Here is a 115,343-nt window from a genome sequence, read left to right as displayed (position 1 = left end):
GTCCGCATTTTTTCGTTTGGCGACACCAGGTCCGGTCGAAGACTCGCGAAGTCGGCATTGGCCGTCAACGATGGCGCCGCGCCACTCGTCTAGAGAGTGCGAGGGCGAATCGCGGACCGGCAAGGCGCTGCCGCTCGGCCTGTGGTTCGCCCACGCCCCTGCCTTGTCCTTCTGAGCCTGCCCGCATCATGACGCTGTCCGCCCGTCCCATCCCATCGTTCCTTCCCCCGACGTCACGTATCGGAGACCCGCGATCCCGCGCATGGCAGGCGCCGCTGCGGCCGCGCGATGCCGCGCAGGTGGCGCGCACCGCGGCCACGCTGTTTCTCGGCGAAGGCAGCATCGACGTCACGCTGGCCGCGGATCGAGGCGGACGCTTGCGTTCGGTCTTCGCCGACATCGAGCGGGAATACCGCATCGGCGGACGCAGCTGCGACCGCGCACCCGATCCCGAGGCAGCCCATGCCGCGCTGGAGCTCGAAATGGGCATCAAGGTGCTGATGCGGCTGAGCGATTGCCTCGGCGCCCTGTTCGGGGCGCAGGACGGCGTGCGGAACGGCGTACGGAGCGACGTACGGGACGACGCAGGGGGCGCCGCACAGCGCGACGTTCAGCGCGACGCGCATGGCGACCATATCGCCCGCCGCGCCGCGCTGCTCGAATGCGCGGCGGCGATTGCCGACGAGGCGCTGATCTGCCGCGACGAGCGTGCCGTAAAGGCCGACGCTGCACCGGTGCAGCGCTGCCTGTCGATTTGCGCGGGCGCAGGCGGCGAGATTCGCCTGCACAAGTTCACACGCTGGCAGCGGCAGCCGGAGAGAGGGACCGATCGCACGGGTGGCACCGGCAGGCCGGATAGCGCCGACGGTGCCCTTGGTGCGGGTGCAGACGGAGCGGATGGTCCGGTGACACAGGCTACCGAGATGGACGCGTGCCTGGCCTTCCGGATCGAGCCGTGGCGCCGGACGGTGCGCCCGCGCCGCGGCGATCCACGGCGTGTGCTGCTCCGTTGCCGCATCCGGCCGGTGCGCGTCGGGGATGCGCGGCGCATGCACGAGGCCGTGCCGATACCAGGCCCCGGTGTACGCGATCGGCTCGCCGCCGGCGACTGGCGCGGCGCGTTGCTGATGCTGCTGATCCGGCTGTTTCGCCTGCCGATGCCTCGCCGCGGCGAGATCGCCGGCAGGGCGCAGCTGAAGGTCTATCCGATGCCGCGCGACGGGCGCGCGGCGGTGGTCGTGCGGATGAGCGGCGAGGGGAAGCGCCGGGAAGGATACCGGGCGGCCATTCACGGCGTCGAAGCGGTCAGGCGGGAACTGGAAGGTCCGCGGTGCCTCCTCTGGGCACTCCCGCCGGAGCCGGAGCCGGCAGTGCGCGACGACGAGGTGCGCTGCTATTGAGCCGCGGAGGCATGGTGTAGCGCGCTACCGTGCTCTCCTTTCGTGCCCCCCGTCCGTGTGCCCCATCCCTTCGCGAGGTCCCTGCGCGCCATCGGGGCGCCCCGTCTGCGCTGCTGATCAGCGCTCCGGATCCGTACTCGCGATCCGTGCTCGCGATCCATGATTGCCGCACCGCACCCACGGCCGTGCAAAAGGCCGCCTTAGCCAAATGCAAATGGCGAGCGCCCCGGCGCGCCCACACACTGCGGTGATGGCATCGGCGGGAGCGCCCGGGCTTCCCTCTATATGTATACGGACGTATGCGGAAAAGACCTGCGCAAACCAAGAAAGTGCGCCGGCCGAGCCAGACCGTTCACCACAGGAGGAGACGCATGGCAACGAAGCAAACACGATGGCGGCCCGCCGGCATGCTGGCGACCGTGCTGGGCGCGCTGGTTCCACTGGCCGGCGTGGCTCGCTGGCGCTGAGCGATGGCGCCGCGGCGGCCGACGCCTATCCGTCGCGGCCGATCAAGCTGATCGTCGGCTATACGCCGGGCGGTCCCGTCGATACCGCGGCGCGCGTCTATGCCGATCACCTGGGACGAGTGCTGAAGCAGCCGGTGGTGGTCGACAACCGTGCCGGCGCCAGCGGCGCGATCGCCGCCGAGATCACGGCCAAGGCGCCGCCCGACGGCTATACGCTGTACTTCGTCGCCAGCCCGACCATGACGATGACGCCGCTGATCCAGAAGGCGGTCAACTTCAATCCGAGCCGGGATTTCAGCCACATCGGGCTGATCACCGACTACACCAACGTGCTGCTGATCAACAAGGACTTCCCGGCCCGCAATGTCGGCGAGCTGGTGGAGTACGCCCGCAAGCACCCACAGGGCGTGGCGTTCGGCTCGGCCGGCGTCGGTGCGTCCAACCATCTGTCGGCCGAACTGCTGGCGCAGATGAGCGGCGTCAAGATGCTGCACGTGCCGTACAAGGGCAATTCGCCGGCGATGACCGACGTGATCAGCGGCAAGATCGCCTTCATGTTCGATATCACCGGCACCGCGATCGGCCATATCCAGGGCGGCAAGGTGCGGCCGCTGGCGGTGACGTCGAAGGAGCGCAACGCGGCGCTGCCGAACGTGCCGACCATGGTCGAGTCCGGGCTGAAGGACTATGCGGTGACCGGCTGGTACGCGCTGATCGGACCGCCGAAGCTGCCGGCCGAGGTGGTCGACACGCTGGTCAAGGCGCAGCAGACCGTCGGCGACGATCCGGCCTTTCGCCAGCGGATGACGCAGGGCGGCTACGACCTGAACATCACCGGTCCGAAGCCGCTGGCGGAGCGGATCGAACGAGAGCTGCGCCTGTGGGGCGGCGTGGTCAAGACGGCGAAGATCGAGGTGGAGTGATGCAGTACCGTCGTTCCCGCGGATGCGGGAACGACGGAGGCAGGTGTGGCGGTGGAGAGCGGAGGCGGCGGTGCAGGGGGGCGGATTACTCCTCGACCACCGCCCATCCCTCCATCGCCTGGCCGCCGGCATCGTCGCCAGTCCACAGCAACACGCGCCCGGGCTGCTGGTCATCGCGGCGGCCGCCGACCGTGACGAGGTCGTGGTCGAACAGCGGCGCCATGCCGCGGAAGCCGAAGCGTTTGACGTTCGCCTGCGGCAGTTCGCGCCGCAGCAGGTCCACCATCAGCACCGCCTGCAGCGGACCGTGGACGACCAGGCCGGGATAGCCCTCGACGTCGCGCACGTAGTCATGGTCGTAATGGATGCGGTGGCCGTTGAAGGTCAGCGCGGAGAAACGGAACAGCAGCACCGGATCGGCATGCAGCTGGCGCTGCCATTGCGGCTGGTGCGGCAGCCGCGGGCGCGCCGGCTGGGCCTGGCCGGGCTCCGGCATCGCGCGATAGACGATGTCGTGGCGCTCGCTCAGTGCCGTCTCGCCGTCGACGGTCAGCACGTGGCGGACCGAGACGAACCACAGCTCGCCGCTGCGGCCGGTTTTCTGCTGCACCTCCTCGATGGTCGAGGTACGCGTCACGGTGTCGCCGACGCGCAGCGGACGCTGGAAGTCGAGCTCGCTGCCGGCCCACATCCGGCGCGGCAGCGGCACCGGCGGCAGGAAGCCGCCGAGCACCGCGTGGCCGTCGCGGCCCAGCCTGTGCTGGGGCGCACGCGGCAGGAAATACAGCCAGTGCCACAGCGGCGGCAGCGGTCCGCGCGCGATCGCCTCGCCGTCCAGATCCAGCGTGGCGGCGAGGCCGAGCACCGGTTGCAGCGCCAGCGTTTCGGTACGGCTTTCGCTGCGGCCGATCCACCGGCGCAGCGCTTCGAGGCTGGTATCGGTATCGAGATGGGTTTCAGAGGCGGCCGGATCGGCCGTGAGTTGTTGGGCCACGGTTGGGAATCCTCTTATGGTTTGGGGAACGGCAGGGACGGCAGTCTTCGCGCCGTCTCTGCGAGCGTAGGAGTTCAGGCTGCGGCCGGCAACCAGTCCGCCATGCTGTCCGTGTGTTCGAGCGCCCAGACGCGCGCGATGATGGTGCGCATCTCGGCCTCGCTTGCGCCCTGGCGGAAGGCCGCCAGTTGCAGCGCCTTCGCTTCCAGTTCGGGCCGGCTCAGCGTGTTGTCCGGATCGCCCTTGGGCACGTCGACGCGGGCCTCCAGCGTGCGGCCGTCGGTGGTCGCCACCGTCACGCGGCCGATCCACTGGCGCGGATAGGCGGCGTTGATCTCCGCGTCGAGCGCCATCGTCACCTTGTCGCGGAAGGCCGCCACGCGCGCATCGCGCAGCCCATGCTGCTCGAACTCGCCCAGGCCGGCGTGGCCGTGCCAGGCGACCAGCCCGAGCACCGTGCCCATCGAGAACTTGGCCTGATGGATCGTGACCGGATCGACCACGGGGCCGAGCACGTCGATCGCGCCCTGGTGCACGTGCGCGGTCACGCTGGCGATCTGCTCGGGGTCGAGGCGCTCGCGCTGCATCAGCGCCTTCAGCGCATCGGCCGCCGGATGGGTGTGGCGGCACGAGGCGAAGAACTTGAACGAGGTCTCGGCGGTAGCCCAGCGCGTGCCCAGGCCGTCGGTCAACCGCGCCGGATCGGCGTCGCTCGACATGCCGGCCGCCATGCCCTGCGCGCCCTCCAGGATGCGGCGCGCGCCGGTGAAGCCCGCCCGCGCCAGATGGGCCGACATCAGCCCGTCCGCCGCCGCCTTGGCGGTATGCAGCTGCTTCGAATCGGCGGCGTCGCGCAGGAATTCCCACAGGCCCGCGGCCTGGGTGCCGGCCGACCCCAGCGCCTGGTTGATGCCCTCGGCATCGAGCCCGTACAGCTTGGCCACCGCCGCCGCGGCCGCCAGTGTGCCGACCGTGCCGGTGGTATGGAATACGCGATAGTGGGAGCGGCCCATGAATTCGCCGATGCGGATGCCGGCCTCGTAGCCGGCGATCGCCGCGGTCAGCAGCTGCGCGCCGCTCTTGCCCTCGGCCTGGGCCGCGGCCAGCACGGCGGGAAACACCACCGCGGCCGGATGCAGCACCGAGCCGTTGTGCACGTCGTCCTGTTCGACCACATGCGAGGCCGCGGCATTGACCAGCGCGGCGAACCACGGCGAGGTGCGGCGGCGGTCGACCAGCACCTCGGACGGGCCCTGCTGCGGGCCCATCGCCACGGCGAACTCCTGCAGCCGGCGGATCGCCGGAGCGTCCTTGCCGGCGAGGGCCGAGGCGATCCAGTCGAGGAACAGGTCCTTGGTGCGCTCGACCACGTGCGGCGGCACGTCGGACAGCGTGAAGCGGGCAAGGAACTCGCAGAGTTCGCGCGTGGGATAGGAGCTTGGCATCGGTTTGGCGGGGATCGGCTTGGCGTGGATCGGTTTGGTGCGTATCGGCTTGGTGCGTATCGGTCTGGCGCGGAAGGCCTGGCGCAAGGCGGTGGCAACGGCGCTGAGGAAGACGCCGGCCTAGAAGGACCGCGGCAGTCCCAGCACGTGCTCGGCCACATAGGACAGGATCAAATTGGTCGAGATGGGTGCGACCTGGTACAGACGCGTCTCGCGGAACTTGCGCTCGATGTCGTATTCGGCGGCGAAGCCGAAGCCGCCGTGGGTCTGCAGGCAGACGTTGGCCGCTTCCCACGAAGCATCGGCGGCCAGCAGCTTCGCCATGTTGGCCTCCTTGCCGCAGGGCTGGCCGGCGTCGAACAGCTCGGCGGCCTTGTAGCGCATCAGGCTGGCGGCCTCGACGTTGACGTAGGAGCGGGCGATCGGAAACTGGATGCCCTGGTTCTGGCCGATCGGCCGGTCGAACACCACGCGCTCGCGCGCATAGTGGCTGGCCCGCTCTACGAACCAGTAGCCGTCGCCGATACATTCGGCGGCGATCAGGATCCGCTCGGCGTTCAGCCCGTCGATGATGTACTTCAGGCCCTTGCCTTCCTCGCCGATCAGGTTCTCGGCCGGGATCTCCAGGTTGTCGAAGAACAGCTCGTTGGTCTCGTGATTGACCATGTTGCGGATCGGCTGGACCGTCAGGCCGTTGCCGATCGCCTCGCGCAGGTCGACCACGAACACCGACAGGCCCTCGGACTTGCGCTTGACCTGGTCCAGCGGCGTGGTGCGCGCCAGCAGCAGCATCAGGTCCGAATGCTGCACGCGCGAGATCCAGACCTTCTGGCCGTTGACGACATAGCGGTCGCCCTGGCGCACCGCGGTGGTCTTGAGCTTGGTGGTGTCGGTGCCGGTGGTGGGCTCGGTCACCGCCATCGACTGCATGCGCAGCTCGCCCGCGGCGATGCCCGGCAGCCAGCGCTGCTTCTGCGCCTCGGAGCCGTGCCGCAGCAGGCAGCCCATCACGTACATCTGGCCGTGGCAGGCGCCGGAATTGCCGCCGCTGCGATTGATTTCTTCCATGATCACCGAGGCGGCCGTCAGCGGCAGGCCGGAGCCGCCGTAGTTCTCGGGAATCAGCGCCGACAGCCAGCCGGCCTGCGTCAGCGCCTGGACGAACTGCTCGGGGAAGGCGTCCTGCTCCTCGACGCGCTGCCAGTAGGCGGAATCGAAGCCGGCGCACAGATCGCGCACGGCCTCGCGGATTTCGGGGTAATGCGCATCGTGCGCCTGGTCGATCGTCATCAAGGGGCCTTTGCGGGAAATCACGGGAATGCGGCCATTATTCCCGAGCCCGCCACGGACCGACATTCGCATTTGCCAAAGAGCGGCTTAGGGCGGGCCTTACCTTGCCGGTGCCCTGGCCGCCGTGGGCCGATGTGGCGCGCTGGGACCCGCCGGGGCCTCGGTGGCCGGCGATGGCGGGTGGTGGCATGCGGGTGGCACGTCGTGGCCCCCGGCGGTCCGCGATGCCGGACGCGCCCGCTCAGACCGGCTCGCGCGCCGCGTCGATCAGGTAGTGCACCAGGGTCTCGGCGAACTGCGGCAGCTCGCGGCCGGGCCGGCGCACCAGGCGCAGCTCGCGCTTGGCCCAGTCGTCCTCCAGCGTGATGAAGCGCAGCACCTTGCGGCTGGCGTAGCGGCGCGCGCAGCTGTTGGGCACGATCGCGATGCCGGCGCCGGCCTCGACCATGCGGCAGACCGCGTCGAAGCTGCCGACCTGGATGCGCAGGCTGATGCGCTTGCCCATGCCGCTGGCGATGCGGTCCAGGAAGGACTGGATCGCGCTGAACTGGTTCAGGCCGACGAAGCGGCAGGTATCGAGCAGATCGGCGAAATGCAGCCGCTTGAACTGCGGCAGCGGGTGGTTGACCGGCGCGATCACGATCAGCTCGTCGCTGCACAGCTGCATCACGTCCAGGTCCTCGGTGGCGACCTCGCCGGCGACGATGCCAAGGTCCGCCGCACCGGCGCCGATGGCCGAGACGATCTCCTGCGACAGGTGTTCCTCCAGCTCGATGTCGACGTCCGGGTTCTCCGACAGGAAGCGTGACAGCGCGTTGGCCAGAAACGAGTTGGTCGCGGTGGTGTTGGCCAGCAGCCGGACCTTGCCCTTGACGCCCTTGGCGTAGGGGCGCAGATCGGCATGCAGGCATTCGAGCTCGCGAAAGACCTCGCGCGCGTGCCGCAGCAGCGCGTCGCCGGCCGGCGTCAGGCGCACCCCCTTGACCTGGCGGATCAGCAGCTGGGTCTGGAACGCTTCCTCCAGCTGCTTGATGCGGGTGCTTGCCGCCGGCAGCGACAGGAAGCTGCGTTCGGCCGCCCGCGTCAGGTTATGGGTTTCCCCTACGTTCAGGAACAGGCGCAGGTCGGTCAGGTCGTAATGCATCGTGTCGTGATGGGTTTGGCGGGATCGAACGGAGGGTTTCGGCAGGCGGAAGGCGTCTTTTGGGATTGGCGAATTCCCCTTTCGCTGCCGGCAATTTATCTTATATGCCGCTTCAATAGAACCTCGTAGGTGGGACAGGAGACCGATGATGACGGCGAAGGTGGAAGGATCGGCGGCAGGCGCGATGGCAGACTCGACGGCTGGCACGATGGCGGGCAAGGTCGCGGTGGTGACCGGCGCGGGAGGCGGCATCGGCCGCGGCATCGCGCTGGCGCTGGGCGCCGCGGGCGCGCGCGTGGTGGTCAACGATATCGGCGTGTCGCTGAGCGGCGAGGGCGGCGATGCGGGACCGGCGCAGCGCGTGGTCGAGGAAATCCAGGCCGCCGGCGGCGAGGCGGTCGCCAACACCGACAGCGTGTCGAGCTGGCAGGGCGCCAACGCGATCGTCCAGTGCGCGCTCGACCGGTTCGGCCGCATCGACGCCGTGATCAACAACGCCGGCAATCTTCGCGACCGCATGTTCTTCAAGATGAACGAGGAGGAATGGCGCGCGGTGATCGACGTGCATCTGCACGGCACCTTCTTCGTCAGCCGCGCCGCCGCGCCCTACTTCAAGGACCAGCAGAGCGGCGCCTATGTCCATATGACCTCGACCTCCGGCCTGATCGGCAATTTCGGCCAGGCCAACTACGCCGCCGCCAAGCTGGGCATCGCGGCGCTGTCCAAATCGATCGCGCTGGACATGGCCCGCTTCAACGTCCGCTCGAACTGCATCGCGCCATTCGCCTGGAGCCGGATGACCAGCTCGATCCCGTCGGAGACGCCGGAGGAGCAGGCGCGCGTGGCCAAGCTGCAGAAGATGGAGGCCGGCAAGGTCGCGCCGATGGCGGTGTTCCTCGCCAGCGAGGCGGCGCGCGAGGTCAATGCGCAGATCTTCGCGGTGCGCGCCAACGAGATCATGCTGATGAGCCAGCCGCGGCCGGTGCGCTCGGTGCATGCCAGCGAGGGGTGGACGCCGGAGACGATCGCGGAGATCGCGATCCCGGCGATGCGCAACAGCTTCTATCCGCTGGAGCGCTCGCCCGACGTCATCAACTGGGATCCGATCTGAGGATTCGCTTCCGACGATCTGATCCGAGATATGCCGCTGCCGGCAATGCGCTGGCAGCACGACGCGCCGGGTGCTGACGCCCGGCGTTTTCATTGTCTCGCTCTTCTCCGCTCTCTCCTCTCCTCTCCTCTCCTCTCCTTCGCCGTTTCGCCTCTCCTCCTTCGATCGATTGTCGCTCGCGCGCACGTCGTCGCGCATTGCGGTTTCCCCGCATCGCCGCCGGCTGTCGTCGGTGAACGCCGTTCGTCCACCGCCTTCTTCGTCGACCGTCCGACGATCGTTCCGCTCGCCCGTCGCATGTGGCCCGCAATTTGCTGGTGTACCGACAACGGTGGCCGACGGATGCCGCCGCGCGGGCAACCGCGACGGGGAGACAGCGATGCGATCGACGCGGTCGAATGCGAACTGGAACCTGTAGCGGTTTCGGCATTCCAATGGGCACGCACCCGCACGGTGCGCGCCACGATTCCAAAGGGGAGACGCGATTGCCTCGACGGTGCATGGAGACAACCGGCGAACGATGCTTCGCCACACCCGGGCCGACAGCGGGCCAGCGCCCGGGCCGATGGGTTAACCCTGCTTTTTGGCAGCGCGATGCGCGATGTCGCGGCGCTCCGTTTTCATCCCGCTTCGATCCCCGTTTCTGTCCCTGCGTGCGTCGCTGCTTCGATCGCCTTCCCGCGCATCGAGAACACGACAGCAGCGTGTCGCGCGACGTTGCGCGCGAGGCCTTGGCCGCAGCAACGATGCAGGATGTGCCAACGTACGACCCCACCCGTTCCAAGGTTTTGCAGTCCCGGTATGTCGTCGATGCTCGCCGGAAGCAATCGTTACAAACAGGGCAGTGCAGCACCAAAGGGAAAGGTGTAAGGTGTGTCCCAGAACATGGTCGCGCCGCCCAGTGCGAACCGGTCAGCGTGCCGCTCAGTCGCACGCAGCCAGAACGCAGTTTTCACGAGCAGGACCGCGCCGTTGCCAGTGCGCAATGCGCGTCAACAAGCTCTTCCCCCTGGGCGTTATTTGACTATGATGAAGTAAAGACTTCGCAACATGGTCAGTCTTCCGCCAAGCCGGGGTGGCGGTATTCAAAGGCTGATACGTGGAATGAGGCAGGGTACCTACCTGCAGACGGACTGCGTTCGCCTCGGACGAGACTCTGACGGGAGTGAGGTATGGACATTTTCGGCCACTACGCCACGCGCTTCGAAGCTCGCAAGGAAGAGGAATACAGCATCCAGGAGTATCTGGAGATCTGTAAGAAAGACCCTACTGCCTATGCGACCGCGGCCGAGCGCATGCTCGCCGCGATCGGGCAGCCAGAGCTGGTAGACACGCACCACGACCCGCGCCTGTCGCGCCTGTTCTTCAACAAGGTCATCAAGATCTATCCGGCCTTCCGCGAGTTCTACGGCATGGAGGACACGATCGAGCAGATCGTCTCGTTCTTCAAGCATGCCGCGCAGGGTCTCGAGGAACGCAAGCAGATCCTCTACCTGCTCGGGCCTCCCGGCGGCGGCAAGTCTTCGCTCGCCGAGAAGCTCAAGTCGCTGATGGAGCAGATCCCCATCTACGCGCTGAAGGGCTCGCCCATCCATGAATCGCCGCTCGGACTGTTCTCGCCCGAGGAAGACGGCAAGATTCTGGAGGAGGACTACGGCATCCCGGTCCGCTATCTGAACACGATCGCCTCGCCATGGGCGGTCAAGCGCCTGCACGAGTTCAACGGCGACATCACGCGCTTCCGCGTGGTCAAGCTGCGGCCCTCGGTGCTGTCGCAGATCGCGATCGCGAAGACCGAGCCGGGCGACGAGAACAACCAGGACATCTCCTCGCTGGTCGGCAAGGTCGATATCCGCAAGCTCGAGGACTATCCGCAGGACGACCCGGACGCGTACTCGTACTCCGGCGGCCTGTGCCTGGCCAACCGCGGCCTGCTCGAGTTCGTCGAGATGTTCAAGGCCCCGATCAAGGTCCTGCACCCGCTGCTGACGGCGACGCAGGAGGGCAACTACAAGGGCACCGAGGGCTTCGGCGCGATTCCGTTCGACGGCGTGATCCTGGCCCACTCGAACGAGGCCGAATGGCAATCGTTCAAGGCGGACAAGAACAACGAGGCCTTCCTCGACCGGATCTACATCGTCAAGGTGCCGTACTGCCTGCGCGTGTCGGACGAGGTCAAGATCTACGACAAGCTGTTGCGCAGCAGCTCGCTGTCGGCCGCGCCATGCGCGCCGAACACGCTGAAGATGATGGCGCAGTTCGCGGTGCTGACGCGGATCAAGGAACCGGAGAACTCGAACATCTTCTCGAAGATGCGGGTCTACGACGGCGAAAGCCTGAAGGACGTCGACCCGAAGGCGAAGTCGTACCAGGAGTATCGCGACTACGCCGGCATCGACGAGGGCATGAGCGGGCTGTCGACGCGCTTCGCGTTCAAGGTGCTGTCCAAGGTCTTCAACTTCGACAACACCGAGGTCGCGGCCAATCCGGTGCACCTGCTGTACGTGCTCGAGCAGCAGATCGAGCGCGAACAGTTCCCGCCGGAGCAGGAAGCGAAGCTGCTCTCGTACATCAAGGAATACCTGACGACGCCCTTCGTCGAGTTCATCGGCAAGGAGATCCAGACCGCGTATCTGGAGTCGTATTCCGAATATGGCCAGAACATCTTCGACCGCTACGTGGTGTTCGCCGACCTGTGGATCCAGGACCAGGAGTACCGGGATCCCAATACCGGCGAGATCCTCGACCGCAACGCGCTGAACGACGAGCTGGAGAAGGTGGAAAAGCCGGCGGGTATCTCGAACCCGAAGGACTTCCGCAACGAGATCGTCAACTTCGTGCTGCGGGCGCGGGCCAACAACGGCGGCAAGAACCCGAACTGGACCAGCTACGAGAAGTTGCGCATGGTGATCGAGAAGCGGATGTTCTCCACCACGGAGGACCTGCTGCCGGTCATTTCCTTCAACGCCAAGTCCTCGCGCGAGGACCAGGAGAAACACGAGAACTTCGTCAACCGCATGGTCGAGAAGGGCTATACGCCCAAGCAGGTCCGGCTGCTGGTGGAGTGGTACTTGCGCGTTCGAAAATCATCGTAACGGCGCCTGCACGGGGCCTCTGAACGAGGGCAACCAATATGGCCACGGTCATCGATCGGCGGGAGAATGGCGGCAACAAGAGTGCGGTCAACAAGCAGCGTTTCATCAAGCGTTACCGCGAGCAGATTCGGCAAGCCGTAGCGAAGGCGGTGTCCGGCCGGAAGATCATGGACATCGAACAGAGCGGGCAGGTGTCCATTCCGGTCAAGGACATCTCCGAGCCGATTTTCCACCATGGCCAGGGTGGCAAGCGCGAGTGGATCCACCCCGGCAACAAGAAGTTCGTCCGCGGAGACAGTTTCGACCGCCAGCAGCAAGGGGCGGGCGGAACCGGCTCGCGGGCGAGCGACTCGGGCGAGGGCGAGGACGATTTCGTCTTCACGCTCTCGCGCGAGGACTTCCTGAATTTCTTCTTCGAGGACATGGCGCTGCCCGACATGGCCAAGCGCCATCTGGCCAAGATCGCCGAGGTGCGCAAGGTGCGCGCCGGCTTTTCGATCGACGGCACGCCCTCGAACCTGTCGGTGCTGCGCACGATGCGCAGTTCGCTCGGCCGCCGCATCGCGCTGTCCGGGCCCTACCAGCGGCGCCTGCAGGCGCTCGAGCAGCAGTACAGCGAGGTGCTCGAGGAAGAGGGTCCCTACACGGCCCGCGCGCAGGAGATGATGAAGGAGATGCGCCATCTGCGCGCCTGCATCGATCGCGTGCCCTTCATCGAGAAGCTGGACCTGCGCTACAACAACCGAGTGCTGAAGAAGCGTCCGCAGGCGCAGGCGGTAATGTTCTGCCTGATGGACGTGTCGGGTTCGATGGACGAGAGCCGCAAGGACCTGGCCAAGCGTTTCTTCATGCTGCTGTACCTGTTCCTGAAGCGGAACTACGAACGCATCGACGTCGTCTTCATCCGCCACCATACGGTCGCCAAGGAAGTCGACGAGGAAGATTTCTTCCACTCGCGCGAATCGGGCGGCACGGTGGTGTCCAGCGCGCTGAAGCTGATGGTCGACGTGATCCACAACCGCTACCCGGCCAGCCAGTGGAACATCTACTGCGCGCAGGCGTCGGACGGCGACAACTGGGCCGGCGACTCGGAGCTGTGCGGGCGGCTGCTGCGCGAATCGATCCTGCCGCTGGTGCAGTACTACGCCTATGTGGAAGTCGCGTCGGAGGAGCCGCAGAACCTGTGGGAAGAGTACATGACGGTCAAGGGCGCGCACGAGAACTTCGCGATGCAGCGGATCATCGGCGCGGACGAGATCTATCCGGTCTTGCACGACCTGTTTCAGAAGAAGGCGGCCTGGCCGAACACCGGGCGTTGATGCGCTGACGCCTTGATGCGTCGATGCACCGGCGCAGCGGCGCCCGGGCATGGTGTCCATGCAGGAGTGCCGCGCCGGACAGGCCTTGGCTAACCGGCGGAGCCGCGATCGCGGGCCGCCGACATGGGGGTGGGAAATGGCATACCTCTCTACCGGTTCGGAGTGGACCTTCGAACTGATCCAGCGGTACGACCGGGAGATCGCGCGCATCGCGGCCGATTTCGGCCTCGATACCTATCCCAACCAGATCGAGATCATCACCGCCGAGCAGATGCTGGACGCCTACGCGTCCGCGGGGCTGCCGGTCGGCTACAGCCACTGGTCCTACGGCAAGCACTTCCTCGCTTCCGAGCGCAGCTACCAGCGCGGCCACATGGGCCTGGCCTACGAGATCGTGATCAACTCCAACCCCTGCATCGCCTACCTGATGGAGGAGAACACGATGCCGATGCAGGCGCTGACGATCGCGCACGCCTGCTACGGCCACAACTCCTTCTTCAAGGGCAATTACCTGTTCCGCACCTGGACCAACGCGGACGCCATCGTCGACTACCTGCTGTTCGCCAAGAACTACGTGGCCGAATGCGAGCAGCGCTACGGCGAGCAGGAGGTCGAACTGCTGCTCGACTCCTGCCACGCGCTGCAGAACTACGGCGTGGACCGCTACAAGCGCCCGAAGAAGCTGTCGATCACCGAGGAGCAGGCGCGCCAGGCCGAGCGCGAGAACTATCTGCAGATGCAGGTCAACGATCTGTGGCGCACGCTGCCGAAGCACCGCTCGCACGCGCTGGTGACCGAGGACGAGACGCCGGAGGCCGAGGCCACCTTCCCGCCGGAGCCGCAGGAAAACCTGCTGTACTTCATCGAGAAGAACGCACCCAAGCTGCAGCCCTGGCAGCGCGAGATCGTCCGCATCGTGCGCAAGATCGCGCAGTACTTCTACCCGCAGCGGCAGACCAAGGTGATGAACGAGGGCTGGGCCACGTTCTGGCACTACACGATCCTGCACGAGCTGTACGAGCAGGGGCTGGTCAACGACGCCTTCATGATGGAGCTGCTGCAGGCGCATACCAACGTCATCTACCAGCCGCCGTACCACAGCCCTTATTACAGCGGACTCAATCCTTACACGCTCGGCTTCCTGATGTTCCAGGACCTGCGCCGCATGTGCGAGCGCCCCGAGGAGGAGGATTATCGCTGGGCGCCGGAGATTGCCGGCAGCGACTGGCGCAAGACGCTGGACTTCGCCATGCGCAACTTCAAGGACGAAAGCTTCCTGCTGCAGTTCCTGTCGCCGCGCGTGATCCGCGAACTGAAGCTGTTCTCGGTGCTGGACGACGACCGCGAAAGCAAGCTGCGCGTGACCGCGATCCACGACGACGAGGGCTATCGCCGCATCCGTCAGCTGCTGGCCAGCCAGTACGACCTGTCCAATATCGAGCCGAACATCCAGGTCACCAACGTCGACGTCGGCGGCGACCGCTCGCTGACGCTGCGCCATCTGCAGAACGACCGCCGGCCGCTCGCGCAGAACTTCGAGGAGGTGATCCGCCATGTCACCCGGCTATGGGGCTTCACCGTGCGGCTCGAGGTTGTCTACGAGGACGGCCGGCACGAGATCAAGTACGAATGCCGGCCCGAACGCAAGCATCATCGCAAGGCGGCATAGGGCGGCATAGGGCGGCAAATAGGGCGACATGAGGCGGCATAAGGCCGCGTGAGGCGGCGTAAGCCGGCGGAAACGATCCGATAGCGGTCCGCGCGGCGAGCCGGGTGCGGCAAGCGAGCAAGGCAAGAGCGGGGATTTCAGCGCTGAAATCCCCGCTCGTTTTATTTGGAAGCGATTGGGCGGGTGGGAAGCGGTTCGAAGCGTTCTTCCTGTGCCAGGCATCCCTACGCCGCCCCCGCACTCCCCTCGCTTCCCGCAATCAGCGGCTTGACGTCCGCCGCGCCGCCGCCGTCCAGCTGCAGCGTCATGTAGGGCGAGGCCATGCGGATCCCCGCCGCGTCGAACTTCTGCTTCAGCGTCGCGTTGAACGCCCGCGTGATCTCGAACTGCGCCAGCGGCAACGTCTTGAACTGGGCCAGCACCACCGGGCCGGACGGATCGAAGCGGTCGAGCCCCAGGATGTCCAACCCCGACAGCAGCCGGTGCGTGAAACGGATGTCCTGCGCGATCTCGTCCCCCGCCTCGCGGATCAGCGCCATCGCGCGGTCCAGGTCGCTGTCGTAGCGCAGGCCGATATTGAAGACCGCGAAGGCATGGCCGCGCGACAGGTTCTTGATCGCCTTGATCTGGCTGTACGGCAGCACGTGCAGCGCGCCCTTGCCGTCGCGCAGCTTGATGGTCCGGATGGTCATGCCTTCGACCGTGCCGCTGTGGTCGGGCAGCTCGACCACATCGCCGATGGCAATCGAGTCCTCGATCACGATGAAGAGCCCCGTGATCAGATCCTGCACCAGCGTCTGCGCGCCGAAGCCGATCGCCAGGCCCACCACGCCGGCGCCGGCGATCAGCGGCGTCACGTTGACGCCGAGGTTGGCGAGCACCGCGATCAGCGCCATCACCAGCAGCGCGACGAACACCGCGTTGCGCAGCAGCGGCAGGATGGTGCGGGCGCGCATGCTGGGCGGCTGCCCGCGCCCGTGTCCCGGCGACAGCGCTTGCGTGATCGCGGTGTCGATCACCAGCCAGAACAGCCACGACAGCAGCACCGCGGCCAGCGCGCCGAATACCGCGTCGGCGAAGCGGCGGCCCAGCGCGGTCGAATGCATCAGATGCAGCAGCGAATTGCCCCAGACGCGGCTGGCGAGCTCCAGGAAACCCAGCCAGATCGCCAGGCGCACCAGCGCGACCCCAAAGCGGCCGAAGCGCGCCAGATAGGCCGAGCGCCGCTGCCAGCGTTGCCGCGGCCCGCGCTGGGTCGCCTGGGGCGAGCGTCCGGTCACCACCGTCAGCGCCAGCGCGGCGACCAGCAGCGCCACCGTCAGGATGGTCCGGCCCAGATAGTCGTCGGCATGGCCGGCGGCGAGCAGGGTGCCGACCACCGAGGCGCACACCACCGCCAGCACCGGCAGATGCCAGGTACCGCCGGCCAGCCGCAGCACATCGGTGATGGCGGGATGGGCCTGGCGGAAGGCCAACGGCCGGTTGGCGATCAGATGGCCGATCTGCCGCCGAAAACGCAGGCAGAACCAGGCCATCAGCAGCGCCGCGGCGATATTGGACAGATTGGCGGTCACGGCGGACAGGTTGACGCCGAGCGCGGCAATCACGCGCGCGTTGGTCGCGGCATCACCTAGCGCCGCCAGCGAGCCGATCGCGAACAGCACCGGGCGCGAGTGCTGGTGCAGGTCATGGACCGCGCGCCGCCGGTGCGCGGTGTTGAAGACGGCGAACAGCGTCTGCGATACCGCCGACAGCACCGCGCCGGCGACCAGCGCGTAGGCCACCGTCAGCGCCGCCACGCCGGCCGGCACCAGATGCAGCGCCAGCGCGCGCACGATCCAGATCGCCACGCCGAAGGCGATCGCCCACGGGCCGACCCGGCGCAGCATGAAGATGCCGACGTCGGTCCACGACGGCACGGTGGGCAGCTGGACCCGATCGACCGGCCGCATCAGCCGGCCCCGCACGCGCCGCGCCAGTTCGTGCAGCAGCCAGCCACCGACGGCCCAGCCCGCCAGCACCGCGGCGAACAGCTGCGCCGAACGCGGTGCGCTGCCCCGCCCGCGATCGGTCAGCGCCTGCTGCCATTCCTCGCCGGCAAAACGCAGGCGCCAGCTCCAGTAGCGCCACGGCCCCTGATCCTTGCCGAGCCGGTCGTCCACCTGCTCGACCGCTTCGGCCAGCGCGCCGACCAGTCCGCCGGCCTCGGCGTCCGAGGCCGCCGTCGCCGTGGAAGCCGCCGGGGCTGACGCGCCGAGGCCGTCGCGCACCGCCCGCAGCTGGCCGACCAGCGCCGCGCGCTGCTGGTCGTTCTGCAGCGTCTCGATGACCTGGTCCAGCGATTGCGCCAGCGGCACGCTGGCGGCGGCCTCGGAGGCGGGTGCCGACGTAGCGGACGGGGGATGGGCCGCGGGCTTGCCCAAGGGCGTGGCCGCACCGGCGTGGGGCACGGTACCGATCGCGCAGAGCCAGATCAGCGCCAGCCATGGCAGATGACATCGCAGGTTCATCGTCGCGGGAGCCTCGTCGAAACCGGTCCTCGGCCCGGTGGGCGGGCCGCCATGGGCGCACTGTAACCGATGCCCAAGGGCCGGACGACCGGTGTCCGTCCGACGCCGCGGAGCCGCCAATCCCGCGCCGCACGCAACTTCGCCGATAGTGCTACTCTAACTCCCCTCTTTTCTCCGACCCCTTTATTCAGGTTCTACTCAGGTTCTACTCAGGCCCCTAACTCAGGAGATTGTCGTGGCCCGCAAAACTCCCATCGAGCGCTATCGCAACATCGGCATCAGTGCGCATATCGACGCCGGCAAGACGACCACGACCGAACGCATCCTGTTCTACACGGGCGTCAGCCACAAGCTGGGCGAGGTGCACGAAGGCGCCGCCACCATGGACTGGATGGAGCAGGAGCAGGAGCGCGGCATCACCATCACGTCGGCCGCCACCACCGTGTTCTGGAAGGGCATGGCCGGCAAGTATCCCGAGCACCGGATCAACATCATCGACACCCCCGGGCACGTCGACTTCACCATCGAGGTCGAGCGCTCGATGCGCGTGCTCGACGGCGCGGTGATGGTCTACGACGCGGTAGGCGGCGTGCAGCCGCAATCGGAGACGGTCTGGCGCCAGGCCAACAAGTACGGCGTGCCGCGGCTGGCCTTCGTCAACAAGATGGACCGCGTCGGCGCGGACTTCTTCCGCGTGCGCGAGCAGATCGCCGAGCGCCTGAAGGGCGTGGCCGTGCCGGTGCAGATTCCGATCGGCGCCGAGGACCACTTCCAGGGCGTGGTCGACCTGGTGCGCATGCAGGCCATCGTCTGGGACGAGGCCAGCCAGGGCGTGCGCTTCGAATACCGGGAGATCCCGGCCGAGCTGGTCGACACCGCGCAGCTGTGGCGCGAGCGGATGGTCGAGGCCGCGGCCGAGGCCAACGAGTCGCTGCTGGAGAAATACCTCGGCGGCGAGGCGCTGAGCGAGGACGAGATCAAGGCCGGCCTGCGCCAGCGCACGATCGCCAACGAGATCGTGCCGATGCTGTGCGGCAGCGCGTTCAAGAACAAGGGCGTGCAGGCGATGCTCGACGCGGTGGTCGACTATCTGCCGTCGCCCGCCGACGTGCCGGCGATCCGCGGCCATACCGAGGACGATCGCGACGCCGAGCGCCATCCGAGCGACGACGAGCCGTTCTCCGCGCTGGCCTTCAAGATCATGACGGACCCGTTCGTCGGCCAGCTGATCTTCTTCCGCGTGTATTCCGGCGTGGTGAACTCGGGCGACACCGTCTACAACCCCGTCAAGGGCAAGCGCGAACGCCTGGGCCGCATCCTGCAGATGCATGCCAACACGCGCAACGAGATCAAGGAGGTGCGCGCCGGCGATATCGCCGCGGCGGTGGGCCTGAAGGAGGCAACCACCGGCGACACGCTGTGCGACCCGGCCAACGTGATCATCCTGGAGCGGATGACCTTCCCCGATCCGGTGATCTCGCAGGCGGTGGAGCCCAAGACCAAGGCCGACCAGGAGAAGATGGGCGTGGCGCTGAACCGCCTCGCGCAGGAAGACCCGTCGTTCCGCGTCAAGACCGACGAGGAGTCCGGCCAGACCATCATCTCCGGCATGGGCGAACTGCACCTCGAAATCCTGGTCGACCGCATGAAGCGCGAGTTCGGCGTGGAAGCGACCGTCGGCAAGCCGCAGGTCGCCTATCGCGAGACCATCCGCCAGGCGATCAAGGGCGTCGAGGGCAAGTTCGTCAAGCAGTCGGGCGGCCGCGGCCAGTACGGCCATGTGGTGATCGACCTGGAGCCGCAGCCGCAGGGCAAGGGCTACGAGTTCGTCGACGCGATCAAGGGCGGCGTGATCCCGCGCGAGTTCATCCCCGCGGTGGACAAGGGCATCCAGGAGACGCTCAATGCCGGCGTGCTGGCTGGCTTCCCGGTGGTGGACGTCAAGGTCACGCTGGTGTTCGGCTCGTACCACGAGGTCGATTCGAACGAGAACGCCTACCGGATGGCCGGCTCGATGGCCTTCAAGGACGGCATGCGGCGCGCGCGTCCGGTGCTGCTCGAGCCGATGATGGCAGTCGAGGTCGAGACCCCGGAGGAGTTTACCGGCAACGTGATGGGCGATCTGTCGTCGCGCCGCGGCATCGTGCACGGCATGGACGAGATCGCGGGCGGCGGCGGCAAGCTGGTGCGCGCCGAGGTGCCGCTGGCCGAGATGTTCGGCTACTCGACCTCGCTGCGTTCGCTGACCCAGGGCCGCGCGACCTACACGATGGAGTTCAAGCACTACGCCGAGGCGCCGGCCAACGTCGCCGACGCGGTGGTCAACGCGCGCCGACAGTAGGCTTCGAAGGCAGGGCGCTCCGACCCGGGGCGTCCCCGGCGCTAAAACGGACGGCGTTGAAACGAACGGCGCCCCATCGAACGTCGCTCAAACAAAAGTCGCTCAAACGAAAGGCGGCTCGCCCTGCCAGTCGAAGAAGTCGGGCATGTCGCGCGACACGGTCTGCGGGAACGCGGCCGGGCGCTTCTGCAGGAAGGCCTCGACGCCTTCCTTCGCGTCCGGCGAGCGCCCGCGCGACTGGATCGCGCGGCTGTCCAGCTTGTGCGCCTCCATCGGATGCGCGGCGCCCGCCATCCGCCAGATCATCTGCCGCGAGATCGCGACCGACACCGGCGCAGCGTTGTCGGCGATCTCGCGCGCCAGCGCGTAGGCCGCCGGCAGCAGCTCGTCGGGCGCATGCAGCGAGCGCACCAGGCCGCGCTCCAGCGCCTCCTGGGCCGGGAACACGCGGCCGGTGTAGCACCACTCCAGCGCGGTCGAGATGCCGACCACGCGCGACAGGAACCACGACGACGCGGCCTCCGGCGTGATGCCGCGGCGGGAGAACACGAAGCCGAACTTGGCCGTGGTCGAGGCCAGCCGGATATCCATCGGCAGCTGCATCGTCACGCCGATGCCTACCGCGGCGCCGTTGATCGCCCCGATCACCGGCTTCAGGCTGCGGAAGATCCGCAGCGCGACACGGCCGCCGCCGTCGCGGTGCGGCGCGTCGGCCGGCGCGCCGTAGCGCTTCTCGAAATCGAAGGTCGAGCCGCCCGAGGACAGATCGGCGCCGGCGCAGAACGCGCGTCCCGCGCCCGTCACCACCACCGCCCGCACCGCATCGTCGGCGTCAGTGGCATCGAAGGCCGCGATCAGCTCCTGCATCATCTGCGCGTTGAACGTATTCATCTGTTCCGGCCGGTGCAGCGTGATGGTGGCGATGCCGTCGGCGACGGCGTAGCGCAGCGTTTCAAACTGGGATGGTTGCATGGGGGCTCCGAGGTTGCCGATCAATGCCGGGAAGGTCGAGTGTGGCCGCTGACGCGCGATGGCGATGCCCGCGCCGCCGTGCTCAGGCGAAGGTGATCGCGCCGCGCCGGTCCGCGCGCTCCAGATGCGGCACGTTGTTGAAGCTGAGCAGCCGCTGCGTATTGCGGCCGCAAATGATTTCGCAGAAGGCGGTGTTGCGGAACTGCAGGTTCAGCTCGATCGCGGTCTGCGCCGGCGCGTGCAGCATGTCGGCCACTGCGCGGCCGATCGCGCCGCCCGAGCTGACCACCAGGATTGCGTCCTCGCGCGCCGAGCCCTCGGCGCCGTGCGCCAGCCCCGCCGCGATGCGCTGGCCAAATTCGTCCCAGCTCTCGGGCATGCCGGTCAGCGTGCCGGAGGTCCAGGCCGCGAAGGCCGCGCGGAAGGTACGCCAGTAGTCCGCATAGTCGCCGTTCTGATGCGCGCGATGATCGGCGCCGCCGGTGTGGGCGCAATACAGCGCCTCGCCGTCGTACTCGTTGAAGCCGGGATGGGTTTCGATCGTCAGTCCGGCACCGGCCTCGCCCATGGCGGCCAGGATCTCGCTGGCGGTGTCCTGCTGGCGCACCAGCGAGCCGGCGATCACGCGGCGGAAGCGCACGCCGCGCTCGACGAAATACTCGCCCAGCCAGCGCGATTGCTGCCGGCCCTGCGCCGACAGGCAGTCGTAGTTGGCCGCGCCGAAGGAGGCCTGGCCGTGGCGCACGAGAAATAGCGTTGCCATAGAGGGAGAACGGAAGGTTGGGAGAAGGCAGGTCCACCGGTCCGGCCGGCGGGCCGGCGATGGCCGTCGCGCTCGATTGTAGGGCGCGCTCCGAGTGCCGGCCAAGCAAGCGTGACACGCTGCATACCGGTCATGGCCGCGCTGCATTGTCGTCGTCGGCGTGCCTTTCGCGTCTCAAATTCCAAAAGGTGGCGGCATGTTACGCAAATGGCGTCGCCATACGCGGTTACCTTGGCGCCTGCCCGGAGGAGGGCGTTCTTCATTCCATCCAGACATCGGCATATCGGGACACCGGGGCACCTGGGACATCCCGGACAGCCCGGACATCCCGGTCATCCCGGACGTCGGGACATCAAGACATCAAGAGGTCGAGACGATGCGTACGTATCACACCCTGTCGTATCGCGACTGCACCGCCTTCAGCGCGGCAGTCGAATCGCCGCATCTCGGGCCGGCGATCAACGCGGCGCTCGTGCGCGGCGAACTGATCGAAGTCCAGGGGCATCGCTTCCGCCTGTCCCGATCCGGTTCCGGCTGGAAGATCAAGACCGCTTCGCTCTGGCAGATGACGCACCGGCAGCGCTTCGCGCGGCTGATGCGGTGCCTGCGCCTCGGTGGCGACGAAGTGCTGTGGGAAGCGAGGGTGCGCCGCTTCGTCAAGCATGACGCGCTGCGCGTGCAGGTCGATGGCGGTGGCGGTGCCGATGGCAACGGCGGTGGCAGCGGCGGTGCTGCGCGGCCGCGCGTGCTGCCTCGCTACGTCAACGGTTGGCTGCCGCCGGCTCTCGACCGGGGCAGCCTGTCGACGCAGAGCGCGGCCGCCGGCCGTCGGCGTCGCGCCGAGCTGCTGCAATACGTCCAGCGGCCGCACGCGGAACCCGACGGCGCATCGGAGGCCGCATCCGAGGGCGCATCCGAGGGCGCATCCGAGGGCGCATCCGAGGGCGCATCCGAAGGCGCGGGCAAGGTGCCGCCGCAGAGCCGGCCCGCCATGCCGCCGGGCATCGACCTGCGCCGGCTTTGTCCCGACGTCGCGGCGCATCTGTTCGGCCCAGGCGCGGACTTGCGCGGACGCAATCTGCGCGACAGCGACCTGGGCCCGCTCGATCTGAGCGGCGCCGACTTGCGCGGCGCGGTGCTGATCCGCTGCAAGGCCGCCGGGGCCAGCCTCGTCGGCACCGATCTGCAGGGAGCCGATCTGCGCTGTGCCGACCTGCGCGGCGCCCGGCTGGACGCGGCCAAGCTGTCCGGCACGCGGCTCGCCGCGGCCCGGCTGCAGAACGCCTCGCTGCATGGTGCCGATCTGCACGGCCAGACGCTCGACATGATGGCTTTGGCCGGTGCGACGCTGCACGGCGCGGACCTGACGGGCGCGCGCCTGGTGCTGGCCGGCGACGTGTTCACCAACGGCGCCGTACGCCGGGCCATGCTCAAGCCCTTGCATCAGCGCGAGGACAATCTGCTGTGGACGCTGGTCTCCCTGCCGGATCCGGACCGGCGCCGCGAATTGATGCGGGCGATCGTGCGGGCGCTTTGGCACGCCGTCACCCAGGGCGAGGACGTCTCCGACACCCATGATGCCCTCGCCGCGGTGCTGCTCAGGAACATCGACGACTATTGGGGCGACCCGCGCGACAAGAACGCCGACATCGCGTTGAACGGCTGGATCCAGACACTGGCCCGGCATCAGTGCCTCCGCCTGGCCGACGCGCTGCCCGAGCCCTGCGAAGGAGCGCTGCTGCAACTGGCGGACCGCTATCGCGCCATGTTTGCCGAGCGCGGCGGCCTGCCATGGGAGGTGCCGCTGAAGTTACGCTCGCAAGCCGTCAGTCGAGCCTGACGCCGGTATCGGCGGTCAGCTTCAGCACCACCGGCAGATAGGCGCGATACGCGCTGCTCGCCTCGGCCGGCAGATTGCCGACCGGCTCGGCGCCCATCTCGTCGATCCGGCGCGCCAGCGGGCCGCTCCTGACCAGCGCGCTGACCTCGCGCCCGAGCCGTTCGACGATGGCGGGCGGCGTCTTCGCGGGGGCCAGCAGCGTGGTCGGCCCGACGACCTCGTAGGCCGGATCGCGGTAACCCGCCTCGGCGAAGGTCGGCACATCGGGCAGGCCCACCGCCCGGCGCGTGCCGATCACCGCCAGCGGGCGCAGCTTGCCGGTGGCGATATGCTGCTTCAGCGCGGTCACCGAGCCGATTGTCATGTTGACCTGGCCCGCCAGCAGATCCGACACCATCGGCCCTTCGCCGCGATAGGGCACGTGCAGGATATCGAGGCCCTTCGTCTTGGCCAGATACGACTGGATCGTATGCGGCTGCGTGCCCGGTCCCCACGATCCCATCCGCAGCGCACCGGGATTGGCCTTCGCGTAGGCGAGCAATTCGTCGACGCTCTTGACCGGCAGCGTGCTGTTGACCACCAGCACGGTGCGCATGGTGGCGATGTCGGAGACCGGCTGCAGATCGGTGCGCGGGTCGTAGGGCAGCTTCCTGTACAGCGCCAGGTTGGCCGTGATCGGCCCGGGCACCGTCATCAGCAGCGTGTAGCCGTCGGGCGCGGACTTGGCGACATGGTCGGTACCGATGATGCCGCCCGCGCCGCCCTTGTTCTCGACCACGACCGGCTGGCCCAGCCGCTGGCTCAGCGTGTCGCCCAGCGTGCGGGCCAGCGTGTCGGTCGAGCCGCCGGCCGGATAGGGCACGACGATCCGGATCGGCTTGCTCGGGTAGGGGTCCTGCGCATGCAGCGGCAAGGCCGCCAGCGTCAGCAGCGCCAGGGTGGCGGCGCGCATCGCCGTCGTGCTTCGCGCCAACCATCGTGCCATCGTGTATCGCGCCATCGTGCATCGTGGCGCCTGATGCCTGGTCGCCTTGCTGCGTGGGTTCATGCTGGTCTCCGTCTTGTGATGATGGTTTGGGATCGCGATGGGCCCGGCCCGCTCGCTGGCTTCAATCCCGCATCGGCGCCAGATAGCTGCCGATCAGCCGCGCCATCTGCACCGGCAGTTCGTCGTCGTCCAGCCGCACCGGCAGCGGGTCATGCAGCAGCGCATTGACCAGCATGCCGAACACGGCTTGCATGGCGAAGCGCACCTTCGCCTCGGCCCGGGCGTCGTCGCCGAGCCGCGGCACCAGCAGCGCCACCATCCGGTCCGCAAAGGCCGTCGCACAGTCCCCATGGGGCTGCCACGCCTGGGGGCGAGCGCCGGCCTGCTGCAGCGCCGCCCGCAGCAGGCCCCGCTGGGCGCGGCAGCCGCGCACCAGCAGGCGCATCGCCTTGTCGAGCAGCACCGCGGTCGGCAGCGCGGCGCAGCGCGAAGACGCCAGATGGTGCGCCATCGCCTGCTGCGCCTCGTGTACCGCCGCCGTCTGCAACGCTTCGAAGAAGGCCGCCTTGTCGCGGAAGCGCCCATAGAAGGCGCCGACCGACAGCTCGCAGGCCGCGACGATCTGCGCCACCGAGATCGCTTCGAAGTCGCGCGTGGCCAGTAGCGTGCGGCCCGCCGCCAGCAGGGATTGCTCGGTATCGCGGGCACGCTGGCGCTTGGGCGCGTGCAGCAGCGAACGGGTGTCGAGGGCGGGGAAGGCGCTGCGCGCGGTGCCCGGCAGCGGGAACGGGGAGGCAGGGGTCATGGCGGCTTCGGGAGGCGGCTACGGATACGGGTGCGGACAAGGGATGCGGACAGGGATGCGGACAGGGATGCGGACAGGGATGCGGACCGGAATGCGGACCGGAATGCAGGCTCGACCGGCGACGCCGATGCGTGCGCCATCTGTCCGGCCCAGCGTCCGATCCAGTGTCCGGTCACGTTAGGGGCACGCGCGGGGAGCGTCAACGGAAGCCGCTCTATTTCCAATATCTGGAAATTCGTTCCATCATTTGACGGTCGTTGCCGAGGCCACCCACACTGGATTTCAGGAGACAACATGAACACGCCGGTCGAACAATTCATCGCCGAGCGCCGCCGCGACGACCCGTCGTTCGGCGGCCTGCTCGCCAAGGGCTTTGCCTTGCTGCGCTGCTTCATCGACGAGCCGCAGCCGATGGGCAATGGCGAACTGTCGCGCCGGCTGCAACTGCCGCGGGCCACGGTGTCGCGCATCTGCAAGACCCTGTACGAGCTCGGCTATCTCGACTGGGACCCGAAGCTCGACAAGTACTTCGTCAGCGCGCAGGTGCTGGCGCTCGGCTACCCCTACCTGACCGGCCTGCCGATGCGGCATACCGCGCGGCCGCTGATGCAGGCGCTGGCCGACCGCATCGAGGGCGCGGTGTCGATGGGCGTGGCGCACCGGCTCGACGTGACCTATCTGCTCACCTGCACGCACAACGAGGGCACGCCGGCGCGGCCGGGTGTCGGCGCGGTGCGTTCGGTGCTGAACACCGGCATGGGTCGCGCGTTCCTGTGTACGCTGTCCAAGGCCGAGTTCCAGCGGCTGATGGAGATCGCCCAGCGCGAGCGTCCCGACGAATACGCCGCCAGCTACGACCGCATCTGCCACAACGTCGCCCACTATCCGAAACGCGGCTTCGCGACCAACGAGGGCGAGGCGGGCATCGGCGTGCATGGCGTCGGCATCTACTCGCGCATCGTCTATCTGAACCGCCCGCTGCTGTTCAACTGCGCGATCGCCGGCAGCAAGCTGCGCCGCGGCATGCTGGAAAAGCGCGTGGCGCCGATGCTGGTCGAGATGGTCCGCAGCATCGAGCAGGCAGCGGGCGTCGGGCGATAGCGCACGCCGGGCCGCCGCCCGGCCACCGCCGGCGTGGCACGTTCCCGCAGCGGGTTCCGGCGACCTGGCGAACGCGACAACATGAGAGACACCACGATGCCGCCGCCACGGCGGCATCGGCCCACAACGATAACGGAGACATCGATGCCAGACCCGACCCCTGCGCCGACCCCCGCGCCGACGCGCGAACCGACCCCCGCACCGCTCCCCGACCTGACCGCCTTGCTGCGGCCGCGCTCGATCGCCGTGATCGGCGCCTCGTCCCAACCCGAGAAGGTCGGCGGCATGCCGATCCGGTTGCTGCGCGAGCTCGGCTACGGCGGCCGCGTGCATCCGGTCAACACGGCATCGGCCGAGATCCAGGGGCTACCCGCCACGCCCTCGCTTGCCGCGCTCGGCGAGCCGGTCGACCTGGCCATCGTCGCGGTGCCGGCGCTGGCCAGCGCCGACGTGATGGCGCAGCTGGCGGCCAACGGCACGCGCGCGGCGGTGTTCTTCACGTCTGGCTTCGCCGAGGTCGGCGAGGAGGGCACCCGCATGCAGCAGGCGCTGGCCGAGCAGGCGCGGCATCACGGCATCACGCTGCTGGGGCCCAACTGCCTGGGTGCGATGAACCTGCGCGAGCGCATGTTCGCAACCTTCTCGCCGATTCCGCTGAGCGGGCTGCCGCCGCTGGGCGATGTGGGACTGGTCAGCCAGAGCGGGGCCTTCGGCGCCTATGCCTTCGCGCTGGCGCGCGAGGCCGGGCTCGGCCTGAGTCACTGGGTCACCACCGGCAACGAGGCCGGGCTGCAGGTGGCCGACGTGATCGAATGGCTGGCGCACGACGACGACACACGCGTGATCCTGGCCTATATGGAAGGCTGCCGCGATGGCGAGCGGCTGCGCCGCGCGCTCGCGGCGGCGCGCGCGGCCGGCAAGCCGGTGGTGGTCGCCAAGGTCGGCGTCACCGAGGCCGGCGCGCGCTCGGCGCAATCGCATACCGCCAGCCTGGCGGGCGAGGACGCGGTCTACCAGGCGGTGTTCGACGAATACGGCGTGCATCGCGCCGAATCGCTGGAGGCGTTCTTCCGGCTCGGCTACGTGCTGTCGCGCGGCCGCCGGCCGTCGCGCTGGCACAGCGCCAGCGGCCTGGCCGCCGATGCGGTGGCGCCGGTGGCGATCGTCACCGTGTCCGGCGGCGTCGGCATCATGATGGCCGATCGCGCCGAGCAGCTGGGTTTGCCGATGCCGGCGATGCCGGCTGGCCCGGCTGAAGCGCTGCGTGCCGCGATCCCGTTCGCCAGCACCGCCAATCCGATCGACGTGACCGGCCAGATCGTGGCCCAGCCGCGCGTGTTGCTGGACGCGCTGCGCGACGTTGCCGAATGCGGGGAATACGGCAGCGTAGTGGCGTTCCTGGCCGCCGGCGCCAATGCACCGGCGCTGTGGCCCGAGCTGCAGCGCACCGTCGCCGCGCTGCACGAGACGACCGCCAGCGCGCCGCTGCTGCTGTGCGGGCTGGTGGCCGACGATCGCCGCGCCTGGCTGGAGCAGCACGGCTGCCTGGTGTTCCGCGAGCCCGCGCATGCGATGGAAGCGGTTGCCGCGCTGGCGCGTGCGGCGGCGCAGGGTGCGGAAAGCCGCGGCGAGTCCGCGGCTGAGGCCTTGCCACAGTTGCCACAGTTGCCACGTATTGCCGCCGACGCCAACGCGCTGTCCGAACACGAGGCGATGCAGTTGCTGGCCGAGGCCGGCGTGCCGGTGGCCCCGCACGGTCTGGCGCGCGATGCCGACGAGGCGGTGCGCATCGCCGATCGGCTCGGCTATCCGGTCGCGGTCAAGCTGTGCTCGCGCGAGATCCTGCACAAGAGCGATGTCGGCGGCGTGGCGTTGAACCTGCACGATGCCGATGCGGTGCGCGCGGCCTTTGCGCGGGTGCGCGACGCGATCGGCCGGCATGCGGCCCGGCATGGCGGTGCGCCGGTGCCCTTCGAGGGCGTGGTGGTGGCGCGCATGGTGCGCGGCTGGGGCGAGCTGATGGTCGGCGTGCGGCGCGACCCGGTGTTCGGGCTCGTCGCGCTGGCCGGCATCGGCGGCACCGCGGTCGAGGTGTTCCGCCAGATGGCATTCGGACTGGCGCCGCTGTCGATGCCTCGCGCGCTGGCGATGTTGCGCGACAGCCGCGCCGAGGCGCTGTTCGCCGGCCATCGCGGCAATCCGGCCGTGCCGCTCGAACAGGTGGCCCAGGTGCTGGTGCGCGTGTCGCAGTCCGCCGCCGCGATCGGGCCGCGGCTCGACACGCTGGAGATCAATCCCTTCATCGTCACGGCCGACGGGCCGGTGGCGGCCGACGCCGTCATCACGCTGCGGCACGACGCGCATTGAAACCCCAAGCGAGCACCCGAGATGAACCATCCCGCCAGCCCCATCTTCTCCGCCCCCGTCTACGACAACCCCCAGCAGGCCCTGACCGCCGCCGCGGCGCTGCCGCTGGTGATCTACGGCTACCCGCTGATCGAAACGCTGCGCACCTGCCGCCTGCAGACCTCGGTCCAGGCGGCCACCGGCTACGGCCGCGCGCCGGTCAACGTGCTGTCGGCCAGCACGCGCCAATGGACCCACGAGGACCGCGACATCGTCACGCCGGCCAACGACCTGCTGTACTTCTGCGGCTGGATCGACCTGTCCGACGGTCCGGTCACGCTGCAGGTGCCGCCGCTGAGCGACCCGGACCGCTACTACGTGGTCGAACTGCTCGACGCGCATACCAACAACTTCGAGAATCTCGGGCCCCGCAATGTGCCGGCCGAGGGCGCCGCGGTGAAACTGGTCGGCCCCGGCCAGCAGGCGGGTGCCGGCCGCGCGGTCGCGTGTCCGACGTCGCTGGTCTGGCTGATCGGCCGCGTGCTGGTACAGGGCGAGCAGGACCTGCCGGCCGCGCATGCGTTCGAGCAGGGCTTCCGGCTCGATGCGCCGGCGATCGGGCGCCAGCCGCAATGCGTGCGGCTGTGGCGCGAGACCGGCGACGCCGCGCTCGACTTCTTTCACAACCTGTTCCAGGCGCTGCGGGAGTTTCCGCCGTCGCCGGAGGAGCGCGGCCTGCTGACGCTGCTGCGGCGCCTGGGCATCCGGCTCGAGGACGAGGTCGACATCGCCGCGCTGCGGCCGGCGGTGCAGGCGGGCCTGGTCAGCGCCTATCGGCAAGGCATGGATCTGATCGAGGCGCATACGCGCAGCCAGGGACGCAAGAGCTGGGGCTACAGCCTGAAGCTCGGCGTCTACGGCGACGACTGGCTGATGCGCGCGACCACCGCGATGAAGGGATTGGGCGCGCTGCGCGCCGACGAGGCGGTCTACGCGATGGCGGACTTCGATGCCGACGGGCAGCCGCTGACCGGCGCCGGCACTTACGAGTTGCGCTTCCCGGCGGGCCATCTGCCGCCGGCGCAGGCGTTCTGGTCGGTGTCGCTGTACGGCGAGGACCGCTTCTTCACCGCCAACGCCATCGGCCGTTATGCGATCGGCGACCGCACGCCGGGCCTGCGCTACGAGGACGACGGCAGCCTGGCGATCGCGATCTCGCATGCGCGTCCCGCTTCGATCGACAACTGGCTGCCGGCGCCGGCGGGACCGTTCTATCTGATCCTGCGCCTCTATCACCCGAGCCCTGCCTTTATCGCGGGCCAGTACGTCATTCCGCCCGTGCGGCGGATCGCCTGAGGGGGCCGCGATGATGCGCTCCGATGTAGTCCATGGCTTTCGTGTCCTTCGTGTCTTTCGGATGCTTGATGTCCTTCGCGGCGGCCGGCTCGCCAAAGGTCTGATGGCCGCCTTGGTGCTTGCCGTCGGCCTTGCCCTGGCCCCGGTCGCCCACGCCGACAGCTACCCTTCGCGCCCCGTCAAGCTGGTCTCGCCCTACGGCGCCGGCGGGTCCAACGACACCTCGGCGCGCGTGCTGGCCGACGCGCTGAGCCAGAAGTACGGGCAGCAGTTCGTAGTCGAGAACCGGCCGGGCGCCGGTACGCGCGTGGCCAACGAGCTGGTTGCGCATGCGGCGCCGGACGGCTACACGCTGCTGTGGGCGGCCGCGCCGTTCGCGATCAACACAGCGGCGGGGCTGAAACAGCGCTACGACGTCGCCAGGGACTTCAAGCCGGTCGGCCCGCGCGTGGTCGGGCCGGTCTTCCTGATCGTCAATGCCGCCTCGCCGGCGCGCACGCTGGCCGATTTCGTCAAGCTCGCGCGCGAGAAGAAGGACGGCATCACGTTCGCCTCGCCGGGCATCGGCTCGGGGCCGCACCTGACCGGCGAGCTGTTTGCCGCGCAGGCCGGCTTCAAGGCGCTGACCGTGCATTACAAGGGCGATGCCACCGCCTATACCGAACTGCTGGCGGGTCGCGTCGACGCGACGCTGACCGCCATCACCTCGGCGCTGCCCTTCATCAAGGCGGGCAAGCTGCGCGTGCTGGCGGTCGCGTCGGAGCAGCGCAGCCCGGTGTATCCGGACGCGCCGACCTTCGCCGAGCAGGGCCATGCCGGCGTGGTCGGCTACGGCTGGTTCGGGCTGGTGGCGCCAGCCGGTACGCCGGACGCGATCGTGCGCCAGCTCAATCGCGATGCCAGCGCGGTGTTTGCCGACCCCGCCATCCGGGCGAAGCTGCACGGGCTCGGCCTGCAGCCGGAGCCGATGAGCAGCGCGGCCTTCGGCCAGTTCATCGACGGCGAGGTGCGCAAATGGGGCGAGCTGATCTGGCGGACCGGGCTGGTGCTGGAATAAGGTGCAGGAATAACGTGCACGAATAAGCGGCCCCGCCAGTATCGCCGGCGGGATCGCAGCCACTATGGGAAGCGCGGCGCCAGATCGGCCTTGAGCCAGTCGATCAGCGCGCGCGTGCGCGCCGGCAGCATCCGCGCATGCGGATAGAGCACCGACAGCGGCCACGGCGCCAGCTCGTAGTCCTCCAGCACGATGCGCAGCTTTTTCTCGGCCACCAGCGGCGCGACCTGGTACGACAGGAAGTGGCCGAAGCCGGCGCCGGCCGCGCAGGCCGCGACCGCCGGGGCGGTCTGGTTGAATTCCAGATTGCCGGTGACCGGCACCTGGAACACGCGGCCATCGTCCTGAAAGGTCCACCAGTGCGGATTGCCATTGCTGAAGCGCAGGCAGGGCTGCCGCGTCAGGTCCTCCGGATGGCGCGGCACGCCATGCTTGCGCAGGAAGGCCGGCGTGGCGACCACCACGCGGCGGATCCGGCCGACCGGCTGCGCGATCAGCGTCGAATCGCGCAGGGGCCCGATCCGCACGCCGACATCGACCCCTTCCTCGAGCAGGTCGACCACCCGATCGGCGAAGTTCAGCGAGCAATGCACCGCGGGATAGCGCTGCACGAAGCGCGTGACCGCGGGCGCCACATACATCTGGCCGAACAGCATCGGCGCGGTCACGGTCAGGTGGCCGGCGAGTTCGACCTGCCGCGTCGTCAATCCGGCCTCGACCTCGTCGATGGTGGCCAGGATGCGCCGGCAGCTGTCGAGGTAGCTGCGGCCGTCTTCGGTCAGCGCCAGCCGGCGCGTGGTGCGGTTCAGCAGGCGGACCTGCAGATGGGCCTCCAGCGCGGCCAGCGTGCGCACCACCGCGGGCAGCGAGGTGCCGAGGGAGGCCGCGGCGGCGGTCAGGCTGCCCTTGTCGACGATCCGAACGAAAGTCTGCATCGCGCGAAGTTTGTCCATCGCGCGACATTACTCCATTTATCGGAGTAGTCAAATACATTCGGCGCGCTTTATTGCGGACCGGTCGCCGACCACAATGCGGGCATTCACCAACCGCTTCAAGGTCTTCAACCTCTCCAACGTCTTCAACCTCTTCCAGACGCTTGCCGTCAATGGAGCCGACCATGTCCGCTGTCCTGAACTCCCTCTCATCCCCGGTCTCCCCCTCGCATCCCGCCGCCCCGCTGGTCCTGTATCACGTGCCGCTGTCAGGCCATTGCCATCGCGTCCAGCTGCTGCTGTCGCTGCTCGACCTGCCCTACCGCTGCGAGCTGGTCGATGTCCGCGGCGGCGCGAACAAGGCCGAGCCCTTCCTGCGGCTCAATCCGTTCGGCCAGATTCCGGTGCTGGACGACAACGGCACCGTGATCGCCGACTCCAACGCGATCCTGGTCTATCTGGCGCTGCGCTACGACCACGAGGGTCGCTGGCTGCCGCGCGATCCGGTACAGGCCGCGGCCGTGCAGCGCTGGCTGTCGGTGGCCGCCGGGGAGATCGCCTATGGGCCGGCGCGCGCCCGCATCGCCAAGCTGTTCGGCCGTGACTTGCAGGTGGACGACGCGCGGCAGCAGGCCGTACGCCTGTTCGAGGTGATGGAGCCGCTGCTGGCGGCCGCGCCGTATCTCGCGGCCGACCATGCGACGCTGGCCGACGTCGCCGCCTACGCCTATATCGCTCGCGCCGAGGAAGGCGGCGTCAGCCTGGCGCCGTATCCCGCGATCCGCGCGTGGCTGGCGCGCGTCGAGGCGTTGCCGCGCTTCGTGCCGATGCCTGTTGCGCAAGCGGCCTGAACCAACCTGTCATTGCGGAGCGCGATCATGGAACTGCCGACCTGGCCCTACGAGGGCTCTCCCTTCCACACCGGCGAGCGCCTGGCGCAGCAGCGCGCCGGCAAGCGTGAGCAGATGGAAGGGGTAGGGCGCCGCGTGGTGCGCGGCGAAATGCTGGAACAGCACCGGCTGTTTTTCGCGCAGCTGCCGTTCATGCTGGCAGGCGCGCGCACCGACGATGGCGGCGTCTGGGCCACCATGCTGGCCGGGACGCCGGGATTTGCGCACGCGCTGGATCCGCTGCAGCTGCGCATCGATGCGCTGCCGCTGCCCGGCGATCCGCTCGATGGCGCGCTGCGCGATGGCGCCGAGCTTGGCCTGCTCGGCATCGAATTGCCGACCCGCCGGCGCAATCGCCTCAATGGCGTAATCGCCCGGCGCGACGCAGCCGGCTTTACGGTGCAGGTGCGGCAGAGCTTCGGCAACTGCCCCCGCTATATCCAGCAGCGGGAGCTGTTGCCGGTGCACGTGCCGTCAGAGGATGCGGGCGTCGCCCAGCCGCAGGTACTGGACCGGCTCGACCACGAGGCGATCGCGCTGGTGCGGCGCGCCGACACGCTGTTCATCGCCTCGCATCACAGCGATCCGGAGGCACCGCACAGCGGCGGCGCCGATGTCTCGCATCGCGGCGGCAAGCCGGGCTTCGTGCGCGTGGATGGCGACGACACGCTGGTGATGCCCGACTTCAACGGCAATGCCTACTTCAACACGATCGGCAATCTGGTCGCGAGCCCGCGCGCCGGCCTGCTGTTCGTCGATTGGGAGACCGGCACGCTGCTGCATGTGGCGGTCCGCGCCGAGATCGTCTGGGAAGGGCCGGAGGTGCAGGCCTACGCGGGCGCCGAGCGGCTGGTGCGGATGCGGGTCGAGCAGGTGATCCGGCGCCCGGGCGTGCTGCCGCTGCGCGGGCGGTTCGTCAGCATGTCGCCGGTGCTGGCGCAGACCGGCGAATGGCCGGGGAATGGATCCGCGAACCGGGCCGCGAACCGGGCCGCGAACGGGTACGCGAACGGGTCCGCGCCAGCGGCCGATCACCACCGATCACCCGCTGATCACCACTGATAGGTGAGCGTCGCCATCACGTTGCGAGCTTCGCCGTAGTAGCAGTTCAGCAGCCCGGCGCACGAGGACACGTAGGTCTTGTCGAACAGATTGGTGGCGGCGACACGCAGTCCAGCACCCTTCAGCGACGGGCTGATGCGGCTCAGGTCCAGGCGCATCATCAGGTCGACCAGCGTGTACGACGGCACCTTCAGCGAGTTCTCGTTGTCGGCCCAGCTGGTGCCGACATAGCGCACGCCGGCGCCGACGGTGAAGCCGGGGAACACCAGATAATCGGCCCATACCGAGGCCATGTGCTGCGGCGCCTGGTACGGCGTGTTGCCGACCACGCCCTCTGGCGACTCGACGTAGCGCATATGCGTGTAGGTGTAGCTGGCCAGCAGCGACAGCTTGTCGGTCACGCGCGAGCGCGCCTCCAGTTCGAGCCCGCGCGAGCGGACCTTGCCGGCCGGCTGGTAGTACGGGGTCGACAGCACGCGCGCCGCGACCTTGTCCTGCGTCAGGTCGTACAGCGAGGCCGACAGCAGCGTGCTGCTGCGCGGCGGCTGGTAGCGGACGCCGATCTCGACCTGCCGGCTCTCGGTCGGCGGCAACAGGCTGCCGTCGCGGGCGGTGCTGCCGCTCGGGTTGAAGCCCTCGCTATAGCTGGCATAGGGCGCGATGCCGTTGTCGAACAGATAGACCAGGCCCGCGCGCCTGGTGAACTTCGAACCGTCCCATTCCGAGCGCGAGGCGGCGCCGAAACCGAGGTTCGAGACCTTGGCCATGTCGTGGCGGCCGCCGAGCACCAGGCGCCAGCGCTCCCACGCGATCTGGTCCTGCAGATAGAGGCCGGTCTGCTCGAGCTTGCGGTCGATATTGGCGCGGAACAGGCCGGACAGGCCCGCGTTGCCGTAGACGGGATCGAACGCGTCGATCGGCGCGGCGCTGCCCGATTCCCACCAGCCGTCGACATGGCGGTGCTGGTAGTCCACGCCGAACAGCAGCGTGTGCTTGAGCGGACCGGTATCGAACTGCCCCTGCAGCTGGTTGTCGACGATGAAGGCGTCCAGGCTCTCGTTGGCGCCCGAGTAGTAGCGGGTCAGCGTCTTGGGGCCGGCCCAGCCATAGCCGTAGACCTGCTGCAGCGTGACATCCGACGACAGATAGCGGAAGTTCTGCCGGAACTGCCAGCGGTCGTTGAACGCATGCTCGAACTGGTAGCCGACCATGCGTTGCGTGCGCGTGAATTCGTTGTGGCCGGGCTCGCCGTCGAAGAAGCTGCGCAGGATGCGGCGGCCGTTGTGCGCGGCGGTGATGGTGGCGTCGGACGGAATCGCACCGTGATAGCCGCCATGCGGGTCGCGCTGCAGATAGGCCTGCAGCAGCAGGCGCGTGTCCGGGCTGATGTTCAGCAGCAGCGACGGCGCGATGGCGAAGCGTTCTTCCTCGACATGACGGTACTGCGTGTCCATCGAGCGGCCGATCGCGGTGATCCGGTAGGCGGCGACGCCGTTGTTGTCGATCGGGCCGGTCACGTCGAAGCCGGCCTCGTAGCGGTCGCGATTGCCTACCGTGACCTGTGCCTCGCCGGCGCGCTCGAACTGGGGCCGCTTGCTGGTCAGCGCGACCACGCCGCCGGGCGAGGCGCGTCCGTACAGCACCGAGGCGGGACCGCGAATCACGTCGATCCGCTCGAGGAAATACGGGTCGACCTGCATCGAGCTGTAGCTGCCGGGATCGCCCAGCACCTTCAGGCCGTCGAGCAGCGAGTTGTCGACGCTGCTGTCGATGAAGCCGCGCAGCGCGACGTAGTCGTAGCGGTTGGTCGCGCCGACCAGCGCGGTGAAGGCGCCGGGCGTGTAGTTCAGCGCCTCGGACACGCTGCGCGGCTTCTGGTCGTCCAGCTGCTGGCGCGTGACCACCGAAATCGACTGCGGCGTCTCGGCGAGCGGCGTGTCGGTCTTGGTGCCGGCGGCGCTGCGCTTGGCGACGAAGCCGACGCCGGGGCTCAGCGCGGTTTCCTGGCTGCCGGTGACGGTCACCGCCGGCAGCATCGCGGCATCGGCCGGCGCGGCGCTGGCCTGCGGCGCCGGCGTGGCGGCCGGCACGAGCAGATAGCCGGCCGGCGTCCTGCCGATCGCGTAGCCGCTGCCGCGCAGCAGTATCCCGAAGCCCTCGTCGACGCCATAGCGGCCGCGCAGGCCCTGCGTGCGCAAGCCACGCAGCTTGTCGGCGTCGACCGTGATGGCGACGCCGGCCTGCTGGGCATAGCGTGTCAGCGCCCCGGCCAGCGGGCCGGCGGGGATGTCGTACTGGGCCTGCGCTGGTGTTGGTGTTGGCGTCGGTGTTGGCGCCTGCCGCGGCGTCTGCGTTTGCGTCTGCGCGTGGCCCCGCGCGGGCAGCGCCATGGCGCTCGCCAGCGCGGCGCCGACGGCAAGGTGGACCGTCAGCTGGACGGCGAGGGCGCGCGGATGCAGGCGAGGCCGCGCGGGCTCGGAATGGATGTGGCTCATGATGTCGCGGTTTCCGTGCTTTTGTTGTTCTTGTGCTTGACGGATGAGGGACAGCGACCGGAACCGGAAGGGCGGGATGGCGGTGTTTTCTCCCGTCCCCGCTTGCAAGGGGGCGAGGGAGAACACGATCGCGGCGCGTCGACTTACTGCGCCGCCGGCGCGTCCACCCACACCAGATATGGCGTCAACTGCCGCACCCGCACCGCGGGCAGCGCATTGGCCAGCAATTGCAGCGCCTGCTCGGTGTCGTCCAGCGGCAGTACCGCGAAGACGCGTATGTCGGCGATCTGCTTGCGGTCGTAGCCGATCCAGCCCGGGCGATGCCGATTCAGCGCGTCCAGCAGTTCGGGCAGCGGCTGGCCGCGGGCGATCAGCTGGTGGCGTTGCCAGGCCTGCTCGATGCTGCTCGCATCGACCCGTTCGATCGGCCCGAGGCCGGCCGCCGTCACCGCGACGCGTTCGCCGGCCGACACCACCGCCTGGCGCGGCTCGCTGTGCGCGCCGGTGGCGCGGGCCCGGACCTTCGACTCCAGCATCGTCAGCACGGTCCGGCCATCGTCGCGGTCGACGCTGAAGCGCGTGCCGAGCGCCTCGATATCGGCCTGCGCGGTGCGGACCACGAAGGGCCGTGCCGGATCGCGCGCGACGTCGATCAGCACCTCGCCGCGGATCAGCTCGATCAGGCGGCGCCCCTCGTCGTAGCGCAGGTCCACCGCGCTGCCGCTGTTCAGCGTCAGGCGGCTGCCGTCGGGCAGCGTGTGGGTTTGCCATTGTCCGGTGCCGGTACGCAGATCGGCCAGCAGATAGGCTGGCGGCCACGCATGCAGCGACAGCGCGAGGACGGCGGTTGTCACCAGCGCGGCGGCCAGGGCGCCGAGATGGCGTGGCGTGCGGCGGCGGCGCGACGGTTTGCCGTCCCGCATGCCGTCGCGCACGCCGTCATGCGGCCCGTCATGCAGTCCATCATGCGGTCCGTCATGTCGTCGGTCATCTCGTCCGGCACGCCGCCCTTCATGCCGCCCGTCGTCGAAGGCGGCGCGCAACGCGGCGCGGGCGGGCCGGGCATCGCCGCCGGCGTGCTCGCGCAGGCCTTGCAGGCGCTCGAGCAGCGATTCCACGCGGGCGGCGGCGCGTGCGTGCCGCGGGTCGGCGGCCTTCCAGCGTGCGAACTCGATCTGGGCGGTGGCGCGCTCCTGGGGATCGTCGGCGGTCAGCCGGGCGACCCAGTCGGCGGCCTGCGCGACCGGGTCGTCGTCCTGAAGACGCGCGCTCATCGCGCGCGCGACGCTGCAGCGGTGACGCCGTGTTGGGTCTCCACCGCGCCCGCGTCGTCATCCGCCAGCGCGCAATGCGCCAGCGCCTGCACCAGGTATTTATGGATCATCCGTGTCGACACGCCCAGATGCGCTGCGATGCTGGCATGCGTCAGCCCGTCGAGGTAGTGCATCAGGAAGGCCTCGCGCGGCTTCGGCGGCAGGCCGTCGAGCGCCGCGCTGATCTGCGCCAGCGCCTGCAGCGCGGCCACGGTCTGCTCCGGCGACGGAAAGCCCTCCAGCGAGGCCGCGGCCTGTTCCAGCTCGGCCAGATAGGCCTGCTCGAGCTTGTGCCGCCGCGCGCGATCGATGATCAGCCGCTTCGCGGTGGTGGTCAGATACGCGCGCGGCTCGCGCACGCCGGCCAGCGCATCGCGCGAGGCCAGGATCCGCACGAAGGTGTCGTGCGCCACGTCGGCCGCGTCGTGCGGGCAGGACAGCTTCTTGCGCAACCAGCCGAACAGCCACGAATGATGGTCGCTGTACAGGGCATCGATCGGCGGCGACGGCAGGGACTCGGCGGCGGACATGGGGGCTCCGGCCATGGCGCGGGTCCAGGTCCGGTGAATGCTAGGAAATGAGAACGATTCGCATTTTATGAATGTGGGTCGGGTTTGGCAACGGTTATCGGCGGGTGATGGGCGGGTGATCGGCGGAAGGCCGTCCCTCCTCTCCATCGCGCGCTGGCTGCGGCCTGGCGGGGCGAAGATCCTCTGCGCACCGGGCAGACCATCGCGTCCGACAGCAAGCCCCTCGGTTTTCTCTTGTCTCTACCCGCGCCCTTAACGGTGCCCTCATGTCGCGGGGGCCTCGCACGCGTGTTCTTTCAGCCGACGCACCGCCTCGCGCGCCTGCGCGCCCAGCTTCGCGAGATCCACGCCCGGAATCGCATCGTGTTCGGCCACCACGCGGCCGGCGACGATCAGCGCGCGCAGCGCCGGGCGGCCGCCGCTGGCGACCGGCGCGATGGCCGGGTCGTGCAGGCCGAAACAGCGCGGATCGTCGAGCCGGTAGATCGCCAGATCGGCGGCCATGCCCGGCCGCAGCGCGCCGACCGCGTCGAGACCGAGCACGGCGGCGCCGCCGGCCGTGCCCCAACGCACCACGTCCTCGACGCTGGCGGCATCCGCCCCGCCTTCGAAGCGCCCGCCCTCGAACACGGGCCGCGCCGCGTGGCCGCGCCGCGCCCGTTGCAGCAGCCAGGCGGCGTGGGCCTCGCTGATCATGTCGGCGGCCTCGTTCGACGCGGCGCCATCGACGCCGAGCGAGACCGGCACGCCGGCCGCCTCCAGCGCCGGCAGATCGGCGATGCCGCTGCCGAGCCGGCCATTGCTCTGCGGGCAATGCGCGATGCCGGTCCTGGTTGCACCCAGCATGCGGATTTCGTCGCGGTCCAGCTTGACCAGATGGGCGAACCAGACGTCGGGGCCGAGCCATTCGACCTCGGCGCAGAAGCCGACCGGCGTGGTGCCGTGCATCGCGCGGGCGGCGTTCTGGTACTCGACGGTCTCGGACAGATGGCTGTGCAGCCGGATACCGAGCCGCCGTGCCGTGCGGGCACAGGTCCGCAGTTCGTCGGACGACATCGAGTACAGCGGCGTGGTCGGCGCCATTACGACGCGCCGCATCGCATCGGCGGCGCTGTCGTGGTAGCGCGCGCTCAGGCGTTCGCAATCGGCGAGAAAGGCCTCCAGCGTTTCGGGGCGCAGCGCCTGGGGCAGCTCGCTTTCGAGCTGGCGCGTACGGGTCGCGCCGCCGCGGCACAGCACGAAGCGCAGGCCCAGCGCCTGCGCTTCCTCGAACAGGATGGCCGAGCCGTCGAACGGCATGTCCGGGTAGTACAGGTAGTTGTGATCGGCGACCGTGCCGCAGCCGCTGCGCAGCAGTTCGATCAGGCCGATGCGGGCCGCCAGGCGGAAGCTCGCCTCGTCGAAGGCCCCGCGAAAGCGGTACGGCGTGGCGCCGAGCCAGGGCGTCAACGTCAGGTTCAGTCCGGCCGGATCGCCCTTGAGCAGCGACTGGAACAGGTGGTGGTGCGTATTGACCCAGGCGGGATAGACCACGCAATCGGTGGCGTCGATCACGGTGTCGCCGGGGAGCGGCGGCAGCGTGCCGATCGATTCGATGCGGCCGCCGCGCAGGCGGATGTCCGGTCCGGGATGGCGCGCCGCATCGCCGGCGAGGCCGGTCAGGATCGCGGTGGCGTTGCGGATCAGCAGCGTGGGCGCGGCATTTTCCGCCATGCGGCCGGTTTCGATGCAAGGGTAGGCTTCGCTCATGCCAGCTCGCTTTCATGCCAATGGGACAGCGCCAGCCGCGACAGCACCACCATCGCGCCGAACAGCAGCACGCCAGTCACCGTGATCAGCACCAGCGCGGCAAACAGTCGCGGGATATTGAGCGCGAAGCCGGCCTGCAGGATCTGGTAGGCCAGGCCCGCCCCGGTGCCGCCGGTGCCGGCGACGAACTCGGCGACCACCGCGCCGATCAGCGCCAGGCCGCAGGAAATCCGCAAGCCGCCGAAGAAGTACGGCAGCGCGCTCGGTATCCGCAGCCGCCGCAGCGTGTCCCAGCGCGTGGCCCGGTTGATGCGGAACAGGTTCAGCAGTCCGGGATTGACGCTGCGCAGGCCCAGCACGGTGTTCGAGATGATCGGGAAGATCGCGACCATGGTGGCGCAGATGACCAGTGCCAACGTGGGCTCCTTGACCCAGATGATGATCAGCGGCGCGATGGCGACGACGGGCGTGACCTGCAGCAGGATCGCGTAGGGAAACAGGCTCGCCTCGATCAGCCGGCTCTGCACGAACACGAAGGCGGCCGCGGTGCCGAGCACGACGGCCAGCGCGAACGCCAGCATCGTGATGCGCAGGGTCACCCAGAGCGAGCCGGACAGCAGCGCCCAGTCCTGGACCAGCGTGCGGGCGATCGCCGAGGGCGTGGGGACCAGATAGGGCGGCACGTCGAGCCAGATGCAGACGGCCTGCCAGGCCAGCAGCATCAGTGCGCCGACGGCCAGCGGCGCGGCGATGCGCTGCACGGCGGGACGGGACAGCAGGGGGGATGCCATGATCGGACTCCTTCGAGGCGCGTTGGCGCGGCTATGCAGGATCGGCCGGCGCGACGCCGGTATTGGCCTGCGCCAGCAGCGCCGACAGCCGCGCGCAGTGCTGCATGAACTCGGGCGAGACGCGGTAGGCCTCGTCGCGTACCGCGGGACCGTCGATCGCCACGTCGGCGATCACGCGGCCCGGCCGTGCCGCCATCACCACGACGCGGCTCGACAGATAGACCGCCTCGTAGATGCTGTGCGTGACGAACACCACGGTCAGGCCGCGCTCGGCCCACAGCGCCCGCAGATCGGCGTCGAGCCGGTTGCGCGTGAATTCGTCGAGCGCGCCGAAGGGCTCGTCCATCAGCAGCAGGTCCGGCTCCGTCGCCAGCGCCCGCGCGATCGACACGCGCATCTGCATGCCGCCGGACAGCTCGCGCGGATAGACCTGGCCGAACTGCGCCAGGCCAACCAGTGCCAGCGCCCGCCGCATCCGTTCGTTGGCCTGCTCGCGCGGCATGCGGGCAAGATCGAGCGGCAGCCGTACGTTGTCGGCGACCTTCGCCCAAGGCATCAGCGTGGCCTCCTGGAACACCATCGCCAGCGTGCGGCGCGCGCCGTCGGCGGCAGCGGGCCTGGCGCCGGGCAACGTGCCTTCGCCCCACCAGCGCAGGTGGCCGGCCGAGGGCGCTTCCAGCCCGGCAAACAGCTTCAGCAGCGTGCTCTTGCCGCAGCCGGACGGGCCCAGCAACGAGACGAATTCGCCGGGCCGGATCGACAGCTTGACGCGCTCGAGCGCCACGGTGCCGTTGGGATAGGTCTTCTCGACCTGGTTGGCGAACAGGATCGGCGCCTCGAAGGCGCGGGTATCGCGCGGGTCCGCGAACATGGCTCAGCCGCCGACGACGGGCACGCGGAACACTTCCTTCTCGCCGTGCTTCTCCAGCAGATCCAGCAGCATCCTGCGCATCAGCAGGCCGGGCTTGTCCGACTCCATATGGAACTCGACGCGGCGGCGCGTATCGATGCAGGCGTCGTAGTCCGTGGCTTCGAGGATTTCGCGGTCTTCGGCGACGATCGGCGCGTCCCAGGCGATCAGCTCCTCGGTCGAGCAGTCTTCCTCGCTATCGTTGCGGTACAGCCATTGCGACAGCATCACCGTGCCGTCGTCGATCGGCGTCGCGCAGTTGTAGATGATGTGATGGCGTCCGCTCGCCGGATAGATGCAGCCGAAGCGGCGCGTGAAGGGCATGTCCCAGCGGTTGAACATATGCCGGTACGTGATCGGCTCGGTGGTGCCCGTCACGCGATGGCCCGCTTCGATATTGCGGATCGGCACCAGCGTCTCCGCCTCGAAACCCCAATCGCGCTGCGTCAGCTCGTATTTCTCGGGCCTGGGCTGGTCGGCGATGCCGAAGTTGGCGCGATGGACGAAGCTGAAGTGCGAGTTGTCGAAGGCGTTCTCCATCACGCGCAGCGGGCTGGTGTTCCATCGCTCGTAGTACTGCAGGATGCGGCGATAGGCGGGGTCGCCTTCTTCGGGGAAGTCGGGAATCGGCTGCAGCGGATCGTCGAGTGCGACCCAGACGTAGCCGTATTTCTCCTGTGCGCGATAGGCCGGCACGCGCGCGCCCGCCGGCACGCGGCTGTCCGGCGCCTGCGGAATCCGCACGCAGGCGCCCGAGCAGTCGTACTCCCAGCCGTGATAGCCGCAGACGATGTCGCCGCGTTCGTTGACCCAGCCCTTGGACAGCCTCGCGGTGCGGTGGCAGCAGCGGTCCTGCAGCGCGGCCAGCGAGCCGTCCGGGCGCTTCCACAGCACCAGGTTCTCGCCGAGCAGCGTGAAGGGCTTGGGGCCGTCGTCGAGCATCGAGACCGGCATCAGCGCGTACCAGAAGCGGCGCAGCACGGGTTGTCGGGTGACCAGCATGATGAATCCTCGGGATACGAAGGGATGACGCGCGATGGCGTCGGGTTTGTATGGGGTCGCGGGCGTGCGCCCGCTCAGGGCATGACCTTCAGGTCCCTGACGAACTGCGTGGTGTAGGCCTGCTTCCAGTCGGTCTCGGCCTTCAGCAGCCCTGCGCCGACCATGAAGTCGCGCGTCTTCTGCCAGCGCGCGTCCGTCATCACGCCGATGCCCTGGCGCGCCGCGTCGCCACCATCGACGAGCCGGAATTCCTTGAGCTTGGCCAGGCCCCAGGCGAGCTGGTCGTCCTTCATGTTGGGGTTGTCCCGCTTGATCAGCGCGTTGGCCGCGGCGGGATTGGCGAGATAGCTTTTCCAGCCTTCCATCGACGCCCGCACGAAGCGCGCGACCAGATCGGGCTTGTCCTTGACGGTCTTCTGCATGGTCACGATGGTGGTGCCGTAGGGCGGATAGCCATCGTTGGCGAACAGGAAGAAGCGTGTCTTGACGCCGGCCTTTTCCGCGGCGAACACCTCCGACGAGGCGTACGCCTGCTGCGCGGTGTTGCGGTCGGCGAAGAAGGGCTGCAGGTTGAAGGTGTAGACGCGAGATTGGGCCTCGTCGAGCTGGTACTTCGCCTTCAGCCATGGCCACCAGGTGGTGCGGCCCGAGGTGGAGACCAGCACGGTGCGGGTCTTCAGATCGGCAAGGCCATTGACGTCGTCGTGCGTCATCATCCCTTGCAGATCGCTCTGGAACGAGGCGCCGACCGTGGTCACCGGCACGCCCTGCTCGATGCTCTTGAGCACCTGCAGGTCGTAGCCCATCAGGAAGTCCGCCTGACCGCTGGTCAGGATCTGCATGCCGTTGACCTGCGGCCCGCCCATGCGGATGGTCACGTCGAGGCCGTGCTTCTTGTAGATGCCCTCGGCCACGGCCTGGTAGAAGCCGCCGTGCTCGGCCTGCGCATACCAGGAGGTCAGGAAGGTGACCTTGTCGGCGGCGAAGGCCGTCAGCGGTGCGATGGTCAATGCGGCCGCGGCCGCGGCTGCGAATGCGCCGGCAAGCAGGCGCCTGCGCGGGCGGTGCGGGACGATGGGCGATGCGGTCTCAGCCGCCAAGGAGGGAGCGAGGTGCGACGTGTTCATGGGGCCTGTGGTGTCGTGTCGTCGTCGAAGGGAAGGGCGAAGCGGGGCCGCACCGGCGCTTACGGCGGGCGCGGTACGGCGAGGCGATGGGACGGCAAGGAATGGCAGGGACGGGACATCGTGTGCGCTCTCTCTCGTTCGCGGCCGGAGCGGCCGGGTTCAACACGCGGCGCGCGCATGGCGCTGCCGGTGACGACCGGTGGTCGTGAGAGCAATGTCCCGCGCCGGGGCATCGGCCTGCGATGGCGATGCGTCGGCGCTAACCGCTTCTACTCGAACGGGAATATCGCAAGAGGCATGCCACGCGGCATCGGCGCGCGCGGTGGCATCGACGCGGCCCGATGCGCCAACTGGGGGCGCCGGGGTTGGGATCGCATCGCGGCTTTGGTGCGGCGTGATGCGATCCGGTGCGGCGCAACTCCGGTGCGGCTCAACCCTTGGGCTTGCGATTGAGCAGCGCGGCGCAGCGGCCGAAGGCGGTGGTCAGGCAGCAGGTGTCGCCGCTCCAGTCGCCGCCCTGGACGATGCCATCGGCGCCGGCCATCAGCCGGCGCTGGCAGCGGCCCACCGTGGCGGGCGCCGGGTCGGTCGGCGCGCGCGCTTCGCGCGGACCGCTGCCGGGCGCTTGCGCGCGCGGGAATTCGTCGACCCAGACGTAGGCGTTGCCATTGGCGAGGGGCTGCACGGAGGCCGGCGGGCCCCATTGGGTACTGGCCTGGTCGATCGGGGTCCCGCGCCACGAGTCGACGATCGACTGCATCGCGCCGGTCTGCGGGCTGACGCAGCCGAACAGCGACGCCGCGGCAAGGGCGGTGGCCGCTGCTGTGGCTGTCGCTTTCGCTCTCCCTTTCGCTCTCCCTTTCGCTTTCGCAAGGCGCTCGCGCCAGCGCGAGGCCGGTGTGTGGGCCGGGGATGAAGCGCGAATCGAAGGCATGGCGGCTCCCGCTGCGGCTGTTCCGTTACGAGGCAGGCTATGCGACCGGGCGCGCATTGCCAAGGCGGCAATGTGCGGAGGCGTACAGACGATCGACTCCTTGACTATCTCGGCCGGCGCGCGTCGATGGCTGGTGGTTGCTCAGAACTCGAACAGCGGCAGCGGCGTCTGCGCGGCGGGTATGCGCCTGGGCCGTGCCGGTCCGGCCGCGCTGTCTCGTCGCGCGGCGACGATCGGCTCGCAGGGGCGCAGCTCGAAGGTCGACGGACGAGGCAGCACGATGGCCTCCGCCAGCAGCCGCCCGCGGTGCGGCGCCAGGATCTGATAGCTGTCCAGGTCGAAGCGGGCCGGCTCGGCCAGCAGCGTCTGCGCATCGTCCATCGAGGCCACCGAACCGAGATAGCACCAGTTATCGATGACATGCCATTGGGCGCGCGCGTGGTCCTGCTCGCGCCAGGCAATCGGGCCGGCGAAGGGCCACGGCGCGACCGCCAGCGGGCGCAGCGCGTCGGCCAGGCGCTCCCGATGGGCGCGCAGCGGCTCCGCGCCGACGCAGGCGCCGGCGCATCGATGGAGCTGGCGCGCGAAACACGGCGTCCCGATCCGGGCCCGCGGTTCCAGCGTCAGCGTGGCCTGGCAGAGGCCGTGCTGTTCGGCCAGTTCGCGCAGCCGGGCATACGCGCCGGCGCGGCTGGCGCTGACGCCGAACAGGCCGCGATGCCGGCTGAAATCGGTATCGCGGTCCGAACGCAGGCGCGGCGCCATCAGGCCGTCCGGCAGTTCCCACGCGAACAGCGGCCCCTTGCGCCGCAACAGCGTGTTGTGCACCGGCTCAAGCTGCTTGACCAGCAGCGCTTCCTGCAGCAGCGCGCCGATCTCCCCGCCGGTCTCGCGCCATTCGACGCGCCGCACCGCGCGCGACAGCCGCAGGTCCTTGCCGTAGCGATAGTCGCCCGAGAAATGCGCGCCGATCCGCTGGCGCAGGTTGACGCTCTTACCGACGTAGAGCGGCGCGTCGTTGTCGCCGTGGAACAGATAGACGCCGGGCGCCTGCGGGACGTCGTCGAGCGCGGTCTCTTCCAGGCCCGCCGGCAGGCTGGCGCGCTTGACCAGCGAGGCGATCGCCGATTCGACCAGCTCGACTGAATAGAGTCCGTGCACCTGTTGCCAGAACTGCCACAACAGCTCGGCGTCGGCGAGCGCGTGGTGCCGGCCTTTCGGCTGCAGGCCGAAGCGTGCGATCAGCGCGTCCAGCCCGTGGCGCTCCACCGAGGGAAACAGCGCGCGCGACAGCCGGACGGTACAGAGCACGTCCGCGCGGAACGTAATGCCGGCGCGGGTGAACGATTGCTTCAGAAAGCCATAGTCGAAGCGGGCATTGTGGGCGACGAACAGCTTGCCCTGCAGCCGCTCGGCCAGGCTCTCGGCCAATGACTCGAAGGTCGGTTGGCCGCGCACCATCTCTTCGGTGATGCCGGTCATGCGCTGGATGAAGGGCGGGATCGCGCAGCCGGGGTCCAGCAGCGTGTCCCATTCGGTCACGCCGTCCGGGCCGACCTCGACCACGCCGATCTCGGTAATGCGGTCGCGCTGCGCGTCCGTGCCGGTCGTTTCCAGATCGACGAAGACGATCGGCCGGGCCAGGGCGGTCGCCAGGGTGACGGCGTCGAGCTGGCGCGGCGCGTCCGCGGGCAGGCGCTCCGCTAGATAAGTAGGCTGGTCGTGGTGGCTGGGCGGGTTCGGCATCCAGCGATTCTAAGCGCCGCGATCGCGTTGGGGCCTGATTGATCGATCGGCGGGGCCGGATTGATTCCATCGCTGGCGCTTGACTGATCCCATCCCTGGCACCCCATCGATTCGAGGAGTGATCGATGCGACTTGTGAAGCGGCATCGCGGGGTCCCGAAAAAAGCGCTTGCAATGGCTGTCACGCTCCCTTAATATTCGCCCCCTCGCAGCCGAACGGCGGCGGGGTTGGCGGGGTTGGCGGGGAAGGCGAAGGCGCTGCGGTGCTGGAGCCGCAGCAAAAAAGTGCTGACAACCTGTTGACGAGAAGCGAAATGTTCTGCATAATCTCGTTTCTCTGCTGCTGACAACGCAGCGACGCGAACGGCAAAGCCGGCGCGTGAGTTCTTTAACAAACGAACAACCGATAAGTGTGGGCGCTCGATAGCGGCAGTCACAGTCGATTCTTCGGGATCGGCGACAGCTCAAAAGTTATCAAGTGCTCGCACAGCAAAACGTGGCTTCATCGGCGTCAAGACGATGGAGCCAGTCAGTTTTCTGAGAGTGAGCGACCGCTCGAAAGAGCGAGGTGCTTCGGCACCACAAGGGATTTGAACTGAAGAGTTTGATCCTGGCTCAGATTGAACGCTGGCGGCATGCCTTACACATGCAAGTCGAACGGCAGCGCGGGCTTCGGCCTGGCGGCGAGTGGCGAACGGGTGAGTAATACATCGGAACGTGCCCTGTTGTGGGGGATAACTAGTCGAAAGATTAGCTAATACCGCATACGACCTGAGGGTGAAAGCGGGGGGACCGGTAACGGCCTCGCGCAATAGGAGCGGCCGATGTCTGATTAGCTAGTTGGTGGGGTAAAGGCCTACCAAGGCGACGATCAGTAGCTGGTCTGAGAGGACGATCAGCCACACTGGGACTGAGACACGGCCCAGACTCCTACGGGAGGCAGCAGTGGGGAATTTTGGACAATGGGGGCAACCCTGATCCAGCAATGCCGCGTGTGTGAAGAAGGCCTTCGGGTTGTAAAGCACTTTTGTCCGGAAAGAAATCGCGCTGGCTAATACCTGGCGTGGATGACGGTACCGGAAGAATAAGCACCGGCTAACTACGTGCCAGCAGCCGCGGTAATACGTAGGGTGCGAGCGTTAATCGGAATTACTGGGCGTAAAGCGTGCGCAGGCGGTTTTGTAAGACAGGCGTGAAATCCCCGGGCTCAACCTGGGAATGGCGCTTGTGACTGCAAGGCTAGAGTGCGTCAGAGGGGGGGTAGAATTCCACGTGTAGCAGTGAAATGCGTAGAGATGTGGAGGAATACCGATGGCGAAGGCAGCCCCCTGGGACGAGACTGACGCTCATGCACGAAAGCGTGGGGAGCAAACAGGATTAGATACCCTGGTAGTCCACGCCCTAAACGATGTCAACTAGTTGTTGGGGATTCATTTCCTCAGTAACGTAGCTAACGCGTGAAGTTGACCGCCTGGGGAGTACGGTCGCAAGATTAAAACTCAAAGGAATTGACGGGACCCGCACAAGCGGTGGATGATGTGGATTAATTCGATGCAACGCGAAAAACCTTACCTACCCTTGACATGCCACTAACGAAGCAGAGATGCATCAGGTGCCCGAAAGGGAAAGTGGACACAGGTGCTGCATGGCTGTCGTCAGCTCGTGTCGTGAGATGTTGGGTTAAGTCCCGCAACGAGCGCAACCCTTGTCTCTAGTTGCTACGCAAGGGCACTCTAGAGAGACTGCCGGTGACAAACCGGAGGAAGGTGGGGATGACGTCAAGTCCTCATGGCCCTTATGGGTAGGGCTTCACACGTCATACAATGGTGCGTACAGAGGGTTGCCAACCCGCGAGGGGAGCTAATCCCAGAAAACGCATCGTAGTCCGGATCGTAGTCTGCAACTCGACTACGTGAAGCTGGAATCGCTAGTAATCGCGGATCAGCATGCCGCGGTGAATACGTTCCCGGGTCTTGTACACACCGCCCGTCACACCATGGGAGTGGGTTTTGCCAGAAGTAGTTAGCCTAACCGCAAGGAGGGCGATTACCACGGCAGGGTTCATGACTGGGGTGAAGTCGTAACAAGGTAGCCGTATCGGAAGGTGCGGCTGGATCACCTCCTTTCCGAGCACGACTTGCTCAAGTCGAGCGTTCACACTTATCGGTTGGTTCGAGTGTTACAGCCAAGGGTCTGTAGCTCAGGTGGTTAGAGCACCGTCTTGATAAGGCGGGGGTCGTAGGTTCAAGTCCTACCAGACCCACCAGTCTTAGATGAGGGGATTAGCTCAGCTGGGAGAGCACCTGCTTTGCAAGCAGGGGGTCGTCGGTTCGATCCCGTCATCCTCCACCACCCGCCTGACAGCAAGCATTGCTGTTGGTGCGAGCCAGACCTGGCAGTCGTCAAAGGCAAGCGCTTGACTTGAGCGTTTGCCTTTGGCGTTGGCCAAGACGATGTGCGCATGCACGTTGGCTGTTCTTTAACAAAATGGGATGTAGTAAAGGTGTCGCGACGCGTTGATGAGGCGCGTAGACGATCGATTCTGATCGCGCGATACCGGGTTGTGATTGTATCAACCAAAGTATTTAAGTGATCGAAAGATGACTTGGAATACGGCACAAATGCGAGAACTCAACCTGTAGCGTAGGCGTTGTAGACGCACTCGTTATAGGGTCAAGCGAACAAGTGCATGTGGTGGATGCCTTGGCGATCACAGGCGATGAAGGACGCGGTAGCCTGCGAAAAGCTTCGGGGAGCTGGCAAACGAGCTTTGATCCGGAGATGTCCGAATGGGGAAACCCGGCCCGTATGGGTCATCCCACACTGAATCCATAGGTGTGGGAAGCGAACGCGGCGAACTGAAACATCTAAGTAGCTGCAGGAACAGAAATCAACCGAGATTCCCAAAGTAGTGGCGAACGAAATGGGATGAGCCTTGTACTTTTTAGCAGTGTGGTTAGCAAAACGGGATGGAAAGCCCGGCCATAGCAGGTGATAGCCCTGTATGCGAAAACCGCGTTGTGGAACTAGGGGTACGACAAGTAGGGCGGGACACGTGAAATCCTGTCTGAAGATGGGGGACCATCCTCCAAGGCTAAATACTCGTGATCGACCGATAGTGAACCAGTACCGTGAGGGAAAGGCGAAAAGAACCCCGGGAGGGAGTGAAATAGATCCTGAAACCGCATGCATACAAACAGTCGGAGCCTGGAAACGGGTGACGGCGTACCTTTTGTATAATGGGTCAGCGACTTACATTCAGTGGCAAGCTTAACCGGTTAGGGAAGGCGTAGCGAAAGCGAGTCCGAATAGGGCGATTGAGTCGCTGGGTGTAGACCCGAAACCAGACGATCTATCCATGGCCAGGTTGAAGGTGCGGTAACACGTACTGGAGGACCGAACCCACTAACGTTGAAAAGTTAGGGATGAGCTGTGGATAGGGGTGAAAGGCTAAACAAGTCTGGAAATAGCTGGTTCTCTCCGAAAACTATTTAGGTAGTGCCTCGTGTCTCACCTTCGGGGGTAGAGCACTGTCATGGTTGGGGGTCTATTGCTGATTACCCGCCATAGCAAACTCCGAATACCGAAGAGTGCAATCACGGGAGACAGACATCGGGTGCTAACGTCCGGTGTCAAGAGGGAAACAACCCAGACCGCCAGCTAAGGTCCCCAAGATTGGCTAAGTGGGAAACGAAGTGGGAAGGCTAAAACAGTCAGGAGGTTGGCTTAGAAGCAGCCACCCTTTAAAGAAAGCGTAATAGCTCACTGATCGAGTCGTCCTGCGCGGAAGATGTAACGGGGCTAAGCCAGTCACCGAAGCTGCGGACGCGCCTTGTGCGCGTGGTAGGAGAGCGTTCCGTAAGCCTGTGAAGGTGTCTTGTAAAGGATGCTGGAGGTATCGGAAGTGCGAATGCTGACATGAGTAGCGATAAAGGGGGTGAAAGGCCCCCTCGCCGTAAGCCCAAGGTTTCCTACGCAACGTTCATCGGCGTAGGGTGAGTCGGCCCCTAAGGCGAGGCAGAGATGCGTAGCTGATGGGAAGCAGGTTAATATTCCTGCACCGTCGTATGATGCGATGGGGGACGGATCGCGGAAGGTTGTCCGGGTGTTGGAAGTCCCGGTCCCTGCATTGGAGAAGGCGCTTTGGCAAATCCGGGCGCGGAATTCAAGGATGTGGGGCGAGCGGCCTAGTGCTGCGAAGCAATCGGAAGGGGTCCCAAGAAAAGCCTCTAAGCTTCAGTCATACGAGACCGTACCGCAAACCGACACAGGTGGGCGAGATGAGTATTCTAAGGCGCTTGAGAGAACTCGGGAGAAGGAACTCGGCAAATTGGTACCGTAACTTCGGGATAAGGTACGCCCTGGTAGCTTGACTGGCCTGCGCCAGAAGGGTGACGGGGTTGCAATAAAATGGTGGCTGCGACTGTTTAATAAAAACACAGCACTCTGCAAACACGAAAGTGGACGTATAGGGTGTGACGCCTGCCCGGTGCCGGAAGATTAAATGATGGGGTGCAAGCTCTTGATTGAAGTCCCGGTAAACGGCGGCCGTAACTATAACGGTCCTAAGGTAGCGAAATTCCTTGTCGGGTAAGTTCCGACCTGCACGAATGGCGTAACGATGGCCACACTGTCTCCTCCCGAGACTCAGCGAAGTTGAAGTGTTTGTGATGATGCAATCTCCCCGCGGCTAGACGGAAAGACCCCATGAACCTTTACTGCAGCTTTGCATTGGACTTTGAACCGATCTGTGTAGGATAGGTGGGAGGCTTTGAAGCGAGGACGCCAGTTCTCGTGGAGCCGTCCTTGAAATACCACCCTGGTTTGTTTGAGGTTCTAACCTAGGCCCGTGAATCCGGGTCGGGGACAGTGCATGGTAGGCAGTTTGACTGGGGCGGTCTCCTCCCAAAGTGTAACGGAGGAGTTCGAAGGTACGCTTGGTACGGTCGGACATCGTACCTAAAGTGCAATGGCAAAAGCGTGCTTAACTGCGAGACCGACAAGTCGAGCAGGTGCGAAAGCAGGACATAGTGATCCGGTGGTTCTGAATGGAAGGGCCATCGCTCAACGGATAAAAGGTACTCTGGGGATAACAGGCTGATACCGCCCAAGAGTTCATATCGACGGCGGTGTTTGGCACCTCGATGTCGGCTCATCTCATCCTGGGGCTGTAGCCGGTCCCAAGGGTATGGCTGTTCGCCATTTAAAGAGGTACGTGAGCTGGGTTTAAAACGTCGTGAGACAGTTTGGTCCCTATCTGCCGTGGGCGTTGGAATCTTGACGGGGGCTGCTCCTAGTACGAGAGGACCGGAGTGGACGTACCGCTGGTGTACCTGTTGTCTCGCCAGAGGCATCGCAGGGTAGCTATGTACGGAAGAGATAACCGCTGAAAGCATCTAAGCGGGAAACTCGCCTGAAGATGAGGATTCCCTGGAGCCTCGAGCTCCTTGAAGGGTCGTTCAAGACCAGGACGTTGATAGGCTGGGTGTGGAAGCGCAGTAATGCGTTAAGCTAACCAGTACTAATTGCCCGTAAGGCTTGATCCTATAACCAGTGCGTTTCAATCCGCTGGTGTTGCCGCATACGTGCCATACAGCACAACCCGACGCTACATCCCAATACGCCAGATTGGCCTCAAGCCAGTCCGGCAACCCTTTATGCCTGGTGACCATAGCAAGTCGGAACCACCCCTTCCCATCCCGAACAGGACCGTGAAACGACTTCGCGCCGATGATAGTGCGGACTACCCGTGTGAAAGTAGGTCATCGCCAGGCTCTCCATTCCCAAGACACCCCAGATCTCACAAGGTCTGGGGTGTTTTGCTTTGCGGCGGCGGAAGGCGACCACAATTGCAGCAGCCGAGCAGCCGAGCAGCCGAGCAGCCGAGCAGCCGAGCAGCCGAGCAGCCGAGCAGCCGAGCAGCGAGCAGCGAGTAGCCGAGCGGCACAGGCCCAATAACGCCGCTGCAGTCCAATTCAGAGCGCTTTCCTCCTCACCGCAACTGCCGCACAATGCCGGCTTCGCGGCCGCGCCCTCAATCTCGAACCCAAAGTGACCACGCCATCCGACCATTCCTGGTACCTGTACCTGCTCGAATGCGCCGATGGCAGCCTCTATACCGGCATCACCACCGATGTCGCCCGCCGCTTCGCCCAGCATCGGGCCGGCACGGGCGCCCGCTATACGCGGTCGCGTAAACCGATTGCGATCGCCGCCCAGTTGCGCTGTGCCGATCGGGCGGAAGCATCGCGGCTGGAAGCCCTGGTCAAGCGTCTGCATGCCGCTCGAAAACGCGAGCTATGCGCGATGCTGCCGCAAGCCGAGATGCCGGCCTTGCTGGCATGGCTGCGCGAGGGCGGCCGCCCATCCGACACCGCGGCGTTGCCCTCGAAGTCCTGAATCAATCCTCAATCGAAGCGGCGTGGCGCAGTCAACGGTCCCGGTGGTGACAACCGGCCACCGATCCCGCAGACCCGGCCATCGGCTTCCGGCTATCGCTTTCCTTCCCTTAAGGCTGGTTTAAGTCTCGCCCCCTAGCATGTCCTCGTCGCGCCCGCCGTGGGCGCCGAACCAACGAGGAGAACCAGATGATTCGCCGAACTGTTGCTCGTACGGCCGTTGCCATTGCTGCCCTGGGCGTGTTGGCAGGCGGCTACAACTATCTCCAGAAGGAAGCGGTGTCATCGAGCTATGCCGCGCCGACCCCGGTGACCGCGCAGGTCGGCGCCACTCCCGCACGCGCGATGGCAACGCCGACCGACTTCTCCGGCATCGTCGACCGCTACGGTCCCGCGGTGGTGAATATCAGCGTGACCGCACGCGCGCAGCGCACCGCGGCGCAGCTGCCGCCGGGCATGGATCCGGACGATCCGATGTTCCAGTTCTTCAAGCGCTTCGGCATCCCGTTCCCGTATGGACCGCAGCCGGACCAGCCGCAACTCGCGCGTGGCCTGGGCTCCGGCTTTATCGTCAGTCCGGACGGCATGATCCTGACCAACGCGCACGTTGTCGACGGTGCGCAGGAAGTCGTCGTCAAGCTGACCGATCGCCGCGAGTTCAAGGCCAAGGTGCTCGGCGTCGACAAGCAGACCGACATCGCGGTGATCAAGATCGACGCGAAGGACCTGCCCACCGTGCAGCTGGGCGACCCGTCGCAGGTGCGCGTCGGCGAGCCGGTGGTGGCGATCGGTTCGCCGTACGGTTTCGAGAACACCGTGACCGCCGGCATCGTCAGCGCGAAGTCGCGCGCGCTGCCGGACGACACCTATGTCCCGTTCATCCAGACCGACGTCGCGGTCAATCCCGGCAACTCGGGCGGTCCGCTGTTCAATCAGCGCGGCGAAGTGATCGGCATCAATTCGCAGATCTACAGCCGGACCGGCGGTTATCAGGGCCTGTCGTTCGCCATCCCGATCGACGTGGCCACCAAGGTTCAGCAGCAGCTGGTCGCGCACGGCAAGGTGACGCGCGGACGCCTGGGTATCGGCGTGCAGGAGGTCAACCAGGCCCTGGCGCAGTCGTTCGGTTTGCCCAAGCCGGCGGGCGCCCTGGTCAATACGGTCGAGCCTGACGGCCCCGCGGCGAAAGCCGGCCTGAAGCCGGGAGATGTGATCGTGCAGATCGACGACGACCCGGTCGACCGCTCCACCGACCTGCCGGAGCACGTGGCCGACCTGAAGCCGGGTACCGAAACGAAGCTGAAGGTCGTGCGCGAGGGCAAGCCCGTCACGCTGACCGTCAAGGTCGGCGCGGCCAACGAGCAGACCGTCGCGCAGAAGAGCGATGGCGCCGAGTCCGGCGGCAAGCTCGGGCTTGCGGTGCGCCCGCTGTCGCCCGCGGAGCAGCGCGAGAGCGGCATCGCCGGCGGCCTGGTGGTGGAGGGCGCGTCGGGTCCCGCGGCACGCGTCGGCATTCAAGCCGGCGACGTGATCCTCGCCTTCAACGGGACGCCGATCAAGTCGGTCGAGCAATTGCGCACGATGGTGTCGAAGGCCGGCAAAGAGGTCGCACTGCTGGTGCAGCGTGACGACATGCAGCTGTTCGTGCCGATCGAATTGGGCTGATCGAATTGCGCCGATCGATCTCGCTGATCAAATCGCGCAGATCAAGTTGAGCTGACTGAAGGCGCGCAAGGCGTCGCGAGCGGGCATCGACAGGCCCGGGCGCGACGCTTTTTTGTCGGTCAGCTCTCACGCCTCGACGTACACGTCGAGGTGTACCGCAGGTATACGGGCAGGTATACGCCCACGTATACGACCCCGTATACCTGCCGTATACGCGCCAACGTATACGGGAGGTATACGTATACGTACCCACCCGGAAAACGTTGCCCAGAGCGGTTTTCCGGGCTGCATAGCCACACAGGAACGCAATCACGGCGTATCATCACGACTGCGATGCATGACGAGGCATCGGTGCCATCGTCTTGTGGACTCGATCGAAAAGGAAGTCTATGCAGTTGGATCTCACGCGTGCATCTACGGTGACGGCGAACGACCGGGCGCGGCGCATGCCGCGCGCGACGCCGTCGCCCCGTCGTCGCAAGAAGGTAGAGGTCACCTACTGGGAGCGCGGCTATCGTTCCCACTACTACCGCAACGAGCGCGGCGACAAGCTGGGCGAAGTACATCTGTCCGAGCGCGGCGAAGTCCCCGTGGTCTATCGCTGGGCGGCCGGCAACTACTCGGGTGCCGAAGGCTCGCTGGCGCACGCGCGCATGCGCGTCGAAGAGACCGTGGGCTTCGGCATGCGGCAGCTGCCGCTGTTCTGACGACGGCAACGCCGCCGGACAACACCCTCACCTCGACCGCAGCCCCTGCTGCGGTCCCTCGCGGCGCGCTCAATCGAGCCGACGCTGCCACAGCATCGCCGCCGCCGCGCACAGCGCCAGCAGCGCGATCCAGCGATACAGATCCTCGCAAGCCATCAGCCTGGCCTGTTGATCGACCAGCCGCGCCAGCCATGTCAGCGCGAACTGATGCGCATGCGCGGCGTCGAGCCCGCGCGCGGCCAACGTGCCCTCCATCGTGCGCATCCATTGCTCTGTCTGCTCCGGCCGATTGCCGAGCGCGTCGACAATGCCCTGGTGGACCGCGAACTGCCGGTTCTGCAGCAGGATCGCGCCGAGCGCGGAAGCGAACGAGCTGGCGATCTGCCGCATCAGGTTCTTGCTGCGATAGCCGTGCGCAAAATCCTCGGCCGATAGCGGGCGAAACGTCAGACCCGCGATCGGGATGATCACCATCACGCCGAACAGGCCCTTGCCGACCAGGCCCCACGCGAGCGCGCCGACATCGGCATCGGGCGGCAAGCGCGAGAACCACCACGCCGCGCCGGCCATCACCAGCAGGCCCGCGGTCATCAGCGGCTTCTTGCGGGGCAGGCGCGAAGCGCTCTTCAGATAGATGGCGATGCCCACGAGGCTGACCGCGGCCGACAACGTGTTGAGCCAGCCGGTCGTCTGCAGCGGCAGCCCCAGCGCCTGTTCGGCATAGATCGGAAACAGGTAGCCGCTCAGGTTGTTGATCAGGTAGTAGACGAAATACATCGCCAGGCCGGTCAGGTAAACCGGATGGCGCAGGTTGCGCAGCGCCAGCAGCGGCTTGCCGTGATGCCACTGGTGCCAAAGGAACAGCGCCAGCAGCGCGGCGCCGCTGGCGGCGAGCGCGGCGAGCCGCAACGGGTGCGACAGCACATCGAAGCGCGCCTCGCTCAACGCGGCCTGCAGCGCAACGATGGCGACGCCGAACAGCAGCAGCGGGCCGATCGCGGGGGCCTGCGCGGCGTCGCGCGAGGGCTCCGCATCGGGCAACAGCCACCATGCAGCGAACGCAGCCAGCGCGGCGAAGGGCACCACGCCGAAGAACACGTCCTGCCAGACGCCATGCTCGATCAGCGCGGCGGCAAAGGCCGGGGCCAGCGTCGAGGCGCCGAAGATCCCCAGCATGAAGATGCGCAAGGCACGCGGCCGGTCGGCGGGGGAGAACATCAGATTGACCAGGATGCGGCAGCTGGTAAACAGCGCGCCTCCGCCGAGCCCCTGCAGCAGGCGCGCGGCGGCGAGCTGCGTCACCGAATGGCTGGCCGCGGCGGCCAGCGCCCCGGCAATGAACAGCAGCAGCGCGCCGGTCAGATAGCGGCGATAGCCGAAGCGCTGCGCCAGCCACGGCTGCTTCAGGATCGTCAGCATGCTGCCGACCGCGTAGGCTGCCTGCACCAGCGCGAAGCTGCGCGGATCGCCGTCGATGCCGCCGACGATATGGCTGGCGGCGAAGACGAACATGATGTTCTCGAGGAATTCGACGGCGGTGGCCAGCGCCAGCAGCAGCATCAGCAACGTCTGGCGTTGGCGGTGGCCGAGCAGTTGCGGATGCAGCCGCAGCCCGAGCCCCAGCCCCAATCGCAGCGGCAGCCGCAGCCGCAGCCGTAGCAGTACCCGTAATCGCAGCTGGAGCCCCAGCCGCCACCACAGCCGGCACCACAGCCGGCACCACAGCCGGCACCACAGCCGGCTGCGGCGCAGCCGCGTGGACCCGCGCGATACGACCTGCGCGCTCATGATTGCAGCGTGTCCAGATGCTGGTGCAGTTTCGCGAGCGCGCGCGTCGCGCCTGCCAGTCCCGTCTCGCCCAACGGGCCCCATGCTTCCCCGTACGCCGCATGCACGACCGGCGCGGCGCGCTCGACCAGGCTGCGCCCCGCCGCGGTCAGCCGCAGCTCGAGGCTGCGCCGGTCCTGCGTCGAGGCGCGGCGGCGCAGCAGGCCGCGCGCTTCGAGTCCGTCGAGCAGCCGCGTCATCTGTGTGCGGGTCGCATCCAGCGTGGTGCTCAGTTCCGACGGCATGCTCGGCTGGCCTTCGTCAGCGGCCAGCATGCTCAGGCACAGGTACTGCGACATGTCGAGATCGAAGGGAGCGAGCGCTTGATCGATATGCGCGCGCAGCAGCCGCGCCGTGCGCATCAGCAGCCGCGCGGCCATGATCAGGTCGCGCGGCGCCTCTGGATGGGCGGCGCAGAAGCGGTCGATGCGGTCTTCGAAGGACATGGTTCGATCCCGGGATATAGTTACAAACGTAATTATATCGAACGATATCAATTCTCGCCCTGATGCTGCCGATCCGGCCCCGATCCCCGCGCCGATCTCCAGCCCGGCGCCGGCATGCGCGCCAGGACAAGCTCCATCCCTAGGCCGCCCGCACACGCCGCGCCCGCTTCTGGCATCATCCGGTTATTGGCGCGCGAACCGTCCCCTTCGCGCCTTGCTGAACCCGCGGCAACGCTAATCGCCTCGCCGCCTTGCCCGTCCCGCTGTCGCCATGACGACCCCTGCCTCTCCCCAAGATCCCGAAGCCACCGGCGACGCCGCCGCACCGCCCGCCACGTCCTCCTTCGACGCACAAGAACTCGAGGCGCTCGCCGCGGCGTTTCACCGCGACGGCTTCGTGGTGTTGCGCGGCCTGGCGGAGCCCGCCTTGTGCGACGCGATGGAGCGCATCGCGCGAGCCCAGCTCGAGGCTGCGGTCGAGCCGGTCGAATACGAGGCCGAACTGGGCTATCCGGGGGCGCCCCGCAGCCGTGACGCTGCGGGCGGTGCGACCGTGCGCCGCCTGCGCCAGGCCTATGACCGCGACCCGGTGTTCCAGCAATGGGCGACCGATCCGCGCGTGGCCACGCTGGTCACCGCGCTGCTCGGCGAGCCGGCGCAGCTGACGCTGGCCCACCACAACTGCGTGATGACCAAGCATCCGACCTATGGCAGCCAGACCGGCTGGCATCGCGACACGCGCTACTGGTCGTTCGCCAGTCCCGAACTGGTGACGGTGTGGCTGGCATTGGGCAACGAGGACGAGCGCAACGGCGCGCTGCGCGTGATACCCGGCTCCCATCGCGTTGCGCTGGAACCGGGGCAGCTCGATGCCGCGGAGTTTCTGGTCGACAGCCATCCGGCCAGCGCGGCGCTGCTGGCGGGGGCGACGCCGCTGTCATTGCAGCGCGGCGACGTGCTGTTCTTCGACAGCCGGCTGTTCCATAGCGCGGGGCAGAACCTGTCCGACGCCGTCAAGCTGTCGGTCGCCTTCGCCTACCTGGGCCTGAGCAACCGGCCGCTGCCCGGCACGCGGTCGGCGCAGCACGGCATGGTGCAGCTGCCGGGCCCGATGGCCAGTTGAAGCGCTGAAGCGCGGAAGCGCGGAAGCGCGGAAGAAAACCGGGGAAGGCGCAGCCTTCAGGCCCGCAGGACCACGTGCGCGGCCCTCGGGTGCGTGGCCCTCGGTGCGCAGCGCTCGAATTCGCAGCCCTCGGATTCGCGGCCCTCGGATTCGCAACCCTCAGGTGCGCAGGCTGACCAGGTTGGTAATCTTCTCGGACGCTTCCAGCAGCGGCGGCAGGAAACGGCGCACCATTTCCTCGGCGCTGGTGCGGTTGGCCTGGCCGCTGATGTTCATCGCGGCAATGACCTGGCCGGCCCGATTGCGGATCGGCGCCGACAGCGACACCAGTCCTTCCTCCAGCTCCTGATCGTTCTGCGCCCATCCCTGTGCGCGGATGCGCGCGATGATCGCCTTCAGCTCGTCGATATCGGTGACCGTGCGCTGCGTGCGCTTGCGCAGATCGCTGGCGTGCAGCACGCGGTCCAGCTCCGTGTCGGACAGCCCGGCCAGCAGCACGCGGCCCATCGACGAGCAATAGGCGGGCAGCCGGCTGCCGATCGACAGATTGATCGTCATGATCTTGCGCGCGGGCACGCGCAGCACGTAGACGATCTCGGTCCCGTCCAGCACCGACACCGAGCAGCTCTCGTGCACCTGCTGCGACAGCGCCTCCATGATCGGCTCGGCCAGGTTCCAGAACGGCATCGACGTCAGATAGGCGAAGCCGAGGTCGAGAATCTTCGGCGTCAGCCGGAACAGCCTGCCGTCGGCCTCGACGTAGCCCAGGCCCACCAGCGTCAGCAGGATGCGCCGCGCGCCGGCACGCGTCAGGCCGCTGGCCTGCGCGATTTCGGTCAGGGTCTGGGCGGGACGCTGCGCGTTGAAGGCGCGGATCACCGACAGCCCGCGTGCGAAGGACTGGACGTAGCTGTCGCTGGGCTTCTCGGCGGTGCCGGTGTTGCCGGTGTTGCCGGCATTTCCGGCGGCCTGGGCGGCGGACGGCTGGGAATCCTTGGAATCGTTCGGGGCGTGGCTGGCCATCGAGGTATACGGCTGGATGCCGAATGCGCACGGAAAGGCCGAAAGAGTAGTGGAAAAGGCCGCAAACCGCCAGAGGGGCATGCCGCAATGCCGCGTTGCGCGACGACCCCGAGGCAGGCACCGCCCGGCCGGGACCCGGAGCCCCGGAGCCCCGGAGACCCGGAGACCCAGAGACCCAGAGACCCAGAGAACCGGAGACCCAGAGACCCAGAGACCCAGGGAACCGGAGACCCGGAGAACCAGAGAACCGGCGAACCGGAGAACCGGCGAACCGGCGAACCGGCGAACCGGCGAACCGGCGATCGGGCACCTCGAAGCCCGGCGGCCCGAACGAGAACCCTCAGCGGAAGCTCTTCTGCACCAGCACGAACGCCGCGATCAGCACGCAGACCAGCGCGAAGCCGTGCAGCAGGTCCATGCCCGCCAGCAAGGTGGCCTGGCGGTCCACCTCCTGCGACAACTGCGCCAGGTCCAGGGCTGACAGCCCGCCGCCCTGCTGCAGGGCGGGCTCGAAGCGCGTCACGTGTTCGACCAGATGGGTGCGGTGCGTGGCCGCGCCTTCCTGCATCCACATGCTGGCCAGCCCGGTGCCCGTCGCCGAGGCGATCTGCTTGCAGACGTTCTTGAACTGGTAGGCGTGGGCGAAGTCCTCGACCGGCAGATCGAGGTAGGTCATCGAGGCGACCTGGATCATCAGCAGCACCGGCGTCAGCCCCTCCAGCAGCACCACCGGCACCAGCGCGTAGTCGGGCGCGCCGGGCATCAGCCGCTGCGACAGCAGCATCGCGGCGCAGGCGTAGACCACCAGGCCGGCCGCGATCACCCGCCGCTTGCGGAACACCATCGCCATGCACAGGGTCAGCACCACCGCGCCGATCGCCGACACGGTGCCGCTGACCGACAGCAGCATGCTGGTGGTGCGAAAGGTCAGGCCCAGCCCGCTCTGCGTCAGCGTCGGCAGCAGATAGGCCCAGATCGCCGACAGCAGGTAGTACAGCGTGTAGAAGCCCAGGCCATACAGATAGCGCCGGCCGAGCAGCCGCGACGGGTCGATCCATGGGTCCTGATGCCGATGCAGGCGCCAGGCGCAGAACAGCAGCAGCGCCAGCCCGGCCGCGGCCATCAGCGGCATGTGGGGCGTGCTGAAGAAGCGCGTGTAGCGCATCTCCTGCAGCGTGTGCAGCAGCACCAGCGCGCCGGCCGCGGCGCTGAGCGCGGCGGGCCAGTCCAGCGCCGATACCGGCGGATGCGGGTCGCGGGGGCCGCGGCGGGGGTAGGTCAGCGCCACCAGCGCCAGCACCGGCAGCGCGATCACGGCCTGAAACAGGAAGACCGCGCGCCAGCCGATCTCGTCGAGGAAGATGCCGGTCAGCCAGGGCGTCACCGCCAGCAGCCCGAACGAACCCAGGCCGAAACGCAGCAGCAGCGGGGCGCGCTCGGCCGGCGCCGTCAGCAGCTGCACCAGGATGCGCGAGGCCGCGAACAGGCCGCCGGCGCCCAGGCCCTCGACCGTCTTGCCGACGATCAGGCCCGTCGGCGAGCCGGCCTCCGCGCACAGGATCGCGCCGAGCACGAACACCACCAGCGACGCCATCGTGAAGCGCTTGTAGGTGATGCGCCGCGCGATCTGGTCGAGCAGCATGTTCATCAGCACGGCCGCCGCGGCATAGGCGCTGACCGCGTACAGGTAGTCGCTGGGCGTCGCGTTGACGCCGCCCTGGATGTGCTGGCTCGCTACCGCCATCATCAGCGTCGACGAGAAGTCGAGCCCGGTGACCAGTCCCAGCGTCAGGCCGAACGCCGACAGGCGCAGCGGTCCCATCTCGGGGTGAGAGGCGAGGCGCAGCGAAGGTGGCGGGGCGGGGTTCGGGGCGGGATTCGGCGCGGGATGGCCGGCCGGCAGCGGTTGGTGGGGCATGGGCGCCAGCTTAGCGACGCGCGCGTGCGGGAAAAACCGCCTGGGCTGGAAACTTCGTCCGGCTGCCGGAACAATCGGCGCGCGGCCGGATGGAATGCGTAGGGAACGTGCGGGGAGCCCGCAGGGAAGGCGTAGAAGCGCATGAGCGCAGCGAGCGCAGGGAGCGCGCGCGAAACGAGCAGGCAACGCGGGCCTTCCGGCATCTGCGTCCAACGCCCGCGCCTATGAAAAAACCGGCCCGCGGGCCGGTTTTCGCTGGCACGCCGGATGGCGCGCGCTGGCGTGCGGAGGCGTCAGGCGCCCTGGCCGAAACGGTCGCGACCGTCCGACACGTGGTCGGCGCGGGCGCCGTCCGTGTACGCGTCGACGCTGCGGGCGCCATCGGTGTAGGCGTCCACCGTGCGGGCGCCGTCGCTGTACGGGTCGGCCTTGCCGACGTGCATCGAGGCGCCTTCGAGGCGCAGCACGTCGCGATCGAGCGTGGTGGCGTGCAGCGCGGTGGCGGACAGGGACAGGCCGGCGGCGCAGAGCAGCGCGAAGGCCAGGCGACGGGGTTGTGCAAGAGTCTTCATGGTTCTTTTTCCTTTGATCAAAGCCGCATGGCCGGCATCAAGCCGACCACACCGCCCGAATCTACGCCCGTCGATTGCGTGGAAAAAGAGGCCTTGCAGCAACACACTGTTCAGGCAGGCGCACAATGGCGGGGAACCATTGGCAGGACTACCTACAGGGAACCACCGGCAGGGAACCACCGGCAGGGAACCACCCGCAGGGAACCACCCGCAGGGAACCAACGGCGGGGTACCGCCGGCAGGGCTACACCGGTCCGGCAGCGCCGGAGCATCCTGGCTCAAAGCAGATGCCGCAGGCCGAACAGATTGACGCTCAGGCCGGCGATCACCATCAGCAGCACCTGGGCAAGGATGAACAGCACCAGCGGCGAGATATCGAAGCCGCCCAGGCGCGGGATCACGCGGCGGATCGGATCGAGCAGCGGATCGGTCAACTGCTGGATCACCGGGGTGATCGGCGAGTGCGGGTTGACCCAGGACAGGATCGCCATCAGCAGCGTGACCCACATCACCAGGCTGATGCCCCACTTGAGCACGTTGAGCACCGCGATGCCGAGCACGGCGGGCAGCAGGCCGAGCGGGTTGCCGGCGGTCAGGCCGATCACCGCGAGCAGGAACACCACGGCGGTCAGCCAGGCCGCGACCACGGTGGCCCAGTCGATGCCGCCGACGCCCGGAATGATTCGCCGCAGCGGCCGCACCAGCCAGTCCGTGACCTGGAACACGGCGTGCGAGATCGGATTGCGCGCCGGCAAGCGCGTCAGTTGCATCCACAGCCGCAGCAGCAGCGCCATGCCGAAGAGCGTGAAAACGGTATCGAGCAGAAAGATGGCGATTTGCGAGAGCATCGGAATTCCGTGGTCGTGGCGCAGGTGTCTGCGGACGCACAGATTCTGCCATACCCGGGATGCCCCGCGTAGCGCAACGGTGGCCGCGGCCACCGACGCATGCCGGTGCGCCGCACGCTGCCTGACCGCCTTGCCGCGCACCTATAATGACGGCCGACTCCAGATTGCGGCCGCGCTGCCACGCCGGCCGCGCCATCGCACGCCATGACCCAGCCCCGTTCACCGAGCGCCACCGAGCTTGCCAAGCAGGACTTCGAGGCGCTGTCCGACTTCCGCTACCAGTTGCGGCGCTTCATGCGGTTTTCCGAAGACGCCGTGCGCGAGGAGGGCCTGACCGTGCAGCAGTATCTGCTGCTGCTGCATATCCGCGGCTTCCCCGGGCGCGACTGGGCCTCGATCGGCGAACTGGCCGAGCGGCTGCAGGCCAAGCAGCATGGCGTGGTCGCGCTGGTCAATCGCTGCGAGGCGGCCGGGCTGGTCAAGCGCAAGACCAATGCGGCCGACCGCCGCGTGGTGCAGGTCCACCTGCAGCCCAAGGGCGAGCGTTGCCTGAACCGGCTGGCGCTGCTGCACCGGAGCGAACTCGAATCGCTGCGCCACACCTTCCGCATCTCGCGCCTGACAGCCTTCAACGACGACGGCGTGGCGCGCGGTTAGGATTCGCCGTTTCAGGCCGGGCCATAGCCGCGCTCGGGCGGGCTCGCAGGCGAGGCAACCCGCCGGCGCAACTCGCCGGCGCGTCTTGCCAAAACGTCAGGCCGGCTGCGCCAGCGCCTGCGCGAGGAAGGTGAGCGCCCGGCCATGGGCCAGCACCGCCGACGGCTGGTGATACGAGCCACGCGCCCAGCAGTTGAAGCCGTGGTCCGCGCCCGGATACACATGGATCTCGGCGCGGGGATTGCCCGCCATCGCCGCACGGACCTGTTCGACCGCCTCGGGCGGGATATGGGCATCGCGTTCGCCATAGTGGAACTGGATCGGTACGCGCACCGCGCTGGCCTGGTCCAGCGCGCGCTGGATCCCGCCGCCGTAGTAGGGCACCGCCGCGTCGACCAGCCCGCGCGCCGCGCTCAGGTACGCCAGCAGCCCGCCAAAGCAGTACCCGACCGCGGCGATCTTGCCGTTCGGCCCAACCTGCGCGCGCAGCGCCTGCGCGGTCAGCGCGATATCGTCGAGCGCGAGATTCGGATCGGTGGCCTGGCGCAGCGCCAGCGCGCGCTCCATGTCGGCGCCGGCATAGCCCAGTTCGACGCGCGGCGCCTCGCGCCAGAACAGGTCCGGCGCCATCACCACGTAGCCGTCCAACGCGTACTGGTCGGCCACCGCGCGGATATGTTCGTTGACGCCGAAGATCTCCTGGATCAGCACGATGCCCGGCGTGCCCGGGCGCGTGCCGCCGGGCGGCAGGCTCAGGTAGGCATCGAAGGCGTGGGCGTCAGTGCCGACGCGGATCCAGCGCCGACGCGCGTCGGCTGCGGCGCCGGTGGCAGTACCGGCTGCAGCGCCGGAGGCAGATTGAGTAGCGGCCATGGGTTTTCTCCATCGGTGGGCGGACAGGGTAAGGCAAGCCGCGCGGGCTTGCCAAGCGCGCCAGTCCGGCCCGCGCGCCGCCCGGACGTTGTCCCGCCACCCATGTAGGCGGATTCCGACAAGCGCCGGGGCCGGCGGAGGACGGCGGTTCCGTGCAGGGCTTGCCATACTGCTGGCGGAGGTCCGCGGACATCCTGGTCCCGTGCGCCTCCTTCGTTTCCGCAGGGATGTCGATGACCGCTGAAGACGCGCCTGAAGACCGGCAGCTTGCAGCCGGCGTAGCGCAGACGGAGCGCCGCGATGGCGCCCCGCGTGCCGCCGCGGGAGATCGTGCGCCGGCACCCGCCGCGGGGCCGCGGCAAACCGGGCTGCTGCAGCCTGGCCGCAATTGCTGGCGCATCGAACGGGCATCGCGCTTCGCCATGCTGGTCGATGGCGAGGAGTACTTCCGTGCGCTGCGCTCGGCGCTGATCCAGGCCGAACACACGGTATTCATCCTCGGCTGGGACATCGACAGCCGCTTCGAGCTGGTGCCCGGCGGCGCCGACGACGGCTTTCCGCGCGGGCTGCGCGATTTCCTCGACGCGCTGGTGCGGCGCCGCCGCCGGCTGCGCATCTACGTGCTGAGCTGGGATTTCGCGATGGTCTACGCGATGGAGCGCGAGTGGCTGCCGGCGGTCAAGCTCGACTGGCAGACCCATCGCCGGCTGTCGTTCCGGCTCGACGCCCGCCATCCGGTGGGCGCCTCGCATCATCAGAAGGTCGTGGTGATCGATCACAGCCTCGCCTTCGTCGGCGGGCTGGATTTGACGCGCTGCCGCTGGGATACGCCCTCGCATGCGCTGCAGGAGCCCCGGCGGGTCGATCCCGACGGCAAGCCCTATGGCCCGTTCCACGATGTGCAGGCGGTGGTCGAGGGCGACGTCGCCCGCGCGCTCGGCGAGATGGCGGCCGAGCGCTGGCGCCGCGGCACCCGGCGCGAGCCGCGCGCGGCCGACCCGGGCGCCGATGGCCACGGCCGGCGCCTGTGGCCCGATGGCGTCGCCCCGCTGCTGACCGATGTGCCGGTGGCGATCGCCCGCACCGCGCCTGCCTTCGCCGGCGAGCCCGGCGTCGGCGAAATCCGCGCCCTGCATCTGGACGCGATCGCCGCCGCGCGCCGGACCCTGTATCTGGAGAACCAGTATTTCAGCTCCGGCGTGCTGGCCGACGCGCTGGCCGCGCGGCTGGCCGAACCCGACGGCCCCGAGGTGGTGCTGGTCTCGCGCCGCAGCGAAAGCGGCTGGCTCGAGGAGCACAGCATGGGCGTGCTGCGCGCCCGCGCGCATCGCAAGCTGCGCAGCGTCGATGCGGGCCATCGCTATCGGCTCTATTACCCGCATCTGCCGGGCGAGGGCGAACCGGGGCCCGATGGGGAGCCGCTGCCCGGCATCAACGTGCACAGCAAGGTCATGGTCGTCGACGACACCTTGCTGACGATCGGCTCGGCCAATCTGAACAATCGCTCGATGGGTCTCGACACCGAATGCAATCTGGTGATCGAGGCCGGCGGGGATGCCCGCATCGCCGCCGCGATCCGCTCGGTGCGCGCGCGGCTGGTGGCCGAGCACCTGGCGTGCGATGCCGGCGAACTGGCCGCCGCCCATGCGCGCGGCGAGCCGCTGCACGAGACCATCGCCCGTTGCCATCGGCCCGGCGAGCGAACCCTCCAGGCCTTCGATCCGCCGCTGGTGCCCGAGGTGGACGCGGTGGTGCCCGACGAGCGGCTGCTCGACCCGATCGAGCCGATCGATCCGGACGGCCTCGTCGATGAATTCCTGACGCACGAGGCACGTCCGCGCGTGATCGGACGCCTGGGCATGGCGATCCTGCTGCTGGTGGTCCTCGCAGGCCTGGCATTTGCGTGGCGCTATACGCCGCTGCGCGAATGGGCGGACTTCCGCCGCGTGCTCGATGTGGTCGAGCGGATCCGCGACATGCCGATGGCGCCGCTGGCGATGCTCGGCGCCTATGTGGCCGCCGGGCTGGTGATGGTGCCGGTGACGCTGCTGATCGTGGTCACGGTGATCGTGTTCGGCCCGGTCAAGGGCGCGCTGTGCGCGCTCGGCGGCGTGGTGCTCAGCGCCGCCACCGGCTACGGCATCGGCCGCTTCGTCGGCCGTGACGCGGTACGGCGCTATGGCGGCAAGCGGCTGAACGCGCTGAGCCAGCAGGTCGGCCAGCACGGGCTGCTCGCGATGGTGGTGCTGCGGCTGGTGCCGGTCGCGCCGTTCACGCTGGTCAACCTGGTGGTGGGGGCCTCGCGCATCCGCTTTCGCGACTGCCTGCTCGGCACGCTGATCGGCATGACGCCGGGCATCGTGATCTCCGCCTCGCTGGTCGACCGCATCGCCGCGGTGGCGCGCAATCCGAACCCGCTGACGGTGGCGCTGCTGCTGCTGGTGCTGCTGATCCCGTTGAGCGTGCTGTGGCTGCTGCGCCGGCGCCGGCGTGCGGATGCCGCGCAGGCGGCGCAGGCCGCGCAGGCAGCGGAGGCGGCCCAGGCCGCCAGGGAGGCCCAGGTCGCGCAGGCGATGCAGCCCGCGCAGACCGCCCAGGCGGTGCACCGCGCCGCCATCGGCGAACCCCGCCATGGAGGGCATGCATGAGTCGGATCTATCCATTTCGCGCCGGCGATCTCGCGCAGCCGGTCCCGCAGACCCCGCGGGAAGCGGCCGCCGCCGCGGCGCCGGCGCAGTTCCTGGTGGCCAGCTACAACATTCACGGCGGCATCGGCGTGGACGGGCGCTTCCTGCCGAAGCGGATCGCCGGCGTGCTGTCGGAACTGCAGGCGGACATCGTCGCGCTGCAGGAAGTCGAATCGCGCAGCACCGGCTTCGACATGCTGGCCTATCTGCGCGACGAAACCGGCTATCACGCGATTCCCGGGCCGACGCTGATCCGGCATGACGGCGAATATGGCAACGCGCTGCTGACCCGCTTCCCGCCCAACCGGGTCCGGCAGATCGACCTCAGCGTGGGCCGCCACGAGCCGCGCGGCGCGATCGACGCGACGCTGAGCTGTCCCGACGGCGTGCATGCCGCCCCGCTGCGGGTGATCGCCACCCATCTGGGGCTGTGGCCCGGCGAGCGCCGCATGCAGGTGCGCCGGCTGCTGAGCTCGCTGGCCGAACATCCCGGCGTGCCCACCGTGCTGCTGGGCGATGTCAACGAATGGTTCCTGTGGGGCCGGCCGCTGCGCTGGCTGCACGCGTACTTCGACGGGGCGCCGCATGTGCCCACGTTCCCGTCGCGGATGCCGGTGCTGGCGCTGGATCGCCTGTGGTGCTGTCCGCGCTCGGTGCTGGCCTCGGTGTCGAGCCATCGCAGCCCGCTGGCGCGGATCGCCTCGGACCATCTGCCGCTGCTGGCGCGGCTGCATGCGCGCCAGGCCGTGCCGGCGGCTTCCTCGTCCGCCGCGGTGGCGGACGAGGAAGCCGATCTGGCCAGACAGGCCGATCAGCCGTCGCGATAGGCGTCCAGGCGGTTGTACAGGGTCTTCAGGCTGATGCCGAGCGCCTGCGCGGCGCGGCGCTTGTCGCCGTCGAAGCGGGCCAGCGTGGCGAGGATCAGGCCGCGCTGCGCATCGGCCAGCGTGGTGCCGATCCGCACGTTCAGCACGCCGTCGGCGGCGGTGGGCAGCGGCGGCTGGGACGCGATGTTCGGGTTCGGCAGTTCGATCACGCGGTCGGCCAGGATGAAGGCGCGATAGACCGTGTTGCGCAACTCGCGTACGTTGCCCGGCCAGCCGTACTGGCACAGGCGCTCCAGCGCGCTGGCCGAGAACACCTTGTCGGCGCCTTCGGCGGCGTTCAGCTCGGCCAGGAAGTGCTTGGCCAGCGGAACGATGTCCTCGCGCCGCTCGCGCAGCGGCGGGATATGCAGCGGCACCACGGCGAGCCGGTACAGCAGGTCCTCGCGCAGCACGCCGCTGCGCACGGCTTCCAGCGGATCGCGGTTGGTCGCCGAGACGATGCGCACGTCGCAGACCACCTGGGCGTCGCCGCCGACGCGATGGAAGGTGCGCGTCTCCAGCACCCGCAGCAGCTTGATCTGCATGTCGGGCGCCATTTCGGTGACCTCGTCCAGGAACAGCGTGCCGCCGTGCGCCTGCTCGAAATAGCCGGCCTTCTGCTGCATCGCCCCGGTGAATCCGCCCTTTTCGTGGCCGAACAGTTCCGATTCGATCAGGGTCGGCGCGATCGCGCCGCAATTGACGGCGACGAAGGGCTTGCCGCGCCGGTTGCTGCGCTCATGTATCGCGCGGGCCACCAGCTCCTTGCCGGTGCCGCTTTCGCCGACGGCCAGCATCGGCACGTCGGTGGCCGCGACGCGGGGAATCTGCTCGAGCAGCCGGCGCATCGCCGGCGAGGTGCTGCGCCATAGCAGCGCAAAGTCGTCGCGCGCGGGCCCGTGGCCGCCATCCTCGCGTGGGTGGTCCCGCGCGGGTTCCCGATGACGGGAGCGCGTCGTGTCCGGCAGATCGTTCGAGGTGCTGGTCGACATGTAGCGAAAGGCGGAGCGGAAATAGAGACGACAGTAGTGATGAAAGTCAAGACGGGCGGCCGGCGGGCGGTGGACGGGGTGCTGGCAGCGGGTCCACGCCTTCGCGAGAGCCGCATCGCGGCTCGCGTAACGCCATGCTAGCCTGCGATCGGGCCGGCCACCATTGCCGTTTGTCCGACAAGCCGGTCCGGCGCGGCCGGCGGCCGATGTCGGACGATGTCAGACTAACACCGGTATGGCGGCGCTTGCCGCTTGCATAGAATGGGGTCTATTCAGGGCAGCAACGCCCGCCGCGGCGGCAACCGCCACGGCGCCTGTCTCATTTCCACCATTCCGGTCAAGGGTTTCAGCGGCCGGCATCAGTCAAGCCTATGCCTCACATCCTGATCGTCGACGACGACGAGAACACCTGTGCAGCGCTGGCCGAGATCGCCGCGGCAGAGGGCTTCACCGCGGCCACCGCGGGCGACCTGCGCGAAGCGTGCCTGCAGATCGGCTGGCAGATGCCCGATGCGGTGCTGGCCGACCTGAAGCTGCCCGACGGCGACGGCAAGGACCTGTTCAACGAAGTCGGCTCGGCCGGCGTCGACATCATCCTGATGACGGGCTACGCCAGCGTCGAGAGTGCCGTCGAGGCGCTGCGCCTGGGCGCCACCGACTATCTGGTCAAGCCGATCAACGTCGCGCGCCTGCAGACGGTGCTCAAGCGCATCGCCACCACCGGCGACCTGAAGGCCGAGGTGCGCTCGCTGCGCGGCGAACTGCGCCGTTACGGGCGCTTCGGCAGGCTGCTGGGCAGCTCGGAGGCGATGCAGGCGGTCTATGACCAGATCAGCAAGGTCGCGCCCACCGAGGCCACCGTGCTGCTGGTCGGCGAGAGCGGCACCGGCAAGGAGCTCGCGGCGCAGACCGTGCACGAGCTGTCGCCGCGCCGGCGCCAGCCCTTCCTCGCCGTCAACTGCGGCGCGATCTCGCCGAACCTGATCGAGTCCGAGATGTTTGGCCACGAGCGCGGCAGCTTCACCGGGGCCGAGCGCCAGCACAAGGGCTATTTCGAGCGCGCGGCCGGCGGCACGCTGTTCCTCGACGAAATCACCGAGATGCCGATCGAGCTGCAGGTCAAGCTGCTGCGCGTGCTCGAGGCCGGCACCTTCATGCGCGTGGGCACCAACCGCGAGCTGCGCGCCGATGTGCGCGTGGTCGCGGCGACCAACCGCAATCCCGAGGAGGCGGTCGCCGAAGGCAAGCTGCGTGCGGACCTGTATCACCGCCTGAACGTATTCCCGATCGAACTGCCGCCGCTGCGCACGCGCGGCGACGACGTGGCGCAGCTGGCCGGCGCCTTCCTCGATCAGCTCAACGCGGAGCACGGCACGCAGCGCCGCTTCGGCCCCGAGGTGCTGGCCAATCTGCGGTTGCATTCCTGGCCGGGCAATGTGCGCGAGCTGCGCAACTTCGTGCAGCGCGCCTTCATCATGGCCGAGGACGACGTCATCGCCGAATCGCCGGTGCCGCTGCAGGCCGCGGCCTCGCAGGTGCCGGCCACCGCGATCGTCACGGTGCCGGTCGGCATGTCGCTGGCCGATGCCGACCGCGAACTGATCTTCGCCACGCTGGAGCAGTGCGCCGGCGTCAAGAAACATGCCGCGGAAATCCTCGGCATCAGCCTGAAGACCCTGTACAACCGGCTCGAGGAATACGCGGCCGGCGGCAAGCTGCCGGAGTCGTTCAAGACCTCCGGCAATGGCGCCAACAATGGAACCGGCAGCGGCGCCAACAGCGGCGCGCACGACCGCCCGCCCGCCACCAGCTGAAGCGACCAGAACCCGTCCCGCCCGCCCACCACCACCGAAGCCTCGAGCTGGCCCGAGCTATGCTTCGGCTCGGAAATCCGGCCCGTCGCAATGGCGCGGCGACCCTGAGATGACCCTAACATTCATGTCCAAGCGACCTCTCCCCTCCAGCCGCGCCGATGCGGAAAACGGTGGCCAATCCGGCGGGGCGGGCACCGAGCACTGGGTGCCGGCGACTGTCGATGCGACTAGCGAGGTCACGACGCTGATCGATCAGGTGTCGCACGATCTGCGCTCGGCGCTGAACGGCGTCCAGAGCTGGGCCTACGTGCTGGACCACTCGCTGGACGCGCCCACCGCGCCGGTGCAACGGGCGCTGACCGGGCTGCGTACGGCCATGCAGCAGCAGGTCATGCTGATCCAGCATATGGAAGAGGCGGTGCGGCTGCTCGCGGACGAGACCGAGCCGCAATGGGAGGCGGTCGATCTGGCGGCCGCGATAGCCCAGGCGATGGCGTCGGTCAAGCCGGCCGCCGAATCGCGCCGGGTCACGCTGGCCGACGTGCTGGTGCACGACAGCGACGGCGGCCGCGGCGACGTCCTGGTGCAGGCGGACCCGCGCCGGCTCGAGCCGATGCTGCGCCATCTGGTGCTGCATTGCCTGAAGCAGGCGCGCAATGGCGACACCATCGATGCGCATCTCGAACCGGCGGATGACCATGTGAAGCTGCGCCTGACGGAAAGCCGCACGACGGCCGATCGCATCAAGGAGCGCCTGTCGGTGCTGTCGGAGTTCTTCCGGCGCGATGTCGGCAACGCCGGCGCGGCGCCGGCGCGGCAGAGTTCCGCGCTGCTGCTGGCGCGGCGCATGGCGGAGTTGCATGGCGCCACGCTCGGCGCCGAGCCGTCGACGCAATGCGAGCAGGACGGCGAGAGCGCCTGCATCGCGGTCACCTTCCCGCGCGTGCCGCCCGCCGCGGCGGCGGCCGGTATAGCGGCGGCGCCCATGCCGCCCGCCTAGCCGTCTTCGGGAGCGGGTTGAAGCCAGTTTTCACCGCCTGTTTGCGGCGGTGGATGTCGCCTCTTCTTCGCTCTTCTTCGGGCGTTTCTTCGCGCCTTTCTTCTCCCTTTTTCCTCTCTTTCATACCCGCCTGACCGGCGCTCGCGACGCAAGTACTTTTTACGTGCGATGCACTTTGTGCAACGGGAAGTGCTGTCGTATGCGCCGCTTGCGCGCCGGTCCCGGCATCCTGTCTTCTGGCCCGTCGCTTGCATCTGTTTCGCTATTCCAATCGAGCAGGAGGCGATGATGCAGAAGGCCAAGACCGCGACCCCATCCGCCCATGGATCCGCCGCCAAGTCCGCTTCCGCCAGCGCGGCGAAGCCGGGCAAGCAGAAGGCTGCCGCGCCGCAGGACGACGAAAAGCAGAGCAGCGCGTGCACCTATCAGCAGGCGGTCGACGAATCGGTGGAGATGACCTTCCCGGCCAGCGATCCGATTTCGCCCAGCGCCGCCATGCATGCCGAGAAGGAGACCAGCACCGACGTGGACGACACCGACTGGGAGATCGAACCGGGCAGCGCGCATCAGCCCGAGGGCGCGCGTCCCGCGGCCGAACGCAAGGGCGCAGCGGGCAAGGATGGCGAGAAGGCTTCGGGCGGCAAGGACGACAAGGACAAAAAGGGCGAGAAGGCCGACAAGGCCGGGAGCGCTAAAGCCGCGGGAACGAAGACCGGCTCCGCCGCCAGGTCCAAGGGCAAGTCCTGATGCCAGCGGGGCTGGCGTCGCGACCGCCGAACGCCATGCCGAATCCGATTGCCGATCCATCGCTCGCCAAGCGGGTGTCTGCCAACCGATTCGAAGGAGCCAGCATGTCCCTGATCATTGCCGGACGCTTTGATACGTTCGCCCAGGCCGAGGCGGCGGCGGGCCAGTTGTTTGCCCGCGGTTTCGCCGAGGACGACGTGACCCTGTTCTTCGTCAATCCCCCGGGGCAGCATGGACGCTTCCCGCTCGGCGGCGACGTGGCGGTCGATGCCGGTACCCGCAAGGCGGGCGCCGGCGCCGGCCGCGGCATCGTGTTCGGGGCCATCGCCGGCGCCGTGATCGGCGCGGTGGGGCTGGCGCTGATGCAGGCCTCCGTGCTGGTGCTGGCGCTGGCCACGGGCCTGGGCGCCTACCTGGGCTCGCTGGTCGGCGCGCTGTCGATGACGCGCGATCCCGACCGGGTATCGAACGCCCCCGATCCCGATCGCCAGGTCAAGACCGAGCGCGATGCCGGCGTGCTGCTGGCCGTGCACGTCAATCCCGATACGCGCGAGACGGCCGCCGAGGTGTTGCGCCAGGCCGGCGCCAAGGACGTCGAACGCGCCTATGGGCGCTGGAGCGAAGGCCGCTGGGTCGATTTCGACCCGCTCGCGCCGCCGGTGCCTGCGAGCCGTCCGTGACGTGTGCCATGCCGCGTGCCATGCCGATCCATGCCGCTGCCGCACGATCATGACGATCCGGCCGCGACGATGAAGGGGCGCGAGGGCGCCATTGTGTCAACCGACAACCGAAGCAGGAGTCGCCAATGAACCCACTGGACAGAGACCCGCGCGATCCGCGAGACATCCGGGACCCTCGCGATCCCCGCGATCCGCGTGACCTGCGCGATCCGACGGCGGCGCGCGCGCCCGCGGGCGCGACCATCGTCGGCGATGTCGACACCAATGCGAGCGGGCCCGGCCCCTTCGTGATGGCGGCCGATACGCTCGAAGGCAACAGCGTGATCGGGCCCGCCGGCGAGGATCTCGGCACCATCGACCACATCATGCTGGACGTGCAGGGCGGCCGCGTCGCCTATGCGGTGCTGTCGTTTGGCGGCTTCCTCGGCATCGGCGAGAAGCTGTTCGCGGTGCCATGGTCGGCGCTGACGCTCGATACCCGGCGCAAGTGTTTCGTGCTGGGCGTCGACAAGGACAAGCTGAAAGCCGCGCCCGGCTTCGACAAGGACCACTGGCCGGCGATGGCGGACCCGCAATGGGCCACCAGCATTCACCAGTACTACGGGACCTCGCCGTACTGGAAGGAGGACTCGTACGATCCGTGGGCGTGATGGCGTTGTAGTGCTATGCCCGCTTGCGCTGCGGGCTGCTGCGCGATCCGCTGTCGGTGCTGGCCGTACTGGCCCGCCTGGCGGCGGATTTCTTCGTTGAAGCCGGCGCCTTGCCGGACTTGGCCGCGCTCTTGCGGCTGCTTGCCGGCTTGGCTTCCTGCCTGGATCCTTTGCCGTCCTTGGCCTCGGCTCGAGCGCGGGAGGTGGATTTGCGGGCGGTCTTGCGAGCGCCCGTGGCGCGCTTGCGCGGCGCCTCGCGCGGCGCGTCGTCGTCTTCCCGCTGGTCCGCTTCCTTGCCCTGCGCGTCCTCGCCCGCTTCCCCGCGCGCACCGCCGCGGCCGCCACGGCGTTTGATGCTCTCCTTGAGCAGCGCCATCATGTCGATCACCTCGGCCGACTTGCGCGGTTCCTCGCCGCCGGGCTCGGCCGGCGTCAGCAGGTGCGTCTTGCCTTCGGCGATCTTGCCCTCGATGCGCTCCATCAGGTCGTCGCGATAGGTATCGCGATAGGCCTCGGGGTTCCAGTCCTCCTGCATGTCCTCGACCAGCCGGGTCGCCATCTCGATCTCGCGCGGGCTGACGCCCTGCTGCTTGCCGCTGCTCTTTGGCAGCTTCAGCTCGTCCATCGGCAACACCTCCTCGGCCCAGCGCATGGTGTTGAGCACCAGCGCATCGCCCAGCACCAGCACCGCCGCCAGATGCTGGCGGTTGTGGATCACCACCAGGGCCAGCGCCGCGCGTCCGGTGCGGCGCAGGGTCTCGCGCAGCAACGCGTAGCCCTTCTCGCCGCGCCGGTCCGGCTCGAGATAGTAGGGCGTCTCGAAGTAGTACGGCGGGATCTGGTCGGCCTGCACGAAGCTGACGATATCGACGGTCTGCGTCGCCTCGACGTTGGCCTGGCGGAAGTCCTCCGGCGACAGCAGCACGTATTCACCTTTCTCGTACTGGTAGCCCTTGACGATATGGTCCTTGTCGACCGGCTTGCCGGTCTTCTTGTTGATGCGCTGATAGCCGACCGGCGCCATGTCGCGCTCGTCGAGCCAGTCGAAGTCGAGCGCGTTGTCGCGCGCGGCCGCCTTCAGCACGACCGGGATGTTGACCAGGCCAAAGGAAATGGCGCCTTTCCAGATGATGCGGGGCACAGGGGAACTCCGGGTCTTGGTTCTTCGACCGCAGGCGAGGGCGGACGCGTGCCCTCAGGCGCGCTGGGGCGGGGGCGGCGGCACGTCGCCGGGGGGCGGGTCGATGACCGGCTCATGCGGATCGATCGGCGGCACCTCGGGTTCGGGCGTGGTCGGCGGCTGGTCCGGGGTTTGATCCGGTTCTGGCGTGGTATGCATGCGTTTCTCCATCGAAGAGGTCGGCCCGGAGGAGGCCGGACCGGTGCCCGTGCTGCCATCGGCCGGATGCCCCAATGGCGAATGCAGGGGCGGCGGTGTGCCGGCGGCGGTATTGGCCACGGTACGCGCATCGGTGCGCCCCTCGCTGCGGCCATCCGTGCGGCCGTCCGTGCGGCCATCGGAGCGGCATTCGTCGAGCAGGCGCGACAGCACCTCCAGATCGACCGGCTTGGTCAGGTGGTCGTCGAAGCCGGCCGCCTGCGTGCGCAGCTTGTCGCCGGGCTGGCCGTAGCCAGTCAGCGCCACCACCTTCATCGCCTGCAGCTCCGGTATCGCACGCAGCCGCTGCGCGATCTCGAAGCCGTCCATGCCCGGCATGCCCAGATCCAGCAGCACCAGCTCGGGCTTGTACTTGACCGCGCGCACGATCGCAGCGGCGCCGTCGAGCGCAGTGATCACGGTATGGCCCAGCGCTTCCAGCGTCATCGCCATCGCCTCGAGGGCGTCGACGTTGTCGTCCACCACCATCACGGTGCGCGGCTTGCCGGCCGGCGCCTGCCGTCCGCCCAGCGTCGGCTGCCAGCTGCGCCACGGCTGCATCGGCAGCTGCACGATGAAGCTGCTGCCATGACCGGGCCCGTTGCTCTGCACCGACAGCTGGCCGCCATGCATGCTGACCAGCCGATGGACCAGCGACAGGCCGATGCCGGGGCCATTGCCGCCGGCCACGGCGATATTGCCGTTGGCGCCGTCGCGCTCGAAGGTCTCGCGCAGGCCCTGCAGCCGTTCGGGCGACAGCCCGGTGCCGTTGTCGGTGATCCGGATGGTGACCATGCCCTGATCCGCCTGCGCCTCGATCGACAGCAGGCCATCGGGCGGCGTGTACTTGGCCGCGTTGTTCAGCAGGTTGCCGAAGATCTGGGTCAGGCGCACCAGGTCGCCGCGCACCGGCATCGGCCCCTCGGGCACCGACAGGCGCAGCTGATGGTTGCGCGACTCGATCAGCGGCCGGACCGTCTCGACCGCGGTGTTCAGCGCGGAACGCAGCTCGACCAGGTCGTCGCGCAGCGTGATGGTGCCGCGCGTGAAGCGCGAGATGTCGAGCAGATCGTCGACCAGCCGGGTCAGGTGATAGAGCTGGCGGGCGATGATGTCGCGCGCCTTGAAGCTGTCCTCGCGCGACGGCGCGCAGTGCATCAGCAGATCGGCGGCGCTGCGCATCGGCGCGAGCGGGTTGCGCAGCTCGTGCACCAGCATCGCGAGGAAATCGTCCTTGCGGCGTTCTTCCTCGCGCAGCATCTTCTCGGCACGCTTCTGCTGCGTGATGTCCTCGCACACGCCGACCACGCGGTAGAACTCGCCGCTGGCGTTGTTGACCGGGAAGGCGCGCGCGCGGACGTCGCGCGTCTGGCCGTCGGCATGGATCAGCGCGAATTCCAGATCCATATGGCCGTCGCGCAGCATCGCCTCGCAGGCCGCCTGCACGCGTTCCCGGTCGGACTCCGCGACCCAGCCGAAGCAGGCGTTGCCGTGCTGATGCAGGTCTTCCACCGGACGGCCGGTCAGCGTGACGAAGGCCGGGCCGACGAACAGGAACTTGCGCTCCTGCGGATCGAAGATCCACAGCACATCGGACAGGTTGTCGGCCAGCTGGCGGAACAGGAATTCGTTGTCGCGCAGCGCCTGCGAGGTACGGTGGTAGGCCTCCTCCGCCCGCCGCAGCCGCAGCAGCGCCTTGACGCTGGACACCAGTTCCTCCGGCTCGACCGGCTCCACCAGATAGCTGTCGGCGCCATGGTCCAGCGCCTCGACGCGGTAGCGCGGATCGCTGGCCGAAACGGACGTATGCAGGATCAGCGTGCGGCAGCTTTGCGGATCGTCCTTGATGATGCGGCAGACGTCCAGGCCGTCGATGTCCGGCAGCTTCATGTCCAGCAGCACCAGGTCCGGCGCATAGCGGCGCACCAGCGACAGCGCCGACTCGCCGGTCGAGGCTTCGAGCACCGCGTAGTCCGCGCGGCGCAGGATGCGGCTCTTGATGTAGCGCGAGCCCTCGTTGTCGTCGACCACCAGCACCAGCGGCCGCTTGTCGCGGGAATCGGACGACGTTCTGGTTTCGATCGGACTCATGCTGTCCTCGCCATGGGCAGGCATGCGGGGTGGCAAGGGGGCGGCAGGTCGGTTTTTGCGTTCGGCGCGACCCCGCGGCCGACGTGGTTTGTAATAATTACCAATCTAGCTCTCCAACACTTGTAGTTGATGCAAAGCCACTTTTGGCCCGGAAAAGGCCAGATAAAGTGACTTTAACGGCGCTGCACTTCGCCGGAGTGGGCCTCCGCGCTCGGCGCGGTGCCACCGTGCGGGCCGCTGGGCCGGACCTCGGCGGCCTTCTGCGAGACGTCGCCGGGCTGCGTGGTGCCGGACGGCTGCGCGCCCTTGCCGAAGCGGGCGGCAATCTGGTCCTGCACGCGCGTCAGCGCTTCGGCCTGTTGTTTGGCCGCTTCGGCCTCCTTGGCCTTGCGTTCGTCGGCGGCGCGCTGCTGTTCGGCGCTGGGGGCCGGCAGGCGGGCCTGCGCGGGCGCCCAGGCGAGCGCCGTCATCAGCGCCAGGGCGGCATAGTGGGCAATGCGGATCGTGGTCCGAGGGGTTGTCATGGTGGCTCCCGGTTCGTGCTTGCGTCGTCGTTCCGTCACGCGTCCGCCGCGGCAATGCGCGGACGCATGTGTCCGAAGTGGCAAGAACCATGCCCTCCTTTGTCCGACACGGAGTGGCCGCATGATGCACTGCGAGGGGCAGCACGGCGGCGGGCGGGCCGGTCCGCCGCGTTCAGCCGTTGCCCAGGCGCCGGATTGCCGCGGTCAGCGTCTGCCGCGTGCTGCCGTAGTCCGCCCAGGGATCGGCGTGCTCGGTCTCCTCGATGCGCGCCAGGGCGTTGGCGATGGTCCACTGGGCGCCGGAGCGCAGCGAGGGCAGTTCGTCCCAGCTGCACGGGATCGACACGCCCAGGCCGGGCCGGGCGCGCGCCGAAAAGGCGGCGACCGTGGTGGCGCCGCGCCCGTTGCGCAGGTAGTCAATGAAAATCTTGCCGACGCGGTTGCGCGGCCCGCTCTTGGAGACGAAGCGCTGCGGGATGGTCCTTGCCATATGCACGACCAGCTGCTGGGCAAAGTCCTTGACCTCGTCCCAGCCGAGCCGCCGGGCGATCGGCACCACCACGTGCAGGCCCTTGCCGCCGCTGGTCTTCAGGAAGGCTGTCAGCTCGAGTTCGTCGAGCATGCCCTTGGTCAGCGCGGCGGCCTCGACCACATGCTTCCACGGCACGCCCTCGCCGGGGTCGAGGTCGAAGATCACGCGATCGGGCTTCTCGATCTGGCGCTTGTCGGCGTTCCAGGTGTGGAACTCGATCACGTTGAGCTGCGCCGCGGCGACGATGCCGGTCTCGCTGGCGATCTCGATCATCGGCGGGTGGCCCGGCCATAGCGACGGATCGAGCCGGTTGACGCCGGCGATATTGAAGGTATCGGCATGCTTCTGGAAGAACAGCTCGCCGCCGACCCCCGACGGGCCGCGCAGCACCGCCAGCGGGCGGCCGCGCAATTCCGGCAGCATGCGCGGCGCCACCGCTTCGTAGTAGCGCACCAGATCGCCCTTGGTCGCGCCGGTCGACGGATCGATGACGCGGTCGGCATGGCTGACGCGAACGTTGCCGATCTGTTCGCGGCCGGAGGAGGCCTTCGTCCGGGCGGGTTTGGCCGGTGGCGTGGCATCCGCTGTCTCGGCCTGGGCGGCCTTGGCAGCCTTTCCTCTGGCCTTCGCCGGCTTGTCTTCGGCCTTGCGTTCGGCCCTGTCCTCCGCCTTGCCCCTCGACCCCGCCGATTTCGCCCGGCCCTCGCTTTTGTCCACTGTCTTGCCCGGTGCGGGCATCGCCTTCTCCTTGCCGATCGCGCTGGCGCTCTTGTCGGATCGCAGGCCATGGAACACCGCATGGCGGATCAGGCCATCGCGCGTCCACGAGCCGAACGACACCTCGGCGACCGCCTTGGGCCGAACCCAGATGCCCTTCACCCCCTTGGCGATCGCAGGCATCCTGTCGAACGGCGAGGCATCGGTGCGCAGGGCGTCGAGCTTGGCCCGGATCGTATCGAGCGTCCGCACATCGAAGCCGGTGCCGACCTTGCCGGCATAGACCAGCCGTCCCGCCTCGTCGTGAATGCCCAGCAGCAGGGCGCCCAGGCCATTGCGGGTGCCCTTGGGCTCGGTAAAGCCGCCGATCACGAACTCCTGCCGCTCGCTGCATTTGAGCTTGATCCAGTTCGGCGAGCGCGCCGAGACATAGGGCGCATCGACGCGCTTGCCGATCAGCCCCTCGAGCCGCAGCCGGCAGGCCGCGCTGAGGATTTCCTCGGGGCCGGCCTCGAAGCTCTCGCTGAAGCGCAGATGTGCCGAGACGTTGTGCTCCTCGAACACCCGCCGCAACAGGTCGCGGCGCTCGGCCAGCGCCACCTGCCGCAGATCGTGGCCGGCATAGTAGGGGACGTCGAACACGAAGAACTGGATGGCGTCGGTGCGGTCGCTGTCGAAGGCGTTCTGCAGCGCCTGGAAGTCGGTGCTGCCGTCCTTGTCGACGATGACGATCTCGCCGTCGAGCCAGGCCGACGGCAGATTCAGCGTGCCGAGCTCGCGCGCCAGTGTCTTGAGCTTCGACGTCCAGTCGTGGCCGTTGCGCGTGAACAGCTTGACGTCGGCGCCGTCGATGCGGGCCAGCACGCGATAGCCATCGAACTTGACCTCGTAGACCCAGTTCTGCGCATCGGCGGGCGGCCCTTGCACCAGCGTCGCCAGTTGCGGTGCGAGCGTCAGCGGCAGCGCGGCGCGGCGCGCGCCCGGTGGAAGCTGGATGGCGCCGGTCGCGGACCGCTTGTTGCCGGCGGTCTTGCTGTCGGCCGCCGATTTGCCCGAGGCTGTTTTCTTCGCGGCTTTCGTCGATGCGCCGGCGGCGGATTTCGTCGCCGTCCTGGTTGCCGTCCTGGTTGCGGTCTTCGTCGCGGTCTTCGACGCCGCCTTTGTCGACGCCTCGCGCGCGATCTTGCCGTCCGGCTCCAGCGCGCCGCCGCCCAGCACGCTGTCCGGCATCGCCTCGGTGATATCGAACTCCGCGGCCGGCCGCGCCGCGTCGTCGCGCTCCTTGATCAGCAGCCACGGTTCCTGCCGCTCGTCCCGGCCGCGCATGCGCACCAGCGTCCAGGCCCCATGCAGCTTCTCGCCCTGCAGCTCGAACTTGAGCTTGCCGTCGCGATAGCCCTGATGCGGATCGCCGATCGGTATCCAGGTGCCGCGGTCCCAGACGATCACGGTGCCGGCGCCGTACTGCTTTTCGGGAATCACGCCCTCGAAGTTCGCATATTCGAGCGGGTGGTCCTCGACATGGACGCTCATCCGTTTGTCGGCCGGATCGAGGCTCGGACCCTTGGGAATGGCCCAGCTCTTGAGCGTGCCGTCGAGCTCCAGACGGAAGTCGTAGTGCAGGCGGCGCGCCGCGTGCTTCTGCACGACGAAGGACAGTCCCTCGCTCGCTTTTGGCGCGGCGTGCCTGGCCAGCGCACGGCCGGCCGGTTCCGCCGTCGTGCCGAAGTCGCGCATGGTGCGATAGCGCTGCAGCGGGTCGGGGCTTGCGCCACGCGCGGCGCGCGGCGCGCTCGGACGCGTCGCGGCGCGTGGGGCCGACCGCGTGGACGAGCGCGCGGTCGAGCCTGTCGCCGCGGCCGTCGCGTTGTCCTTGCCCGTTTGCTTCGTTGCCGCCTTGGCCGGCTGCTTCGCTGCTGCTCGCTTGGTTGCCATTGCGGCCGCTCCTCGATCGGGACACGCGAAATTGCGTGGCCTTCGGTCCTGCGCGCGAAGCGCGGCGCCGTCGTTGGCTGTCGCTTCGCTCGCTGTTACTGCGCGCTGTGATTTCGCTCGGCGCTGCGCGTTGTCACCTCGCGCTGTCACTTTGCGCTGTCACTTCGCTCTGTCACCTTGCTCTGTCACTTCGCTTATAGGCAATCGGAATGCGGCGATCCATCGGCCACCGTCCTACATCGGACAGCGGTGCGAAGCGGTCCGCAAGAATCTACGACATGCCGCGATGGGAATGGCGATCCGGTTCACATCCGACGATGGCGGCAGGCTTGTCGCGTTATGCGCGGTGCCGCACAGACGGCGCCGTGCACATCCTGCATGGCCGAGTAAAAAGTACGAGCGAGACGCATGGCGCGGCGGCGCTTCACGGTGTAGCCGGGTCCGGCAGCAGAGCTGTGGCGGGCCGATGCCGCCGGCCCTTGTGCCGCCGTGGCGCGCCGGCGGACCTGCCCGCAAGCCGCGCAAGCCCCGGGCTTTCTGGCATGCGTTTCGCGTGATTGGCGGCGTAGGCCGGGTCCTGGCAGGGCATCGTCGTGCCGGCGCTTGTCGAGCGCCGCGATGCGATGCGCAGCAGGGCCTGTTCACGAACCCGCCTGGCGTCGCCGCCGGCGCCCCGCCCATCGCGGGCGCCATCGCGGCATGCATGGGCCAGTCTCAGGAGTGAATAACATGACGAAACACCACCTCGTACGTACCGCCCTCGCCGCGCTGGCGATGACCGGTTCCTGCGTGGCACTGGCGCAGGTGCCGGGCGACCGCGGCGCTGCCACGGGCACTTCGCCGGGTATGGCGCCAGCAGGCCAATACGATCCGGCCAACCCCGCCGCGACGGGCACGCGCGATCCGTACAGCAGCGGCGCGCGCGTCGGCGACAAGTTCGATCCGTACACGCAGGGCACCAATCAGCCCACGCAGCAGTACCTGGCGCCGGCGGGCACGCAGCCGATGCCGATGAGCGGCAGCTACGACGGCCGCATGGAGAACCACGACACGCATTATCACGACCTGTCGACGCTGGGATCGCGCGTCGGCAAGCGCAGCCAGTTCCTTGACGGAAACTGATCGAAGGCTGCATTGAGTACGTACCGGGGACAGCAAGGAGCGCGGCGGGCAGGCCCGTCGCGCTCCTGTCGTTTTCAGTTTTCAATCAGGACCCCGCGGGTCCCGCAGGGCGCCGCTTCGGCGTCTTCGCTAATGCAGCGGCGGAAACACGTACCATGAGCCGTCGCGATGACGGAAGAACACGATCGACAGCCGTTTTCCCGCGCGCTCGAAGCCGATGCACGCATAGGGCACGCGGCGGCTGCCGGTATGTCCGAAACGCGTGACCCGGCAGGGATGGCTGGCCGACAGTGGCAGCCATTTCTGCGCGGCCTCGCGCAGGGATGTCGTCTTGCCTTGCATCGCATGCTCCCCTGAAGTTGGAACGCGATGCCGGGCTTGTGGCGTGCGGCGAGGCGCCCGATCGCGCGTTCCTGCGTTCTTGATTCGTTCCTGCTTACCAGCGTAGAAGCGACGGCGGCGCCCACGCGTCGGCTTGGCGCGCAGCGCGGCCTCGGCGTTCGACGGATTGCGTTGTCAGCGAATGACGACAGCGACGACGTGGCGATTTTTCACGCGTCGTAAGAAGGGGAGGGAAGGCAAGCGACAAAAGACGGCAAAAAAGTGGAGGGCAAAAAAAAGGGGCGCCCATGCGCCCCTTGGTCAGCAGAGCCGGTCGTCCCCGCGTCTGCAGACCCAGCGGCGTTCAAACGACGCTGGATTCCCGCGTTCGCGGAATGACCGGCGTGTCAGCCGATGTTCGGCATTTACCGCTCGCGATTTTGGCCCGACTGGCCCGACTGGCCGCCCTGCGACGACTGCTGGCCAGGCTGGCCGCTGGTGCCGGACTGCTGTTGCTGCTGACCGCCGCTCTGGCCGCCCATGCCGCCGCTCTGCTGGCCGCTCTGCCTGCCGCCTTGCTGCTGCTGGCCACCTTGACCAGCCTGGCCGGCTTGGCCGCCCTGCTGGCCGCTCTGACCGCCGCTTTGCTGCGACTGGCCGCCCATGCCACCCATGCCGCCTTCGCTCTGGCCCATGCCGCCTTGCTGACCGCTCTGGCGACCGCCTTGCTGTTGCTGACCGCCCTGGCCGCTTTGGTTGCCCATGCCGCCCTGCTGGCCGGTCTGGCTGCCGCTCTGCTGATGCTGCTGAGACGATTGGCCACCCTGGCCCATGCCACCCTTTTCGGTGCCGCCTTGCTGCGCCTGCGGTTGCTGTTGCTGTTTCATTGCTGGTCTCCATCAGCGGCGAAATGCCGCGCCTTGGTGTCGTGCAATGGGCGTGCCACCGCGCCGCAACATGACATCACCCCGGTGGTGGGAGCGCCGCGCAACGCAGGTATGGCGTTTGCATGTCGTCGAAGGTCAACATTCGCGCGCCGGCATGGCGCGCCATCATCACGGGGAGGGTCGTATGACCAAGCAACCCACGCATCCGGAACGCGAACCGCGGCAGGGCCAGATAGCCGGACGGCCGCAGGGCGAGACGACTCGCGAACGTACCGCCCAGGGCACCAGCGAGGGTCCCGGACCGCTGGCCGACCAGTCGCGGCCGGACCCCGGGACGCTGCCGCAGAAGGGCGGCGGCGAACCGATGCCGCGACTGCCGCACGAGCGCGACGAATCGCATCAGAGCCAGCACACCGGCAGCCGGCCGGTGGGACGGCAGGCCGCGCGAGATATCGAGCGCGGACTCGAGGAAACCGATCTGTACGGCTCGCGCGGACGCCGCGGCGGCACTGCGGCGGAGGACAACGATTGACGGCGGCAGCGGCTTCCGTTGCCGTAGCCGTCGTTCGCCTCGCTGACCGCTCAGTACGGCAGCGACAGCCGATGCCGGCTCCGCCAGTTGTCGACGTAGCGCTTGACCAGACGCGCGTCGCCGCGAATCAGGATGCCGTTCTCGGTGTTGCGCTCCTCGGCCGATTTGGTGAAGTTGAACGAGCCGGTGAAGACCGCCTCGCCATCGAAGATCATCACCTTGTTGTGCGCGATGGCTGGGCGCGAGTCGATCACCACCTCGATGCCCTGGTGCTTCAGGAAGGTGGCGCTGGTATAGCGCTCGGACACCTGGCTCTTGTCGAGGATCACGCGTACGTCGACGCCGCGCTTGCGCGCCTGCATCAGCGCTTCGGCGATCGGCTTGCTGGTGAACGAGTAGGCCTGCACCAGCACGCTGCGCCGCGCGTTGCGGATCGCGTCGACCAGCATGGCCTGGCAGCTCTCCCCATCGGGCGTGAAGCACAGCGCGTAATTGGCGCCGTCGGCGAAGCTGCGCGCGCCGTCGGCAAGGGCCATCGGCGCTTCGCCGCTGCGCGGCAGGCTGCGTGCGGAAGCGGCGGGCGCCAGGATCGAAGAGGAAAGCAGAACGGACAACAGGGCGCCGGCGACGATGGCGGGCGCGCGAAACACAAAGGGCATGAGACAGCGTGAATGCGTTGCCGCGGAGCGCGCCGCTCGCGGCAAACAGTAGCCAATCGGATAACGAATCGAAATGGAAACGTTGCGAAGGCGGGGAAGTTAGCAGCCGGAGCCAGCAAAGGCAAGGCGGCTGGAACGGCGCAGCACGGCTGCCTATGATGAAACTCGCGTCGTCTCGGATGCGCGTTGCATGCGGCGACGCCCGGTGATCCCACCCCCGGTGCCAGAACAAGCTGGCGCCCAACCCTGGAGGCAAGCGATGTCGAATCACACCTACAAGCTCGTCGAAATCGTCGGCACCTCGCCCGACGGCACCGATGCCGCGATCCGCAGCGCGCTCGCCAAGGCGTCGGAGACCATCAAGAACATGGACTGGTTCGAGGTGGCCGAGATGCGAGGCCATATCCTCAATGGCCAGGTCGCGCATTACCAGGTCACGCTGAAGATCGGCTTCCGCGTCGAGTGAGCGTGTTGCACGGTTGGCGCCGCGCATGCCGCGGCGGCAGCCCCCCCTGGTTGCTCCCTGTCTCTCGTTGTTCCTTTTGTTGTTCCTCTCGTTGTCATCGCTGCGGCCGGACCGCCGTAGAGGCGCGCCGCGCCCCCGCCCATCCCGCTGCCGCCGGCGCTGCTGGCCTCACCTGACCGGCCATGCCTCGGCCCGGACCCCACAGGCCCTACCTTGGCCCCGCCTTGACCCCGCCTTGACCCCGCAACAGCACCGGTGTAACCTCTGCATTCGATGTTCATTCTGCGAATCGAAGTTCGTAGAGCGAACATCGGCACCCAAGAACAAGAGTCCGCAAGACGGACCATCGTTTGACTGCTAGGGCCTTTATGGGCGCCGCCACGGCGCGCCCGGAACCACGCCAGGCAGAACCTCCGGAGACGACGCTTCCAGCGGCCCCCCGACACCATCGGGCGGCGGGCTCCGGCCGGTCCGGCCAGGCCTTCTCGACTGGAACGCAATTGATCAACAAGCTCTTCGACTCGGTGGAATCGGCGGTGGCCGACATCCATGACGGCGCGACCATCATGATCGGCGGCTTTGGCCTGGCCGGCATGCCGGCGCAACTCATCGATGCGCTGATCGCCCAGGGCGCGCGCGACCTGACCATCGTCAACAACAACGCCGGCAACGGCGAAACGGGCCTGGCCGCGCTGCTCAAGGCCAGGCGCGTGCGCAAGATCATTTGCTCGTTCCCGCGCCAGGTCGATTCCTACGTGTTCGATTCGCTGTACCACGCAGGCCAGATCGAGTTGGAGCTGGTGCCGCAGGGCAACCTCGCCGAGCGCATCCGCGCGGCGGGCGCCGGCATCGGCGGCTTCTTCACCCGCACCGCCTACGGCACGCCGCTGGCCGAGGGCAAGGAAACCCGCATCATCGACGGCAAGGGCTATGTGTTCGAGACGCCGATCCACGCGGACTTCGCGCTGATCAAGGCCGATACCGCCGACCGCTGGGGCAACCTGACCTATCGCAAGACCGCGCGCAACTTCGGCCCGATCATGGCGATGGCCGCCAAATGCGCGATCGTGCAGGTCAGCCATGTGGTGGAACTGGGCGAGCTGGACCCGGAGCACATCGTGACGCCGAGCCTGTTCGTCAAGCGCGTCGTCAAGGTCGACGCGAATGCCGTCGCCAACGCCGCCACCAACGCCGCCTGACCCGCGCACGCCAACCCGCATCGAAGAGAGAAGCGATATGCAACGCCTGACCCGCGATCAGATGGCCGCCCGCGTGGCCCGAGACATTCCCGACGGTGCCGTGGTCAACCTCGGCATCGGCCTGCCCACCCTGGTCGGCAACCACCTGCCGGCCGACCGCGAGATCCTGCTGCACAGCGAGAACGGCCTGCTGGGCATGGGGCCTGCGCCCGCGCCCGGCGAGGAAGACGGCGACCTGATCAACGCCGGCAAGCAGCCGGTCACCATCAAGCCCGGCGCCTCGTATTTCCATCACGCCGATTCGTTCGCGATGATGCGCGGCGGCCATCTGGACTACTGCGTGCTGGGCGCCTTCCAGGTGTCGGCGACCGGCGACCTCGCCAACTGGCACACCGGCGCGCCGGGCGCGATCCCGGCCGTGGGCGGCGCGATGGACCTGGCGATCGGCGCCAAGCAGGTGTTCGTCATGATGGAGCACCTGACCAAGCAGGGCGAGAGCAAGATCGTGCCCGAATGCACGTATCCTCTGACCGGCATCGGCTGCGTGACGCGCATCTACACCGATCTGGCCACCATCGACGTGACGCCCGACGGCCTGGTCGCCCGCGACCTGGTCGAAGGCCTGTCGTTCGACGAACTGCAGCGCCTGACCGGCGTGCCGCTGAAGCAGGCGCAGCCCGCCTGACGCCGACCCCGATGGCGACGGATCGCACTTCCCGCACTTGCCGATACCGCCGCCGCCACCACTGAAACCAAGGACGAGACAACCATGACCGAAGCCTTTATCTGCGACGCCATCCGCACCCCCATCGGCCGCTACGGCGGCAGCCTGTCCGCGGTGCGCGCGGACGACCTGGGCGCGGTACCGCTGAAGGCGCTGATGGCGCGCAATCCGAATCTGGACTGGAGCGCCATCGACGACGTGATCTACGGCAACGCCAACCAGGCCGGCGAAGACAACCGCAACGTCGCGCGCATGTCGCTGTTGCTGGCCGGCCTGCCGCAGAGCGTGCCGGGCGCCACCATCAACCGCCTGTGCGGCTCGGGCATGGATGCGACCGGTACCGCCGCGCGCGCGATCCGCGCCGGCGAAGCCGGGCTGATGATCGCCGGCGGCGTCGAAAGCATGAGCCGCGCCCCGTTCGTGATGGGCAAGGCCACCAGCGCGTTCTCGCGCGATGCGCAGATCTTCGACACCACCATCGGCTGGCGCTTCATCAACCCGGCGATGCGGGCGGCCTACGGCGTGGACTCGATGCCCGAGACCGCCGAGAACGTCGCCACCGACTACAAGATCAGCCGCGAGGACCAGGACTTGATGGCACTGCGCAGCCAGGAAAAGGCCTCGCGCGCGCAGGCCGATGGCACGCTGGCGCAGGAAATCACGGCGGTCACGATTCCGCAGAAGAAGGGCGATCCGATCGTCGTCGAGCGCGACGAGCACCCGCGCGCGACCAGCATGGAAGCGCTGGCCAGGCTCAAGGGCGTGGTGCGCCCGGACGGCACGGTGACGGCCGGCAACGCGTCGGGCGTCAATGATGGCGCCTGCGCGCTGCTGCTCGCCAGCGAAGCCGCCGCGCGTCAGCACGGCCTGACGCCGAAGGCGCGCATCGTCGGCATGGCCACCGCCGGCGTGGCGCCGCGCGTGATGGGCATCGGCCCGGCGCCGGCCACGCAGAAGCTGCTCAAGCAGCTGGGCATGACGATGGACCAGATCGACGTGATCGAACTGAACGAAGCGTTCGCCGCGCAAGGCCTGGCGGTGCTGCGCGAGCTCGGCGTCGCCGACGACGATGCGCGTGTCAACCCGAACGGCGGCGCGATCGCGCTGGGCCACCCGCTCGGCATGAGCGGCGCGCGCCTGGTCACCACCGCGATGTACCAGCTGCATCGCACCGGCGGCCGCTTCGCGCTGTGCACGATGTGCATCGGCGTGGGCCAGGGCATCGCGATGGTGATCGAGCGCGTCTGAGCGGCGCCCGCGTCGGCCAGCGCCGAGAGCGGGATCGAGCCGCTCAAGTTTGGCGGCGCGCCTGCCGTTGACCAAGGCAGGCGCCGACCCTCGGCGCTGCGACAGTTTTCCCAACGCAGTTGGTGCGGCCGGGCCGACTGGCTCGCCGGTCCGCCGCACGCTTTCTTTGCGCCCGAATTTGCGCGGCAGTTTCGGTGCCGCGGTGTTCGGTGAATTCGTCGCCGGCTTGACGATCGAATTCGCCGCCGAACTCACCGCCGAATGCACCGCTGCATTCCCGCTGAACTTGCGCTGCAATTCTGCTGAACCTTCGCAGTACCGGTTCGATACCGGCATGGAGTAATCGGATGTCTCTTCCCGTTGCCACGCTCGTCACCGGCGCCAGTTCCGGCATCGGCCGCGCCATCAGCGAAATGCTGCTGGCCGACGGCGTGACCCGCGTCGTCAATGTCGACTATGCCGCCCCGGGCTGGTCGCATCCCAACATGACGTTTTTCCAGGCGGACCTGACCGACGCCGCGGCGACGCGCGCCGCGGCCGCCGAGGTGACGTCGCGCTTCGCCATCACGCGCCTGGTCAACAATGCCGGCGCGACGCGTCCCGGCACCGCCGATACCGCGACCGTCGAGGATCTCGATTACGTGGTGGGCCTGCATCTGCAGGCCAGCCTGCTGCTGACGCAGGCCTGCCTGCCGGCCATGCGGGCCGCGGGCTTCGGCCGCATCGTCAACATGGCGTCGCGCGCGGCGCTGGGCAAGCCCGAGCGCGTGGTGTACTCCGCCACCAAGGCCGGCATGGTCGGCATGACGCGCACGCTGGCGATGGAGCTCGGCGGCGACGGCATTACCGTCAACGCGGTCGCGCCCGGTCCGATCGCCACCGAACTGTTCCGCCGCAGCAATCCCGAGGGCAGCGAACAGACCCGGCGCATCCTGGCCAGCATCGCGGTCAAGCGCATGGGTACCCCCGAGGACGTGGCGCGCGCCACGCTGTTCTTTCTCAATCCCGAAAACGGTTTCGTCACCGGACAGGTGCTGTACGTCTGTGGCGGTACCACGCTGGGCGTCGCACCGGTCTAGGCGCGGCCCCTATTACAAGTCGTGGCCCGCATGGACGGCCACCGAGGAAACTCCCTGGAGCATACGATGAAGTACAAGTCGCAACCGTCGCAGGCGCGTCGTCGCCTGCTGGCTGCCGGCGTCGCGCTGGCCACCACGTTCGCCGGCGTCTCCGGCGCTGCCTTCGCGCAGGACAACTATCCGACCAAGCCGATCACGATGATCGTGCCGTTCTCGGCCGGCGGCACCACCGACATCCTGGCCCGCATCGTCGGCCTGCAGCTGGGCAAGGCGCTCGGCCAGCCGGTGGTGATCGAAAACCGTCCGGGCGCGGGCGGCAATATCGGCGCCTCGCTCGCCGCCAAGGCGCAGGGCGACGGCTACACGCTGTTCATGGGCACCATCGGCACCCACGCGATCAACCAGTCGCTGTACTCGAAGCTGCCGTACGACCCGGTCAAGGACTTCGCGCCGATCACCCGTGTCGCGATGGTGCCGAACCTGGTGGTGGTCAACCCCAACGTGCCCGCCAAGAGCATCAAGGAACTGATCGCCTACGTGAAGGCCAATCCGAACAAGATCAGCTACGGCTCGTCGGGCAACGGCTCGTCGATGCACCTGTCGGGTGAACTGTTCAATTCGATGACCGGCCTGAACATCCAGCACGTGCCGTACAAGGGCAGCGCCCCGGCGGTCAACGATCTGCTGGGCAACCAGATCGGCCTGATGTTCGACAACCTGCCGTCGTCGTACCAGCACGTGAAGGCCGGCAAGCTGCGTCCGCTGGCCGTGACCTCGGCCAAGCGCTCGCCGGCGCTGCCGGACGTGCCGACCGTCGCCGAAGCCGGCGTGCCGGGCTATGAAGCGACCTCGTGGTTCGCACTGTATGCCACCGGCGGCACGCCCAAGCCCATCATCGATCGCCTGAACGCCGAAGTGGTCAAGATCCTGGCCATGCCGGACGTGCAGAAGCAGATGGCGGGTCAGGGTGCCGAGCCCAACCCCGAGAAGCCGGAGCAACTGGCGGCCTTCATGAAGACCGAAGCCGCCAAGTGGGCGAAGGTCGTCAAGGCCTCGGGCGCGACCGTGGACTGATGGTAGTCGGGCGTCGCGCGCCACGCGCGCGAGGCGCAACGACGGAAGAGCCGGCCTTCGGGCCGGCTTTTTTCATGGCCGGCAAGGCGTTCTGGATCAATGTCAGCAGGGCACACTTCCGGGAATGCGGCACTGAATGCGGCGCCGAGTGCGGCGCTGACTACCGGTGCACGGCGCCGGCAAAAAAAGAGCTCGCGACTGGCAGCGAGCTCAGTTCCGGCCCACCCGGGCAGGAGGAGACATCGTGGGCGCCGCGGCAGCGGCTGCCTCGGCGCGGGGCATCGAGTATGCGGAGGGTCTGGCGACGGGGCCGCGCCTCAGTTCAGGCTGACCTTGACCACCTGCTCCTCGACGCCGACAAAGCGGACCAACTGGCGTAGCCCGCTGGGATACTCCTTGATGTGATGGCCCACCGGGGTGTCCGGCAGGCGGTAGTAAATGGCGCTGGACTGGGCGCCGGCGGACCGGCCTTCCACTGCGGAGGGTCCGTCGCCTTCCCATGGGATATCGCGCTCCTCGGCGAGATCGTACGGTCCGGGCATGGCGGCTGTTCCTGATCGAATGCGACTTTGTTTCCAATGTATTGCAGCGCCCGCTGAATAGCTATTTCGCCTTTTTTAATTCTGGCCTAGCCACCGGCTCGATTTGTCATATTGCGAGCAATAGGGTGCAAGGCCCAGCCGATGGCTTGCACGCCGCCTCATTGCGCTACCATTGGTGCTTTGCGCGCCTCCCCGGCGTGCCTCCCGCCCCGTCGCCCGCATGTCGATCCAGCACGCCCTTCTGACCTCGTTGATGGAGAAGCCCTCGTCAGGCTACGAACTGGCGCGGCGCTTTGACAAGTCGATCGGCTATTTCTGGCATGCCACCCACCAGCAGATCTATCGCGAGCTGGGCCGCATGGCCGAACGCGGCTGGATCGCCGCGCAGGATGACGAAGGGGATGCGCGCAGCCGCAAGAAGGTCTATCGCGTGCTGCCGGCGGGGCGGGAGGAGCTGGTGCGCTGGGTGTTGTCGCCGACGGCCGGGCTGGACCAGCGCGACGAGATCCTGGTCAAGCTGCGCGCCGACGCGGTGGCTGGCCCGCTCGGCCTGGGCGACGAGATGCGGCGCATGATCGCGCTGCACGAGGAGCGCCTGGCGACCTACCGCGCGATCGAGCAGCGCGACTTCGCCGACCCGCGACCGGACCGCGCGCAACAGCTGCGGCATGCGCTGCTGCGGCGCGGGATCCGCTACGAGGAGGATTGGGTGGCGTGGGGCACGGCGGTGCTGCCGCTGCTGGAGCCGGAGGGCGGACGGTAGCCCGCCCCGGCGGCGCTTCGTTTCTTCGTTACACCAGGTCCCGCACGCTCGCCGCAGCGCCGGCCTCCACCAGCCCGAGCCGGCGGCGGGCCAGCGCGTATTCCTCGGCGAAGCGGTCCACCAGGTCGGCGGCGGGTACCACGCGCTTGATCGCGCCGACGCCCTGGCCGGCGCCCCAGATGTCCTTCCACGGCTTGACGCGGTTCGAGCCGAAGTTCATCGCGGTCGGATCGGAGGCGGGCAGGGCTTCCGGATCGAGACCGGCGTTGACGATGCTCTGGCGCAGATAGTTGCCGTGCACGCCGGTGAACAGGTTCGAATAGACGATATCGCCGGCGGTGCTGTCCACGATCATCTGCTTGTAGGCTGGCTGCGCGTTGGCTTCCTCGGTCGCGATAAACGCCGAGCCGATATATGCCAGGTCGGCGCCGGCGGCCTGGGCCGCCAGGATGCCGTTGCCGCTGGCGATCGCGCCCGACAGCAGCAGCGGGCCGTCGAACCACTCCCGGATCTCATGCAGCAGGGCGAACGGCGACTGCGTGCCGGCATGGCCGCCGGCGCCCGCTGCCACGGCGATCAGTCCGTCGGCGCCCTTGTCGATCGCCTTGTGGGCAAACGTGTTGTTGATGATGTCGTGCAGCACGATGCCGCCGTACGAGTGCACCGCCTGGTTGACCTCGACGCGCGCGCCCAGCGAGGTGATCACGATCGGCACCTTGTAGCGCACGCACAGTTCCAGGTCGTGCTCGAGCCGGTCGTTCGACTTGTGGACGATCTGGTTGACGGCGAACGGCGCCGACGGGCGGTCCGGATGCTTCGCGTCGTGCTCGGCCAGCTCCGTGGTGATGCGGTCCAGCCATTCCTCCAGCAGCGAGGCCGGCCGCGCGTTCAGCGCCGGGAAGGAGCCGACCACGCCGGCCTTGCACTGTGCGATCACCAGATCGGGGTTGGAGATGATGAACAGCGGCGAGCACACCACCGGCAGGCGCAGGCGTTGCAGGAGCGGAGGAAGGGACATGGCGGCCTCGGTTCGAATGAGTGGGTTGAAACGGCGGATGGATATGCGGGTGTTTATGCAACCAGTTGCATAGTGAACCGAAAGTTAGCATGGCCTTCGCGCGCTTTCAATAGCGGTTTCGGTACCGACCTCACGCTGTGACGCTTCCGCCGGGCGATTACCGTACGGTGCCCCGCATCCGCGTGATGGGGGCGCGGTGGAGCCTTGTCTACAATGTGCCCAATGAATCAGCAGGAGTGCAGGTGAGCGACGATCCTCGACCGGCCGCCGGAACGGGCCGCGATCTGTTCGAAGGCAATCTGGCGGACTGGCATGCCGATCCCGAACGCGCCTTCGACGGCTGGCTGGCCGTCCATGGCTTCGGCCATGGCACCGCGGTGGTCTATCGCGCGATGTGGGGCAAGCTGCTGCGCTGGTCGCGCGAGCATGGCGTCGCGCCGCTGTCGTGGTCGGCGGCGCAGATCGGCGCCTTTCTCGATGCGGAAGGGCTGCACAAGCGCCATCGCTATCGCTATACGCGGCTGATCGAGCGCGTCTTTCATTACCTGTCGTTGCAGCAGGCGGGCCTGCATAACCCCGGCAGCCAGGCGGTGCGCGCCCATCTGGCCGACGGCGACAACGATCCGACGCCATTCCTGCTGCCCGCCGAATGCGATGCCCTGGTGGCGCGGGTACTGGAACCGGTCACGCTGCCGGACCGCGATGCCACGCCGAGCCCGACCGCCTGGAAACGCGCGCGCGACATCGCCGTGGTCGCCGCGATGCTGGGCGCCGGCCTCAAGGTCGGTGAGGTGCGCGCGCTGCGGCTCGACAGCGTCGCGGCGGACGCCAGCGAACTGCGCCTGACCCGGACCGACAACGGCCGTACCTATCGCGCCCCCGTGTTCGACTTCGCCCGCCGGCCGCTGCTGGCCTGGCTCGCGGTACGCGCGTTGAGCGGCACGCTTGGCACGCTGGTGTTCCCCGCACTGCCGGCCGGGCGGCCGTTGCACGCGGCCTCGTTATATCGCCGGGTCGAGCAGCTGCTGGACGAGGCCGGCGTGCTGGCCGGGCGCACCGAGCGCGCCTCGCCGCAGACGCTGCGCAATACCTATGGCGCGCTGCATTTCGAGGCCGGCGCCGAGCCGGCGGCAGTCGCCCAGTATCTGGGCATGCGCGATCTGGAGTCCGGCTGGCGGCTGCACGCTGCGTACACCGCCTGGCAGGCCCGCAGCGGCCAGCTCCCCGCCGCTGCCGGGGCCGAATCGCCGGCCGGGTTACCATAACGCCCCTGACCGTGGCGGCCCGGCGCCGTCCGCCTTCTCAATCGATCAAGTTCACGATGCCAGACACTCTGCTGCTGACCGGTGCCACCGGCTATATCGCTTCGCATACCTGGGTTGCACTGCTCGCGGCCGGCTACGACGTGGTCGGCCTGGACAACCTGTCGAACAGCAATCGCGCGGTGGTCGAACGGATCGCCACCATTTCCGGCAAGACGCCGGAGTTCGTCGAGGGCGACGTGCGCGATCGCGCGCTGCTGGACCGGCTGTTCGCCGAGCGCAAGATCGGCGGCGCGATCCATTTCGCCGCGCTCAAGGCGGTCGGCGAATCGGTGGCGCAGCCGCTCGCCTACTACGACAACAACCTGAACGGCCTGCTGACGCTGTGCGCGGCGATGCAGGCGGCCGACGTCAAGACGCTGGTATTCAGTTCCTCGGCCACTGTCTACGGCAATCCGCATACGGTGCCGATCCGCGAGGAATTTCCGCTGTCGGCGACCAATCCCTACGGGCAGACCAAGCTGATGGGCGAGCAGATCCTGCGCGACCTCGAGCGCGCCGATCCGCACTGGCGAATTGCCTATCTGCGCTATTTCAATCCGGTCGGCGCACACGAAAGCGGCCTGATCGGCGAGGATCCGGGCGGCGTGCCGAACAATCTGATGCCCTATGTGGCTCAGGTGGCGGCCGGCCGCCGGGAGCGCCTGATGGTGTTCGGCGGCGACTATCCGACCGCGGATGGCACCGGGGTGCGCGACTACATTCACGTCTGCGACCTGGCCGACGGCCATCTGGCGGCGCTGCGTTATTTGAACGAGCGCGGCGAGGGGATGACGGTCAATCTGGGAACCGGCCGCGGTTATAGCGTGCTGGAGGTGGTGGAGGCGTATCGGCGCGCGAGCGGCAAACCGATTCCCTATGAAATCGTCGCGCGCCGCCCCGGCGATATTGCCTCGTGCTACGCGGATCCGGCATTGGCGCAGCGCCTGCTCGGCTGGCAGGCACGCCATGACCTGGACCGGATGTGCGCGGATTCGTGGCGCTGGCAGTCGATGAATCCGTTGGGGTTTGCGTCCTGATTCACGATCGCGATGGTCGATGGCGGCGACGGTGGCCACGGACACCGACGTTCGCCCGGCGCGCCGCGATTGGCGGATTGTCGTGACCATAAAAAACCGGGCCCCAAGGGAAGGGGCCCGGTTTTTTATTGCGCACGGCTGCCGGGAAACCCGGTGAGGACTTCCGCTCTGGCGCGGCGACGCCGAGAGGCGCCCGGCAGGCGCTGCGTTTATCGCACCAGGAAGTCGTCGATCGATTTACCGGAGGCCAGCGCCTGGGTCAGCCAGCCCGGGCGCTTGCCGCGGCCGGTCCAGGTATTGCCGGCGCTGTCGCGGTAACGGACCGGCACCTTGCGCGCGGTTTTCTTGCTGGGTACCGCCTTGCTGCCAAAACCCAGATCTTCTGCGGTCAAGCCATATTCTTCGATTTTCTTGCGGATATCGTCGATTACCGCAGCTTGCTCTCGTGCCTTGATCTCTTCGGCTTGCTTCTGCAATTCGTTGATTTTCTGAACGATTTCCTGATAGGTTGCCATTTTGAGACCTCTGATTACGGTGGGCGAGATGAACGGCATGAATTATAACGGCCTGCGTTAGCGATGCAAATGCCGGCGCAGGTTGAAACCGATTTTTGACAAAATCGATCACGAAACCTTTCAAGGTGAACTTTTTCGAGGTCACTCTGTCACCGCCAGCCGTCTTGATCGTATTTCCGCATGTTTGCCGCGTGGCTGGCCCGCCTTGGTGGAGGCGTTTGCTTCGGGTCTTTCGCTTGCCGCTTTCGTTTTGAGCAATATGGCGCGGTAAAACGGATGCGATGTTGTGGTGGTTGGGTTTCCATGCCCTGGCGCGTCGCGTGCCGCATCCCTGCGGGTGCCGCCACGGCCATTCCCCGATTCAAGTAATCCCCGCCAGCGGTCGATATCCCCTCAGCATGGGCTGTCGCCCGGCGTGTTGGCGGGCTGTCCGCCGCTACTGATCGATCCGAGTCGTCCCATGTCCTTGTGCCGCTTTGTCTTGTCTTCGTCGTCGATTGCCTCCGCGCGGCCTGCCGCCAGCGCCGGCGAAGCCGGGCTTCGGGCGACTCCGCGAGGCGGCTCTCGTTGCAATAAGGTGACGCTGCGTGCACTACGCGCGGCGGCTGTGCTAACGTCCCGGGCGGTGTCGAGCCGACCGCCGATCGCAGCCGGCGCGCCGGCCGTGCGCCCGGGTCCCGCACCAAGATTTGCCGCGCTTCACGCGGTTCCGCAATACCGCGGGGTTTCCGTCACCGGCCTCCCGGCCGGAGCCTGACGGCACCACCCACACGCATTCCGCAGCGCCCCCTTCGATATGAGTTTTAGCGTTCTGCTGCTCGCCATCCTGCTCGGCATCGCCGTCGGCCTCGGCCTTCGCGCTACCGGCCGCGGCCGCGATGGAGCGGGATGGCCCGGCCGCATGATGGCCCTGACCGCGGGACTGATGTCGCAGGCGTCGGTCGGCCTGCCGGCCTGGGTCGTGCTGCTGTCCGGTTCGGTGCGGGGATCGGCGGAGTGGTCGCAGGCGCTGGCCGCACTGGTCGGCGGTATCGCCACGACGGTGCTGGCGCAATGGCTGCACCGCGCGCTGGCGTATTGGCGCGGTGCCGCGATGCTGGCGACGCTCGCCGGCGCCGGCGTGATCGCCGCGGCCGGGATCGGGCTCGGTCACCAGTGCGGCGGTTCCAGCTCGCGCACCGCCTGCATCGAGGCGATGAATCTGCTGCATCCGGCGTGGTTCGGCCTCGGCCTGGCCGTGCTCGGCACGGCGGCATTCGCTCTGTTGTGGCTGTCGGAGCGCCGCCAGGCGCCGCAGCGCGAGCGCGACGTCCTGCTGAACGAGTCCGGCGAGCCCGACGGCGAGCGCAGCAGCGCGCCGCCGGGATTGCCGGCGCGGATCGTGCGCCGGCTCAATGGCCGCATCCCCGGCCGGCTGACGGTCCGCCCGGTGGGGCGCGGCCAGGCGACGGTCGGCGAATACAGCGTGGCCACCGACGTGCCCGATCGCGCCGCGTTCGCGCGCTGGCTCGACCAGTCGATCGCGCATGCGCGCCTGGCCGAGACCAGTTGCGCCGTGCTGCTGATCCATATTGCCGACTTCCGCGAGGTCGACGAGGTATTCGAGGTGCGCGCCGACGACATCCTGGCGCAGGACGCCAGCGTGCTGGCCCAGGCCGCGCTCGAACCGCACGACTTCCTGGCCCGGCTGGCCCGCGACGAGTTCGCGGTCGGCGTACCGGCGCTGCTGAACTCCAATCGCGCGCACGAGCTCGGCTCGCGCGTGCTGGCTTCGATCTCCGAGTTCGTCACCGCGCGCGGCCTGCAGATGCAGATCGGCGTCAATATCGGCATCGCGGTCTATCCGCGCGACGCGCAGAGCTCGGAGGCGCTGATGCAGGCCGCGCGCGTCAGCCTGTCCGAGGCGCGCGAGTCCGGCTCGAACCAGGTGCGCACCTTCAATTCCGCGGCGGGCGAGCGCGCGCGCCGCATGCGCGTGATCCGCCGCGATCTCTGGCTGGCGATCCAGGACGACGGCCTGTCGCTCGAATACCAGCCCAAGTTCGACGTCGACGCGCGCACGGTGGTGGGCGCCGAGGCGCTCTGCCGCTGGCGCCATCCGACGCTCGGCGCGGTCAATCCGGCCGAATTCATCATGGTGGCCGAGCAGTCCGGGCAGATCGACAAGCTCGACGACTGGGTCATCGCCAGTGTCTGCCGCCAGGTGCGCGAGTGGCAGGACGCCGGCCTGCCGGTGGTGCCGGTCGCCATCAACGTGTCCGGGCTGCGTTTTGCCAGCCGCGATTTCCCGCAGTACCTGCTCGAGCAGATCCACCAGCACGACATTCCGCCGTCGGCCGTCACGCTCGAGATCACCGAGACGGCGGCGATGAAGGACATCGCGCAATCGCTGGAGACGCTGGCCGAACTGCAGGCGCTCGGCATCCACGTCGCGCTGGACGACTTCGGCAGCGGCTATTCCAGCCTGGGCTATCTGAAGCGGCTGCGGGTCGGCACGCTGAAGATCGACCGTACGCTGATCGGCGGCCTGGAGTCGGACCCGCAGGGCCGCGCCATCGTCGGTTCGATGGTGGCGCTGGCGCACGAGCTGCGCATGCGCGTGGTGGCCGAAGGCGTCGAATCGCAGGCCCAGCTCGACATCCTGGCGCGCATGGGCTGCGACGAAGTCCAGGGTTATCTGCTGGCCCGTCCGATGGAAGCGAGCGGCTTCGCCGACCTGCTGTCCAGCCCCCGCCGCTGACCGGCAGCGCGACAACCCCCCGCCCCGCTGAACGTCCGCGCCGACAACCCTCCGCCCCGCTGAAGGTCCGCGCCGACAACGCTCCGCCCCGCTGAGCCCGCGCCGACAACGCTCCGCCCCGCTGACCGCCCGCGCCGACAACCCCCCGCCCCGCTGAACGCGCGCGCCGATTACCCGCCGCGCCACTCAACGCTTCGCGCCGTGAACGCCTTGCCCCCGCAACACACCCGCTAAAGGAAGCACGCCCGCCCGCCGATAAGCCTGATTGGCGCACAGCGTCGCGGTATGGGACCGATTCCGGTCCGATATGGCGGCACGCGCCGCAGCGATGCGCCGGCAGGGGCCGGCGCCGACCAGCACAGAACACGGATCGCCCCACGCCGCCTGCCGGCCGATCCGCCGCCGTTTCGAGGTAGCCGCCATGCCAGCTCAACGCATTCTTGTCGTCGACGATTCGCCTTCCCTGCGTCGCATGATCGCCGCCTGCCTGCGCGCCGGCGGCTACGACGTCGCCGAGGCAGCCGACGGCGACGAGGCGCACGCGGCGGCCGAGGCCGCACCGCAGGCGCAGCCGTTCGGCATGCTGGTCACCGACCAGGTGATGCCCGGCATGGACGGCCTGACGCTGATCCGCCGGCTGCGCGCCACGCCGCGCTATGCCGCGATGCCGATCCTGATGCTGACGACCGAGGCCGACGGCCAGATCCGCGCCCAGGCCCGCGAGGCCGGCGCCAGCGGCTTCCTGCCCAAGCCCTTCGATCCCGACCAGCTGATGCAGTCGGTCGCCGCGCTGCTATCCCCCTCCGAAGAGGGGTAATGCCGGCCGCTTCCGACCCTTCAGCCGCGCATCGGAACTGCCGATAACCAGCAAGGGGCGAGGCGCGCCGTTCGCGGGCGCGGCCAGTGGCCGCGCCATCGCGGCGCCATCGCCATGCAGTTGCAGTCGCCAAAAAAGGCAGTCGGGCCGGTTGGGGTGCACTCCGCCAGCGTGCAACGACGGCCACAACCGGGGAGCGGGAGCGCAAGATGAATCTCAGCAGCAAGACCGAAGGAAGCGGCGAGGAATTCCTCGCCTTCACGCTGGGTCGCGAGGAATACGGCGTCGACATCCTCAAGGTGCAGGAAATCCGCGGCTACGAGGCGGTCACGCAGATCGCCAACGCGCCGCCCTATCTGAAGGGTGTGATCAACCTGCGCGGCATCATCGTGCCGATCGTCGACCTGCGCATCAAATTCCAGCAGCAGAAGGTCAGCTACGACCAGTACACGGTCGTCATCATCGTCGACCTGAACCATCGCACCACCGGCATCGTCGTCGACGGCGTCTCCGACGTGCTGACGCTGACCACCGCCCAGATCAAGCCCACGCCGCAGTTCTCCGGCAATCTCGATACCGAATACATCCGCGGCCTGGGCTCCATCGAGGACCGCATGCTGATCCTGGTCGATATCGAGAAACTGCTGGCGACCGAGGAACTGGCCGCGATCGAAGCCGCCGCGGCGGCCTGAGGCGCGCCCCGAACGAATCCCGCAGCACAACGTCATGAGAAACAACCAGCCTGTCACCGCGCGCGAATACAAGCTCGCGCCGAACGATTACCTGATTTCGCGCACCGACCTGAAGGGCCGCATCACCTTCGCCAACCGCGCGTTCATCGAGGTCAGCGGCTTCACCGCCGAGGAACTGCTCGGCGCCCCGCACAACCTGGTGCGCCATCCCGACATGCCGCCCGAGGCCTTCGAGGATCTGTGGCGCACGCTGCAGGCGGGCCGCTCCTGGGTCGGGCTGGTCAAGAACCGCCGCAAGAACGGCGACTACTACTGGGTCAGCGCGACGGTGACGCCGACCCGCGTCGACGGCCAGACCGTCGGCTATACCTCGGTGCGCTCGATGGCGAGCGCCGAGCAGATCGAGGCAGCGCAGGCCGCGTACGCGCGCATCCGCGCCGGCAACGGCTCAGGCATCCGCATCCGCGAGGGCGCGGTGGTTCGCCGCGGGCCACTCGGCTGGATCGACGGGCTGCGCCGGCTGGGCTTGCGCGGCCGCATCATGCTGTCGCAGGGCGTGGGCCTGGCATGGTTCCTGGCCGCGCTGGTCGCGTTCGAGCTGCTGGCCGAGCCGCAGACGCGCGCGGCACTGCGGCCGTGGCTGTGGGGCGGCTTCGTGCTGGCCGGCCTGTCGGCGATGGCCACCGGCGCGGCGCTGCTGGCCATGGTGCATCGGCCGATGCGCGAGATGCTGGACTTCGCGCTGCGCCTGGGCGCCGGCGACCTGGCCACGCGCTACGAGTTCTCCAGCAACGACGAGATCGGCGCGCTCGCCAAGGCGATGCAGACCATGCAGCGCAGCCTGCTGTCGGTCGTTCATGAAATCCAGGAAGGCATGAGCGCGATCGCCACGGCGACGCGCCAGGTGGCCGCGGGCAACAGCGACCTGTCGCAGCGCACCGAGCAGCAGGCGGCCTCGCTGGAGGAGACCGCGTCGAGCATGGAAGAGCTGACCGGCACGGTCCGCCAGAACGCCGACAACGCGCGCCAGGCCAGCGGCCTGGCGGCCAACGCCTCGGAGACCGCGGTCAAGGGCGGCGAGGTGGTGGGCCGCGTGGTGCAAACCATGGACGAGATCAACGGCGCCTCGAAGAAGATCGTCGACATCATCGGCGTGATCGAGGGCATCGCGTTCCAGACCAACATCCTGGCGCTGAACGCGGCGGTGGAAGCGGCGCGTGCGGGCGAGCAGGGCCGCGGCTTCGCGGTGGTGGCCGGCGAGGTGCGCAGCCTGGCGCAGCGCAGCGCGAACGCGGCCAAGGAAATCAAGGGTTTGATCGGCGATACGGTGGCGCGCGTGGACAACGGCTCGGCGCTGGTGGGCCAGGCCGGCCAGACCATGGGCGAGATCGTGCAGGCGGTCAAGCGCGTGACGGACATCATGGGCGAGATCAGCGCGGCGTCGGCCGAGCAGAGCTCGGGCATCGAGCAGGTGAACCAGGCGGTGGCGCAGATGGACGAGGTCACGCAGCAGAACGCGGCGCTGGTCGAGCAGGCCGCCGCCGCGGCCGGTTCGCTGGAAGACCAGGCCGCTCGCCTGCGCGACGCGGTGGCGGTGTTCCGCGTCAGCCTGAACGCCGAGCCGCGCCCGATGCGTCCGCGCGCCGCGTCGGCGCAGCCGGCGGAGGCGCCGCGGCTGGCGCGCGCTTGAGCGCGCTTGAGCGCCAGGCCGATTGCGCGTCGGACAGGTAGTCGAAGCGCAATGGACGGGAAATTGATGGGTATTTGATGGGCAGGGAGGCCGGACCCCGACAGGGCCCGGCACCAATCGAAGCACGGACAGCAGCATCGCCCGGCATTACAACGAAGCCGGTAAGCGCGGCGCCCGATCCCCGACGATCGGCGCCGCAATCCGGCCGGACGGTCATCCAGAAGAAGAGGTAGTTCTCATGCAATGGTTCAAGCAACTGCGAGTCGCGACGAAGCTGGTCGTCGGCTTTCTGATCGTTTCCGTCATCGGCATGGCGATGGGCCTGCTGGGGGTGGTCAATATGGGCCGGATGACCGAGTGGACCAGCCGGATCTATAACACCGACCTGCAGGCCCTGAAGGCGGTGCAGGACGCCAACATCAACCTGCTGTACGCCAGCCGCGCGCAGATCGCGCTGCTGTCGGCCTCGACGATGGGCGAGCGCGCGACCGAGAAGACGCTGATCGAGAAGTCGTTCGGCGTGGTCGACGAGCGCATCAAGCAGGCGCGCAACTCGTTCCAGACCGAGCAGGGCCAGGCGCTGATCAAGCAGTTCGACGCAATGCTGCCGGCCTATCGCGACCGCATGGGCAAGTACGTCGAGCTGGTCTCGCGCCAGCCGCTCGATACCTCGCAGTTCGAGAGCCAGGTCTTCGAGGAAAGTACGGCGCTGCTCAAGGATGGCCATGCGATCGAAGAGCTGATGTTCAACATGGTCAAGCGCCGCGACGCCGGTGCCCGCGCCAACATGGAAGAGGCCCAGGGCGTCTACGAGAGCTCGCGCCTGTGGATGCTGGCGCTGGTGCTGGGCGGACTGGCGGTGTCGCTGCTGCTCGGCGTGTTCCTGGCCCGCGCGCTGTCGCGCCAGCTGGGCGGCGAGCCGGCCTACGCGGCCGCGATCGCCTCGCGCATTGCCGACGGCGACTTCTCGACCGAGATCAAGCTGCGCGCCGGCGATCGCGACAGCATGCTGTACGCGATGAAGCAGATGCAGCTGCAGCTGTCGGGCATGGTGCAGGAGTTCAAGACCGCGGCCGAGTCGATCGCCTCGGCCTCGCGTGAGATCGCCGCGGGCAACAGCGACCTGTCGCAGCGCACCGAGCAGCAGGCGGCCTCGCTGGAGGAGACCGCGTCGAGCATGGAAGAGCTGACCGGCACGGTCCGCCAGAACGCCGACAACGCGCGCCAGGCGAGCGGCCTGGCGGCCAATGCCTCCGAGACCGCGGTCAAGGGCGGCGAGGTGGTGGGCCGCGTGGTGCAGACCATGGACGAGATCAACGGCGCCTCGAAGAAGATCGTCGACATCATCGGCGTGATCGAGGGCATCGCGTTCCAGACCAACATCCTGGCGCTGAACGCGGCGGTGGAAGCGGCGCGTGCGGGCGAGCAGGGCCGCGGCTTCGCGGTGGTGGCCGGCGAGGTGCGCAGCCTGGCGCAGCGCAGTGCGAACGCGGCCAAGGAAATCAAGGGCCTGATCGGCGATACGGTGGCGCGCGTGGACAACGGCTCGGCGCTGGTGGGCCAGGCCGGGCAGACCATGGGCGAGATCGTGCAGGCGGTCAAGCGCGTGACGGACATCATGGGCGAGATCAGCGCGGCGTCGGCCGAGCAGAGCTCGGGCATCGAGCAGGTGAACCAGGCGGTGGCGCAGATGGACGAGGTCACGCAGCAGAACGCGGCGCTGGTCGAGCAGGCCGCCGCCGCGGCCGGTTCGCTCGAAGACCAGGCCGCCCGCCTGCAGGCGTCGCTGGCCCGCTTCCGCCTGGCCGCCGACGAGCTGTTCGCCCCGTCGCTGCAGGCCCCGTCGGTTGCCAGGCCGATCGCCGCACCTGCCGCACCGGCATCGGCCGCAGCGGCAGCCAGCCGCCACGACGAGCCCGCTGGGGCCGATCGCGCCGACCGCGCAGAGCGTACCGAACGCACGGAACCGGCCTCGGCCAAGTCCGCCCCGCGCCTGCCGGGCCGTCCGGCGCCGCGCGCCGCGACAGCCGCTGCCGCCACCGCCGGTGCCGACAGCGACTGGAGCGCCTTCTGAACACCCCGCCGCGGCGGGGCGGGCGCGGCCGGCATGGCGCGCCCCCGACCATGACAGACGATGAACAGCGAAATCACCCTGTCCCTGCCGCGTGAGGCCGCGGACAAGCTGCGCGGCGAGTTCGACCATTTCGTCCGGCTCTCCACGGGGCTGGACCGGCAGTTCGTGCCGCCCTCGTTCGAGGACTTCCTGCGTGCGCGCGTGATGCACCAGGACGGGCCGCTGACCGAGCGCGCGGTCACGCGGCTGCTGAGCGGCGGCGAGTACGCGTGGGCCAAGCGTGTGTTCGACAAGCAGCTGCCGCACGCGCTGGCCAATCTGATGCGCGACGCCGAACGCTTCGGCTTCGGGCTCGCGGTGCGTTCGGAATGGTCGCAGTCGGAGCGGCTGGCGCAGGCGCGCAAGTGGGCGGTCGAGATTCTCGACCACGCCGGCGCCGATCCGGCGCTGGCCGATACGCTGGCCGAACACATCGCCAACGCCGCGGTCGACGTGCGCACGATCGAGGAACAGATGCAGACGCCCGCATGGCGCCTGGCGGACAGCCTGCGCCGGCGCGTCTACGACCTGCTGTACCTGGTGCAGACCGAACGCGGCACCGGCGCCGCGCTGACGCGGCTGGGCGAACTGCGCGCGATGGTGGGCCTCGCGCTCGACTACGGCGCGATCGACGCACAGGAAGCGGGCCGTGTGATGGAGCAGATCGAGCATGCCCGCCCGCACCTGTTCCGCGACGAGCCGGACGATGTCTTCGCGCGGCTCGCGGCGTGGCTGCGCCGCGTTTTCAAGCCGATGCCGGCCGCGCCGTCAATGGTGGAAAGCGACAGGCGCTCGCCCTGAACGCGAAGCGTTTTCAGTCACGGGGAAATCGCCCTCGAAAACTGCGCGGAATTGCTGTGGAAGTGATTCGCGCAGCATGTCTGCTGTTACAGATTTGATCCAGATCACGTTACAAGGTTGTTACATCTTTCCGTGTCGTTTCGGCCATGTATCATCCGTACGACAATGCGCATCCCCAACGTAAGTAGGGATTGGCAGCGGCATGCGATTGCCGATATAAAGCGGACAGTCCATTTACATTCCGTAACATTTGTTACCAGATGTGAGTTTTGTAACTGGACCGGAGTAGTTCCGATCAGATGTAGTACCCGTCGCACACGCACTGAAACGATCTGGACGCCGGAGGTCTGCCACCGGTAAGCGCTGGACAAGCGGGCGAGGGTTCCTTGGTAGCGGGGATAAATTGGAAAGCAGTGAACTTCTGCAGGAGATCAGGGAGGTCAACCTCGCCTATCTGCTGCTCGCGCAACGCCTGGTGCGCGAAAACCAACTCGAAGCCATGTTCCGCCTTGGCGTCAGCAAGGAAATCGCTGACATCCTGGTCAAGCTGACGCCTGCTCAGCTGGTCAAGCTGGCGGCCTCCAACATGGTCCTGTGCCGCTTCCGGTTCGACGACCATGCGTTGCTCTCCACGCTGACGCATACCGCCAAGAGCCACGATATGCAGCAGATCCACGCTGCGATCCTGCTCGCGCGCCAGCCGGTGGAGTCGCTCAATTGAGCGCGCTGCTGCAGGCCCAACCGGCCCGGAGCTACACGGCCGCTCCGGCTGCCCCGCGCAAGAGCGTACTCCAGGATGCCAACCAGACCCAGCTCGCCATCGAGCTGATCGGCCTGGGCGCGCGCCTGCAGGTGCTCGAAGCCGAGACCACGCTCTCGCGCGACCGGCTGATCCGTCTGTACAAGGAACTGCGCGGCGTGTCCCCGCCCAAGGGCATGCTGCCGTTCTCGACGGACTGGTTCACGACCTGGCTGCCGAACATCCACTCGTCGCTGTTCTTCTCGGCCTACCAGTTCATGGTCGAGCAGGGCGAGGCGAGCGGCATTCGTGCCGTGGTCGCCGCATACCGTCTCTACCTCGAGCATGTGTCCCTGCTCGGCGGCGAAATTGTCTTAAGTTTTACGCGTGCCTGGACGTTAGTACGGTTCTTCGAGAGCAATATGCTGCAGCTTTCCAGTTGCACATGCTGCGGAGGACAGTTCGTCACTCACGCCTACGAGCCGAACGCGAACTTCGTCTGCAGCCTGTGCCGGCCGCCATCGCGCGCGGGCAAGGCAAAGAAGCCCTCGAAGGACGCCACGCCAGCGCAACCCGCCTGATTCACGCCGGGCTTGCGCGGCGAGCCAGACCGAGGCGGCACGGCGCGCAGCTTGCCGTGTCCTTCCGAGGTCCGGCTCGCGCGTGTCCGACGCGTGTTTTTCTGACGGGGAATCGATCGTGCTAGTTGTTCTTGGCTATGTCGTCGTAGTGGCGGCGGTGCTTGGTGGTTACGCCATGACTGGCGGCCACATGGGCGCGCTATATCAACCGGCAGAACTGGTGATCATTGGCGGCGCCGCGGTCGGCGCCTTCATCAGCGCCAACAGCGGCAAGGCCATCAAGGCGACCTTGCGCGCGCTGCCGCAGCTGCTGCGCAGCAGCAAATACAACAAGGCGCTGTACATGGAAGTGATGGCGCTGCTGTACGTGCTGCTGTCCAAGGCGCGCCGCGAGGGCATCCTGTTCCTCGAAAAGGAAATCGCCGATCCGGCCGCCAGCAGCGTCTTCAGCCAGTATCCGCGCATCCTCGCCGATCCGGCGATGATGGAATTCCTGACCGACTATCTGCGCATGATGGTCAACGGCAACATGAATGCCTTCGAGATCGAGGCCCTGATGGACCATGAGATCGAGACCTTCAAGCACGAGGCCGAAGTGCCCGCCCACGCGCTGGCGCGGGTCGGCGATGCGCTGCCGGCCTTCGGCATCGTCGCCGCGGTGATGGGCGTGGTGCATGCGCTGGCGTCGGCCGACCTGCCCCCGTCCGTGCTGGGCGCGCTGATCGCCCATGCGATGGTCGGCACCTTCCTGGGCATCCTGCTGGCTTACGGCTTCGTCTCGCCGCTGGCCTCGCGGGTCGAGCACCAGGTTGCCGAGACGGTCAAGATGTACCAGTGCATCAAGGTCACGCTGCTGGCTTCGCTCAACGGCTATGCGCCGCTGGTCGCGGTCGAGTTCGGCCGCAAGGTGCTGTACTCGAGCGAGCGTCCGTCGTTCCTGGAACTGGACGACCACGTGCGCGAAGTCAAGAGCCTGACGTAAGCGCGCCGGCCAGCCAGTCCCCGAGCCAGTCCATTCGTCCGTCCAACGCAGGCCAAGCATGACCGATCACGCGCGCCCCATCGTCGTCCGCCGCGCTGCCGCCCACGGCAAGCCGCACGGCAACCACAGCTGGAAGATCGCCTACGCCGACTTCATGACGGCGATGATGGCCTTCTTCCTGGTGCTGTGGCTGCTGAGCACGTCGACGCCGAAGGACCTGGTGCAGGTGGCCGAGTATTTCCGCACGCCGCTGAAGGTGGCGATTGCCGGTGGGCAGAAGGTCAGCGAGTCGCCAAGCGTGATTCCCGGCGGCGGCATCGATCCGGCCAGCAAGGACGGCGAAACGCGCCGCATGCGCGAGGACGATCCGCAGTCGCTGCAGAAGCGCCGCGACCAGCTCGAGACCGAGCGCCTGCGCGCGCTCAAGCAGCGGCTCGAGCAGCTGATCGAGAACAACCCGGTGCTGCGCCAGTTCCGTCCGCAGCTGCTGCTGGACATCACCAGCGAAGGGCTGCGCATCCAGATCCTCGATACGCAGAACCGGCCGATGTTCCGCACCGGCAAGGCCGTGGTCGAGCCCTACATGCGCGACATCCTGCGCGAGATCGGCCCGGTGCTCAACGAGATGCCGAACAAGGTCAGCCTGTCGGGCCATACCGATTCGTCCAACTACATGAACGGCGAGCGCACCTACTCGAACTGGGAGCTGTCGGCCGATCGCGCCAACGCCTCGCGCCAGGAGCTGATCGCCGGCGGCATGCAGGAAGGCAAGGTGCTGCGCGTGCTGGGCCTGGCCGCCACCATGCCGCTGGACAAGAACGATTCGCTGGCCCCGGTCAACCGCCGCATCAGCATCGTGGTGCTGAACCAGCGCGCCCAGGCCCGCTTCGAGGCGGAGAACGCCAGCGCGGCCGACGTCGCGGTGCGCGCCAAGGCCGGCGAGTCGGCGCAGGCGCTGCAGCAGGGCATGGAAGAGGCGACGGGCGCAGCGGCGCCCCAGGCGCGGCAGTAGCCGGCACTTAAATCAGTAACAAAATTTAATAAGACCGTCGGCGAGGTCGATAACCAGCTGGTAACGGCTCAATGCTTAGCAATCAGTGATTCAGGACGGTCATGTCTGTCGATATCGATATCACGCAGTTCTACCAGACCTTCTTCGAGGAAGCGGAAGAGCTGCTCGTTGAAATGGAGCAGTTGCTGCTCGGCCTCGACATCGAGGCGCCCGACGCGGAAGACCTCAATGCGATCTTCCGCGCGGCGCATTCGATCAAGGGCGGCGCGGCGACCTTCGGCTTCAGCGCGCTGACCGAAACCACCCACCTGCTCGAGAACCTGCTGGACCGCACGCGCCGGCGGGAACTGGCGTTGTCCAGGGCCATCATCGATACCTTTCTGGAAACCAAGGACGTGTTGCAAGACCAGCTCAACGCCTACCGCAACGGTACCGAACCCGATCCGCAGACCCTTGCGCGCATCTGTGCGGTGCTGCAGCAGCTGGCCTACGAGACCGGCGGCGAGGCCCCGGCCCCCGCACCGGTAGCGGCCGCGCCCGCCCCGGTCCCTGCTTCCGCTTCCCCCGCCGCGGCAGCTGCCCCGGCCGGCGGCGCGCTGAAGGTGCGTCTGCTCAACGTGTCGAAGGACGACCAGGCGCTGCTGCGCGAAGAACTCGGCAACCTCGGCGAGATCCTCGGCGAGACCCAGGGCGACAGCGAACTGGCGATCGAGCTGGCGACGCAATGCAGCCCGGACGACATCGTCGCGGTCTGCTGCTTCGTGATCGACGGCGAGCAGATCGTGATCGAGCCCTCGACCGGTGCAGCCGCGGCTGCGCCTGGCCCGGCGCCCGCGGCCGAGGCGGCGGCTGCTCCGGCGCCGGCCCCCTCCGTGCCGGCACCGGCCGCCGCCCCCGCCGCCAAGGACAAGGAGCGCGCCAAGGCCAGCGCCGCGGCCGCCCATCAGGAATCCGGCTCGATCCGCGTGCCGACCGAGAAGGTCGACCAGATCATCAACCTGGTCGGCGAACTGGTGATCACGCAGTCGATGCTGGCGCAGACCGCGTCGTCGCTCGACCCGGTGCTGTTCGACCGCCTGTTCTCCGGCATGGGCCAGCTCGAGCGCAATGCGCGCGATCTGCAGGAAGCGGTGATGTCGATCCGCATGATGCCCATGGACTATGTGTTCTCGCGCTTCCCGCGCCTGGTGCGCGACCTGGCCGCCAAGCTCGGCAAGCAGATCGACCTGGTGACCTTCGGCAAGGCCACCGAACTGGACAAGAGCCTGATCGAGCGGATCATCGACCCGCTGACCCACCTGGTGCGCAACAGCCTGGACCACGGCATCGAGACGCCCGACAAGCGTGTCGCCGCGGGCAAGGACCCGACCGGCCAGCTGATCCTGTCGGCGCAGCACCACGGCGGCAACATCGTGATCGAGGTCAGCGACGACGGCGGCGGCCTGCGCCGCGACAAGATCCTGGCCAAGGCGATGCAGAACGGCCTGCCGGTGTCGGAGAGCATGAGCGACGAGGAAGTGTGGCAGCTGATCTTCGCGCCGGGATTCTCGACTGCCGAGGCGGTCACCGACCTGTCCGGCCGCGGCGTCGGCATGGACGTGGTCAAGCGCAACATCCAGGAGATGGGCGGCCATGTCGAGATCAGCTCGCGCCCGGGCAACGGCACCACCACCCGCATCGTGCTGCCGCTGACGCTGGCGATCCTCGACGGCATGTCGGTCAAGGTCGGCGAGGAGACCTTCATCCTGCCGCTGAACTGCGTCATGGAGTCGCTGCAGCCCAAGGCCGACGACGTGCGCACCGCCGCCAATACCGAGCGGGTGATGCACGTGCGCGGCGAATACCTGCCGCTGCTGGAGCTGCACCGCGTCTTCAACGTCGAGAACGCCGTACAGGAGCCGACCCAGGGCATCGCCATCATCCTGCAGGCCGAAGGCAAGCGTTTCGCGCTGCTGGTGGACCAGCTGATCGGCCAGCACCAGGTCGTGCTGAAGAACCTGGAGACCAACTACCGCAAGGTGCCCGGCATCTCGGCCGCAACCATCCTGGGCGACGGCAGCGTGGCGCTGATCGTCGACGTCGCCGCGCTGCAGCGCACCGGCGTGCGGCGCCAGGAGCCGGCGCTGGCTTGAGGCGAAGGCAAGAATCAACAAGGAGCAACACATCATGGCCGGCATCGGACATAGCGACACCCCCGGAAGCGAGGCGGCGGGCCAGGAGTTCCTGGTGTTCACGCTGGGCTCCGAGGAATACGGCATCGACATCCTGAAGGTGCAGGAGATCCGCAGCTACGACGGCGTGACGCGGATCGCCAACGCACCCGACTTCATCAAGGGCGTGACCAACCTGCGCGGCGTGATCGTGCCGATCGTCGACCTGCGCATGAAGTTCCGCCTGGGCAACGTCAAGTACGACCACCAGACCGTCGTCATCATCCTGAACATCGCCGGCCGTGTGGTCGGCATCGTGGTCGACGGCGTGTCCGACGTGCTGACGCTGACCGGCGAGGCCATCAAGCCGGCGCCGGAGTTCGGCGTGTCGGTGTCGACCGAGCATCTGACCGGCCTGGCGACCGTCGAAGGCCGCATGCTGATCCTGCTCGACATCGAACGGATGATGACCAGCCCCGAGATGGCGCTGATCGAGGGCGAGGTCGCCTGAGCGGGCCCGGGCCGCAGCTGGCCCGCCGCTCGGGTTCGCCAGCCCGTCGCTTCATCACGATCCCGTCGCCGTACCGCAGCCAACTTCGTCCCACCCTCGTCGATCCACCGCAGACATGACGCCGCATCGAACCCCCGCTCCCCGCGCCGCGGCCCCCGCCATGCCGCTCGCCACGCTGCGGGACGACGCGCGCGACTTCCTGCTGACCGACCGCGACTTCGACAAGGTGCGCGTGCTGATCCACCGCCGCGCCGGCATTTCGCTGGGCGCGCAGAAGCGCGAGATGGTCTACAGCCGGCTGGCACGCCGGCTGCGCGCGCTGCATCTGAACGACTTCGCCAGCTACCTGGCGCTGCTGGAAGGCGACGAGTATTCCGGCGAGTGGGAATTCTTCACCAACGCGCTGACCACCAACCTGACCTCGTTCTTCCGCGAGGCGCACCATTTCCCGCTGCTGGCCGAGCATGCCAAGCGGATCGGCCGGCCGTACTCGGTCTGGTGCGCGGCGGCATCGACCGGCGAGGAACCGTATTCGATCGCGATCACGCTGGCCGAGGCGCTCGGCGAGCGCGCCGCGACGGTGCTGGCCACCGACATCGACACCCAGGTCCTGGCCAAGGCGCGTACCGGCGTCTATTCGGCCGACCAGGTCGCGCGCCTGTCGCAAGAACGGCTCAAGCGCTTCTTCCTGAAAGGCACCGGGCAGCGTGCCGGCCAGGTCAAGGTCAAGCCCGAGCTGGCTTCGACGATCGCCTTCGAACCGCTGAACCTGCTGGCGCCAGACTGGGGCATCCGCGAGCGCTTCGATGCGATCTTCTGCCGCAACGTGATGATCTATTTCGACAAGCCGACCCAGGGCCGCATCCTGGAGCGCTTCGTCCCGCTGCTCAAGCCGCATGGCCTGCTGTTCGCCGGCCATTCGGAGAACTTCTCCTACGTGACGCGCGCCTTCCAGCTGCGCGGGCAGACCGTCTACGAACTGGCGCCGGGCGCGGCCAGGGCCGGAGCCGCCTGATGCAGACGCCGCACCTGCCGGAGGCGATCGCCACCCGCACCTACTTCGACCGCGAGTTCGGCAAGCAGGCCATCAAGCTGCTGCCCAACGAGTACTACGTCACGCGCGACGACGTGGTGCTGACCACGGTGCTCGGCTCCTGCGTGGCCGCCTGCATCCGCGACGAGAAGGCCGGCGTCGGCGGCATGAACCACTTCATGCTGCCGGACGACGAGAACGCCGGGCCCGACCGCGTGCTGTCGGCGTCCATGCGCTACGGCTGCTATGCGCTCGAGGTGCTGATCAACGAGCTGCTGAAGATGGGCGCGCGCCGCGAGCGGCTCGAGGCCAAGGTGTTCGGCGGCGGCGCGGTGCTGGCCAACATGACCACGCTGAACATCGGCGACCGCAACGCCGAGTTCGTGCTGCGCTATCTGAAGACCGAGGAGATCCGGGTCGCGGCGCAGGACCTGCGCGGACCGCACGCGCGCCGGGTCAGCTATTTCCCGCAGACGGGCCTGGCGCTGGTGCGCCGGCTGACGCGCCAGGACGACCAGGCGGTCGTCGAACGCAGCGAGCGCGCGCTGGCGCGCGCCATTTCCGCGACGCCGGTACGCGGCGGCGTCGAGCTGTTCGGGCGGCGCGGCACCGCTTCCACCGTTTCCTGAATTCGAAGGACCCGTTTTCGACATGACCGCCGCCGCCAAGATCAAGGTGCTCTGCGTGGACGACTCCGCGCTGATCCGCAGCCTGATGACGGAGATCATCAACAGCCAGCCCGACATGGAGGTGGTCGGCACCGCGCCGGACCCGCTGGTCGCGCGCGAGATGATCAAGCGCCTGAACCCCGATGTGCTGACGCTGGACGTCGAAATGCCGCGCATGGACGGCCTCGATTTCCTCGAGCGGCTGATGCGGCTGCGGCCGATGCCGGTGCTGATGGTGTCCTCGCTGACCGAGCGGGGGTCCGAGATCACGATGCGCGCGCTGGAACTGGGCGCGGTGGACTTCATCACCAAGCCCAAGCTCGGCATCCGCGACGGCCTGCTCGAATACACCGACACCATCGCCGACAAGCTGCGCGCCGCCTCGCGCGCGCGCCCGCGGCCGGCGGCGGCGCCCGGCGCCCAGCCCGCGGAACCCGCGCCGATGCTGCGCACGCCGCTGCTGTCGACCGAGAAGCTGATCATCGTCGGCGCGTCCACCGGCGGCACCGAGGCCATCAAGGAATTCCTGATGCCGCTGCCGCCCGATGCGCCGGCGGTGCTGATCGTCCAGCATATGCCGGCGGGCTTCACGCGCTCGTTCGCGCAGCGGCTCGACGGCCTGTGCCGCATCAAGGTCAAGGAGGCCGAGCATGGCGAACGCGTGCTGCCGGGCTACGCCTATATCGCGCCGGGCGACCAGCATCTGCTGCTGGCGCGCAGCGGCGCCAACTATGTTGCGCACCTGTCGCAGGACCCGCCGGTCAACCGGCATCGGCCGTCGGTCGACGTGCTGTTCGATTCGGCCGCCGTGCATGCGGGCAAGAACGCCATCGGCGTGATCCTGACCGGCATGGGCCGCGACGGCGCGCGCGGCATGCTGCGGATGCGCGAGGCCGGCGCCTACAACCTGGCGCAGGACGAGCAGAGCTGCATCGTGTTCGGCATGCCGAAGGAGGCGATCGCCGCCGGCGGCGCGCACGAGGTGGTGCCGCTGTCCGCGATGAGCCAGCGCGTGATGGCACGGCTGGCGACCTTCGGCACACGCGCGCAGCGCGTTTGACAACCACGCGGACGCGGCGCGGCTGGCCTGCGCGGCGCGTCCGGATAGACGCAATCATCCACAACCGTAATGGAGCCGTAGAGTGGACAAGAACATGAAGATCCTGGTGGTCGACGACTTCCCGACCATGCGCCGCATCATCCGCAACCTGCTCAAGGAGCTGGGTTTCGCCAACGTCGAGGAAGCCGAAGACGGCGCCGCCGGCCTGGAGAAGGTCAAGGACGGCAGCTTCCAGTTCGTGGTCTCGGACTGGAACATGCCCAACATGGACGGCCTGACCATGCTGCAGGGCATTCGCGCCGATCCCGCGATTGCGAAGACGCCGGTGCTGATGGTGACGGCCGAGGCCAAGAAGGAAAACATCATCGCGGCGGCGCAGGCCGGCGCCAATGGCTATGTGGTCAAGCCGTTCACCGCGGCGACGCTGGACGAGAAGATCACCAAGATCTTCGAGAAGATCGCCAAGGAAGGGGCCTGAGGCAGCCGCTATGTCCACCACGTCGAATATCAATATCGAGTCCGCCGAGCAGATCATCCAGCGCATCGGCAGCCTGACGCGCATGCTGCGCGACAGCATGCGCGAACTGGGCCTGGACAAGGAGATCGAGCGCGCGGCGCAGGCGATCCCCGACGCGCGCGATCGCCTGAGCTACATCGCCAACATGACCGAGAAGGCGGCCGAGCGCACGCTGAACGCGGTCGAGCTGGCGCAGCCGATCCAGGCCGACCTGGAGAAGCACGCCGAGGCGCTCGACAAGCGTTGGGAGGACTGGTTTGCACGGCCGGTCGAACTGGCCGACGCGCGCGAGCTGGTGCTCGACACGCGCGCCTTCCTGACCGAGGTGCCGACGCAGGCCCGCGCGACCGGCAGCCATCTGCTCGACATCATGATGGCGCAGGACTTCCAGGATCTGACTGGCCAGGTCATCAAGAAGATGATGGACATGATCCAGACGCTGGAGCAGGAACTGCTGCAGATGCTGATCGACAATGTCCCGGCCGAGCGCCGCGTCGAGGCCGGCCCGGCCACGCTGATGAACGGACCGCAGGTCAATCCGGAAGGCAAGCACGACGTGGTATCGGACCAGTCGCAGGTCGACGATCTGCTGGCAAGCCTGGGGTTCTGAGCGGCCTGTCGCTGGGCTATTCCGGCAGGTCCTTTCGCTTGCCGGAGACCGCTGTGCCGTCGGGCCGGTCCGGGGCAAAATGCGCGCCGACATGATCGATGAAGCGGTGCCAGCGCGGGGCATCGCCGGGAATATTGTCGGCCAGCGTCGCCAGCAGACTGGCGTGATCCTGCGATGGGCATGTCTCGATGAGGTGCGGCCAGGCATCGAGGGCCGGTACCGGGGTCTTCTGTTGCTGGGCCTGGGCCGTGCGAGCGCGATCCAGTGCCGCCGCCACGGCGTCGAACGGCATTGTCGACGGCGGTGTCAGGTGCGGCTGCAACAATGTGCGCGCGCGCTTGTCCAGCCCGGGATAGAGGTGCTGCACCCGCTGCTCCAGCCTGCGGAACAGCGCGTCCCGCAGGCCGGCGGGCGCGGCCAGCACGCCCCGGATGGCCGCTTCGAAGGCCGATACGCCGCAAATCCAGCGAATCCGTTCGGCCAGGCGCAGGGGTTCGAGGATGTCGCGGTGCAGCGCAGCGTTCATGCCGCGGCAGCTCTGGCTCAGCGCAAAGGCGTCGGTCCGGCGCAGGTAGCGGGCCACATGGACCAGGATCTCCACGGGCATCGCGTCCAGCCGCCGCCGGCCGGCTTCGCCTTCCGGCTGGACAGTGGCGTCGGACGGGAGGGGAGCCGGAATGTCGGGCGTGGAACGCGGCGCGGGCAAGGGGAACAAGGTACCGAAAGGCATCGGGAAGCTCGAAGAAATGAGGAGGAAGATGGGGTGGGTTGCTACCGTGCGCGGACGTCGACGCGTGCCCGTGGCCTCCGGCATGGGAGCGGCAGGTGAGCGGCAGGTGAGCGGCATTGGCATCGAACCCTCGACCAAAGCGGCGAACTTCGCGAGGATCTTTCCGAATCGCGGCCGCATTACCGCTCTCGCTTGCGCCCTTGCCCACAAAAGAAAACCCGCACGCTGCCGTTAACTCGCTGACAGGACCGTTCCCCCGGCCTCCGCTGCGCAACCCCCCATCCCATCGCCCAAATAGCGCCGCAATCCCCCGCCTATTCG

94 protein-coding genes, 1 tRNA gene and 3 rRNA genes are annotated in these 115,343 nt (G+C 67.9%); 59 read left to right on the top strand and 39 right to left on the bottom strand.

Annotation, left to right across the window (positions count from 1 at the left end):
- Positions 1-188: 188 nt before the first annotated feature.
- Both KZ686_RS19495 and KZ686_RS19490 read left to right on the top strand, forming a co-directional pair.
- Positions 189-1,400 carry a hypothetical protein gene (locus tag KZ686_RS19495; RefSeq protein WP_265635064.1) on the top strand — a complete coding sequence of 404 codons (1,212 nt, stop codon included), beginning with the start codon at positions 189-191 and terminating at the stop codon, positions 1,398-1,400.
- 391 nt (positions 1,401-1,791) lie between these two features.
- A complete protein-coding gene (locus KZ686_RS19490; protein WP_265635062.1) occupies positions 1,792-2,790 on the top strand; it encodes a Bug family tripartite tricarboxylate transporter substrate binding protein in 999 nt (332 codons plus the stop codon).
- Between the two features lie 85 nt (positions 2,791-2,875).
- On the opposite strand, the gene KZ686_RS19485 is transcribed toward KZ686_RS19490, so the two are convergent.
- The 4 genes from KZ686_RS19485 to KZ686_RS19470 form a co-directional block, all read right to left on the bottom strand.
- Positions 2,876-3,712, bottom strand: a complete 837-nt coding sequence (locus tag KZ686_RS19485) for an FAS1-like dehydratase domain-containing protein (RefSeq protein ID WP_255650751.1) — start codon at positions 3,710-3,712, stop codon at positions 2,876-2,878.
- 146 nt (positions 3,713-3,858) lie between these two features.
- Positions 3,859-5,229 (bottom strand): MmgE/PrpD family protein, encoded by a 1,371-nt coding sequence (locus KZ686_RS19480; protein ID WP_149318647.1) that lies wholly within the window; start codon positions 5,227-5,229, stop codon positions 3,859-3,861.
- Between the two features lie 120 nt (positions 5,230-5,349).
- Positions 5,350-6,519, bottom strand: coding sequence for an acyl-CoA dehydrogenase family protein (locus KZ686_RS19475; RefSeq protein WP_265635059.1), 1,170 nt, complete (start codon positions 6,517-6,519; stop codon positions 5,350-5,352).
- A 241-nt stretch (positions 6,520-6,760) separates the two neighbouring features.
- Entirely contained in the window at positions 6,761-7,663 is a 903-nt protein-coding gene (locus KZ686_RS19470; protein WP_149318649.1) for a LysR family transcriptional regulator, read from the bottom strand.
- Positions 7,664-7,847: 184 nt separating this feature from the next.
- On the opposite strand from KZ686_RS19470, the gene KZ686_RS19465 reads away from it, so the two are divergent.
- From KZ686_RS19465 to KZ686_RS19450, 4 genes are all read left to right on the top strand, one after another.
- Complete coding sequence (locus KZ686_RS19465; RefSeq protein ID WP_265635312.1) at positions 7,848-8,774, top strand: SDR family NAD(P)-dependent oxidoreductase; 927 nt, start codon at positions 7,848-7,850, stop codon at positions 8,772-8,774.
- A 1,172-nt stretch (positions 8,775-9,946) separates the two neighbouring features.
- A complete protein-coding gene (locus tag KZ686_RS19460) occupies positions 9,947-11,869 on the top strand; it encodes a PrkA family serine protein kinase (protein ID WP_006576790.1) in 1,923 nt (640 codons plus the stop codon).
- Positions 11,870-11,907: 38 nt separating this feature from the next.
- Positions 11,908-13,188 (top strand): YeaH/YhbH family protein, encoded by a 1,281-nt coding sequence (locus KZ686_RS19455; protein ID WP_149318650.1) that lies wholly within the window; start codon positions 11,908-11,910, stop codon positions 13,186-13,188.
- 136 nt (positions 13,189-13,324) lie between these two features.
- Positions 13,325-14,857 carry a SpoVR family protein gene (locus KZ686_RS19450; RefSeq protein ID WP_150082334.1) on the top strand — a complete coding sequence of 511 codons (1,533 nt, stop codon included), beginning with the start codon at positions 13,325-13,327 and terminating at the stop codon, positions 14,855-14,857.
- 224 nt (positions 14,858-15,081) lie between these two features.
- Here KZ686_RS19450 and KZ686_RS19445 read toward each other — a convergent pair whose 3' ends face one another.
- The gene (locus tag KZ686_RS19445; RefSeq protein WP_265635052.1) at positions 15,082-17,367 is read right to left on the bottom strand and encodes a mechanosensitive ion channel domain-containing protein; all 2,286 of its coding nucleotides are present in this window, start codon (positions 17,365-17,367) and stop codon (positions 15,082-15,084) included.
- A 235-nt stretch (positions 17,368-17,602) separates the two neighbouring features.
- Here KZ686_RS19445 and fusA point away from each other — a divergent pair, with 235 nt between their 5' ends.
- Positions 17,603-19,708, top strand: a complete 2,106-nt coding sequence (fusA, locus tag KZ686_RS19440) for an elongation factor G (protein ID WP_149318653.1) — start codon at positions 17,603-17,605, stop codon at positions 19,706-19,708.
- A 102-nt stretch (positions 19,709-19,810) separates the two neighbouring features.
- Here fusA and KZ686_RS19435 read toward each other — a convergent pair whose 3' ends face one another.
- Entirely contained in the window at positions 19,811-20,680 is an 870-nt protein-coding gene (locus KZ686_RS19435; RefSeq protein WP_149318654.1) for a crotonase/enoyl-CoA hydratase family protein, read from the bottom strand.
- An 82-nt stretch (positions 20,681-20,762) separates the two neighbouring features.
- Complete coding sequence (locus tag KZ686_RS19430; RefSeq protein WP_265635049.1) at positions 20,763-21,443, bottom strand: histidine phosphatase family protein; 681 nt, start codon at positions 21,441-21,443, stop codon at positions 20,763-20,765.
- 196 nt (positions 21,444-21,639) lie between these two features.
- On the opposite strand from KZ686_RS19430, the gene KZ686_RS19425 reads away from it, so the two are divergent.
- Positions 21,640-23,283 carry a pentapeptide repeat-containing protein gene (locus KZ686_RS19425; RefSeq protein ID WP_265635047.1) on the top strand — a complete coding sequence of 548 codons (1,644 nt, stop codon included), beginning with the start codon at positions 21,640-21,642 and terminating at the stop codon, positions 23,281-23,283.
- Here KZ686_RS19425 and KZ686_RS19420 read toward each other — a convergent pair.
- On the bottom strand, positions 23,270-24,235 hold the full coding sequence (locus KZ686_RS19420) for a Bug family tripartite tricarboxylate transporter substrate binding protein (protein WP_265635045.1): 966 nt from the start codon (positions 24,233-24,235) through the stop codon (positions 23,270-23,272). The two genes, KZ686_RS19425 and KZ686_RS19420, sit on opposite strands and share 14 nt — an antisense overlap.
- Positions 24,236-24,392: 157 nt before the next feature.
- On the bottom strand, positions 24,393-25,076 hold the full coding sequence (locus KZ686_RS19415) for a TetR/AcrR family transcriptional regulator (RefSeq protein ID WP_265635043.1): 684 nt from the start codon (positions 25,074-25,076) through the stop codon (positions 24,393-24,395).
- 294 nt (positions 25,077-25,370) lie between these two features.
- Here KZ686_RS19415 and KZ686_RS19410 point away from each other — a divergent pair, with 294 nt between their 5' ends.
- The 4 genes from KZ686_RS19410 (at position 25,371) to KZ686_RS19395 (ending at position 30,936) form a co-directional block, all read left to right on the top strand.
- Positions 25,371-26,177 (top strand): IclR family transcriptional regulator, encoded by an 807-nt coding sequence (locus tag KZ686_RS19410; protein WP_149318658.1) that lies wholly within the window; start codon positions 25,371-25,373, stop codon positions 26,175-26,177.
- A 144-nt stretch (positions 26,178-26,321) separates the two neighbouring features.
- On the top strand, positions 26,322-28,544 hold the full coding sequence (locus KZ686_RS19405) for an acetate--CoA ligase family protein (RefSeq protein WP_265635041.1): 2,223 nt from the start codon (positions 26,322-26,324) through the stop codon (positions 28,542-28,544).
- Between the two features lie 21 nt (positions 28,545-28,565).
- Positions 28,566-29,879, top strand: a complete 1,314-nt coding sequence (locus KZ686_RS19400) for a DUF1254 domain-containing protein (RefSeq protein WP_149318660.1) — start codon at positions 28,566-28,568, stop codon at positions 29,877-29,879.
- 61 nt (positions 29,880-29,940) lie between these two features.
- On the top strand, positions 29,941-30,936 hold the full coding sequence (locus KZ686_RS19395; protein ID WP_407648601.1) for a Bug family tripartite tricarboxylate transporter substrate binding protein: 996 nt from the start codon (positions 29,941-29,943) through the stop codon (positions 30,934-30,936).
- 62 nt (positions 30,937-30,998) lie between these two features.
- Here KZ686_RS19395 and KZ686_RS19390 read toward each other — a convergent pair whose 3' ends face one another.
- The gene (locus KZ686_RS19390) at positions 30,999-31,889 is read right to left on the bottom strand and encodes a LysR family transcriptional regulator (RefSeq protein WP_226107009.1); all 891 of its coding nucleotides are present in this window, start codon (positions 31,887-31,889) and stop codon (positions 30,999-31,001) included.
- Between the two features lie 164 nt (positions 31,890-32,053).
- On the opposite strand from KZ686_RS19390, the gene KZ686_RS19385 reads away from it, so the two are divergent.
- Together KZ686_RS19385 and KZ686_RS19380 are read left to right on the top strand one after the other, a co-directional pair.
- Positions 32,054-32,719 carry a glutathione S-transferase family protein gene (locus KZ686_RS19385; protein ID WP_265635026.1) on the top strand — a complete coding sequence of 222 codons (666 nt, stop codon included), beginning with the start codon at positions 32,054-32,056 and terminating at the stop codon, positions 32,717-32,719.
- Between the two features lie 27 nt (positions 32,720-32,746).
- On the top strand, positions 32,747-33,820 hold the full coding sequence (locus tag KZ686_RS19380) for a pyridoxamine 5'-phosphate oxidase family protein (RefSeq protein ID WP_265635024.1): 1,074 nt from the start codon (positions 32,747-32,749) through the stop codon (positions 33,818-33,820).
- On the opposite strand, the gene KZ686_RS19375 is transcribed toward KZ686_RS19380, so the two are convergent.
- The 10 genes from KZ686_RS19375 to KZ686_RS19330 form a co-directional block, all read right to left on the bottom strand.
- Positions 33,811-36,315: a TonB-dependent siderophore receptor gene (locus tag KZ686_RS19375; protein ID WP_265635022.1), complete on the bottom strand. Its 2,505-nt coding sequence runs from the start codon at positions 36,313-36,315 to the stop codon at positions 33,811-33,813. The genes KZ686_RS19380 and KZ686_RS19375 overlap by 10 nt on opposite strands.
- A 143-nt stretch (positions 36,316-36,458) precedes the next feature.
- Positions 36,459-37,589 carry a FecR family protein gene (locus KZ686_RS19370; protein ID WP_265635020.1) on the bottom strand — a complete coding sequence of 377 codons (1,131 nt, stop codon included), beginning with the start codon at positions 37,587-37,589 and terminating at the stop codon, positions 36,459-36,461.
- The gene (locus tag KZ686_RS19365) at positions 37,586-38,158 is read right to left on the bottom strand and encodes a sigma-70 family RNA polymerase sigma factor (protein WP_265635018.1); all 573 of its coding nucleotides are present in this window, start codon (positions 38,156-38,158) and stop codon (positions 37,586-37,588) included. Before KZ686_RS19365 ends, KZ686_RS19370 begins: the two co-directional genes overlap by 4 nt.
- Before the next feature lie 264 nt (positions 38,159-38,422).
- Complete coding sequence (locus KZ686_RS19360) at positions 38,423-39,907, bottom strand: amidohydrolase family protein (RefSeq protein WP_265635016.1); 1,485 nt, start codon at positions 39,905-39,907, stop codon at positions 38,423-38,425.
- On the bottom strand, positions 39,904-40,698 hold the full coding sequence (locus tag KZ686_RS19355) for an ABC transporter permease (protein WP_149318667.1): 795 nt from the start codon (positions 40,696-40,698) through the stop codon (positions 39,904-39,906). Before KZ686_RS19355 ends, KZ686_RS19360 begins: the two co-directional genes overlap by 4 nt.
- A gap of 31 nt (positions 40,699-40,729) precedes the next feature.
- Positions 40,730-41,569, bottom strand: coding sequence for an ABC transporter ATP-binding protein (locus tag KZ686_RS19350; protein WP_265635015.1), 840 nt, complete (start codon positions 41,567-41,569; stop codon positions 40,730-40,732).
- Positions 41,570-41,572: 3 nt separating this feature from the next.
- A complete protein-coding gene (locus tag KZ686_RS19345) occupies positions 41,573-42,610 on the bottom strand; it encodes an aromatic ring-hydroxylating dioxygenase subunit alpha (protein WP_265635012.1) in 1,038 nt (345 codons plus the stop codon).
- Positions 42,611-42,684: 74 nt separating this feature from the next.
- Entirely contained in the window at positions 42,685-43,737 is a 1,053-nt protein-coding gene (locus KZ686_RS19340) for an ABC transporter substrate-binding protein (RefSeq protein ID WP_265635010.1), read from the bottom strand.
- A 430-nt stretch (positions 43,738-44,167) separates the two neighbouring features.
- Complete coding sequence (locus KZ686_RS19335) at positions 44,168-44,497, bottom strand: hypothetical protein (protein WP_265635008.1); 330 nt, start codon at positions 44,495-44,497, stop codon at positions 44,168-44,170.
- A gap of 315 nt (positions 44,498-44,812) precedes the next feature.
- Positions 44,813-46,417, bottom strand: a complete 1,605-nt coding sequence (locus KZ686_RS19330; protein ID WP_265635006.1) for a 3'-5' exonuclease family protein — start codon at positions 46,415-46,417, stop codon at positions 44,813-44,815.
- 591 nt (positions 46,418-47,008) lie between these two features.
- On the opposite strand from KZ686_RS19330, the gene KZ686_RS19325 reads away from it, so the two are divergent.
- The 7 genes from KZ686_RS19325 (at position 47,009) to KZ686_RS19295 (ending at position 55,186) form a co-directional block, all read left to right on the top strand.
- Positions 47,009-48,542: ribosomal RNA gene (locus tag KZ686_RS19325) — 16S ribosomal RNA — on the top strand.
- Between the two features lie 63 nt (positions 48,543-48,605).
- A tRNA-Ile gene (locus KZ686_RS19320) sits at positions 48,606-48,682 on the top strand.
- Positions 48,683-49,087: 405 nt separating this feature from the next.
- Positions 49,088-51,962 (top strand): 23S ribosomal RNA (locus KZ686_RS19315).
- A 114-nt stretch (positions 51,963-52,076) separates the two neighbouring features.
- A 5S ribosomal RNA gene (gene rrf / locus KZ686_RS19310) occupies positions 52,077-52,190 on the top strand.
- The 16S, 23S and 5S rRNA genes sit together here with 1 tRNA gene alongside, the layout of an rRNA operon.
- Before the next feature lie 277 nt (positions 52,191-52,467).
- On the top strand, positions 52,468-52,815 hold the full coding sequence (locus tag KZ686_RS19305; protein WP_265635004.1) for a GIY-YIG nuclease family protein: 348 nt from the start codon (positions 52,468-52,470) through the stop codon (positions 52,813-52,815).
- 188 nt (positions 52,816-53,003) lie between these two features.
- Positions 53,004-54,479: a DegQ family serine endoprotease gene (locus tag KZ686_RS19300; RefSeq protein WP_265635002.1), complete on the top strand. Its 1,476-nt coding sequence runs from the start codon at positions 53,004-53,006 to the stop codon at positions 54,477-54,479.
- Between the two features lie 389 nt (positions 54,480-54,868).
- The gene (locus KZ686_RS19295; protein WP_149320172.1) at positions 54,869-55,186 is read left to right on the top strand and encodes a hypothetical protein; all 318 of its coding nucleotides are present in this window, start codon (positions 54,869-54,871) and stop codon (positions 55,184-55,186) included.
- Positions 55,187-55,255: 69 nt separating this feature from the next.
- On the opposite strand, the gene KZ686_RS19290 is transcribed toward KZ686_RS19295, so the two are convergent.
- Positions 55,256-56,746: an MFS transporter gene (locus KZ686_RS19290; protein WP_265635308.1), complete on the bottom strand. Its 1,491-nt coding sequence runs from the start codon at positions 56,744-56,746 to the stop codon at positions 55,256-55,258.
- Between the two features lie 224 nt (positions 56,747-56,970).
- Entirely contained in the window at positions 56,971-57,459 is a 489-nt protein-coding gene (locus tag KZ686_RS19285; protein WP_265635000.1) for a MarR family winged helix-turn-helix transcriptional regulator, read from the bottom strand.
- A gap of 271 nt (positions 57,460-57,730) precedes the next feature.
- Here KZ686_RS19285 and KZ686_RS19280 point away from each other — a divergent pair, with 271 nt between their 5' ends.
- Positions 57,731-58,582, top strand: coding sequence for a phytanoyl-CoA dioxygenase family protein (locus tag KZ686_RS19280; protein WP_265634998.1), 852 nt, complete (start codon positions 57,731-57,733; stop codon positions 58,580-58,582).
- Positions 58,583-58,741: 159 nt separating this feature from the next.
- Here the strand turns inward: KZ686_RS19280 and KZ686_RS19275 are convergent, their stop codons facing one another.
- The 4 genes from KZ686_RS19275 to KZ686_RS19260 all read right to left on the bottom strand — a co-directional run bounded on the left by KZ686_RS19275 (position 58,742) and on the right by KZ686_RS19260 (position 62,943).
- Positions 58,742-59,605: an IclR family transcriptional regulator gene (locus KZ686_RS19275; RefSeq protein ID WP_226109536.1), complete on the bottom strand. Its 864-nt coding sequence runs from the start codon at positions 59,603-59,605 to the stop codon at positions 58,742-58,744.
- Between the two features lie 340 nt (positions 59,606-59,945).
- Positions 59,946-61,523, bottom strand: a complete 1,578-nt coding sequence (locus KZ686_RS19270) for an MFS transporter (protein ID WP_265634996.1) — start codon at positions 61,521-61,523, stop codon at positions 59,946-59,948.
- A 293-nt stretch (positions 61,524-61,816) separates the two neighbouring features.
- Positions 61,817-62,095, bottom strand: coding sequence for a hypothetical protein (locus KZ686_RS19265; protein ID WP_149320177.1), 279 nt, complete (start codon positions 62,093-62,095; stop codon positions 61,817-61,819).
- Between the two features lie 278 nt (positions 62,096-62,373).
- The gene (locus KZ686_RS19260; protein WP_149320178.1) at positions 62,374-62,943 is read right to left on the bottom strand and encodes a YggT family protein; all 570 of its coding nucleotides are present in this window, start codon (positions 62,941-62,943) and stop codon (positions 62,374-62,376) included.
- A gap of 204 nt (positions 62,944-63,147) precedes the next feature.
- On the opposite strand from KZ686_RS19260, the gene KZ686_RS19255 reads away from it, so the two are divergent.
- Positions 63,148-63,600: a MarR family winged helix-turn-helix transcriptional regulator gene (locus tag KZ686_RS19255; RefSeq protein WP_149320179.1), complete on the top strand. Its 453-nt coding sequence runs from the start codon at positions 63,148-63,150 to the stop codon at positions 63,598-63,600.
- A gap of 96 nt (positions 63,601-63,696) precedes the next feature.
- Here KZ686_RS19255 and KZ686_RS19250 read toward each other — a convergent pair whose 3' ends face one another.
- Positions 63,697-64,473: a dienelactone hydrolase family protein gene (locus tag KZ686_RS19250; protein WP_150082157.1), complete on the bottom strand. Its 777-nt coding sequence runs from the start codon at positions 64,471-64,473 to the stop codon at positions 63,697-63,699.
- 233 nt (positions 64,474-64,706) lie between these two features.
- Between KZ686_RS19250 and KZ686_RS19245 the strand changes: the two genes are divergently transcribed.
- Positions 64,707-67,121, top strand: a complete 2,415-nt coding sequence (locus KZ686_RS19245; protein ID WP_265634993.1) for a VTT domain-containing protein — start codon at positions 64,707-64,709, stop codon at positions 67,119-67,121.
- Complete coding sequence (locus KZ686_RS19240; RefSeq protein ID WP_265634991.1) at positions 67,118-67,987, top strand: endonuclease/exonuclease/phosphatase family protein; 870 nt, start codon at positions 67,118-67,120, stop codon at positions 67,985-67,987. Before KZ686_RS19245 ends, KZ686_RS19240 begins: the two co-directional genes overlap by 4 nt.
- Here the strand turns inward: KZ686_RS19240 and KZ686_RS19235 are convergent.
- On the bottom strand, positions 67,972-69,018 hold the full coding sequence (locus tag KZ686_RS19235) for a sigma-54 interaction domain-containing protein (RefSeq protein WP_149320183.1): 1,047 nt from the start codon (positions 69,016-69,018) through the stop codon (positions 67,972-67,974). The two genes, KZ686_RS19240 and KZ686_RS19235, sit on opposite strands and share 16 nt — an antisense overlap.
- A gap of 371 nt (positions 69,019-69,389) precedes the next feature.
- Here KZ686_RS19235 and KZ686_RS19230 point away from each other — a divergent pair, with 371 nt between their 5' ends.
- The 5 genes from KZ686_RS19230 to KZ686_RS19210 all read left to right on the top strand — a co-directional run bounded on the left by KZ686_RS19230 (position 69,390) and on the right by KZ686_RS19210 (position 73,909).
- Entirely contained in the window at positions 69,390-70,832 is a 1,443-nt protein-coding gene (locus KZ686_RS19230) for a sigma-54-dependent transcriptional regulator (protein WP_265634988.1), read from the top strand.
- A gap of 124 nt (positions 70,833-70,956) precedes the next feature.
- Entirely contained in the window at positions 70,957-71,832 is an 876-nt protein-coding gene (locus tag KZ686_RS19225; RefSeq protein WP_265634986.1) for a sensor histidine kinase, read from the top strand.
- Between the two features lie 189 nt (positions 71,833-72,021).
- A complete protein-coding gene (locus KZ686_RS19220) occupies positions 72,022-72,579 on the top strand; it encodes a hypothetical protein (protein WP_265634984.1) in 558 nt (185 codons plus the stop codon).
- A gap of 104 nt (positions 72,580-72,683) precedes the next feature.
- On the top strand, positions 72,684-73,259 hold the full coding sequence (locus KZ686_RS19215) for a hypothetical protein (RefSeq protein ID WP_265634982.1): 576 nt from the start codon (positions 72,684-72,686) through the stop codon (positions 73,257-73,259).
- A 125-nt stretch (positions 73,260-73,384) separates the two neighbouring features.
- Positions 73,385-73,909, top strand: a complete 525-nt coding sequence (locus KZ686_RS19210) for a PRC-barrel domain-containing protein (RefSeq protein WP_226109547.1) — start codon at positions 73,385-73,387, stop codon at positions 73,907-73,909.
- 13 nt (positions 73,910-73,922) lie between these two features.
- Here KZ686_RS19210 and ku read toward each other — a convergent pair whose 3' ends face one another.
- The 4 genes from ku to ligD all read right to left on the bottom strand — a co-directional run bounded on the left by ku (position 73,923) and on the right by ligD (position 81,086).
- Positions 73,923-75,050 (bottom strand): non-homologous end joining protein Ku, encoded by a 1,128-nt coding sequence (gene ku, locus KZ686_RS19205; RefSeq protein WP_265634980.1) that lies wholly within the window; start codon positions 75,048-75,050, stop codon positions 73,923-73,925.
- A 54-nt stretch (positions 75,051-75,104) separates the two neighbouring features.
- Positions 75,105-77,378, bottom strand: coding sequence for a response regulator (locus KZ686_RS19200; protein WP_322784963.1), 2,274 nt, complete (start codon positions 77,376-77,378; stop codon positions 75,105-75,107).
- A 173-nt stretch (positions 77,379-77,551) separates the two neighbouring features.
- Positions 77,552-77,902 carry a hypothetical protein gene (locus KZ686_RS19195; protein WP_149320188.1) on the bottom strand — a complete coding sequence of 117 codons (351 nt, stop codon included), beginning with the start codon at positions 77,900-77,902 and terminating at the stop codon, positions 77,552-77,554.
- Between the two features lie 172 nt (positions 77,903-78,074).
- Positions 78,075-81,086: a DNA ligase D gene (gene ligD / locus KZ686_RS19190; RefSeq protein WP_265634977.1), complete on the bottom strand. Its 3,012-nt coding sequence runs from the start codon at positions 81,084-81,086 to the stop codon at positions 78,075-78,077.
- A 729-nt stretch (positions 81,087-81,815) separates the two neighbouring features.
- On the opposite strand from ligD, the gene KZ686_RS19185 reads away from it, so the two are divergent.
- Positions 81,816-82,208 (top strand): endonuclease, encoded by a 393-nt coding sequence (locus KZ686_RS19185; protein ID WP_149320190.1) that lies wholly within the window; start codon positions 81,816-81,818, stop codon positions 82,206-82,208.
- A gap of 129 nt (positions 82,209-82,337) precedes the next feature.
- On the opposite strand, the gene KZ686_RS19180 is transcribed toward KZ686_RS19185, so the two are convergent.
- A complete protein-coding gene (locus KZ686_RS19180; protein ID WP_149320191.1) occupies positions 82,338-82,550 on the bottom strand; it encodes a hypothetical protein in 213 nt (70 codons plus the stop codon).
- A 404-nt stretch (positions 82,551-82,954) separates the two neighbouring features.
- Positions 82,955-83,416: a hypothetical protein gene (locus tag KZ686_RS19175; RefSeq protein ID WP_149320192.1), complete on the bottom strand. Its 462-nt coding sequence runs from the start codon at positions 83,414-83,416 to the stop codon at positions 82,955-82,957.
- Positions 83,417-83,600: 184 nt separating this feature from the next.
- On the opposite strand from KZ686_RS19175, the gene KZ686_RS19170 reads away from it, so the two are divergent.
- Positions 83,601-83,948 (top strand): hypothetical protein, encoded by a 348-nt coding sequence (locus KZ686_RS19170; protein WP_226109560.1) that lies wholly within the window; start codon positions 83,601-83,603, stop codon positions 83,946-83,948.
- Between the two features lie 50 nt (positions 83,949-83,998).
- On the opposite strand, the gene KZ686_RS19165 is transcribed toward KZ686_RS19170, so the two are convergent.
- Positions 83,999-84,607: a phospholipase D family nuclease gene (locus KZ686_RS19165; protein WP_265634973.1), complete on the bottom strand. Its 609-nt coding sequence runs from the start codon at positions 84,605-84,607 to the stop codon at positions 83,999-84,001.
- A 259-nt stretch (positions 84,608-84,866) separates the two neighbouring features.
- On the opposite strand from KZ686_RS19165, the gene KZ686_RS19160 reads away from it, so the two are divergent.
- The 7 genes from KZ686_RS19160 (at position 84,867) to KZ686_RS19130 (ending at position 90,397) form a co-directional block, all read left to right on the top strand.
- Positions 84,867-85,073 carry a dodecin gene (locus tag KZ686_RS19160; RefSeq protein ID WP_149320195.1) on the top strand — a complete coding sequence of 69 codons (207 nt, stop codon included), beginning with the start codon at positions 84,867-84,869 and terminating at the stop codon, positions 85,071-85,073.
- Between the two features lie 500 nt (positions 85,074-85,573).
- The gene (locus KZ686_RS19155; protein WP_150083706.1) at positions 85,574-86,272 is read left to right on the top strand and encodes a 3-oxoacid CoA-transferase subunit A; all 699 of its coding nucleotides are present in this window, start codon (positions 85,574-85,576) and stop codon (positions 86,270-86,272) included.
- A 37-nt stretch (positions 86,273-86,309) separates the two neighbouring features.
- Positions 86,310-86,957: a CoA transferase subunit B gene (locus KZ686_RS19150; RefSeq protein WP_149320197.1), complete on the top strand. Its 648-nt coding sequence runs from the start codon at positions 86,310-86,312 to the stop codon at positions 86,955-86,957.
- An 84-nt stretch (positions 86,958-87,041) separates the two neighbouring features.
- The gene (pcaF, locus tag KZ686_RS19145) at positions 87,042-88,244 is read left to right on the top strand and encodes a 3-oxoadipyl-CoA thiolase (RefSeq protein ID WP_053824422.1); all 1,203 of its coding nucleotides are present in this window, start codon (positions 87,042-87,044) and stop codon (positions 88,242-88,244) included.
- A 67-nt stretch (positions 88,245-88,311) separates the two neighbouring features.
- On the top strand, positions 88,312-88,587 hold the full coding sequence (locus KZ686_RS19140; RefSeq protein ID WP_265634968.1) for a hypothetical protein: 276 nt from the start codon (positions 88,312-88,314) through the stop codon (positions 88,585-88,587).
- Between the two features lie 4 nt (positions 88,588-88,591).
- Positions 88,592-89,323: an SDR family NAD(P)-dependent oxidoreductase gene (locus KZ686_RS19135; RefSeq protein ID WP_265634966.1), complete on the top strand. Its 732-nt coding sequence runs from the start codon at positions 88,592-88,594 to the stop codon at positions 89,321-89,323.
- 66 nt (positions 89,324-89,389) lie between these two features.
- A complete protein-coding gene (locus tag KZ686_RS19130; protein ID WP_265634965.1) occupies positions 89,390-90,397 on the top strand; it encodes a Bug family tripartite tricarboxylate transporter substrate binding protein in 1,008 nt (335 codons plus the stop codon).
- Between the two features lie 317 nt (positions 90,398-90,714).
- Here the strand turns inward: KZ686_RS19130 and KZ686_RS19125 are convergent, their stop codons facing one another.
- On the bottom strand, positions 90,715-90,939 hold the full coding sequence (locus tag KZ686_RS19125; protein ID WP_149320202.1) for a hypothetical protein: 225 nt from the start codon (positions 90,937-90,939) through the stop codon (positions 90,715-90,717).
- 220 nt (positions 90,940-91,159) lie between these two features.
- Between KZ686_RS19125 and KZ686_RS19120 the strand changes: the two genes are divergently transcribed.
- Complete coding sequence (locus KZ686_RS19120; protein WP_149320203.1) at positions 91,160-91,702, top strand: PadR family transcriptional regulator; 543 nt, start codon at positions 91,160-91,162, stop codon at positions 91,700-91,702.
- Positions 91,703-91,730: 28 nt separating this feature from the next.
- On the opposite strand, the gene KZ686_RS19115 is transcribed toward KZ686_RS19120, so the two are convergent.
- Positions 91,731-92,720 (bottom strand): NAD(P)H-dependent flavin oxidoreductase, encoded by a 990-nt coding sequence (locus KZ686_RS19115; protein WP_265634962.1) that lies wholly within the window; start codon positions 92,718-92,720, stop codon positions 91,731-91,733.
- A 242-nt stretch (positions 92,721-92,962) separates the two neighbouring features.
- On the opposite strand from KZ686_RS19115, the gene KZ686_RS19110 reads away from it, so the two are divergent.
- Together KZ686_RS19110 and galE are read left to right on the top strand one after the other, a co-directional pair.
- On the top strand, positions 92,963-93,985 hold the full coding sequence (locus tag KZ686_RS19110) for a tyrosine-type recombinase/integrase (protein WP_265634960.1): 1,023 nt from the start codon (positions 92,963-92,965) through the stop codon (positions 93,983-93,985).
- A gap of 56 nt (positions 93,986-94,041) precedes the next feature.
- The gene (galE, locus tag KZ686_RS19105) at positions 94,042-95,061 is read left to right on the top strand and encodes a UDP-glucose 4-epimerase GalE (protein WP_149320205.1); all 1,020 of its coding nucleotides are present in this window, start codon (positions 94,042-94,044) and stop codon (positions 95,059-95,061) included.
- 209 nt (positions 95,062-95,270) lie between these two features.
- Here galE and KZ686_RS19100 read toward each other — a convergent pair whose 3' ends face one another.
- Complete coding sequence (locus KZ686_RS19100; protein WP_149320206.1) at positions 95,271-95,576, bottom strand: H-NS histone family protein; 306 nt, start codon at positions 95,574-95,576, stop codon at positions 95,271-95,273.
- A gap of 796 nt (positions 95,577-96,372) precedes the next feature.
- Between KZ686_RS19100 and KZ686_RS19095 the strand changes: the two genes are divergently transcribed.
- The 17 genes from KZ686_RS19095 to cheZ all read left to right on the top strand — a co-directional run bounded on the left by KZ686_RS19095 (position 96,373) and on the right by cheZ (position 114,292).
- Positions 96,373-98,316, top strand: a complete 1,944-nt coding sequence (locus KZ686_RS19095; protein WP_226109564.1) for a putative bifunctional diguanylate cyclase/phosphodiesterase — start codon at positions 96,373-96,375, stop codon at positions 98,314-98,316.
- Between the two features lie 421 nt (positions 98,317-98,737).
- Positions 98,738-99,133 carry a response regulator gene (locus tag KZ686_RS19090; RefSeq protein WP_149320208.1) on the top strand — a complete coding sequence of 132 codons (396 nt, stop codon included), beginning with the start codon at positions 98,738-98,740 and terminating at the stop codon, positions 99,131-99,133.
- Between the two features lie 209 nt (positions 99,134-99,342).
- Positions 99,343-99,825: a chemotaxis protein CheW gene (locus KZ686_RS19085; RefSeq protein WP_265634954.1), complete on the top strand. Its 483-nt coding sequence runs from the start codon at positions 99,343-99,345 to the stop codon at positions 99,823-99,825.
- 34 nt (positions 99,826-99,859) lie between these two features.
- Positions 99,860-101,515: a methyl-accepting chemotaxis protein gene (locus tag KZ686_RS19080; protein ID WP_265634952.1), complete on the top strand. Its 1,656-nt coding sequence runs from the start codon at positions 99,860-99,862 to the stop codon at positions 101,513-101,515.
- Between the two features lie 238 nt (positions 101,516-101,753).
- Positions 101,754-103,589, top strand: a complete 1,836-nt coding sequence (locus tag KZ686_RS19075; protein WP_265634950.1) for a methyl-accepting chemotaxis protein — start codon at positions 101,754-101,756, stop codon at positions 103,587-103,589.
- A 60-nt stretch (positions 103,590-103,649) separates the two neighbouring features.
- Positions 103,650-104,429, top strand: a complete 780-nt coding sequence (locus KZ686_RS19070) for a DUF4088 family protein (protein WP_149319443.1) — start codon at positions 103,650-103,652, stop codon at positions 104,427-104,429.
- A gap of 403 nt (positions 104,430-104,832) precedes the next feature.
- Positions 104,833-105,150, top strand: a complete 318-nt coding sequence (gene flhD, locus KZ686_RS19065) for a flagellar transcriptional regulator FlhD (RefSeq protein WP_149319444.1) — start codon at positions 104,833-104,835, stop codon at positions 105,148-105,150.
- Positions 105,147-105,749 (top strand): flagellar transcriptional regulator FlhC, encoded by a 603-nt coding sequence (flhC, locus tag KZ686_RS19060; RefSeq protein WP_006579237.1) that lies wholly within the window; start codon positions 105,147-105,149, stop codon positions 105,747-105,749. Before flhD ends, flhC begins: the two co-directional genes overlap by 4 nt.
- 118 nt (positions 105,750-105,867) lie before the next feature.
- The gene (gene motA, locus KZ686_RS19055) at positions 105,868-106,731 is read left to right on the top strand and encodes a flagellar motor stator protein MotA (RefSeq protein WP_006579238.1); all 864 of its coding nucleotides are present in this window, start codon (positions 105,868-105,870) and stop codon (positions 106,729-106,731) included.
- Positions 106,732-106,789: 58 nt separating this feature from the next.
- Positions 106,790-107,743 (top strand): flagellar motor protein MotB, encoded by a 954-nt coding sequence (gene motB, locus KZ686_RS19050; RefSeq protein WP_149319445.1) that lies wholly within the window; start codon positions 106,790-106,792, stop codon positions 107,741-107,743.
- A gap of 101 nt (positions 107,744-107,844) precedes the next feature.
- Positions 107,845-109,875, top strand: coding sequence for a chemotaxis protein CheA (gene cheA, locus KZ686_RS19045; RefSeq protein WP_265634944.1), 2,031 nt, complete (start codon positions 107,845-107,847; stop codon positions 109,873-109,875).
- A 34-nt stretch (positions 109,876-109,909) separates the two neighbouring features.
- The gene (locus KZ686_RS19040; protein WP_149319447.1) at positions 109,910-110,404 is read left to right on the top strand and encodes a chemotaxis protein CheW; all 495 of its coding nucleotides are present in this window, start codon (positions 109,910-109,912) and stop codon (positions 110,402-110,404) included.
- A 115-nt stretch (positions 110,405-110,519) separates the two neighbouring features.
- Entirely contained in the window at positions 110,520-111,419 is a 900-nt protein-coding gene (locus tag KZ686_RS19035; protein ID WP_265634942.1) for a CheR family methyltransferase, read from the top strand.
- Complete coding sequence (gene cheD / locus KZ686_RS19030; protein ID WP_265634940.1) at positions 111,419-112,066, top strand: chemoreceptor glutamine deamidase CheD; 648 nt, start codon at positions 111,419-111,421, stop codon at positions 112,064-112,066. The genes KZ686_RS19035 and cheD overlap by 1 nt, the downstream gene beginning before the upstream one ends.
- A 22-nt stretch (positions 112,067-112,088) precedes the next feature.
- Positions 112,089-113,165 carry a protein-glutamate methylesterase/protein-glutamine glutaminase gene (locus tag KZ686_RS19025; protein WP_226109396.1) on the top strand — a complete coding sequence of 359 codons (1,077 nt, stop codon included), beginning with the start codon at positions 112,089-112,091 and terminating at the stop codon, positions 113,163-113,165.
- Between the two features lie 82 nt (positions 113,166-113,247).
- Positions 113,248-113,643 (top strand): chemotaxis response regulator CheY, encoded by a 396-nt coding sequence (gene cheY, locus KZ686_RS19020; RefSeq protein WP_006577576.1) that lies wholly within the window; start codon positions 113,248-113,250, stop codon positions 113,641-113,643.
- Between the two features lie 10 nt (positions 113,644-113,653).
- Complete coding sequence (cheZ, locus tag KZ686_RS19015; protein WP_149319450.1) at positions 113,654-114,292, top strand: protein phosphatase CheZ; 639 nt, start codon at positions 113,654-113,656, stop codon at positions 114,290-114,292.
- 16 nt (positions 114,293-114,308) lie between these two features.
- Here cheZ and KZ686_RS19010 read toward each other — a convergent pair whose 3' ends face one another.
- Positions 114,309-115,022, bottom strand: coding sequence for an F-box protein (locus KZ686_RS19010; RefSeq protein WP_265634935.1), 714 nt, complete (start codon positions 115,020-115,022; stop codon positions 114,309-114,311).
- Between the last annotated feature and the right edge of the window lie 321 nt (positions 115,023-115,343).

The organism is Cupriavidus cauae (genome assembly GCF_026210475.1).
Lineage (GTDB): Bacteria > Pseudomonadota > Gammaproteobacteria > Burkholderiales > Burkholderiaceae > Cupriavidus > Cupriavidus cauae.
This window is presented reverse-complemented; position numbering and strand designations above follow the sequence as displayed.

What these genes read in the sequence shown, in the direction of transcription:
- KZ686_RS19100 (WP_149320206.1), bottom strand. Translation starts at nt 95,576, where the DNA reads ATGGCAACCTATCAGGAAATCGTTCAGAAAATCAACGAATTGCAGAAG.
- KZ686_RS19455 (WP_149318650.1), top strand. Translation starts at nt 11,908, where the DNA reads ATGGCCACGGTCATCGATCGGCGGGAGAATGGCGGCAACAAGAGTGCG.
- KZ686_RS19115 (WP_265634962.1), bottom strand. Translation starts at nt 92,720, where the DNA reads ATGTCCCTTCCTCCGCTCCTGCAACGCCTGCGCCTGCCGGTGGTGTGC.
- KZ686_RS19445 (WP_265635052.1), bottom strand. Translation starts at nt 17,367, where the DNA reads ATGAACCTGCGATGTCATCTGCCATGGCTGGCGCTGATCTGGCTCTGC.
- KZ686_RS19365 (WP_265635018.1), bottom strand. Translation starts at nt 38,158, where the DNA reads ATGTCCGCCGCCGAGTCCCTGCCGTCGCCGCCGATCGATGCCCTGTAC.
- KZ686_RS19435 (WP_149318654.1), bottom strand. Translation starts at nt 20,680, where the DNA reads ATGCAACCATCCCAGTTTGAAACGCTGCGCTACGCCGTCGCCGACGGC.
- KZ686_RS19415 (WP_265635043.1), bottom strand. Translation starts at nt 25,076, where the DNA reads ATGACCCCTGCCTCCCCGTTCCCGCTGCCGGGCACCGCGCGCAGCGCC.
- KZ686_RS19175 (WP_149320192.1), bottom strand. Translation starts at nt 83,416, where the DNA reads ATGAAACAGCAACAGCAACCGCAGGCGCAGCAAGGCGGCACCGAAAAG.
- KZ686_RS19165 (WP_265634973.1), bottom strand. Translation starts at nt 84,607, where the DNA reads ATGCCCTTTGTGTTTCGCGCGCCCGCCATCGTCGCCGGCGCCCTGTTG.
- KZ686_RS19385 (WP_265635026.1), top strand. Translation starts at nt 32,054, where the DNA reads ATGTCCGCTGTCCTGAACTCCCTCTCATCCCCGGTCTCCCCCTCGCAT.
- cheZ (WP_149319450.1), top strand. Translation starts at nt 113,654, where the DNA reads ATGTCCACCACGTCGAATATCAATATCGAGTCCGCCGAGCAGATCATC.
- KZ686_RS19200 (WP_322784963.1), bottom strand. Translation starts at nt 77,378, where the DNA reads ATGAGTCCGATCGAAACCAGAACGTCGTCCGATTCCCGCGACAAGCGG.
- KZ686_RS19010 (WP_265634935.1), bottom strand. Translation starts at nt 115,022, where the DNA reads ATGCCTTTCGGTACCTTGTTCCCCTTGCCCGCGCCGCGTTCCACGCCC.
- KZ686_RS19080 (WP_265634952.1), top strand. Translation starts at nt 99,860, where the DNA reads ATGAGAAACAACCAGCCTGTCACCGCGCGCGAATACAAGCTCGCGCCG.
- KZ686_RS19425 (WP_265635047.1), top strand. Translation starts at nt 21,640, where the DNA reads ATGTTACGCAAATGGCGTCGCCATACGCGGTTACCTTGGCGCCTGCCC.
- KZ686_RS19370 (WP_265635020.1), bottom strand. Translation starts at nt 37,589, where the DNA reads ATGAGCGCGCGTCTTCAGGACGACGACCCGGTCGCGCAGGCCGCCGAC.
- KZ686_RS19125 (WP_149320202.1), bottom strand. Translation starts at nt 90,939, where the DNA reads ATGCCCGGACCGTACGATCTCGCCGAGGAGCGCGATATCCCATGGGAA.
- KZ686_RS19255 (WP_149320179.1), top strand. Translation starts at nt 63,148, where the DNA reads ATGACCCAGCCCCGTTCACCGAGCGCCACCGAGCTTGCCAAGCAGGAC.
- KZ686_RS19210 (WP_226109547.1), top strand. Translation starts at nt 73,385, where the DNA reads ATGAACCCACTGGACAGAGACCCGCGCGATCCGCGAGACATCCGGGAC.
- KZ686_RS19275 (WP_226109536.1), bottom strand. Translation starts at nt 59,605, where the DNA reads ATGGCCAGCCACGCCCCGAACGATTCCAAGGATTCCCAGCCGTCCGCC.
- KZ686_RS19195 (WP_149320188.1), bottom strand. Translation starts at nt 77,902, where the DNA reads ATGACAACCCCTCGGACCACGATCCGCATTGCCCACTATGCCGCCCTG.
- KZ686_RS19475 (WP_265635059.1), bottom strand. Translation starts at nt 6,519, where the DNA reads ATGACGATCGACCAGGCGCACGATGCGCATTACCCCGAAATCCGCGAG.
- KZ686_RS19300 (WP_265635002.1), top strand. Translation starts at nt 53,004, where the DNA reads ATGATTCGCCGAACTGTTGCTCGTACGGCCGTTGCCATTGCTGCCCTG.
- ligD (WP_265634977.1), bottom strand. Translation starts at nt 81,086, where the DNA reads ATGGCAACCAAGCGAGCAGCAGCGAAGCAGCCGGCCAAGGCGGCAACG.
- KZ686_RS19135 (WP_265634966.1), top strand. Translation starts at nt 88,592, where the DNA reads ATGTCTCTTCCCGTTGCCACGCTCGTCACCGGCGCCAGTTCCGGCATC.
- KZ686_RS19395 (WP_407648601.1), top strand. Translation starts at nt 29,941, where the DNA reads ATGCTTGATGTCCTTCGCGGCGGCCGGCTCGCCAAAGGTCTGATGGCC.
- KZ686_RS19430 (WP_265635049.1), bottom strand. Translation starts at nt 21,443, where the DNA reads ATGGCAACGCTATTTCTCGTGCGCCACGGCCAGGCCTCCTTCGGCGCG.
- KZ686_RS19380 (WP_265635024.1), top strand. Translation starts at nt 32,747, where the DNA reads ATGGAACTGCCGACCTGGCCCTACGAGGGCTCTCCCTTCCACACCGGC.
- KZ686_RS19285 (WP_265635000.1), bottom strand. Translation starts at nt 57,459, where the DNA reads ATGTCCTTCGAAGACCGCATCGACCGCTTCTGCGCCGCCCATCCAGAG.
- KZ686_RS19345 (WP_265635012.1), bottom strand. Translation starts at nt 42,610, where the DNA reads ATGCTGGTCACCCGACAACCCGTGCTGCGCCGCTTCTGGTACGCGCTG.
- KZ686_RS19410 (WP_149318658.1), top strand. Translation starts at nt 25,371, where the DNA reads ATGAACACGCCGGTCGAACAATTCATCGCCGAGCGCCGCCGCGACGAC.
- pcaF (WP_053824422.1), top strand. Translation starts at nt 87,042, where the DNA reads ATGACCGAAGCCTTTATCTGCGACGCCATCCGCACCCCCATCGGCCGC.
- KZ686_RS19340 (WP_265635010.1), bottom strand. Translation starts at nt 43,737, where the DNA reads ATGAACACGTCGCACCTCGCTCCCTCCTTGGCGGCTGAGACCGCATCG.
- KZ686_RS19040 (WP_149319447.1), top strand. Translation starts at nt 109,910, where the DNA reads ATGGCCGGCATCGGACATAGCGACACCCCCGGAAGCGAGGCGGCGGGC.
- KZ686_RS19280 (WP_265634998.1), top strand. Translation starts at nt 57,731, where the DNA reads ATGACGACCCCTGCCTCTCCCCAAGATCCCGAAGCCACCGGCGACGCC.
- KZ686_RS19480 (WP_149318647.1), bottom strand. Translation starts at nt 5,229, where the DNA reads ATGCCAAGCTCCTATCCCACGCGCGAACTCTGCGAGTTCCTTGCCCGC.
- KZ686_RS19240 (WP_265634991.1), top strand. Translation starts at nt 67,118, where the DNA reads ATGAGTCGGATCTATCCATTTCGCGCCGGCGATCTCGCGCAGCCGGTC.
- KZ686_RS19185 (WP_149320190.1), top strand. Translation starts at nt 81,816, where the DNA reads ATGACGAAACACCACCTCGTACGTACCGCCCTCGCCGCGCTGGCGATG.
- KZ686_RS19090 (WP_149320208.1), top strand. Translation starts at nt 98,738, where the DNA reads ATGCCAGCTCAACGCATTCTTGTCGTCGACGATTCGCCTTCCCTGCGT.
- KZ686_RS19180 (WP_149320191.1), bottom strand. Translation starts at nt 82,550, where the DNA reads ATGCAAGGCAAGACGACATCCCTGCGCGAGGCCGCGCAGAAATGGCTG.
- KZ686_RS19160 (WP_149320195.1), top strand. Translation starts at nt 84,867, where the DNA reads ATGTCGAATCACACCTACAAGCTCGTCGAAATCGTCGGCACCTCGCCC.
- KZ686_RS19225 (WP_265634986.1), top strand. Translation starts at nt 70,957, where the DNA reads ATGTCCAAGCGACCTCTCCCCTCCAGCCGCGCCGATGCGGAAAACGGT.
- KZ686_RS19355 (WP_149318667.1), bottom strand. Translation starts at nt 40,698, where the DNA reads ATGGCATCCCCCCTGCTGTCCCGTCCCGCCGTGCAGCGCATCGCCGCG.
- KZ686_RS19230 (WP_265634988.1), top strand. Translation starts at nt 69,390, where the DNA reads ATGCCTCACATCCTGATCGTCGACGACGACGAGAACACCTGTGCAGCG.
- KZ686_RS19450 (WP_150082334.1), top strand. Translation starts at nt 13,325, where the DNA reads ATGGCATACCTCTCTACCGGTTCGGAGTGGACCTTCGAACTGATCCAG.
- KZ686_RS19460 (WP_006576790.1), top strand. Translation starts at nt 9,947, where the DNA reads ATGGACATTTTCGGCCACTACGCCACGCGCTTCGAAGCTCGCAAGGAA.
- KZ686_RS19490 (WP_265635062.1), top strand. Translation starts at nt 1,792, where the DNA reads ATGGCGGCCCGCCGGCATGCTGGCGACCGTGCTGGGCGCGCTGGTTCC.
- KZ686_RS19350 (WP_265635015.1), bottom strand. Translation starts at nt 41,569, where the DNA reads ATGTTCGCGGACCCGCGCGATACCCGCGCCTTCGAGGCGCCGATCCTG.
- galE (WP_149320205.1), top strand. Translation starts at nt 94,042, where the DNA reads ATGCCAGACACTCTGCTGCTGACCGGTGCCACCGGCTATATCGCTTCG.
- KZ686_RS19250 (WP_150082157.1), bottom strand. Translation starts at nt 64,473, where the DNA reads ATGGCCGCTACTCAATCTGCCTCCGGCGCTGCAGCCGGTACTGCCACC.
- KZ686_RS19295 (WP_149320172.1), top strand. Translation starts at nt 54,869, where the DNA reads ATGCAGTTGGATCTCACGCGTGCATCTACGGTGACGGCGAACGACCGG.
- KZ686_RS19405 (WP_265635041.1), top strand. Translation starts at nt 26,322, where the DNA reads ATGCCAGACCCGACCCCTGCGCCGACCCCCGCGCCGACGCGCGAACCG.
- KZ686_RS19265 (WP_149320177.1), bottom strand. Translation starts at nt 62,095, where the DNA reads ATGAAGACTCTTGCACAACCCCGTCGCCTGGCCTTCGCGCTGCTCTGC.
- KZ686_RS19235 (WP_149320183.1), bottom strand. Translation starts at nt 69,018, where the DNA reads ATGTCGACCAGCACCTCGAACGATCTGCCGGACACGACGCGCTCCCGT.
- KZ686_RS19270 (WP_265634996.1), bottom strand. Translation starts at nt 61,523, where the DNA reads ATGCCCCACCAACCGCTGCCGGCCGGCCATCCCGCGCCGAATCCCGCC.
- KZ686_RS19290 (WP_265635308.1), bottom strand. Translation starts at nt 56,746, where the DNA reads ATGCTGCTGCTGGCGCTGGCCACCGCCGTCGAATTCCTCGAGAACATC.
- KZ686_RS19075 (WP_265634950.1), top strand. Translation starts at nt 101,754, where the DNA reads ATGCAATGGTTCAAGCAACTGCGAGTCGCGACGAAGCTGGTCGTCGGC.
- KZ686_RS19130 (WP_265634965.1), top strand. Translation starts at nt 89,390, where the DNA reads ATGAAGTACAAGTCGCAACCGTCGCAGGCGCGTCGTCGCCTGCTGGCT.
- cheA (WP_265634944.1), top strand. Translation starts at nt 107,845, where the DNA reads ATGTCTGTCGATATCGATATCACGCAGTTCTACCAGACCTTCTTCGAG.
- KZ686_RS19245 (WP_265634993.1), top strand. Translation starts at nt 64,707, where the DNA reads ATGACCGCTGAAGACGCGCCTGAAGACCGGCAGCTTGCAGCCGGCGTA.
- KZ686_RS19390 (WP_226107009.1), bottom strand. Translation starts at nt 31,889, where the DNA reads ATGGACAAACTTCGCGCGATGCAGACTTTCGTTCGGATCGTCGACAAG.
- KZ686_RS19330 (WP_265635006.1), bottom strand. Translation starts at nt 46,417, where the DNA reads ATGCCGAACCCGCCCAGCCACCACGACCAGCCTACTTATCTAGCGGAG.
- KZ686_RS19085 (WP_265634954.1), top strand. Translation starts at nt 99,343, where the DNA reads ATGAATCTCAGCAGCAAGACCGAAGGAAGCGGCGAGGAATTCCTCGCC.
- KZ686_RS19260 (WP_149320178.1), bottom strand. Translation starts at nt 62,943, where the DNA reads ATGCTCTCGCAAATCGCCATCTTTCTGCTCGATACCGTTTTCACGCTC.
- KZ686_RS19465 (WP_265635312.1), top strand. Translation starts at nt 7,848, where the DNA reads ATGGCAGACTCGACGGCTGGCACGATGGCGGGCAAGGTCGCGGTGGTG.
- KZ686_RS19215 (WP_265634982.1), top strand. Translation starts at nt 72,684, where the DNA reads ATGTCCCTGATCATTGCCGGACGCTTTGATACGTTCGCCCAGGCCGAG.
- KZ686_RS19070 (WP_149319443.1), top strand. Translation starts at nt 103,650, where the DNA reads ATGAACAGCGAAATCACCCTGTCCCTGCCGCGTGAGGCCGCGGACAAG.
- KZ686_RS19025 (WP_226109396.1), top strand. Translation starts at nt 112,089, where the DNA reads ATGACCGCCGCCGCCAAGATCAAGGTGCTCTGCGTGGACGACTCCGCG.
- KZ686_RS19495 (WP_265635064.1), top strand. Translation starts at nt 189, where the DNA reads ATGACGCTGTCCGCCCGTCCCATCCCATCGTTCCTTCCCCCGACGTCA.
- KZ686_RS19470 (WP_149318649.1), bottom strand. Translation starts at nt 7,663, where the DNA reads ATGCATTACGACCTGACCGACCTGCGCCTGTTCCTGAACGTAGGGGAA.
- KZ686_RS19120 (WP_149320203.1), top strand. Translation starts at nt 91,160, where the DNA reads ATGTCGATCCAGCACGCCCTTCTGACCTCGTTGATGGAGAAGCCCTCG.
- KZ686_RS19360 (WP_265635016.1), bottom strand. Translation starts at nt 39,907, where the DNA reads ATGAGCGAAGCCTACCCTTGCATCGAAACCGGCCGCATGGCGGAAAAT.
- KZ686_RS19150 (WP_149320197.1), top strand. Translation starts at nt 86,310, where the DNA reads ATGCAACGCCTGACCCGCGATCAGATGGCCGCCCGCGTGGCCCGAGAC.
- KZ686_RS19035 (WP_265634942.1), top strand. Translation starts at nt 110,520, where the DNA reads ATGACGCCGCATCGAACCCCCGCTCCCCGCGCCGCGGCCCCCGCCATG.
- motB (WP_149319445.1), top strand. Translation starts at nt 106,790, where the DNA reads ATGACCGATCACGCGCGCCCCATCGTCGTCCGCCGCGCTGCCGCCCAC.
- KZ686_RS19420 (WP_265635045.1), bottom strand. Translation starts at nt 24,235, where the DNA reads ATGCGCGCCGCCACCCTGGCGCTGCTGACGCTGGCGGCCTTGCCGCTG.
- KZ686_RS19335 (WP_265635008.1), bottom strand. Translation starts at nt 44,497, where the DNA reads ATGCAGTCGATCGTCGACTCGTGGCGCGGGACCCCGATCGACCAGGCC.
- KZ686_RS19375 (WP_265635022.1), bottom strand. Translation starts at nt 36,315, where the DNA reads ATGAGCCACATCCATTCCGAGCCCGCGCGGCCTCGCCTGCATCCGCGC.
- cheD (WP_265634940.1), top strand. Translation starts at nt 111,419, where the DNA reads ATGCAGACGCCGCACCTGCCGGAGGCGATCGCCACCCGCACCTACTTC.
- KZ686_RS19400 (WP_149318660.1), top strand. Translation starts at nt 28,566, where the DNA reads ATGAACCATCCCGCCAGCCCCATCTTCTCCGCCCCCGTCTACGACAAC.
- KZ686_RS19170 (WP_226109560.1), top strand. Translation starts at nt 83,601, where the DNA reads ATGACCAAGCAACCCACGCATCCGGAACGCGAACCGCGGCAGGGCCAG.
- KZ686_RS19095 (WP_226109564.1), top strand. Translation starts at nt 96,373, where the DNA reads ATGAGTTTTAGCGTTCTGCTGCTCGCCATCCTGCTCGGCATCGCCGTC.